General features: G+C 69.3%; 78 protein-coding genes and 4 pseudogenes (1 of these 82 running past the window's edge). 44 read left to right on the top strand and 38 right to left on the bottom strand.

Translation table 11 applies throughout. The features are described 5' to 3' along the window. Positions 1-71 precede the first annotated feature (71 nt). Positions 72-533 (bottom strand): ATP-binding protein, encoded by a 462-nt coding sequence (locus tag ACIOKD_RS09855; protein ID WP_402080634.1) that lies wholly within the window; start codon positions 531-533, stop codon positions 72-74. 161 nt (positions 534-694) lie between these two features. Here ACIOKD_RS09855 and ACIOKD_RS09850 point away from each other — a divergent pair, with 161 nt between their 5' ends. Further along, positions 695-1,525, top strand: coding sequence for a helix-turn-helix domain-containing protein (locus ACIOKD_RS09850; protein WP_402080632.1), 831 nt, complete (start codon positions 695-697; stop codon positions 1,523-1,525). Continuing rightward, the gene (locus ACIOKD_RS09845) at positions 1,522-1,725 is read left to right on the top strand and encodes a DUF397 domain-containing protein (protein WP_402080630.1); all 204 of its coding nucleotides are present in this window, start codon (positions 1,522-1,524) and stop codon (positions 1,723-1,725) included. The genes ACIOKD_RS09850 and ACIOKD_RS09845 overlap by 4 nt, the downstream gene beginning before the upstream one ends. Positions 1,726-1,887: 162 nt before the next feature. Here ACIOKD_RS09845 and ACIOKD_RS09840 read toward each other — a convergent pair whose 3' ends face one another. Both ACIOKD_RS09840 and ACIOKD_RS09835 read right to left on the bottom strand, forming a co-directional pair. After that, positions 1,888-2,739, bottom strand: a complete 852-nt coding sequence (locus tag ACIOKD_RS09840) for a helix-turn-helix domain-containing protein (protein ID WP_402080627.1) — start codon at positions 2,737-2,739, stop codon at positions 1,888-1,890. A gap of 10 nt (positions 2,740-2,749) precedes the next feature. Then, a complete protein-coding gene (locus ACIOKD_RS09835) occupies positions 2,750-3,502 on the bottom strand; it encodes a DUF6879 family protein (RefSeq protein WP_402080624.1) in 753 nt (250 codons plus the stop codon). 175 nt (positions 3,503-3,677) lie between these two features. On the opposite strand from ACIOKD_RS09835, the gene ACIOKD_RS09830 reads away from it, so the two are divergent. From ACIOKD_RS09830 to ACIOKD_RS09810, 5 genes are all read left to right on the top strand, one after another. Next, positions 3,678-3,956 (top strand): hypothetical protein, encoded by a 279-nt coding sequence (locus tag ACIOKD_RS09830; protein ID WP_402080622.1) that lies wholly within the window; start codon positions 3,678-3,680, stop codon positions 3,954-3,956. A 92-nt stretch (positions 3,957-4,048) separates the two neighbouring features. Further along, positions 4,049-4,549, top strand: a complete 501-nt coding sequence (locus tag ACIOKD_RS09825) for a hypothetical protein (RefSeq protein WP_402080620.1) — start codon at positions 4,049-4,051, stop codon at positions 4,547-4,549. Positions 4,550-4,619: 70 nt separating this feature from the next. After that, on the top strand, positions 4,620-5,276 hold the full coding sequence (locus tag ACIOKD_RS09820) for a class I SAM-dependent methyltransferase (RefSeq protein WP_402080618.1): 657 nt from the start codon (positions 4,620-4,622) through the stop codon (positions 5,274-5,276). Positions 5,277-6,344: 1,068 nt separating this feature from the next. Beyond that, positions 6,345-6,683 carry a MerR family transcriptional regulator gene (locus tag ACIOKD_RS09815; protein ID WP_402080616.1) on the top strand — a complete coding sequence of 113 codons (339 nt, stop codon included), beginning with the start codon at positions 6,345-6,347 and terminating at the stop codon, positions 6,681-6,683. A gap of 305 nt (positions 6,684-6,988) precedes the next feature. Further along, entirely contained in the window at positions 6,989-7,756 is a 768-nt protein-coding gene (locus tag ACIOKD_RS09810; RefSeq protein ID WP_402080613.1) for a hypothetical protein, read from the top strand. A gap of 115 nt (positions 7,757-7,871) precedes the next feature. Here the strand turns inward: ACIOKD_RS09810 and ACIOKD_RS09805 are convergent, their stop codons facing one another. Then, the gene (locus ACIOKD_RS09805) at positions 7,872-8,510 is read right to left on the bottom strand and encodes a DUF6879 family protein (protein WP_402080611.1); all 639 of its coding nucleotides are present in this window, start codon (positions 8,508-8,510) and stop codon (positions 7,872-7,874) included. Then, entirely contained in the window at positions 8,503-8,772 is a 270-nt protein-coding gene (locus tag ACIOKD_RS09800; protein ID WP_402080727.1) for a hypothetical protein, read from the bottom strand. The genes ACIOKD_RS09805 and ACIOKD_RS09800 overlap by 8 nt, the downstream gene beginning before the upstream one ends. A gap of 231 nt (positions 8,773-9,003) precedes the next feature. Between ACIOKD_RS09800 and ACIOKD_RS09795 the strand changes: the two genes are divergently transcribed. Next, positions 9,004-11,079, top strand: a complete 2,076-nt coding sequence (locus tag ACIOKD_RS09795) for a tetratricopeptide repeat protein (protein ID WP_402080608.1) — start codon at positions 9,004-9,006, stop codon at positions 11,077-11,079. Between the two features lie 270 nt (positions 11,080-11,349). On the opposite strand, the gene ACIOKD_RS09790 is transcribed toward ACIOKD_RS09795, so the two are convergent. Both ACIOKD_RS09790 and ACIOKD_RS09785 read right to left on the bottom strand, forming a co-directional pair. Next, positions 11,350-11,748, bottom strand: a complete 399-nt coding sequence (locus tag ACIOKD_RS09790) for a PIN domain-containing protein (RefSeq protein ID WP_402080606.1) — start codon at positions 11,746-11,748, stop codon at positions 11,350-11,352. Further along, on the bottom strand, positions 11,745-12,041 hold the full coding sequence (locus tag ACIOKD_RS09785) for a hypothetical protein (RefSeq protein ID WP_402080603.1): 297 nt from the start codon (positions 12,039-12,041) through the stop codon (positions 11,745-11,747). The genes ACIOKD_RS09790 and ACIOKD_RS09785 overlap by 4 nt, the downstream gene beginning before the upstream one ends. A gap of 109 nt (positions 12,042-12,150) precedes the next feature. Here ACIOKD_RS09785 and ACIOKD_RS09780 point away from each other — a divergent pair, with 109 nt between their 5' ends. Continuing rightward, entirely contained in the window at positions 12,151-16,050 is a 3,900-nt protein-coding gene (locus tag ACIOKD_RS09780; protein WP_402080601.1) for a phage resistance protein, read from the top strand. Next, positions 16,047-18,953: a BREX-2 system phosphatase PglZ gene (pglZ, locus tag ACIOKD_RS09775; RefSeq protein ID WP_402080598.1), complete on the top strand. Its 2,907-nt coding sequence runs from the start codon at positions 16,047-16,049 to the stop codon at positions 18,951-18,953. Before ACIOKD_RS09780 ends, pglZ begins: the two co-directional genes overlap by 4 nt. Positions 18,954-18,999: 46 nt before the next feature. On the opposite strand, the gene ACIOKD_RS09770 is transcribed toward pglZ, so the two are convergent. Together ACIOKD_RS09770 and ACIOKD_RS09765 are read right to left on the bottom strand one after the other, a co-directional pair. Continuing rightward, entirely contained in the window at positions 19,000-20,046 is a 1,047-nt protein-coding gene (locus ACIOKD_RS09770; RefSeq protein WP_402080595.1) for a CBS domain-containing protein, read from the bottom strand. Beyond that, positions 20,043-21,866, bottom strand: a complete 1,824-nt coding sequence (locus ACIOKD_RS09765) for a DUF262 domain-containing protein (RefSeq protein ID WP_402080592.1) — start codon at positions 21,864-21,866, stop codon at positions 20,043-20,045. The genes ACIOKD_RS09770 and ACIOKD_RS09765 overlap by 4 nt, the downstream gene beginning before the upstream one ends. A gap of 178 nt (positions 21,867-22,044) precedes the next feature. On the opposite strand from ACIOKD_RS09765, the gene brxD reads away from it, so the two are divergent. The 3 genes from brxD (at position 22,045) to ACIOKD_RS09750 (ending at position 26,401) form a co-directional block, all read left to right on the top strand. Continuing rightward, on the top strand, positions 22,045-23,394 hold the full coding sequence (gene brxD, locus ACIOKD_RS09760) for a BREX system ATP-binding protein BrxD (protein ID WP_402080590.1): 1,350 nt from the start codon (positions 22,045-22,047) through the stop codon (positions 23,392-23,394). Next, complete coding sequence (locus ACIOKD_RS09755; protein WP_402080588.1) at positions 23,394-25,610, top strand: DEAD/DEAH box helicase; 2,217 nt, start codon at positions 23,394-23,396, stop codon at positions 25,608-25,610. Before brxD ends, ACIOKD_RS09755 begins: the two co-directional genes overlap by 1 nt. Before the next feature lie 458 nt (positions 25,611-26,068). Beyond that, the gene (locus ACIOKD_RS09750) at positions 26,069-26,401 is read left to right on the top strand and encodes a hypothetical protein (RefSeq protein ID WP_402080586.1); all 333 of its coding nucleotides are present in this window, start codon (positions 26,069-26,071) and stop codon (positions 26,399-26,401) included. A gap of 99 nt (positions 26,402-26,500) precedes the next feature. On the opposite strand, the gene ACIOKD_RS09745 is transcribed toward ACIOKD_RS09750, so the two are convergent. From ACIOKD_RS09745 to ACIOKD_RS09730, 4 genes and pseudogenes are all read right to left on the bottom strand, one after another. Next, entirely contained in the window at positions 26,501-26,950 is a 450-nt protein-coding gene (locus ACIOKD_RS09745) for a spore-associated protein (RefSeq protein ID WP_402080584.1), read from the bottom strand. 210 nt (positions 26,951-27,160) lie between these two features. Further along, the gene (locus ACIOKD_RS09740) at positions 27,161-27,889 is read right to left on the bottom strand and encodes a restriction endonuclease (protein WP_402080581.1); all 729 of its coding nucleotides are present in this window, start codon (positions 27,887-27,889) and stop codon (positions 27,161-27,163) included. Positions 27,890-28,123: 234 nt separating this feature from the next. Further along, positions 28,124-28,831: pseudogene (locus ACIOKD_RS09735) on the bottom strand (polysaccharide deacetylase family protein); the annotation flags it as partial. Then, complete coding sequence (locus ACIOKD_RS09730; RefSeq protein ID WP_402080578.1) at positions 28,828-29,499, bottom strand: glycoside hydrolase family 11 protein; 672 nt, start codon at positions 29,497-29,499, stop codon at positions 28,828-28,830. The gene ACIOKD_RS09730 and the pseudogene ACIOKD_RS09735, both read right to left, overlap by 4 nt. Before the next feature lie 298 nt (positions 29,500-29,797). Here ACIOKD_RS09730 and ACIOKD_RS09725 point away from each other — a divergent pair, with 298 nt between their 5' ends. Next, positions 29,798-30,133, top strand: a complete 336-nt coding sequence (locus ACIOKD_RS09725) for an SDR family oxidoreductase (protein WP_402080576.1) — start codon at positions 29,798-29,800, stop codon at positions 30,131-30,133. Here ACIOKD_RS09725 and ACIOKD_RS09720 read toward each other — a convergent pair. Next, positions 30,117-30,788 (bottom strand): enoyl-CoA hydratase-related protein, encoded by a 672-nt coding sequence (locus ACIOKD_RS09720; RefSeq protein ID WP_402080574.1) that lies wholly within the window; start codon positions 30,786-30,788, stop codon positions 30,117-30,119. The two genes, ACIOKD_RS09725 and ACIOKD_RS09720, sit on opposite strands and share 17 nt — an antisense overlap. 583 nt (positions 30,789-31,371) lie before the next feature. Between ACIOKD_RS09720 and ACIOKD_RS09715 the strand changes: the two genes are divergently transcribed. Both ACIOKD_RS09715 and ACIOKD_RS09710 read left to right on the top strand, forming a co-directional pair. Beyond that, positions 31,372-32,640, top strand: a complete 1,269-nt coding sequence (locus ACIOKD_RS09715; protein WP_402080725.1) for a PHB depolymerase family esterase — start codon at positions 31,372-31,374, stop codon at positions 32,638-32,640. A gap of 165 nt (positions 32,641-32,805) precedes the next feature. Further along, the gene (locus ACIOKD_RS09710; protein ID WP_402080722.1) at positions 32,806-34,155 is read left to right on the top strand and encodes an SGNH/GDSL hydrolase family protein; all 1,350 of its coding nucleotides are present in this window, start codon (positions 32,806-32,808) and stop codon (positions 34,153-34,155) included. A gap of 80 nt (positions 34,156-34,235) precedes the next feature. Here the strand turns inward: ACIOKD_RS09710 and ACIOKD_RS09705 are convergent, their stop codons facing one another. Both ACIOKD_RS09705 and ACIOKD_RS09700 read right to left on the bottom strand, forming a co-directional pair. Continuing rightward, positions 34,236-34,763: a MarR family winged helix-turn-helix transcriptional regulator gene (locus tag ACIOKD_RS09705; RefSeq protein ID WP_402080571.1), complete on the bottom strand. Its 528-nt coding sequence runs from the start codon at positions 34,761-34,763 to the stop codon at positions 34,236-34,238. A gap of 126 nt (positions 34,764-34,889) precedes the next feature. Then, positions 34,890-36,092 carry an IS110 family transposase gene (locus ACIOKD_RS09700; RefSeq protein ID WP_402080568.1) on the bottom strand — a complete coding sequence of 401 codons (1,203 nt, stop codon included), beginning with the start codon at positions 36,090-36,092 and terminating at the stop codon, positions 34,890-34,892. Positions 36,093-36,303: 211 nt separating this feature from the next. Here ACIOKD_RS09700 and ACIOKD_RS09695 point away from each other — a divergent pair, with 211 nt between their 5' ends. After that, entirely contained in the window at positions 36,304-36,816 is a 513-nt protein-coding gene (locus ACIOKD_RS09695) for a YceI family protein (protein ID WP_402080565.1), read from the top strand. A 175-nt stretch (positions 36,817-36,991) separates the two neighbouring features. Here the strand turns inward: ACIOKD_RS09695 and ACIOKD_RS09690 are convergent, their stop codons facing one another. The 3 genes from ACIOKD_RS09690 to ACIOKD_RS09680 form a co-directional block, all read right to left on the bottom strand. Then, positions 36,992-37,765, bottom strand: a complete 774-nt coding sequence (locus ACIOKD_RS09690) for an ISAs1 family transposase (RefSeq protein WP_402080563.1) — start codon at positions 37,763-37,765, stop codon at positions 36,992-36,994. Positions 37,766-37,828: 63 nt separating this feature from the next. Then, positions 37,829-38,011 carry a hypothetical protein gene (locus ACIOKD_RS09685; protein ID WP_402080561.1) on the bottom strand — a complete coding sequence of 61 codons (183 nt, stop codon included), beginning with the start codon at positions 38,009-38,011 and terminating at the stop codon, positions 37,829-37,831. A gap of 205 nt (positions 38,012-38,216) precedes the next feature. After that, on the bottom strand, positions 38,217-38,801 hold the full coding sequence (locus ACIOKD_RS09680) for a GNAT family N-acetyltransferase (RefSeq protein ID WP_402080558.1): 585 nt from the start codon (positions 38,799-38,801) through the stop codon (positions 38,217-38,219). A 458-nt stretch (positions 38,802-39,259) separates the two neighbouring features. Between ACIOKD_RS09680 and ACIOKD_RS09675 the strand changes: the two genes are divergently transcribed. The 6 genes and pseudogenes from ACIOKD_RS09675 to ACIOKD_RS09650 all read left to right on the top strand — a co-directional run bounded on the left by ACIOKD_RS09675 (position 39,260) and on the right by ACIOKD_RS09650 (position 45,416). After that, entirely contained in the window at positions 39,260-40,414 is a 1,155-nt protein-coding gene (locus ACIOKD_RS09675) for a tyrosine-type recombinase/integrase (protein ID WP_402080719.1), read from the top strand. A 68-nt stretch (positions 40,415-40,482) separates the two neighbouring features. Continuing rightward, entirely contained in the window at positions 40,483-41,631 is a 1,149-nt protein-coding gene (locus ACIOKD_RS09670) for a tyrosine-type recombinase/integrase (protein WP_402080556.1), read from the top strand. Then, positions 41,591-42,700, top strand: coding sequence for a tyrosine-type recombinase/integrase (locus ACIOKD_RS09665; RefSeq protein WP_402080553.1), 1,110 nt, complete (start codon positions 41,591-41,593; stop codon positions 42,698-42,700). Before ACIOKD_RS09670 ends, ACIOKD_RS09665 begins: the two co-directional genes overlap by 41 nt. 295 nt (positions 42,701-42,995) lie before the next feature. Further along, positions 42,996-44,483: pseudogene (locus tag ACIOKD_RS09660) on the top strand (tyrosine-type recombinase/integrase); the annotation flags it as partial. 30 nt (positions 44,484-44,513) lie between these two features. Next, positions 44,514-44,948: a hypothetical protein gene (locus tag ACIOKD_RS09655; protein ID WP_402080730.1), complete on the top strand. Its 435-nt coding sequence runs from the start codon at positions 44,514-44,516 to the stop codon at positions 44,946-44,948. A 60-nt stretch (positions 44,949-45,008) separates the two neighbouring features. Beyond that, positions 45,009-45,416, top strand: coding sequence for a DUF6262 family protein (locus tag ACIOKD_RS09650; RefSeq protein WP_402080716.1), 408 nt, complete (start codon positions 45,009-45,011; stop codon positions 45,414-45,416). A gap of 44 nt (positions 45,417-45,460) precedes the next feature. On the opposite strand, the gene ACIOKD_RS09645 is transcribed toward ACIOKD_RS09650, so the two are convergent. Then, complete coding sequence (locus tag ACIOKD_RS09645; protein WP_402080550.1) at positions 45,461-46,453, bottom strand: phosphotransferase; 993 nt, start codon at positions 46,451-46,453, stop codon at positions 45,461-45,463. Between the two features lie 379 nt (positions 46,454-46,832). Between ACIOKD_RS09645 and ACIOKD_RS09640 the strand changes: the two genes are divergently transcribed. The 8 genes from ACIOKD_RS09640 to ACIOKD_RS09605 all read left to right on the top strand — a co-directional run bounded on the left by ACIOKD_RS09640 (position 46,833) and on the right by ACIOKD_RS09605 (position 53,874). After that, complete coding sequence (locus ACIOKD_RS09640) at positions 46,833-47,195, top strand: helix-turn-helix domain-containing protein (protein WP_402080547.1); 363 nt, start codon at positions 46,833-46,835, stop codon at positions 47,193-47,195. Next, positions 47,192-48,727, top strand: a complete 1,536-nt coding sequence (locus ACIOKD_RS09635) for a hypothetical protein (RefSeq protein WP_402080544.1) — start codon at positions 47,192-47,194, stop codon at positions 48,725-48,727. The genes ACIOKD_RS09640 and ACIOKD_RS09635 overlap by 4 nt, the downstream gene beginning before the upstream one ends. Further along, complete coding sequence (locus ACIOKD_RS09630; protein ID WP_402080541.1) at positions 48,703-49,632, top strand: hypothetical protein; 930 nt, start codon at positions 48,703-48,705, stop codon at positions 49,630-49,632. The genes ACIOKD_RS09635 and ACIOKD_RS09630 overlap by 25 nt, the downstream gene beginning before the upstream one ends. After that, positions 49,629-50,240: an AAA family ATPase gene (locus tag ACIOKD_RS09625; protein WP_402080539.1), complete on the top strand. Its 612-nt coding sequence runs from the start codon at positions 49,629-49,631 to the stop codon at positions 50,238-50,240. The genes ACIOKD_RS09630 and ACIOKD_RS09625 overlap by 4 nt, the downstream gene beginning before the upstream one ends. A 44-nt stretch (positions 50,241-50,284) precedes the next feature. Continuing rightward, the gene (locus ACIOKD_RS09620) at positions 50,285-51,367 is read left to right on the top strand and encodes a DUF6262 family protein (RefSeq protein WP_402080536.1); all 1,083 of its coding nucleotides are present in this window, start codon (positions 50,285-50,287) and stop codon (positions 51,365-51,367) included. 238 nt (positions 51,368-51,605) lie between these two features. Next, positions 51,606-52,010, top strand: coding sequence for a GntR family transcriptional regulator (locus ACIOKD_RS09615; protein WP_402080533.1), 405 nt, complete (start codon positions 51,606-51,608; stop codon positions 52,008-52,010). Beyond that, on the top strand, positions 52,007-52,903 hold the full coding sequence (locus ACIOKD_RS09610) for an ABC transporter ATP-binding protein (protein WP_402080530.1): 897 nt from the start codon (positions 52,007-52,009) through the stop codon (positions 52,901-52,903). The genes ACIOKD_RS09615 and ACIOKD_RS09610 overlap by 4 nt, the downstream gene beginning before the upstream one ends. After that, entirely contained in the window at positions 52,900-53,874 is a 975-nt protein-coding gene (locus ACIOKD_RS09605; protein ID WP_402080528.1) for a transporter, read from the top strand. The genes ACIOKD_RS09610 and ACIOKD_RS09605 overlap by 4 nt, the downstream gene beginning before the upstream one ends. Positions 53,875-54,141: 267 nt before the next feature. Here the strand turns inward: ACIOKD_RS09605 and ACIOKD_RS09600 are convergent. Both ACIOKD_RS09600 and ACIOKD_RS09595 read right to left on the bottom strand, forming a co-directional pair. Further along, positions 54,142-54,333: pseudogene (locus tag ACIOKD_RS09600) on the bottom strand (MazG-like family protein); the annotation flags it as partial. A 41-nt stretch (positions 54,334-54,374) separates the two neighbouring features. Beyond that, positions 54,375-54,941: a DoxX family protein gene (locus ACIOKD_RS09595; protein WP_402080526.1), complete on the bottom strand. Its 567-nt coding sequence runs from the start codon at positions 54,939-54,941 to the stop codon at positions 54,375-54,377. 147 nt (positions 54,942-55,088) lie between these two features. On the opposite strand from ACIOKD_RS09595, the gene ACIOKD_RS09590 reads away from it, so the two are divergent. Then, entirely contained in the window at positions 55,089-55,415 is a 327-nt protein-coding gene (locus tag ACIOKD_RS09590; RefSeq protein WP_402080523.1) for a nuclear transport factor 2 family protein, read from the top strand. Between the two features lie 110 nt (positions 55,416-55,525). On the opposite strand, the gene ACIOKD_RS09585 is transcribed toward ACIOKD_RS09590, so the two are convergent. The 3 genes from ACIOKD_RS09585 to ACIOKD_RS09575 all read right to left on the bottom strand — a co-directional run bounded on the left by ACIOKD_RS09585 (position 55,526) and on the right by ACIOKD_RS09575 (position 58,819). Continuing rightward, positions 55,526-56,230 (bottom strand): ABC transporter ATP-binding protein, encoded by a 705-nt coding sequence (locus ACIOKD_RS09585; RefSeq protein WP_402080520.1) that lies wholly within the window; start codon positions 56,228-56,230, stop codon positions 55,526-55,528. A gap of 57 nt (positions 56,231-56,287) precedes the next feature. After that, positions 56,288-57,775, bottom strand: a complete 1,488-nt coding sequence (locus ACIOKD_RS09580) for an ABC transporter permease (protein WP_402080517.1) — start codon at positions 57,773-57,775, stop codon at positions 56,288-56,290. 234 nt (positions 57,776-58,009) lie between these two features. Beyond that, complete coding sequence (locus ACIOKD_RS09575) at positions 58,010-58,819, bottom strand: SDR family oxidoreductase (protein WP_402080514.1); 810 nt, start codon at positions 58,817-58,819, stop codon at positions 58,010-58,012. A 145-nt stretch (positions 58,820-58,964) separates the two neighbouring features. Between ACIOKD_RS09575 and ACIOKD_RS09570 the strand changes: the two genes are divergently transcribed. Further along, entirely contained in the window at positions 58,965-60,611 is a 1,647-nt protein-coding gene (locus ACIOKD_RS09570) for an alkaline phosphatase D family protein (protein ID WP_402080512.1), read from the top strand. A gap of 300 nt (positions 60,612-60,911) precedes the next feature. On the opposite strand, the gene ACIOKD_RS09565 is transcribed toward ACIOKD_RS09570, so the two are convergent. After that, complete coding sequence (locus tag ACIOKD_RS09565) at positions 60,912-61,913, bottom strand: Gfo/Idh/MocA family protein (RefSeq protein ID WP_402080510.1); 1,002 nt, start codon at positions 61,911-61,913, stop codon at positions 60,912-60,914. A 142-nt stretch (positions 61,914-62,055) separates the two neighbouring features. Here ACIOKD_RS09565 and ACIOKD_RS09560 point away from each other — a divergent pair, with 142 nt between their 5' ends. From ACIOKD_RS09560 to ACIOKD_RS09545, 4 genes are all read left to right on the top strand, one after another. Further along, the gene (locus ACIOKD_RS09560; protein ID WP_402080507.1) at positions 62,056-63,480 is read left to right on the top strand and encodes a Bcr/CflA family multidrug efflux MFS transporter; all 1,425 of its coding nucleotides are present in this window, start codon (positions 62,056-62,058) and stop codon (positions 63,478-63,480) included. After that, the gene (locus ACIOKD_RS09555) at positions 63,477-64,610 is read left to right on the top strand and encodes a serine hydrolase domain-containing protein (protein WP_402080714.1); all 1,134 of its coding nucleotides are present in this window, start codon (positions 63,477-63,479) and stop codon (positions 64,608-64,610) included. The genes ACIOKD_RS09560 and ACIOKD_RS09555 overlap by 4 nt, the downstream gene beginning before the upstream one ends. Before the next feature lie 53 nt (positions 64,611-64,663). After that, positions 64,664-65,662: a small ribosomal subunit Rsm22 family protein gene (locus tag ACIOKD_RS09550; protein ID WP_402080504.1), complete on the top strand. Its 999-nt coding sequence runs from the start codon at positions 64,664-64,666 to the stop codon at positions 65,660-65,662. Between the two features lie 242 nt (positions 65,663-65,904). After that, positions 65,905-66,519 carry a TetR/AcrR family transcriptional regulator gene (locus ACIOKD_RS09545; protein WP_402080501.1) on the top strand — a complete coding sequence of 205 codons (615 nt, stop codon included), beginning with the start codon at positions 65,905-65,907 and terminating at the stop codon, positions 66,517-66,519. Here ACIOKD_RS09545 and ACIOKD_RS09540 read toward each other — a convergent pair. After that, complete coding sequence (locus ACIOKD_RS09540) at positions 66,498-67,406, bottom strand: glycerophosphodiester phosphodiesterase (RefSeq protein ID WP_402080499.1); 909 nt, start codon at positions 67,404-67,406, stop codon at positions 66,498-66,500. The genes ACIOKD_RS09545 and ACIOKD_RS09540 overlap by 22 nt on opposite strands. Positions 67,407-67,575: 169 nt before the next feature. Here ACIOKD_RS09540 and ACIOKD_RS09535 point away from each other — a divergent pair, with 169 nt between their 5' ends. Then, positions 67,576-68,307: a bifunctional DNA primase/polymerase gene (locus ACIOKD_RS09535; RefSeq protein ID WP_402080495.1), complete on the top strand. Its 732-nt coding sequence runs from the start codon at positions 67,576-67,578 to the stop codon at positions 68,305-68,307. 203 nt (positions 68,308-68,510) lie between these two features. Here the strand turns inward: ACIOKD_RS09535 and ACIOKD_RS09530 are convergent, their stop codons facing one another. From ACIOKD_RS09530 to ACIOKD_RS09500, 7 genes are all read right to left on the bottom strand, one after another. Then, positions 68,511-69,533: a hypothetical protein gene (locus ACIOKD_RS09530; RefSeq protein ID WP_402080492.1), complete on the bottom strand. Its 1,023-nt coding sequence runs from the start codon at positions 69,531-69,533 to the stop codon at positions 68,511-68,513. Positions 69,534-69,666: 133 nt separating this feature from the next. Then, positions 69,667-70,515 carry an iron uptake transporter permease EfeU gene (efeU, locus tag ACIOKD_RS09525; RefSeq protein ID WP_402080489.1) on the bottom strand — a complete coding sequence of 283 codons (849 nt, stop codon included), beginning with the start codon at positions 70,513-70,515 and terminating at the stop codon, positions 69,667-69,669. Positions 70,516-70,518: 3 nt separating this feature from the next. Further along, complete coding sequence (efeB, locus tag ACIOKD_RS09520) at positions 70,519-71,817, bottom strand: iron uptake transporter deferrochelatase/peroxidase subunit (RefSeq protein ID WP_402080486.1); 1,299 nt, start codon at positions 71,815-71,817, stop codon at positions 70,519-70,521. Between the two features lie 9 nt (positions 71,818-71,826). After that, positions 71,827-72,996 carry an iron uptake system protein EfeO gene (gene efeO, locus ACIOKD_RS09515; RefSeq protein WP_402080483.1) on the bottom strand — a complete coding sequence of 390 codons (1,170 nt, stop codon included), beginning with the start codon at positions 72,994-72,996 and terminating at the stop codon, positions 71,827-71,829. A gap of 205 nt (positions 72,997-73,201) precedes the next feature. Next, positions 73,202-74,038: a heme ABC transporter ATP-binding protein gene (locus tag ACIOKD_RS09510; RefSeq protein ID WP_402080480.1), complete on the bottom strand. Its 837-nt coding sequence runs from the start codon at positions 74,036-74,038 to the stop codon at positions 73,202-73,204. Then, positions 74,035-75,093 carry a FecCD family ABC transporter permease gene (locus ACIOKD_RS09505; protein WP_402080710.1) on the bottom strand — a complete coding sequence of 353 codons (1,059 nt, stop codon included), beginning with the start codon at positions 75,091-75,093 and terminating at the stop codon, positions 74,035-74,037. The genes ACIOKD_RS09510 and ACIOKD_RS09505 overlap by 4 nt, the downstream gene beginning before the upstream one ends. A 59-nt stretch (positions 75,094-75,152) precedes the next feature. Continuing rightward, positions 75,153-76,187, bottom strand: a complete 1,035-nt coding sequence (locus tag ACIOKD_RS09500) for a hemin ABC transporter substrate-binding protein (protein ID WP_402080478.1) — start codon at positions 76,185-76,187, stop codon at positions 75,153-75,155. Positions 76,188-76,527: 340 nt separating this feature from the next. Here ACIOKD_RS09500 and ACIOKD_RS09495 point away from each other — a divergent pair, with 340 nt between their 5' ends. The 3 genes from ACIOKD_RS09495 (at position 76,528) to ACIOKD_RS09485 (ending at position 80,347) form a co-directional block, all read left to right on the top strand. Further along, entirely contained in the window at positions 76,528-78,039 is a 1,512-nt protein-coding gene (locus tag ACIOKD_RS09495) for an HtaA domain-containing protein (RefSeq protein ID WP_402080476.1), read from the top strand. Positions 78,040-78,114: 75 nt separating this feature from the next. Next, positions 78,115-79,590, top strand: a complete 1,476-nt coding sequence (locus ACIOKD_RS09490) for an HtaA domain-containing protein (protein ID WP_402080474.1) — start codon at positions 78,115-78,117, stop codon at positions 79,588-79,590. A gap of 112 nt (positions 79,591-79,702) precedes the next feature. Then, a complete protein-coding gene (locus ACIOKD_RS09485; RefSeq protein WP_402080471.1) occupies positions 79,703-80,347 on the top strand; it encodes a PhzF family phenazine biosynthesis protein in 645 nt (214 codons plus the stop codon). 198 nt (positions 80,348-80,545) lie between these two features. Here ACIOKD_RS09485 and ACIOKD_RS09480 read toward each other — a convergent pair whose 3' ends face one another. Then, positions 80,546-81,205, bottom strand: coding sequence for a heme oxygenase (biliverdin-producing) (locus ACIOKD_RS09480; protein WP_402080469.1), 660 nt, complete (start codon positions 81,203-81,205; stop codon positions 80,546-80,548). A 203-nt stretch (positions 81,206-81,408) separates the two neighbouring features. Further along, positions 81,409-82,266: a type I methionyl aminopeptidase gene (map, locus tag ACIOKD_RS09475; protein WP_384814123.1), complete on the bottom strand. Its 858-nt coding sequence runs from the start codon at positions 82,264-82,266 to the stop codon at positions 81,409-81,411. Between the two features lie 58 nt (positions 82,267-82,324). Between map and ACIOKD_RS09470 the strand changes: the two genes are divergently transcribed. Continuing rightward, positions 82,325-82,555, top strand: a complete 231-nt coding sequence (locus ACIOKD_RS09470) for an SPOR domain-containing protein (RefSeq protein ID WP_402080465.1) — start codon at positions 82,325-82,327, stop codon at positions 82,553-82,555. Positions 82,556-82,687: 132 nt separating this feature from the next. On the opposite strand, the gene ACIOKD_RS09465 is transcribed toward ACIOKD_RS09470, so the two are convergent. Both ACIOKD_RS09465 and ACIOKD_RS09460 read right to left on the bottom strand, forming a co-directional pair. After that, a complete protein-coding gene (locus ACIOKD_RS09465; protein WP_402080707.1) occupies positions 82,688-84,010 on the bottom strand; it encodes an MFS transporter in 1,323 nt (440 codons plus the stop codon). 90 nt (positions 84,011-84,100) lie between these two features. Next, positions 84,101-84,739 carry a hypothetical protein gene (locus ACIOKD_RS09460; RefSeq protein ID WP_402080462.1) on the bottom strand — a complete coding sequence of 213 codons (639 nt, stop codon included), beginning with the start codon at positions 84,737-84,739 and terminating at the stop codon, positions 84,101-84,103. A gap of 89 nt (positions 84,740-84,828) precedes the next feature. On the opposite strand from ACIOKD_RS09460, the pseudogene ACIOKD_RS09455 reads away from it, so the two are divergent. Both ACIOKD_RS09455 and npdG read left to right on the top strand, forming a co-directional pair. Next, a pseudogene (locus tag ACIOKD_RS09455) lies at positions 84,829-85,135 on the top strand (exo-alpha-sialidase); the annotation flags it as partial. 55 nt (positions 85,136-85,190) lie between these two features. Further along, positions 85,191-85,812, top strand: partial view of an NADPH-dependent F420 reductase gene (gene npdG, locus ACIOKD_RS09450; protein ID WP_402080460.1) — the 5' portion only. It continues 95 nt past the right edge of the window; 622 of the gene's 717 nt are visible here — the first part of the coding sequence; the start codon lies at positions 85,191-85,193; its stop codon lies beyond the right edge, outside the window.

The following is an 85,812-nucleotide window of genomic DNA, read 5'->3' as shown; positions in this document are numbered from 1 at the left end:
CTTTCGGCTCCAGGTAAGTCATTCAGCCCAGGAATACTCTCCGAATTCCTCCCAGCTCAGCCGGGAATACATCAAGGCGCTTCCATGGCGCACTCCGCCCACACCGTCTTGCCCGGTGCGGCCCGGCGAGGGCTGACGCCCCAGTTGTCCGCGAGGGCGGTTACGAGGAGCAGGCCCCGGCCGGACTCGGACAGCGAGTCGGTCGCCGGAGGGTCGGCGGGAGGCTGCTTCTCGGCGAGGGTGTCGGTCACCTCGATGCGGACGATGCCCTCGGCCAGGGCGAGGCGGAGGTGGAAGTCCCGACCGGGGACGTGGCCGTGGCGTACGGCGTTGGCGGTGAGTTCCGCCGTGATGAGGGTGAGTGTCTCGTTGACCGGGGTTGTGTAGGGGTGGCCCCAGTCGTCCAGGCGGTGCGAGACGAGTCGGCGGGCCAGGCGGGCACCGCGCGGCGTTGAGGTGAAGCGCATGGTGAACTCGCGTTCGGATGCGGTGCGCTGTGGCATATGCCCGTTCGGGGGAGTTGCTGACTTCATAGGGTCAACGGTCGCGGACTCTGCGTAGCTTTGACCAGGAGCGATGCGCTGACGGGTACGGGCTGTACACGCGGGCGGCGCGCTTGTACCTGGTGTTGGGCGTAACCGGTTCCCGGGCCCCGAGTTGGCCCACTGGGCGGTTGTACGAGAGGAGCTGCGGCATGGACGACGAGGTTCAGCAGCCGGAGTACGAGGTCGGGACGGGCATGCTGTGCGTGTTCGGGCGACAGTTGAAGCTGTTCCGGGAGCGGGCGGGCATGGACCGGGCGGGGGTCGGGGCGCTGACCGGGTACTCGGCCTCGACGATCGCGTCGTTCGAGCAAGGAAGACGCATCCCGCCGCCGAAGTTCATCGATCAGGCGGATGAAGTGCTGGAGGCAGGTGGGGTGCTGAGCGCGAGCAAGGAGGAGGTGGCTCGGGCTCAGTATCCGGCGTTCTTTCGGGACGCGGCCAGGTTGGAGGCCAAGGCGGCAGCTTTGCATGTGTACGCGACGAAGGCAGTACCAGGGCTGTTGCAGACGGAGGACTACGCGCGAGCGGTGTTCTCCATGTGGCGTCCGCTGCTGGACGAGGAGACTGTCAACCAGCGGGTCGTGGCTCGCCTGGCACGCCAGGAGATTTTCTCCCTGACTCAGATGCCCACCATCAGCTTTGTCATCGAGGAGTTCGTTCTGCGGCGACCGCTGGGCGGACGAGTCGCAATGCAGGGCCAGTTAGAGCAAATTCTGCTGTACGGGCACCGGCGCAACGTGGAAATCCAGGTGATGCCGATCGAGCGGGACGAGCACGCAGGGTTGGAAGGTCCCTTCACCTTGATCGAGACGCACGATGGGCAGAGGATCGCCTACGTGGAGGCGTACAAGGACAGCCGTCTCTACACGGAGCGGAGGCAGGTACGGGAAATCGAGGAACAGTACGGCATCCTTCGGGCCCAGGCACTCACTCCGCGCGAGTCGCTGGCCCTCGTCGAGAAGTTGCTTGGAGAGAGATGAACGCCCAACAGCTCATAGAGTTGGTACCTGAGTCGGCTTGGTACAAGAGCAGTTACAGCACGGGCTCGGGCGGCGAATGCATCGAGGTCGCTGCCCGCCCCGGCACGGTCCACGTCCGCGACTCAAAGGACACAAGCCGCGCCTCCCTCGCCGTACGACCCACGGTCTGGACCGCGTTCGTCGAGTACGCGGCGCTCTGACTGGGGCAGGGCCCTCGGCAGGCGTGTGCTTGCTGAGGGCCCTGGTGATCAACCGACCACCCAAGGCCCTGGCTTTCCTTCGCGGCGAAGGCGCGTTCAGGTCTAGCTGACGCGGTGTCACTCGTGACGTGTTGTGCCCCGGGCGCACGTCACATAACGTCGTCAACGAACATTCAGGGCCCGGCGGGACGAGTTGATGACGTTGTGCGCGTCGGCCCCGTACGCCGCCGACTCGCTGAGAGTCTTCCAGATCTTCTTGTACAGGGCGATGTTGTCGGCGTCGTCCAGCCACAGTTCGGCGTGCCAGTCCTCGGCGACGACCAGCCGGTCATCGAGCACCCAGAAGCCGTTGGCAGGGACGGTCTTGACGGATGCCGTGAAGGGGATGACGCCCAGCGCGACGGTGTCCATGCCGATCATGCCGTTGAGGCGGTCGAGCTGGCTCGCCAGCACTGAAGGCGGGCAGATCAGCGACCGCAACGCGGCCTCCCACATCAACACGTGCAGCTTGCGGCCGGACCGGTACAGCCATTCCTGGCGCTGAGCCCGGGAGCGGACGGCTGCCTCGATGTCGTCCGCTCCGCCCAGCAGTTCCGCATACCGCTGGATGACGTGGCGGGTGTACTCCGGGGTCTGTATCAGTCCGGGGATCACGGACTCCTCCCAGATCCACATTTCCGAGGTGCGGTCGATCTCCGCGCTCAGCCCCTCGTGAAGGGGTTTGAAGCCGTTCGCCAGCGCTCGGCGCCATGACCTGATGTGTGACTCGAAACCGGCCAGTCTGGCAGCCAGTTCCGGGTACACCCCCGGCTGCCCGGTCGCGTCGGCCCACGCCCACAGGTCTTCGGGGGTGGCCGTCTGCTTGCCGTTCTCCAGCTTGCTGACCTTGGAGCCCGGCCAACCGAGCCTCCGCGCGAGCTGCTGACCGGTGAGCCGACCACTGGGGCACGTGAAACGGAGTTCGCGCAGCCGCGCGCCCAACGCCGCCCGTGCCTGCTGGTAGTCAGTGCTCACCGGTCACGCGCTATTCGGTCGTGGCCACCTGCGCGGCGAACTGGTCGCGCGGGACGGCGTAGTGCATCGCCGCGTCACGCACGATGGTGTACCGCACGACCTCGGCAGGTTCGGTGATCAGCTCGATGTCGAGCAGGTTGTCCTCGTCGTCGAAGTGGAGAAGGGCGACCAGCCGCGAATCAAAGATCCAGAAGTCCTCCGCGGGCAGGCCGGCCCGCGCGGCGTCCTCACGCCACAGGTACCGGATGTCCTCGCCGACGGCAGCATTGTGCCGGGCGTAGTCGAGCAGGAACAGCTGCTCCGTGGTGGGCGGGCTGTCGGCGACGCGGACGCGGCCGACCGTCTTGCCTGCGCCTGTCTGGGCCTTGATGTTGACGAACCAGGGTTCGTCGGGATCGCAGGGCGACGAGCCGGTGGCCAGGAACGCCTGAAAGTCGGGGTCCTGTCGGTCCGAGGCGTAACCGCGCCGCGTCTCCAGCCGCCAGGCGGTGTGCGCGAAGGTCTCGAACAGGCGGCGGAAGGTGGCTCGGTCCACGAGTTCCGGCACCCGCTCCATCTCCTTCGGCCCCCAGTTCACTAGCAGTTCGCGAGGCACGGCCACCGCCGCCTCGTCGACTCCGAGGTGCTGGAGCTGTGCGAGGTCTTCGGGGTCGGTGACGGGCGTGCCTTGAACGATGATCTCGCCGGTGCCTTCGTCCGTGTGGAGGGCGGGGCAACCGTCGACCTTGCTGTCCGTGCCGGTGAAGCGCAACCGACGAACCATGGACGCTCTCCCTTCCGTCAGGTGTTGATTCCCTCAGCATGGCCGGGAGGTGTGGCCTGCCACCACGGGGTCAGGCACGGCTCAGGAGAAAACACCGGCAATCTCGGGCATAGAGCGAGCAAATCCGAGAAAACAGCGTACCGCCAGTCAGTGCCCCGCTTTTAACGTCCTGCTGATGGTTACGAAAGAAGAAGCGACCCGATGGGGGCGACGCGTGATGTCCGAGGAACGGCACCCGGAGGGCGCGCTGGTCGTCGACACCGAGCGCGACAAGCTCGGCTACGTCATGGGCCACCTCGGGCAGGTCTTGCAGCTTCGCCCGGTGACAGGCGGACGCGAGTGGGACGTCGGCCCCGCTCATGTCCGCCGGGCAACGGACGAGGAGCGGCAGCACGCCATGCGGGAACGGACCCGCGCTCTGAACTCGGCGAGCAGTGGCGGGGGCCTCTCATGACCATCCTGTGCCGTGCTTCCAGCCCAAGAAGGGCTGAAAGGCGGGACGGACTCGCACCGGTACGACACCACCTCTCTCAGAAGGAGTAGTCCATGACCGCCACGCTCGACCGCCTCGTGAGTACCCGCACGCGGGACCCGAAGGAACTCCTTAACGCCGTCCAGCCCCGTGTCAAGCACCTGACGATCAACGTCCTGGACGGCGGCATGACCCTCTGGGACCGTGAGGTGGCCTTGCTGTTGCGCGACCACACGATGGTCCGCGACATGGCCGAACGCGTCCTCGACAACGCCGTCATGTACACCATCGGCTGCATGGAGCACCCAGAGGTGCACCTCGGAGTCGGCAAGCTCGTCGACATCGGCGTGCACCAGCTCATCCTCGACACGTCTGTGTGGTGGGCCCTCTGCGACGCGTACAACGAGGGCCGCTACAAACACCATGCCCCGTTCATCGAGCGTCGCCGCGACGGCCTGTGCCTGCGCACGGCAGACTTCCTGAAGTCCCTCGGCTTCAATGTCGACGACGAGCTGTGGGGGATCGACGGCACGGAATGCTCACCGTGTGACAACAAGGTCCCCGACAGTCACTGAACGGCCCTGCGCCGGCTCCTGTCCCCGGCCTCTCGGAGGACAGGAGCCGGTCCTGCGAAAAGGAACTGCCTTGCCTGCCCAACACGACATCGCCGCCGAGACGGAGTTGTGGGACACCTACGCCGCTTCCGCCTTCAAAGACGACGCGGAGCCGAGCTTCTGCTGGACCCAGTACGCCGGCCACGGACCCGGTGCGGAACTGCTCGGCAACCCGCGTTCCGTCCTTGAGATCGGCTGTGGCACCGGCCGTGCCCTCGCCTACCTTGCTCGGCACGGCATCGACGCCCAGGGTGTCGACCTGTCTCCCGTCATGGTCAAGAAGGCCACCGCGAAATGGGCCGGTACCGGCGCGGAGTTCGTGTGCTCCGAGGTGCTGGAGTGTCTGAGCGAGGACAAGGAGGTGTACGACGCGGTCTACTCGATCTTCGGCGCCGCTTGGTTCACAGACCCGAGCCGTCTCTTCCCTCTTGTTCGGCAACGGCTCACGCCCGGAAGCGTCTTCGTGTTCTCCCAGCCTCCGGCCATCCCCGGCGCGTACGGGCCGCAGGGCATGTACAAGGGAGGCTTCGCCGGGAAGGCGATGTTCACCTACCGCTACAGCTACCGCCCGGCGGTCTGGGAGCGCCTGCTCACCCGGGCCGGGTTCGCCACGGCCGAGGCGCAGATCCTCGACGCGCCGCACCCCGGGCACATCGGGACGCTCCTCGTGCGCGCGATTGCTCCATGACGGACCTTGGCCGAACGGTCGTGGATTCCGCACAGTCGAACAGGAACGCCGGGCTGACGGGTGTCGGCTGTACGTATGGGCGGTGCGCTTGTCCACGGTTCGGGCGTGACCGGTTTCCGGGCCTTGCGTTGAGCGAGCGAACCTTCGGTGACCGGGCCTCTGGGCGGGTCCTGTCGAGGCTGTCCAGTCTGCCCGGCATCGTGCCTGCCGTGCCGGACGCACCCAGGGGCGACCAGCATGCTGCCGTGGTGACCTCGAAGAGATCGCCTTCCCATCGGACGCGAAAATCTGTGTTGGCGAGAGTAGACATTGGATCGTGGCTGTGGGTATGGTTTCTCTCGTAGCCGAGATCGAGAAGGGCCCGGCAGAGATGAACTGCCGGGCAGTAGTACGCAGTTGTAGTGCGCAAGGCGGTGCGGCGGTGGAGTTCCGGAGCCAGAGCGGTTGCAGGACGGTGACGGGGCTGACGGCCGGACCGGGGGGCCCGCAGTGATCAGGGGCCGCCGCGAGCAGGACCGTAGTAGACGCAGGTTGCAGTACCCGAAAGTGCAGTACCAGCAGTTCGCAGGATCCAGCAGTGCGGTACGAGAGCAGCACCTCGGTAAAGGCGTCGGCTGCGGGCGCGCGTACCGGGAGGTTCGGCAGTGGGGTTCCAAGCCAGAGCAGACGCATGATGGGCGACGGGGCTGGCTGCCGAAAGCCTGGCGCTTTTCCAGGCCCCCAGTAGTTCGCATCACCAGCAGTACCCAGTAGGGAAGTACCAGTAGGACGCAGTACCGGTTTGGCAAGTGATTGATTCAGAGGGATGAACGGAGGAGCGAGGCGCCATCAGGATCGCCCGGACGGAAGGCTGAGTCCGGGTACCGCAGGACATCGATAGTGAGGTGGTCTCCGGTCAAGCAACCGCGATCCCAGCGTTCCCGACAGCGTTTCGGTCGGGTTCGCGGAAACAGAGGGCCGGCGCAGCACTGAGGCCGGCAGATGGTGTAGCAGTTCCTTCGGGGCCCTGGTGCCATACGGCGCCGGGGCCCCTCAAGCGTGTCCCCCAAACAGCGCAGAGAGGTGCAAGTGACAGCAGAAGACACGTACACCCGTCTCGATGACGACGACTATCCCGCCTACACGATGGGCCGGGCCGCCGAGATGCTCGGCACCACGCAGGGCTTCCTGCGCGCCATCGGCGAAGCCCGCCTGATCACCCCACTGCGCTCCGCCAGCGGCCATCGCCGCTACTCCCGCTACCAGTTGCGCATCGCCGCCCGTGCCCGCGAACTCGTCGACCACGGCACCCCCGTCGAGGCCGCCTGCCGCATCATCATCCTCGAAGACCAGCTCGAAGAAGCCCAGCGCATCAACGCCGCCTACCGCCACGCCGCCGAGTCGGCGAACCCTGCGGCCGCCGCCTGAAACGGTTGTCCAAGGCGTGAGGGCGCAGCGCTTTCGGCCCGCTCGGTGACCGCGCTGCGCAGGCGTTGCGGGAGCGCAGCATCGTCTCCGGCTCGGCGTGTGGGCCGGAGCAGCGGAGTGCGCGCGCTGCCGGGGCAAGCAACACCCGCCCAAAGGCGCTCGGTTCGCGATGTCATCGCTTCCTCGGGCGACGAACGGCATCGTGACGGACTCAGCGCGCACGCCGTCGGCGCTCATATTCGGAGGCTGTAACTGTCCCTACGCAGGCCGGTCGTTGGAGCGCGGAACTGCTGTAGGTTCCTGCCATGAAACAGGGCAAAGACATCGAGAACCCCGAGTCGCGCTTCTCTGCGGTGCTGCTGGCGGCAGCAAAGCTTCCGGGTGTGCGTATCAATAGGGAGGCTTACCTACGAAGTGCGCTGGCTCGGCACTGCTCCGAGGACGACATCCGAAGAGCGGTGGAAGAGACTCCCGCTGCCGCGGGCATCACTGTCGAGATTCTCGACAAACTGGCCAACGACTCCATCCGCTTCGAAACCGGCAAGGTCAGCGCTCTCTCCGCGGCTGCCGGGATACCCGGCATCCTCGCCCTGCCCGTCACTGTGCCCGCCGACGTGGCCCAGTACTTCGGCCACATGGTGCGTATCGCGCAGAAACTCGCGTACCTCTACAGCTGGCCGGACCTGTTCTCCGACGACGGCGACGATGTCGATGACGCGACCATGGGGATGCTCACGTTGTTCTTCGGCGTGATGTTCGGCACCCAGTCGGCGAACGCCGCCGTGGGGAAGGTCGCCGGAATGATGTCGGAGCAGGTCGCCAAGAAGCTGCCCCAGAAGGCACTCACCCAGGGTGTCGTCTACCCGATAGTGAAGAAGGTCGCGGCTTACCTCGGCGTCGAGATGACGAAGCAGTCCTTCGCGAAGACCGTCTCGAAGGCCATCCCTCTCATCGGGGCCGCTGTCTCCGGCGGGCTCACTTTTGCGACCTACCTGCCGATGGCCAAGAGGCTCAAGAGGCACCTCGCCGACTTGCCACTGGCGACACCGTCGCACCGAGTAGTGCAGCCCTGACGCCGCAAGCGCCCTCCTGAACGCCGAAGGGGCGGCCGACGCGGCGGGCGTCTCGACATCGCCGGGGGCGGTGATCCGGCGGCACGAAGGCCCGCCCGACACCTCGCCTTGCTGATCACTGCGAACCGCGGAAACCTGTCGGAGCACTGGACACCCGGGGCGGGTCCAAGGATGCGATCTCCCGGTCGAAGAATTCGTAGAACCCCTCACCCCGCTCGTACAGCGCATCGAATCCGGCGTTCGTTTCCCGGATCAGCGAGTTGTCCGTGTAGCGGTTGGCTCCGGCCGCATTTCCGTCCTCGTCGTAAACGACCTCATACATGACCGCATCGCCGAGAATCACTACTTCCGGAACCGGGCGACTCTGCTCGATGTTCGAAATATTGTGCGCGTCGATAACCTTGATGTCGTCACCCAGCTCCACGCGTACGCGTAGGACGAACAACTCCCATTGCACATACGGCGTGACCGGTAATTCCACGACGCGAAGGCGGCGGTGTGTGATGCCCAGTCGCGACGCCTGATGGAGTTCCTGGGCGTATTCCTCACGCCTCTCCTCGGCCAGGGACAGGGCCCTCTCCCAGTCGCCGCCGGCGAACGCCTCCCAGCTCGGGAAGCCGCGCTCCTTGAACTGCTGGCCGCGCTCAAGCTTGTTGAGGAAACCGATCCCGCTGGAGTACACCTGGCCCAAGTCCGCGTGGTACGTGCGGCGATCCATGCGCTGGGAGACGTCGGCGGGGAAGGAGTCAAACACTGGGGATGTCCGGTTTCGCAGCGATGAGCATGTTCCTGGGGATGACCACGAGGCGTTCGTCCGAACCGATCGAGACCCCATCGGGCAGGTTCTTGGCGAGTGACTGGGTGAGGTCGCGTCCGATGACAGCGATGTCACCATTGGTGAGTTCCCAGATGTCGGGGCAGTCAGGAGTGCCGGTAGTGTTTCCGAGTTCCTGGGGTGTTTTCCCCAGGCGTTGTTTAAAATTTGTATCCGGGTCCGCTTCCCATGGCCTGGCCATTTCTTCTGCCCCCTTGATCGGCTGGTCGGGATGTCTCAATGTAGCGTCCGACTTGCCTGCTTGACCACGTGTGGGAATCACCTTGGGAAGGTAATGGTAAGTATCTTTATTTTCTTGTCCTGCAATGCTCGATTCTGGAACAATATTGATCGGGGAGTTCAGTTTTTTTGATGCCTGACGAAAGGCGTTTTCCATCGGCGCTGTCGAAAAATCGGGTGAACGGGGAGGCGCTTGCAGCAAAAAGCGGCCCCGCTCGCACGGAGCGGCCCCGACTCCGTCCGCCGCCCCGCGGTCGGGCGGCCTCCCGTCGTCCTGCGTGACCGCAGCGAGGTGATGGAACGGCTGCGGGTCAGCGTCGGGGCGGGGCGCGGCGGCGAGGTCTACGTGCTGTACGGGATGGGCGGTTCGGGCAAGACGGCGGTCGCGTGCACCCTCTTCCAGGAGGTCGCCGGCGACCAGGGCCGGGTGGCTCTGTGGGTCAACGCCGCCGACCGGGCGAGCCTGCGCGGCGGCATGCTGGCCGTGGCTGCCGATCGGGGCGCGGCCGACGGCGAACTGCTGGCCGCCCGCAACGGCCTGCGACCCGCCGCCGATCTTGTCTGGACGTACCTCGACCGTTCCGCCGAACCCTGGTTACTGGTCCTCGACAACGCCGACGAGCCGGAGATCCTGGGGGATGGCAGCTGGCTGCGTACCAGCCCGCGTGGCATCGTCGTGGTGACCACACGCCGAGCGGCGGCACGCTGGTGGCCGGGAGCCGAGCTCCAGCACATCGGCGTACTGCCCCGGGAGGACGCCGCGCTCGTGCTGCGCGACCTCGCCCCGCACAGCGGTACGACGGAGCAGGCGGCGCGGGTCGCGGACCGGCTCGGGCGGCTGCCGCTCGCCCTCACCCTGGCCGGAGGCTTCCTCTCCCACCAGGTGCTCGACCCCTGGACGATGGACGCCTACGGGCATCATCTCGACGGAGACGAACGGGTTCAGCTGATCGACCGCGGAGCCGACGCCCTGTCCGAAGCGGACCCGCGGCATCTGGTCGGCCTGACCTGGCAGCTGACCCTCGACGCGTTCGAGGCGCGCGGGCTGCCCGAAGCGGCGGCCCTGCTCAGACTGCTGGCCCGGTTCGCCGCCGAGCCGCTGCCGCTGGCGCTGCTCAATCACGCCGACATCGGCGCCGTACTGCCTCGTGCCCGAACCGAGACAGCCCTCAGAGCCCTTCTCGACCAGTCGCTGTCCGAGCTGGTCGACGCCGCCGGCGCACGCTGCGTACAGAGTCACGGCATCCTGCTCGACAGCGTCTCGGCGGCGACCCCCGTGGACCTGGTGCCCGCCCTCGACACGACAGCCGTCCGGCTGCTCGACGCGGCCGTGCCCGCCGTACCCGACGCCGGACCGCACGATCCGCGCCTGCGCCTGCTGGTGCCTCACGCACTGGCCCTGCTGCGGCGCGTCGGCGAGCCCTCGGCCACCGCCGACGCCCTGGCCGTGGCGACGCGGCTGTCGGTCGCCCTGCACCGGACCGGTGACTACCTGTCCGCCTGGGAGACCTCCCGCACCGCGGCGGACCTCGCGCGGCGACTCCTCGGCGCGGACCACCGTACGGTCCTCGCCGCCCGCTCCAGAGTAGGGCGGGCACTGTTCAGGCTGGGCAGGTACGCCGAGGCCGAAGTGGCGCTCCGCGCGGTCCGGGACGCCCAGGAGCATCTGTTCGGCGCCGACGACCCCGACACCACGGACAGCGGCTACGGCCTCCAGCTCGTACTGGCGAACCTCGGCGGACGCGAGGAATCCGTCGCGCTGCTCCGCGCCACCGTCGCCGGGCGGCGCGCGACGCTGGGACCCGCGCATCCGCTGACCCTGCGCGCCCGAGCCAGCCTGTTGGAGATGCTGCCCGCCACCGAGGTGGTCGCCGAGGAAGGCGGCGCCCTGCTGGACCTGCCGTCGGAATGCGAGCGGCACCTCGGCCCCGACCACACCGTGACCGTGGGCGCCCGGCACAACCACGCGTGGGCGCTGTACCTCCTGGGCCGCTACGACGAGTCCGACCGGGAGATCCGGCGGGTCGCCGAGACGTATGTGCGGCGCTTCGGTCCCGAGCACCCGGTCGTGCTCGCCGCCCGGCAACTGCTCTCGCGGACCCGGACCGCACTCGGACACCTGGAGGAGGGCGTCGCGCTGATGACTGACGTCGTCGAGCGGCGGGAGCGCGGTCTGGGCTCCGAGCATCCCTTCACGGTCGCGGGCCGGCGGTTGCTGGACGAGTACCGGTCGGGCCGATGGCGCCCGCCGCGACCACCTGGCGGATGACAGTGGGATGCGGCGAGCGTGCGTACCCGATCGCAGGGTCTTTCCCGGTGACGCCCGGCGTGCGGGCGTTCGTAGGATGGGCAGGTCACGTGTACCGCCGCCTACCCGTATTTCCGGATTCTCCCCTACGATCTGGATCGGTGGCCGGCCTCGGACCGGGGCGGCGGACCGGCACCGCGTGGGCTGAGCGGTGCGCCACGTCCGGGCGCCAGGGGGAGCGCCGGCACACCGGAGGAAGCGAGCTGCGAAGGGGGACGGGCCGTGTTCGGCTCAGAGCTTCACGACGACCACGCGGTCGGCGCACAGTTTGCGCAGGTCGTCCTCGTCCGAAGTGAACACGGTGACCGGGCCGGGCTGCCGCAGGGCGACGGCGGCGAGGGCCGCGTCGATGGCGTGCTTGTGGCCGTGCAGGCCGGTCTCCCTGAGGAGATCGGTGGCTTCTTTGGCGATCTCCTCAGTCACCGGCTCGACTCGGATCTTGGAGAGCGCCCAGTGCCACTTGGGGAGGTGGCGCGTCGGATCGTAAGCCTCGATGAGTGTCATCGAGGTGGTGACGACCGGGATACCCGCGTCGTCGGCGTGCCGCAGGTAGGCGCCCATGCGGCGCTCCCCGCGCACCCACTGCGACAGCCCTTCGCTGTCGAGTACGTACATCCGGTTTCCGGTCATGCGGCAGCTCGCTTCCGCTCGTACGGCTGCTCACTGCCTTCGCGGGCGCCGGCCCGCTCGGCGTGCTGCCGCTCGAGGTCGCGATGCTCGGCCTCGACCTCGGCCAGTTCCGCCTCGGTGATCTCCCCGTACTCGGACTCCCACCACCGCACGGCCTCGTGCAACCGCTCCCGCTCCCGCTGGCGCTCTATGGCGTGCGTGACATAGCGGCTGAAGCCGCCGGGGCCGACCTCGGTCCGGATGGCCTCGGCCAGCTCCTCGGGGAGCGTCACGGTGTACTTCTTGGTTGCCATACCGTCGACCATACCGAGAGCCCGGCCGGGCGACCAGCTGACAACAGACATCCCACACGATCGAGTACGAGCGGCGGCGGAAGCCACCAGATGGAGAGCGTGACCGGTAATGGCCCAGCAGCCCCTTCTCCGCGATGTCATCGACATCAAGGAGAACATCTCCACCTCGGACTTCGTGCTGTCCCTCGCCGAGGCGACGACAGCCGAGGGCGCCCAGAACGCGCTGAAGGACTACGTCGTCACCGAGCGGCTGCTGGAGAACTTCGACGAGGCGCTGGCGCTCATCAAGTCCTCGCTCGACGGGCACCGCTCCAAGGCGGCCTACCTGCACGGCTCGTTCGGTTCCGGTAAGTCGCACTTCATGGCCGTGCTGTACGCGCTGCTCAGCGGCGACCCGGCCGCCCGTGCCCGTACCGAGTTCGACCCGGTGCTGACCAAGCACGAGTGGCTGACCACGGACGGCAAGCGGTTCCTGCTCGTGCCGTACCACATGCTCGGCGCGAAGGCCCTCGAACAGCGGGTGCTCGGCGGGTACGTCACGCACGTCAAGAAGCTGCACCCGGACGCCCCGACCCCGCAGGTGTACCGGACCGACTCCCTCTTCGCCGACATCCGGGCCAACCGAGCCACCTACGGTGACGAGGCGGTCGTCCGGGGGCTGGCCGGCGGCGACGCGGGTGACGGTGAGACGGACGAGTGGGGCGAGGGCTTCGCCTGGACCCCGCAGCTCTTGGACACCGCCCTCGCCGCCGAGGAGAACCACGAGGGGGGCACCCCGCTCGACCTCCGCAACCCCTCCACCCCGGCCGAGCTGCGCGCCAAACTGGTCAACGACGCCGGCACCAACCTCTTCCCGGGCTTCGCGAGGAACGCCGTCGAGAACGAGCACGGCTTCATCTCCCTGGACGCCGGTCTGTCCGTCATCGCCGAGCACGCCAAGTCGCTCGGCTACGACGGACTGATCCTGTTCCTGGACGAGCTGATCCTCTGGCTCGCGACCCTCATCCACGAGCAGAAGTTCGTGGCCCGGGAAGCCAGCAAGATCACGAACTTCGTGGAGGGCGGCGACGCGCGGCGCGCCATTCCCGTCGTGTCGTTCATCGCCCGCCAGCGCGACCTGCGCGAGCTGGTCGGGGAGGAGGTGTCCGGCGCGGCGGAAGCCTCCATCCAGGACACCCTGAACCTGGCCTCCGGCCGCTTCGACAAGATCACCCTGGAGGACCGCAACCTTCCGCAGATCGCCCACGCGCGCATCCTCAAGCCGAAGGACGCCGAGGCGGAACGGCAGGTCGACGCGGCCTTCGAGCAGACCAAGCGGGTCGGCACCCAGGTCTGGGACACCCTGCTCGGCTCGGAGAAAGGCACCACCGGCGCGGACGCGGAGTCGTTCCGGCTGACGTACCCGTTCTCGCCGGCGTTCATGGACACTCTCGTCCACATCTCGTCCGCCCTGCAGCGCTCCCGCACCGGTCTGAAGCTGATGGGCGAACTCCTCGCCGACCACCGCAACGAGATCCGCCTCGGGCAGCTCATCCCCGTCGGCGACCTCTACCCGGTGATCGCGAAAGGCGGCGACAAGCCGTTCACCGACAGCCTGAAGGTCGTCTTCGAGGCCGCCGACAAGCTGTACAAGACCAAGCTTCGGCCCTACCTCCTCAGCTCGTACGACATCACCGAGGACGACGTCGAGCAGTTCGTCAACCGGCCCGAGGCCATCACCGATCCGCAGCGCGCCAACCGCTGCCGGATGTTCGTCGGGGACAACCGCCTCGTGTGCACCCTGTTGCTGTCGGCGCTCGCGCCCAGCGTGCCCTCGCTGGCGGAGCTGACCATCCGGCGGCTCGGCGCCCTCAACCACGGGTCGGTCCTCGCGCCCATCCCGGGCGCCGAGGTAGGCATCATCAAGAACAAGGTCGCCGAGTGGGCGGCCAGGTTCCCCGAGATCAAGGAGACCGGCACCGACGCCAACCCCGGCGTACGGCTGGAGCTGTCCGGCGTCGACGTGGACTCCGTCATCGCCAACGCCCAGGTCAACGACAACCCCGGCAACCGGGTCGCGTTGGCCAGGCGTCTGTTGTCCGAGAAACTGGGCGTCGAGCACGGGCAGTTGAGCGACCAGCTCGGGTTCGTGTGGCGTGGCACCGCACGCACCGCGGAGATCGTCTTCGGCAATGTCGCCGACACGGACGAACTGCCGGACCACGACCTGATGCCCCAGCAGGACGGCCTCTGGCGGATCGCCATCGACCTTCCCTTCGACGAAGGCGAATGGGGTCCCGTCGACGACGTCAACCGCATCCAACGGCTCCGTGAGCGCCAGCAGGGCGAGCGGTCCCGCGTCGTCGCCTGGCTGCCCGCCCATCTGTCAGCTCAGCGCTTCGCGGACTTCCGGCGTCTCGTCGTCATCGACAAGGCCCTCGCCGACGAGCACCGCTTCGACACCCAGTACGCCGGCCACCTCAACGCCGACAACCGCAGCCGCGCCAAGGGCCTCCTCGAAACCCAGCGCGAGGCTCTGCTCAAGCAGGTCAAGGGCGCCTTCAAGCAGGCGTACGGACTCGCCCAGAAGCAGACCGCCGACGTCGTGCCCGACTTCGACGACCACCTCGTCCCGCTGCCCGACGTGGACGGCCTCACCCTGTCCTTCGGGCAGAGCCTGCACGACGGCATCCGGCACGTCGCGGGCAAGCTGCTCACCCACCAGTACCCGGCCCACCCCGACCTCGACCCCGAGGGCATCGCGGTCAGGCCGGCCGACGCCGTCAAGCCCGCCGACGCCAAGAAGGTGTTCATCCACGTCCGGGCCGCCGCCGAGGCGCGTGACGGGCGGGTGGAAATCCCGGCCGCCGACCGCAGGCTCATGCAGCGGATCGTCGGACCCCTGCGCCTCGGACAGCAGAAGGAGGCGTACTTCGAGCTGTCCCGCTACTGGGCCGACCACTTCCGCCAACTCGCCAGCGCCCAGGGTGTCACCGGGGACCTGTCCCTGATCACCCTGACCGACTGGACGGACAAGCCCGACCCGCGCGGCCTGCCCGACTTCCTCGCGAGGCTCGTCGTCGCGGCCTTCGCCGAGATGGACGACCGGGTGTGGGTACGCGGCGGCACCGTACTCGATCCGGCCCCCGAGCTGTACGCGATCAAGGACCATGACGCGCTGCGCAGCCAGCCGCTGCCCGCCGAGTCCGACTGGGACACGGCACGGCAGCGCTTCGAGACGGTCTTCGGGCAGAAGGCGCCCGCCCTGCGGCGCGGCCGGATGGTCAACCAGTTCGCCCGCCAGATCATCGAGGCCGCCCGTGCCCACCGGGACCACGCGGCGGACCTGGTGCACCAGTTGGAGGCCCACGCCTCCTTCCTGGGCCTCGACCAGACCGCCGACACCGGACGGCTCGCCCTCGCCCGCCGCTGTCTGCAACTCCTCGACGCGCTCACCGCGGAGGCGGGCAAGGGCGCGGCCGGAGCGAAGAAGACCGTGGAGGCCCTTGCCTCCTTCGACCTGGGCGAGACCAGCGCCGACCGGTACGGGACCTCCGTCAAGCAGGCCCGCAGCGTCGCGGAAGCGGTCGCCTCCGCGCCCTGGAGCACCCTCGAACTCGCCGCAGGAATCGGCCCCGAGGGCGCGGCACTGCTCGACTCGCTGCGCAACATCGCCCGCGACGACCAGCGCACCGCCGACCTGCGCGACGCGCTCGCCCGCACCCAGCGCGAGGTCGTGGCCCTGCTGAAGCGCAGCCAGGCCGCCGCCCCCCCGCCCCCCGCGCCCGTCGCGCCGCAGCCCAGGGCCGACGACCTGGACCTGGGCAGGCCGACGAGCGATCCCCGGATCCCCTTCACCCCGCCGGAGCCGCCCACACCGGCCGCTTCCGGCAGTGGCTCCGCGCGAACGGCCGGTGGCCGTCGTACGACCGTGGCCCGCGCCGCCGCCGACCTCCAGACGGAGCTGTCCGAGCTGGCCGCCCGCCACCCCGACGCGACGATCGAGATCACCTGGAAGGTCGTCGAATGACGGAGACCGTCGCCGCCGCCCCCAGTGCCGTCCGGCTGAACACCGCGACCGTCACCCAGTACCTGTCCTCGCAGTCCTCCCTCGCCACCTCCCTGACCGGAGACGGCGGGGGCAGGCGCCGGGTCGTGCTGCTGCGGTCCGCGCCCCAGTGGGACGGGCCCGCCGAACCCGCCTGGGGCGAGGGCCGGACGGCCGCTGTCGCGGTAGCCCCTTCACCGCTCGCCGTCCACGAACTCGTCCTCGACCACCTGACGGGCCGGCGCCCCGGCCCCGCCGTCCTGGTGGTCCTCACCGACCGAGAGCAGAACGAACTCGACCCGGCGATCACCGCCCGCGTCCACAAGCAGCGCATCGACACGGTCGACAGCTGGGACGTCGTGCGGGAGGCGTTCGGCGCCCGGCAGATCGACCCGCGTCTGAGAGACGTCAACTGGGCCGCCGAAGCGCTCCTCGACGCCACCCCGCCCGGCGGCTGGCCCCCGGTCCCCGGCGGCTGGCTGTCCCGGCAGTACGCCCTCACCGCGCTCGCGCAGCGCCGTCTGCGCCTCGGCCGCTACGACACCGACAGCGGCATGCGACGCCCCGGCGAGGACCGGCTCGACGCCCAGACCCTGCTGCACTGGTCGACGCGGCCCGGCGCCCCCGAGCGACTGCCTGCCCTGCGGGGACCCGAGCGCGCCGGGCTGACCGCCTTCCTCGGCGAGGAGGACCAGGCCGGTCTCGCCGGACGCGCCCTGCTCGCTCTCGTCGACGCCGAGCGCGGTACGGACGCCGCCGCCTTCGGCCTCGTGAGCGCGGCTCTGTGGCAGCACGCCGAGCCCGCCCCGGAGACGTATCAGGCCCGAGGCCGCGCCGAACGCTACCTCGGAGAGCAGCCCCCGGCCGTCGGCGAACAACTCGATGCCCTGGTGGGCGCCTTCGGCCGGTCCGCGGAGGAGTACGTGAGCACGCTGCTGGCGGATGGACACCGGGGCGGCGGCGTCGACGCCGACCAGGCCCGCGAGGCGCGGCGCACCAGCGGCATCGTGCTCGACCGGGCCGCCGTACTGGCCCGCCAGTTCGGCGCGGAGGCGGCCGTCGCCGCGAGTCCCGTCCTGCGCGGTGGACTGGAAGCCAGGTTCACCGCCGTCGGCAGGGCACTGGGGACGGGTGACCCCGCCGCCGTGGAGCAGGCCGTCCGGCGGCTCGCGGAGCACGGGCTCGCCGCCGACCCGGATGAGTCCGCCCGCATCGAACGCGCCCGCATGGGGCAGCGCCTCGCGCTCTGGATGGCCGCCGCCCCGCCCGTCGAGGCCCCCACCGTCGCCGACGCCATACAGCGGCACATCGACGAGACGGGATGGGCCGACCTCGCCCTGGAGCACATCGAGTCCGGGGGTGACCCTGATCGCGCCCTCAAAGCCATGTACGACGGCCTGGGCGCGCACGCCAGGAGCCTGCGGCGGCAGATCGACGCGGCCTTCGCGCACTCGCTGGCCGGCTGGACGCGGGACGGTACCCAGCCCGGCAGAATGCTCACCGTCGAAACCTTTCTCGACCGGGTGATCGGGCCGGTCGTCCGGAGCACGGACGAGCGACGGGTGCTGCTGCTTGTGCTCGACGGCATGAGCGTGGCCATAGCCAACGAGCTCGCCGAGGCTCTGCGCCGCTCCTGGGCGGAGTTCGACCCGCTGGCCGAGGGCGCGCCGCGGCGGCGGGCCATGGCCGCCGCCCTGCCCACCGTGACCTCAGTGTCCCGGACCTCGCTCTTCGCGGGCACCCTGATGAAGGGCACCCAGACCGACGAGAAGCGGCTCTTCCCCGCGCTGAAACTGTGGGGCGGGGCACCGGCCGCCGTCTTCCACAAGGACGACCTGCGCACCGCAACCGCGGGCGACACCTTCGGCCCCGCCCTCACCGAAGCGCTCACCGACGGCAGGACCCATGTCGCCGTCGTCCTCAACGCCATCGACGACCGCCTCGCCAAGGAACAGAAACTCGGCGACGGAGCCTGGCGGGTCGACGACGTGCCCGGCCTACGTGATCTGCTCCGGGTGGCGGCGGCCCAGGGCATGGCGGTCGTCATCACCAGCGACCACGGTCATGTCGTCGACCGGCACGGGTCGAAGGCGGACGCACCCACCGAGCCCGCGTCCGCCCGCCACCGCCTGCCCGGCGGCGGACTGCTCGATGGACGGGAGATCGCCCTCACCGGGCCGCGTGTGGTCTGGCCCGAACCCGGCGCGTCCATCGTCGCGCTCTGGGACGCGGACACCCGCTACACCGCCCTCAAGGCCGGCTACCACGGCGGGGCCTCCCTCGCCGAGGTCACCATCCCGGTGCTCGCCTTCCTGCCGTTCGGGGCAGAACCCCCCAAGGAGTGGCGGGAGTTGGGAGACCAACGACCAGCCTGGTGGGCTCCGGAGGAGACAGGGCGACAGGCCCTGGACGAACGTGCGGCTCACACGGCCGGCGTGGCTCCTAAGAAGAGGACCGCGAAACCGAGGAAGAGGCAGCCCGAACCCGGGACACAGCCCGACGCGCTGTTCGACGTGGCGCCGACAACTGGGGGAGACGACGCCCTGCTCACCCCGACCGCAGTCTCCCGGACCGAGGCGCTCGTGACGGCCCTGCTCGACTCGGAGACGTACCAGGCACAGCTCGACGGACTGGCGCGCAAGCCGCAGCAGGAGCAGGTCCACAAGGCCGTCGCCGCCCTCCTCGACGCGGGCGGCACCCTGCCGGTGACCGCGCTCGCCCAGCGCGCGGGCATGCCCACCGCCCGGGGCGACGGCTTCGCCGCGGTCCTGCGGCAACTCCTCAACTACGACGGCGTACAGGCGCTGGAGACCCTGGCCGACGGGCGCACACTACGGCTCCACGAGGCGCTGCTGCGCGAGCAGTTCGCCCTCAGGACAGGCTGACAGCGTCCGGGGTGCCTCCGCGTCCGCGTGGAGGCACCCCGCCGCCTCAGGCCGCGAACGCCCGCAGCAGCTTCGCGAACGTCGTCAGCTCGGCGAGCAGTTCCCGCGGGAGCGGCTTCTCGTCGAAGTGGGCGATCCGGTTGCGGATGTCCTTCACTCGTTTCAGGCGGCCGATGAACTGCTCCCTGGGCATGCTGGGCCACTTCAGGGCCTCCCAGTTGGCGTCGGCGGCCTGGGCCAGCGAGGTCTTCGGCTGTTCGCCGTCGAGGAGCCGCAAATAGTCGCCGAACATGAGGTCGGAGACCTGGCCGGTGCGGTGCTCGGGCTTCTTGTTCGTCTGTACGGCCTTGATCGTCTCCTCGTCCAGCGCCGCGCCCAGGCAGCGCCGCAGCAGGGACTCGATCTCGCCGACGATGAAGAAGGGCCGCGCCGCGCCCTCGAAGCGGTCCGTGACGTCCGCGGCGGTGACCATGCCCGAGAGGCAGCCGTCGTCGCCGCGCACCAGGAGATACCCGTGTTCGCGGATGAGCGGCAGGGCGGAGAAGAACTCCTGGCGGGTGTCGGTAACGGGGAAAGAGTCCTTCTCCATCGCGTTGTCCAGCGTCGGCTGCTTGCCCGCCTCGTACATCTTGGCGACGGACCCCCAGGTGACCACCCCGTGGATCTGCGCCATACCGGTGGTCACCGGAACCTGTGCGACGCCCTTGGTGCGCATCAGGAACGTGGTCTGCGGCAGGGGCGTGCCGGGGCCGACGCAGACCAGGCCACGCCGCGCCGACGGGATGTCCCCGAGCAGCAGACGCTGCGGGAGGGCGGCCGAGGGCAGGGCCTCCTCCGTCTCGTCGTCCTCCGCGTCGGCGGGGGCGGGCTGGGCGGGGATGGACGCGATCGGCACCACGTCGACGCTGCTGCGCTGGCCGCACACGGCGAAGTCCGGCAGCGTCGTCAGTCCGGCGTCCGTAAGTGCTCGCGAGATGCGGTGCACCGTCCGGTGGTCACGGACCCTGACCTGGAACAGGTCGAGGATGTCCTGCACGGGGACGGTCCTGCCCTTGAGCGCGGCGAGGTCCTGCCCGCTCGGTGTGGCCGTCATCGGGCGTCGTCCTCCGCGAGATCACGGAGCATGGTCCTCTTCCCCATGGCGGCGTGCACGAGATCCTGCAACTGCTTGGAACGGTCGCGGTAGAACCGTTCGTAGTCGTTGTCGCGGAGCGCTTCCGGATCGATGAGGTGGGTGGCCAGGACGTCGTCGAACCACTCGGGGCGCATGTCGGAGGCCGCGACCATGGTGGACAGATAGGACGAAGGAGCCCCGGTCATGTCCATCGCCGCGCGGTAGGACAGCGGGGTCTTGTTCACGATGGAGTTCGTGGGCAGGCCCTCACCGTTGCCCCGTCGGAACCAGGTCTTGGGGAAGACCTGCCGGACGTCCACGCTGTACTCGTCCAGTCTGCCGGGGCTGAGCGGGCTGTCCGTGTGGTGCCAGTCCACCGCCCCCTGCTTGATCAGCAGGGCGTAGATGCCCTTGTAGGCGGCGCTGTTGCGGGTGGTGAGGGTGTCGAGGCGGTCGGCGAAGAAGAAGGCGTCCGTGACGGTGTCGGGCGCCCGGTCATCCCGAGAGATCCAGGGGACGAACTGTTCGACGTCACGGGTGAAGCGGGTCTCGGTGGAGCCGCCGTACATCTCACCGAGGACCCCGCACCAGAACCACTGCTCGGTCCTCTCCTCCGCCCCCAGACCGTCCAGCCTCGTGTCGAGGATGGCGCGGACGGCCGCGAGCGGGACGAGCTGAGTCTGGTACGGCAGATCCCTCGGGTGGACGATGCACTGCCGTTCCAGAAAGTCGCCCACCCAGGCGAAGGCCTCGGCGAGTTTCGGCGCCAGCCGGACGAAGTCGGCCAGCGGGAGGTCCAGCAGATCCCGGCGCTTGCACGACACCGTCGCCCCGACACCCGCCTGCTTCCGCTCCCAGGTGCGCACCAGAGCGATGGCCTGCAGGAAGTCGATACTGCTCAGGCCCTTCTCGAGGCTGCCGTCCGGATGGCCGAAGACCGGGTACTTGGCCGCCAGCCCCTGCTTGATCTCCCGCCACGCTCGGGGGAGTTGGTAGTAGTCCCCGTCCCCTGTCGGGCCCACGTACCCGGGGTCCCCGGCATAGGTCGCGGTGAGCAGTTCGAAGACGTTCAGGGGGACACCGCCCGTGTTGACCCGCTCGAACACGGCGCAGACGGCGTCCATGGAGGTGGAGGCACCCAGCCGGATCATCGGAACCTGGAAGGCGCGGACCTGCTGGAGGACCGACTCGTCGAACTGGCCCCACAGATCCCAGTTCCGGTCCTCGTCCGCCTTGATGTACGACATCATCCACTGGTTCACGCGCTGGGCGTCGAAGACGAGGTGCAGAGGGAAGAGACCGGCCGCGCACTCGCCGTCCGTGGTGCTCAGATCCAGCACCACCGTGCGGTTGAAGTCGGTGCGGAGCACCTTGTCCGCCGGGACGGAGAGGATGGCCTCGTCGCGGTCCGCGGAAGGGCCGACGGCCTTCGCGATGTCGACGTAGTACCACCGCTCGATGGGCTTGTTGCGAGCGTCCGCGGTCTTCACCGGGGCGTTCAGCCACAGGGCCTGGAAAAGGGAGGTGAGGCGCTGCTGCCCGTCCAGCAGGAGCAGGTCCGCGGCCGGATCCCCGTCCGGGTGTGCTCCGGTGAGCGTCCGGGAGCGGAAGCGGGTGGCGCCGCCGGTCTGCAGCGTCATCACCACGCCGAGCGGATAGTCCAGCGTCACCGTCGCGATGATGGCGCGGATCCGGTCGTCGTCCCACTTCCAGTTCCGCTGGAAGTCGGGCAACTGTAAGGAACCTGACGCCACATCCGCGAGTACGTCCTTCAACTTCACATTGTCCAGTGCCGCCACGTTCGTCCCACTCTCACCCTCGCCTATGTACGGAGAGTGATTCCAGCAGCGTCTTCGGGTGACCGTCAACCGATTCAACGAACTGGCCGCCTCGCCACCTCGGTCCGGGGAGCGCGGCCTGGCCGTCGCCGTCCCCCATGCCCGTACAGGTGGGTGTGGAAATGGGAGACTGACTCCCGTGAGCACCACCGGATCCCAGCGTCCCGCCCAGGTGAGCGCCGCGCGCCGCCGTACCGTCATCGACGCGCTGCGGCGCGGTGCCGTACCCGACAGCGGACTCGACCTGCTGGCCACCGGACTCGACCGGTTCGAAGCGGCCCTGGACGCGGAACTGGACGCCGTGGCGTCCGGCGGCTCCGTGTTCAAGGCCGTGCGGGGCGAGTACGGGTCCGGCAAGACCTTCTTCACCCGCTGGCTGGGGGAGCGGGCCAAGCGCCGTAACTTTGCCGTCGCCGAGATCCAGGTCTCGGAGAACGAGACGCCGCTGCATCGGCTGGAGACCGTCTACCGGCGGCTCACCGAACGGCTCACCACCTCAAGTTTCCCGCCCAGCGCGTTGCGACCGGTGGTCGACGCCTGGTTCTACGCCCTGGAGGAGGACGCTCTGGCGGCCGGCGCGACCGAGAAGGAGCTTCCGGGCGAGGTGGAGAAACTGCTCGTCGCCCGGCTCGCCGAGGTCTCCCGGCATGCCCCGGCGTTCGCCACCGCTCTGCGGGGTTACCGGGCCGCCCTCGCGGACGGCGACGAGGTGACCGCCGCGGCCGTCCTGGCGTGGCTCGGTGGCCAGCCGCACGTCGCGGCCTCCGCCCGCCGGTCCGCCGGGGTACGCGGCGACCTCGACCACTTCGGTGCGCTCGGATTCCTGCAAGGGCTCCTCACCGTGCTGCGCGACTCCGGGCACACCGGGCTGTTCGTCGTCCTCGACGAGGTGGAGACCTTGCAGCGGGTCCGCTCGGACGCCCGCGACAAGGCACTCAACGCACTGCGGCAGCTCATCGACGAGGTGCACTCGGGCCGCTTCCCCGGTCTCTACCTGGTCATCACGGGCACCCCGGCCTTCTACGAAGGTCAGCAGGGCGTACAGCGTCTGGCCCCGCTCGCCCAGCGGCTGGCCACCGACTTCACCACCGACCCGCGCTTCGACAACCCGCGCGCCGTACAGATCAGGCTTCCCGGCTTCGACCAGGAGTCCCTGGTCGGACTCGGCCGCACCATCCGTGACCTGTACGTCGATGCCGCGCAGGTGCCCGAGCGCGTGCGCAGGGTCGTCGACGACTCGTACGTCGCAGACCTCGCGGTGGCCGTCGGCGGGGCGCTGGGCGGGAAAGTCGGGGTGGCTCCCCGGCTGTTCCTGAAGAAACTCGTCGGGGACGTACTCGACCGCGTGGACCAGTTCGACGACTTCGACCCCCGGCGGCACTACCGGCTCACCGTCTCCGGCAGCGAACTCACCGATGTCGAACGGAACCTGGCCGCCACCGTCCCGGGGGACTCCGCGTCGGCCGATGACATCGACCTGGAGCTGTGATGGCGGACGCGGGACTCCCGGCCGGGAAGGATCCGGGTGACGCGGGTGACGCGGGTGACGCGGGCGTCGACGTCCTGGACCGGCTCGACCCCGTCGTCCTGCACCACATCGTCAACACCCTCGGCTGGCCCGATCTGCGCCCCTTGCAACGGGCTGCCATCACGCCCCTCATGGAGGGGCAGGACGCCGTACTGCTGGCTCCGACCGCGGGGGGCAAGACCGAAGCGGCCTGCTTCCCCCTGCTGTCGGCGATGACCGAGCAGAAATGGACCGGCACCTCCGTGCTGTATCTGTGTCCGCTCAAGGCACTTCTCAATAACCTGGTCGTCCGTGTCGACGCGTACGCTCAGTGGCTGGGGCGACGGGCCGCGCTCTGGCACGGCGACACCAAAGAATCGCAACGGCAGCGCATCCGGGCCGAGGCGCCGGACATCCTGCTGACCACGCCCGAGTCGCTCGAAGCGATGCTGATCGGCGTGAAGACCGACCACGCCCGCCTGTTGGGAAGCGTCCGGGCCGTCGTCATCGACGAAGTGCACGCGTTCGCAGGGGATGACCGGGGGTGGCACCTGCTCGCCGTGCTCGAACGGTTGGAGCGGGTCACCGGACGACCCATCCAGCGGGTCGGACTCTCGGCGACCGTCGGTAACCCGGCCGAGTTGCTGCACTGGCTGCAAGGGGCGGGCGTCGGCAGCCGCACGGGTCAGGTGGTCGCCCCCGGAACTCACCTGTCGGCCACCGACGGCGGTGGAGCCGACGACAGAGCGAGCCCCGAGCCGTCCCGCAGGCCTGCCGGCGAAGTGGAACTCGACTACGTCGGTTCCCTCGACAACGCGGCCAAACTCATCGCGGCGCTGCACAGGGGGGAGAAGCGGCTCGTCTTCTGCGACTCGCGCCGCCAGGTCGAGGAGTTGGGCGCTGCGCTGAGGGCGCGCGAGGTGGCCGTCTTCCTGTCCCACGCCTCGCTCTCGGTCGACGAACGCGCCCGCTCCGAGCAGGCGTTCGCCGAAGCACGCGACTGTGTCATCGTCTCCACGTCGACCCTCGAACTCGGCATCGACGTCGGTGATCTCGACCGCGTCATCCAGGTCGACTCACCGGCCTCCGTCGCCTCGTTCCTGCAACGCATCGGACGCACCGGACGGCGGTCCGACACGGTGCGCAACTGCCTGTTCCTGACCACCCGCAAGGAAACGCTGCTCCAGGCAGCGGGCTTGTTGCTGATGTGGTCGCGAGGCTGGGTGGAACCTGTCGTCCCGCCGCCCGAGCCGCGTCACCTGGTGGCCCAGCAACTGCTCGCCGTCACCCTGCAACAGCACAAGCTCGGCGACCGGTTGTGGGACCGGCAGTGGAACGGCCTCGCCCCCTTCGACAAGTCGGCCGCCCCCATCCTGCGCTTCCTCACCGAGGAGGGCTTCCTCGACAGCGACGGCGGGATGCTGTTCGTCGGCCCCGAGGCGGAACGCCGCTTCGGTAAGCGGCACTTCATCGAACTCACCGCGTCCTTCACCGCACCTCCGCAGTTCACCGTCCTGTCCGGACGCACGGAGATCGGCCGCACCGATCCGAGCGTGCTCACGGAGGAACGCCCCGGCCCCAGGCGGTTGCTGCTCGGTGGACGCAGCTGGCAGGTCACGTACATCGACTGGCTGCGCAAACGCGTCTTCGTCGAGCCGGCCGACGGCGGTGGAATCGCCAAGTGGATGAACGGCGGAGTCACCGGGCTGTCGTACGCCCTGACGCGCGCCATGCGCGAGGTTCTGCTGGGCGCGACCCCGCCGGTCTCCCTCACCCGGCGCGCGGAAGCGTGCCTGACCGAACAGCGCGAGACCGACGCACCTGACACGGTCCACCCGGGCGGCACGTTGATCACGCGCGTCGGCTCCGACGTCCGCTGGTGGACCTGGGCCGGCTACCGCGCCAACGCCACCCTCGCGGCCACCCTCCAGTCGGTCACCGACCCCCTGCAACGGCCCACCGACAGCTGGCTGCGCCTGCGCGAGGACCTTACCCCGGCCGAATGGCGTGCGGCCCGTGAGAACGTCGGCGAGAACCTCGTCCTGCCCGACGTGGACCGCCGGGCCGTACGCGGGCTGAAGTTCTCCGCCGCTCTGCCGGAACGCCTCGCCGTGGCCACGGTGGCGGCCCGCCTGGCCGACTTCGAGAGCGCTCGCCTAATGCTCGGCGAGCCGACGCGCTTTCAGTACGACGGCTGAACCGGGAAAGCAGTAAAGGCCGCTTCAGACGGACACCAGGTGCCGTATCCGCCCACACCGCATCGTCATCTGATGGACCCGGAGCACGAGGGCGTCGTCGCCGGGGCCGGCCTGCAACCTGACGTCGTGAGACAGATGAAGACGCCTGCGAGCGCATAGAGCGGATCGTCTGACACCCAGAATGACGACGCCCCGTCCTGGACCAGACCGCTCCAGGTAGAAGGTGTCTCCGTACGTAACTGTCAGGGTAGCCACACAAGCGCATCCCCACCGCTCCCGCGGTTTGGCCCGTTGCCACGACGGGGCGGAGGTGACGCTCGATGTCGGGCTTGGGCTGGTGCGGGCCGTACGGAGATGTATGTCCAAGGTGCCTGCCGATGGCACCTCCTTACCTGTGACAGCGTCGACATGGTTCGCGCCGGACTGGCTTCCCGGGCCTGTCTGCCGTATGGCCGCCCTTGTCCTCCGGCGTCGACGCTGTCCTGCCAGACGACCTCCCCGCCGAAGGCCTCGTCGAGGGCGTCTGGCAGGACGAGGACGGCGACATCAACAGTGCCGTCGCCGACGAGGACCAGTTCCCGGAGCTGACCGCCCGGATGTCCAGCGCCCGCGCCGCCGCGCTCCTGTCCCTCTATGCGGATGACCGTGCGCCTCTGTTGACCGCCGTCATGCCCGACAACGGCGGTGTTCTGCGGGCCCGTTGGCGCACCGAGCCGACGCCGGACGACCTGGACTGGAGTCGCAGCCGTCGTCCTCGTCTTCGTCCTGGTCCTCGTCCTCGTCATCGGTGACGGGAGTCGGTTGTGGTCGGGGGCCGCCGCCCCAGGACGCATCCGGGGACGGCGGTTTCGCGGAACAGGCGTGTGCGGTCGGCAGGCCTGAGGAGAAGGTCAGTGGGTGGAGGTGACCCGGTTCTCCTTCAGGAGGGCGCAGTTGGAGCCCGTGATCTGTACGTACACGTTGCTGATGCCGCCGCCCCAGTCGATGCAGTGGCCCTTGCCGTACACGTACGCCGGTCCCGCGTACGACGTGTACAGGCCGCCGTCGCCGGCGCCCTCGTCGGTGTCGGGGACGTAGACGTACGCGGACACGTCCACGGCGGCGCCCGGGTTGTTGCGGATGGTCGCCACACAGTTCTGGCCGTTCGAGGCGTTGTACGTCAGGTAGACGGTTCCCAGAGAGCCGACGACCGCCGAGTTCACGGTCTTGTAGGCACTTCCGCAGACCTTCTGCGGCGTGGTGTTGGGCGCGGCCGAGGCGGGCGCCGCCAGCGCGGTCGTAGCTCCCACCGCCAGGGCGGCGAACGCGGCAGCGGTCAGGACGGAACGGTGCAATCTCATGCTTCCCCCTATTGGTCCACATCGGTCCAAGATCTGTGGATCGCGGGTTCAGTGTCTGTGCCTGCAATGACGTGCTGCAAAGCTTTCAATGATGGTCGAATAGTTCGGACGCGGGGAGGACTGCGATGCGCGACCCTCGCCGCCGAGGCGGTCTGTCTGGATCCGATCGACGAGTACCGGGCCGGAGTTGTCCATATTTCCTACCGTCGGTCATGTGTCGTACGCCTGCCTCCAGCGCGCCCGGTGGCGGGAGTCCCCCTGGCCCCGGCCGTTCACGCCCCACAGCGAGGCGAGCGGAACTCCGTTGTTCCAGAGTCCGAGGCGGTCCCGGTGCACGGCGAGGATTCCGTGCTCGACCGCGAATTCCTCGGAAGGGCGGCTGAAGCGGGTGGTCGCCACGAAGACGGCCAGATCTGCCCGGAAGTGCACCTTGGCGCCCAGCAGATCGCGCAGTTCGCGGCTCGCGATCGTGCTGCTCGGCGTGTACCGCTTGCACTGGATCACCATGGTCCGGCCGTCCGGAAGCCGCCCGAGGACGTCGGCGCCGTTGTCGTGCGAACCGCCCACCCGCCGGACCTCCGTACATCCGTCGCGGCGGCACAGACCGGCGACCAGTTCCTCGAACTGGGTACCGGTCATGGCGTCCACCTCCGCGAGGGGCCGGCGCCCGGCCTCCACCTCGTCGTTCCGACGCCAGCGGCGGTCCTGCGCGCGCACGATCCGGTCCGTGCGCCACAGCCACCAGCCCACCGTCCCGATGCCACCGAAGAGCACGGCAGCCATGACGTACGGCCACACGGCCGACCAGGACAACGCGAGGAGGCCCAGCAGCACACTGCCGCTGATCACGGCCGCCTTCACCCGTGCCCGTGCCCGTGCCCGTGTCCGTGCCCGTGCCCGTGCCTGTTCCTGTGCCTTCTGCCGGTTGCGAGCAGCCATCCCCGTCCCCTCCCGCCGTTCCGCCGTTCCGCCGTCCCGCCGTCCCGTTGGGTCCGTTGGGTCCGTTGGGTCCGTTGGGCAGTCTGGGCAGTGCGGCGGCGGGCGGGAAGAGCGCGAGTCGGCCACGGCCTGATCGCCCTCCGGCTCACTTGCTCGTCGGCGACGGCCGACACCAGGCCGACCGTCGCCGTGAGCAGATCCGACAGATGGTGTCCGGCGCCTGGCGGTGTGTCAGGGAGCCACCGCTTGGCCGGTCTGCGGGGAGATCCTTCCCGCGCACAGGCCCCTGGCGGTCAGGCCCTGCGCGATGCGTGGGATCGCGGCGAGCGTGTTGGCGGACCAGTCGTGCATGAGGATGACCTGGCCGTTGCCGAGCCGCCCGGCGGCCTGCACGATGGCGTCCGTGCTCGCGCCGTTCCAGTCCTGCGAGTCCACGTTCCAGATGATCTCGGTCAGACCGTACTTGGCCTCGACCGCCCTCACCGTCGAGTTGGTCTCGCCGTACGGCGGCCGGAACAGTTTCGGCGTACCGCCGCCCGCGGCCGCGATCGCCTGTTGGGTCCGCGAGATCTCCGAGTCGATCTGCGACTGGCCGAGCTGGGTCAGATGCGGGTGGGTGTAGCTGTGGTTGCCGACCCACATACCCGCGTTGACCTGGGCCTGTACCCGGGACGGGTTGGCGGCGGCGTACTGGCCCTGGTTGAACATCGTGGCCCGCAGTCCGTTCTGGGTGAGCGCGTTGAGCAGGGCCGGTGTGCTGTTGGACGGGCCGTCGTCGAAGGTCAGCCCGACGTATCCGTTGCAGGCGGCGGCGGCGTCGTCAGCAGCGGCAGCTTGTGCCGGGGCGGCGTCGGTGGCGCCGACGGTGAGCGTGCCCGCGGCGGTCAGCGCGACGGCTGCCAGTGCGGTCGTCCAGGGACGCGTCCGGGTGCCGGTGCTCATGCCGCCACCGTGATGCTTGAGCTGCCGCTGCTCTGGTAACCCTCGGTCGCGAGGATCATGTAGTAGTTGAAGCTGCCGAGAGGCATGCCGGCTCGCGCCCAGGCGTCGAAGTGGTTGCCGGTGGTGATGCTGCCGCCGGTCCTCTTCGACTGCCGGACGCTCCAGTACTGGTTGAAGGTCTTCGTGCCTTCGACGGACGGGGCGTTGTACCGCGTCGTCTGGTAGATGTCGTACGTGCCGCCGTCGCTGGTGACCGTGCCCTTGTACGTGCCCGTGGGCCGGTAGGTGCCCCAGTTGTCGACGATGTAGTACTCCACGAGCGGGTTGGCCGTCCACCCGTAGAGGCACAGGTAGGCGTTGCCGGACGGGTTGAAGGCGCCGGAGTACGTCACGGTCCTGCGGCTGCCGTTGCTCCAGCCCTTGCCTGCGACGAAGTTGCCGGTGTTCCTCCAGGTGGTGCCGTAGCTGCCGCCGGAGCCCAGGTTCATGGAGACCGTGCCCTGCGCGTCGGTCCAGAACGAGTAGTAGTAGCCGTTGTTCGTGCCGGTCTGGTTCGTGGTGACGACCGTGTCGGCGTGGGCCGTGCCGGGCAGCGTGAGCGCGGTCGCGGCGCCCAGCAGCATGGCGCAGGCCTGCCTGCGGCTCGGCTGTGCGGGTGTGAGGTTCATGTGCGGGTTCCCTCCGTCTTCCACGGGGCGGGTTTGGTCGAACAGTGTTGACCCGGCCCCGTCAAGCGTCAACAGTTTCGCCCATGATTGCGAAACATTCGTGTTGAGTGGGGTGCCGCGCGAGGGTTACTTGCCTGGTGAGAGGCTTTGTCGGGCGTCCCTGGCTCGCCGAGCGCCTGATGTAGGCCCGATGTAGATCAAATTCAGGAGGTCGAGGCTTCGAATGTTTCGAAGAACTTACGGAGCGAAGCGCGGCGGTGAAGCCGACGCCGAGAGGGCAGCGCCGAGAGAGCAATGCGTGGTCGGCCTCACCAAGTCCCTCGCCGTCATGTACCGCGACAAGGGAGTGCGGACGAACGCGATCGCCCCGGGCGGCACGGTGACGGGCATCCAGGTCGACGTGGACGTGGACGCGGAGGCGCAGGGGCCGTCCGTGCTCATGGGCCACCTGGGCAACATCGGCCGTACGGCGACCGCGGACGAACAGGCCGCCGCCATCGTCTTCCTGGCCTCCGGCGCCGCGGGCAACATCAACGGGGCCGTCCTGTCATCCTCGCCGTGGGCAGCGGCTGGTCCGCCGTTCGAGACCCGCGGACCCGCAAGCCGCCGTTTCGGGGTCAGCCGAGGGGGTTGACCCTGGCGCGCAGGGTGTCCAGGACGGGTGCGTACATACGTGACTTGATGGTGCCGAGGGTCGGTCCGGCCTTGCCGGCCTGTGCCTGGGCGAGTTCCACCGCCTTCGCGCGTACGGAGTCCTCGGCCACCGCGTGGTCCACGAGCCCGGCGTCGAGGGCGTCGCCACCTCCGTAGCGGCGGGCGGTGAGCATGGCCTCGTGTGCGGTACGCGGATGCAGCCGGGACTGGATCAGCGCGGACATGCCCGGAGTGAAGGGGATGTTGATCTCGGCTTCGGGCAGACACCAGTAACCGCGGTCGGCCCGCATCACGCGGAAGTCGTGGGCCAGGGAGAACATCGCGCCGGCCGCGAAGGTGTGCCCCTGGAGGGCGGCCACGGTGATCACCGGCAGGGACAGCGTCCGCGCGAACAGCTCCTGGACGCCGCCGACATAGTCCTCCTGCTGATCTGCGTGGGCGAACAGCCAGTCCAGGTCGAGGCCGTTGGAGTAGAACTTGCCCGTGGCGGCGGTCACCAGGGCGCGCGGCCCCTCCGCCTTCTCGACCTCGTCCAGCGCGGCGTTGACGGAGGCGAGCCAGTCGGGGTGGAAACGGTTCTCGCCGTCTCCGAGGTCGAGGACGAAAACGTCGTCCTGGCGGTCGAGCGTCGGCATGGTGACTCCTCACCGGTAGCTACTTGTGAGTAACTTAATGCGCGGCACGCGGGGCGTGCAATGGATGCGGCCGATCGCCCCGTCGAAATCATTCGTCCCCGCTGGCCGGTTTCGGTCTCCACCCCGCCCCCGTGGGAGCGCTTCCATGGCAGGGCGACAAACGCAGTCATGCGCATGCCATGCGACTGGCCCCGTCTCCTGGCGTCGCTCCACCGCGCCATCCCCGCACGCCCGCATTCCTCCCAGTCGTGCTCCGGAAGGGACGGACATGTCCGCCACTGGACGCAACACCACGCACAGCCGCACCGCGCACAGCCACACCGCGCACAGCCGAACCGCTCACGCTCACGCCGCTCACGCTGACGCCGCTCACGCTGACGCCGCTCACGCTGACGCCGCTCACGCTGACGCCGCGCACCATCACGCCGCGCACCATCACGCCGCGCACCATCACGCCGCGCACCATCACGCCGCGCACCATCACGCCGCGCACCATCACGCCGTGCCCGGTAACACCGCGCGGAGATGCCCGCGTTCGGGACTCGCCGTGCTCTTCGCGGCTCTGGTGTCCCTGCTCGCGACGATGCTCCTGAGCGCGCCCGGGGCCGTCGCCCGCGAGCCGGTCGAAAAGGCGCCCGTCGCGGGGGCCGCCGCCGCGCCCGCCGCCGCGCCCACCGCGGCCCTCACCGAGGTCACCGACTTCGGCAGCAACCCCAGCAACCTCCAGATGTACCTCTACGTACCGGACAGCGTCACCGCGAATCCCGCCGTGGTGGTGGCCGTCCACTACTGCACGGGCTCCGGCCCGGCGATGTACTCCGGCACCGAGTACGCCTCGCTGGCCGACACCTACGGGTTCATCGTCGTGTACCCGTCGGTCACCCGCGCCAGCAAGTGCTTCGACGTCTCCTCGCCCCAGGCGCTGACGCGCGGCGGAGGCAGCGACCCGGTCGGCATCAAGTCGATGGTCGACTGGGTGACGCGCACCTACTCCGCCGACACCGGCCGCATCTTCGCCACCGGCATCTCCTCCGGCGCGATGATGACGAACGTCCTGCTGGGCGACTACCCGGACGTGTTCGCCGCGGGCGCCGCGTTCTCGGGCGTACCGTTCGGCTGCTTCGCCACCACCGACGGCTCCGAGTGGAACAGCGCCTGCTCCGGCGGCACCGTGCTCCACACTCCCCAGGAGTGGGGCGACCTGGTCCGCAACGCCTACCCCGGCTACACCGGCCCGAGGCCGCGGATGCAGGTGTGGCACGGCACCGAGGACGACGTGCTGCGCTACCCCAACTTCGGGGAGGAGATCAAGCAGTGGACGAACGTGCTGGGCGTCAGCCAGACCCCGGCCGCGACCGACTCGCCCCAGTCCGGCTGGACCCGTACCCGCTACGGCGCCACCGGTGACCAGGCCCCCGTCGAGGCCATCAGCCTCCAGGGCATCGGCCACAACCTGTACGCCTGGGGGATGGCGGCCCGCGTCCTCACCTTCTTCGGCCTGGACAGCTCGGGCCCAGGACCTCAGCCCCAGCCGGGCGCCTGCAAGGTGACCGCCACGACCAGCGCCTGGAATACGGGGCTGACCGGCTCCGTGACGATCACCAACACCGGCACCTCCCGTATCGAGGGCTGGCGGCTTGGCTTCACACTGCCGTCCGGGCAGACCATCACCAACGGCTGGGGCGCCGCGTACGCCCCGGCGAGCGGCGTGGTGACGGCCACCAACGCCTCGTACAACGGCACGATCGCGGCGAACGCGAGCGTCAGTGTCGGTTATCAGGCGAATCACACGGGGAACAGTTCGGCGCCGGCCGCTTTCACTCTCAACGGCACCGCGTGCAGCGGTAGTTGAGGAAGCGTGAGACCAGTGAAGTCCGTGCAACCAGTGAAGTGCGTGCGACCAGTGAAGTCCGTGAGACCAGTGAGTTCCGTGCGTTCCGGAAGTTCCTCAAGTTCCGTGAGTCCTGTGACTTCCGTGAGATCCGTGTTGCCGTCGCGCACGCAGTCCTTCGTCCATCTGGTCACGACCCTCGTCCTCGTACTGGCCCTCGCCGTGAGCGCGTCCGCCGTGGTGGCCCTGGCCGAGGGGCCCTGGGGCGCGGACCGTGGTTCCGCCGGGCCGGCCGATTCGGCCGCTCGGCACTGGGTCAACACCTGGACCGCGATGCCTCAGCTCACCGAGCCGGGCAATATGCCACCCCCGCCGTTCACCGAGGAGCGTGCCGTCCTGGTCGACACCACCCTGCGGCAGACCGTGCGGGTCTCGACCGGCGGCGGGCGCGTCCGGCTGCGGTTCTCCAACGCCTTCGGCGACACCGCGTTGCCTCTCACCGCCGTGAGTGTGGCTCTTCCGCTCGGCGGGCGGGCCGGAGTCAGCGCCGTCGAACCCGGCTCGCCGCGGCGCGTGACCTTCGCCGGACGCGCGTCGGCGACCGTGCCCGTCGGGGCCCAACTCGTCTCCGATCCGCTGGACTTCGGACTGGAACCGGGTTCCGACCTGACCGTGACCACCTACCTCGCCGAGGGCCAGCCGTCCACCGCGCTCACCTCGCACCCGGGGTCGCGCACCACCTCGTACCTCCAGAAGGCCGGTCACGCCGACCGCACCCGGGATCTCGACCTGCCGGGGGCGACCGCCGTCAACCACTGGTATCTCCTCAGCGATGTCGAGGTGCTTTCCGGCCCCGGTACGGCGGCGGTCGCCGTCCTGGGCGACTCGCTGACCGACGGGCGCGGCTCCACCACCAACGGGAACGACCGCTGGACCGACCGCCTGCTGGACCGGCTCCGCGCGTACCCCGCGACGGGCGCGCACCCCGCGACGGACGAGGTCGCGGTGCTCAACCAGGCCGCCGGAGGCAACCGCGTCCTCAACGACGGTCTCGGCCCCAACGTCCTCGCCCGTCTCGACCGGGACGTCCTGTCCCGCAGCGGAGTCTCCTGGCTGGTCGTCTTCGAGGGGGTCAACGATCTCGGAACCGCCGCCGCCACACCCGCCGCCCAGCGAAGCGTCACGACCGAACTGATCGCCGCGTACGAGCAGATCGTCGTCCGGGCGCACGCGCAGGGCATCCGCGTGTACGGGGCCACGCTGACGCCGTTCGGCGGCAACGCGATGTACGACGATCCCGCCGGGCACCGTGAGGCGTCCCGGCAGGAGGTCAACTCCTGGATCCGTACGAGTGGACGGTTCGACGCGGTCGTCGACTTCGACCGGGCCGTGGGTGACCCGGCGGATCCGCGGCGCCTGCGGGCCACGCTGCACGACGGGGACTGGCTGCACCTCAACCCGGAGGGCTATCGGACGCTGGCCGCCGCGGTGCCCCTGCGGCTGTTCCGGACACGGGCCGACCGACCGACCGGATGATCCGGCGAACGGGAGACCGGATGGTGGGTGACCGGATGATTGATTGATTGACTGACTGACTGACTGGATGGCCGGCCGAGTCAGGCGGTCTTCTCCTTGGCGTCGGTGGGCAGGGGCAGCAGGTCGTGGAGCTGCCTATACCGCTGGGCGCAGGCCGTCTGTGCGATGGCCTGCGAGACGGCGTCGGCCAGCGGGCCAGTGGACTCGCTCAGCAGCCGGCGGGCCTTGTCCGTGAGGGCCACCTCGATGCCGCGCCGGTCGCCGCACGCGGAGTTCTTGCTGATCAGCCCCGCGTGCTGCAGACAGGCGACCTGGTAGGTCAGCCGGGTCTTCGGGCGGCCCAGCAGTTCCGCGATCCGGGTCATCCGCAGGCTGGAGCCCGGCTGGTCGGCCAGCAGGCACAGCACCAGGAACTCGTCGTGCGAGACCCCCATGGCGTCCTTCACGCGCGAACGCAGCTGTTGCTCGATCGCTCCGGCCGCCGCCAGCAGGCGCATCCAGGAACGGAGCTCGGCCGGCAGCAGACCGTCCTCCGGCACGCCTTCATCGTCTACGTCGTCCGGTGTGACGAATGCGGGCTGGTCGGCGGGGGTGGAGGAGGCGGCCATGGTGTCACAGTCTACCGGTTGTCCATTTTTGGATGACCGGCTAACGTGTGGTCATCCAAATTTGGATTACTGATCCGGTCGTCCGTGCACAACCGCACTCATCTCAGGAGAATCTCAATGACCGTGTCAAGCCGCTTGCGTGACCGGTGGAGCGGAGGTGAACAGCCTCTTGTCGCGCAGCATGGCCCACAGCACGTCGACCCGGCGGCGGGCGAGAGCCAGCAGCGCCTGGGTGTGGATCAGTCCCTCGGCACGTTTCTTGAGGTAGTAGTCCCGCGACGGGCCCGGCCGCATCATGGCGGACTGCGCGGACATGTAGAACAGCCAGTGCAGGCGCCGGTTGTAGCGTTTGGGCCGGTGGTAGTTGCCGGTGCGGCGGCCGGAATCGCGGGGCACCGGTGCCAGGCCGGCGTGCGAAGCCAGACGGCCGGCGTCGCGGTAGCCGGACAGATCACCGACGATGGCCACGAACTCGGCGCCCAGGATCGGGCCCATGCCGGGCATCGACTCGATGATCTCGGCACGCTCATCGAGGCGGAAGGTCTCGCGGATCTCCCGGTCGTTGTCCTTGATCCGCTCGTCCAGAGACAGGAGCTGGTGGGCGAGGTCGCAGACCAGCTTCGCCGCCCGCTTCTCACCGGGCAGGGCGGTGAGCTGGGACTGGGCGGCCTCGACGGCCCTGGCCGCGACGGCGTCCGCGCCGCGGACCTTGCGTCGTTCCAGCCGGGTGGTCAGCCGCTTGACGCCGGTCCGGCGCAGTGCGGCCGGGGTCTGGTACTCAGTCAGCATGACCACCGGGCCCTTGGCGGCGGAGTAGTCGAAGGCTCGCTCCAGCGCGGGGCAGATACCGACCAGCAGGTCGCGCAGCCGGTTGATCAGCCGGACCCGGTCGGCGATCAGGTCACGCCGGTAGCCGGTCAGCAGCTGCAGCGTGGAGACCAGCTCCGGCGGGGTCTCGATCGGGGTGAAGTCCCGGCGCATGCGGGCCTGGTCGGCGATGACCAGGGCGTCCTTGGCGTCGGTCTTGCCCTCGCCGCGGTAGGCGCCGGTCATCCGGTTGACGGTACGGCCGGGAACGTAGACGACCTGCTGGTCATGAGCGATGAGCAGGGCCAGCAGCAGGGCGGAGGCACGGCCGGAGATGTCCACGGCCCACCGCACCTCGTCGGCCTTCTCCCGCGCGGCCTCGATCAGCGTCAGGATCTGCGATTCGTCGTTGAGCACCTTCGTCGAGAACAGCGTCTCGCCGCCGGTGTCCACCGCCACCGCCCAGTGGTGGCCCTTGCCGGCGTCGATACCGACCCATATCCGCGCGTGCCGGGTAGTCAACCGCTTCGCTCCGTTCCTCCGTGACCAGCACTTCCACGGCCCGGGGAACACTCCGCCGACAGGTCCTTAACCAGCGATGCCCGCAATTCTCAATCAGCAGTCGGAGCGTCCCGGAGGACCGGGCGGCCATTCTCCTGGAGCCATCAACGGCAAACACCCCATCAGCCACACCCGGTCCTCCCGGACCGCCTCACATTCTTAAGGAAGCCCCATGACCGTCGCTGTGGAAACCGGCCTGTGGCAGCTCGACGCCGTCCGCTCGACCATCGGCATCAAGCACAGGACGATGTGGGGTCTGGTCACGGTGAAGGGTGCCTTCAGCGGTGTGGCCGGTGAGGGTGAGGTCCAGGCCGACGGCACCGCCCACGGCGCCATCACGGTGGACGCCGCGTCGCTCGACACCAAGAACGCCAAGCGTGACGGGCATCTTCGCGGTGCCGACTTCTTCGATGCCGAACGGCATCCGACTCTCGTCTTCGCCGTCCGGGACGCCGTGGTCCGGCCGGACGACACCGTCGGGATCGAGGGGCAGCTGACCGTCCGGGGGGTCAGCCGCCCGCAGTCCGTGACCGCCACGGTCACCGAGTCGAGCGCCGAGGCGGTCACGCTCACCGCGGAGTTCACGGTGGACCGGGAGCAGTTCAACTTGGGCTGGAACCAGTTGGGCATGATCCGAGGGCTGACGACTGTCACGTCGACGCTCAGGTTCACGCGTGGCGCGTAGCGGTAGCGCCTAGCCGTTCGGCGGGGTGCGCGTGTTCTCCGGCCGCGAGCCGGTGGGGGTCGGTCGCGCCGGTCCCCGCGCCTCTGGGAGGCTTGTCGGGCCGTTTCTCGCGCCCCTTTGAGGCGGTCTAGGGGCAGGGCGGTTTCAAAGTCTTTTGATCTTGGATCGGTACTGGTCAGTTGATGCCGATGAGGTCCAGCGGGCGGTGGAACGGCTCGTAGGACATCTCGCGGAGGGCGGCGGCGATGTTCGTGTGGCCGGCTGCTCGCAGTAGGTTGATGGCGAAGCTCCGCAGGGTGGCCATGTTCTCCGGGCCGTGCTCGATTCGGATTTTGGAGGCGTCTTCGGCGAAGGTGGTGTCGCGGACGAAGTGCAGCCGGTTCTCGATGGTCCACTGCGAGCGGGCTATCGTCGCCAGGCGTTCGGGGGATGCCTGTCGGCTGGTCAGGTCGGTGATGACGTAGACAGTCTCGCGGGTGCGCTTGCCGGCCTTGCTGTTGGTGCGATGCCGGGTGATCTTCGCGACCTGGGCAACGTGCGGGAAGTCCGTGACGAGGCCGGTGACGGTCAAGGCTTGCACTACCCGGGTCTCCAGCCGTCCGTGACCTTCGGTGCGGTCGTAGAACTTCGCGCTCGCTTTCGTCCAGGGCAGGGCACGAAGCTGGTGATGCAGGCCCTTCTGGTTGCCCTTGACGGTGAAGGCGTAGTGCGCCTTCTTGTCTTCGACGAGGAAACGGGCGTGGGCGTGCTGGGTGTGCAGGGCGTCGGCGGTGACGACCACGCCGGTCAGGTCGTAGGGGGCCAACAGGGCGGCGAAGCACGTGACTTCGTTCGTCTTGGCCGGTACTCGCAGCTGGGTGACGGTCATCCCGGTACCAGTGATCGCCGCGAGCAGATGCGCGGCCGGAGTGTCGCCATGGCGCGAACCACGGGCGCTTTTGCCGTCCACCGCGAGGGTGTCCGCCCCGGCCGGGTCACACCCCAGCAGGTCGGCCAGGCCGCCGGGACAGACCTAATTGATGATCCGGCGGATCGTCGCCGTACTCGGCGCGAGACGGACGCCGAATACCGAGACGGTGCGGGCGCCGAGTCGGGCGAGGGCGGCCTGCGGGACACTTCGCGCCCACTGCCCGATCGCCGCGAAGGACCGGGCACCGGCTACCACGGTCGAGCAGGCCACCAGCAGCACGCTCACGAACGGGTGACGCTTTCCCCTCCGGCATCGCGGATCTACCAGCGTCCCAAGCCGAGTCGGCAAGCCGACGAGTCCACGGTGCTGACGCGAAGGCGACTTGATCAGACAGACACTGGCAGACTGACGGCACATCGAAGCTCCGTTTGGGCAGGGCGACTTGGGAAGGTCACCCCTTCAACTGGAGCTTCGTTGCATGCGGGGCGGGTCACCGATACACCGTCGTACTGATGGTGTACCGCCGTGTGGTGTAGGCCGTGAGTATCTCTGCGGGGGTCCGGTACAGCACGCACTGGCGTAGCGGCCCTTCGGGCATGCTCGGATCCTCGAAGTCGTCGGCCGGGTCCCGGGTCATGCCGATTCGGCGCATCACCGCCTGGGAACGAAGGTTGTTGACGGTCGTCGACGCAACCACCTCCAGCAGCCCGAGGGCCTCGAAGCCGAAGGCAAGGCATGTCAGGGCGGCCTCGGTGGCGTAACCGTGACCCCACGCCGAACGCATCAACCGCCATCCGATATCCACCCCCGCGAAGGACATGTCCTCGTCCACCTCGTCCAAGCCGACGCGGCCGATGAACTCACCGGTCTCCCTTGCTTCCAGCGCCCACCACCCAAATCCCCGGTCGTCGAACTCGGCCTGCATGACTGCCACCGTGGCAGCGCTTTGCTCCCGCGTCAGCAGTTCCCCCAGGTGTTCTCGGACTTCGGGATCGGCGTTCATCGCCGCCCATGGCTCAAGGTCGGACTCCCGCCACCGGCGGAGCAGGAGACGATCGGTGCGCAGTTCAGACATGCCCCACAGCTAACGCGATCAGGATCCGGGTCGCGATCGCTTATATCGAGCCGTGCGGTCCTCGCCAATGCCAGACCCGCTGCGGAGATCCTTACGGCCTACACCACCCGGCGGGACGCCATCGTCGTACTGCCGTGACCTGCACAGATTCACGAGCAACAGGACTTTGAAACCGCCCTGGGTCTAGGGGCGCGAGCGGGTCGTTACGCGCTTCAGGTGTGTGGTGAAGACCTTTTGGGCGTCGGGGAGAGCGTTCGCAGTGCGACCGCGGCTGTGATGATCACGTCGCAGAGTTCCGATCGCACGTCGTCCCAGGTGTTATCTCTAGTAAGTCCTGAAGTTCAGTTACCTAAGTGACGTTTGCGCGTTTTCTACGTGACAGACAACTATGTTGGGGGACTTCAGTGACGTTAATCGGGCTCTCTTCCATGCCCTGCGTCTACCGGGCCTAGAAGGCCATCAGGCCCGCTGACGGGGCAACGACATGGATCGTCATCAGCAGGGACTACGAGATCCACTCTGAGGCGACTTCGTACCTGACCGCGCTGGCCTCACAGCAGGACGCATCCGTCCATACCCTGCGCAGCTATGCGGGCCGGGTGGCGCTGTACTTGTCATACTGTGCGGGGTTCGGCATCTGCTGGTCGGCGCCTACGATCGTGCAGCTCGCGCAGTTCCTGCGCTGGCTGGTTGAGGAACCGCTGCCGGCCAGGAGTCAGAGGGTGCTCGCCGAGCCCCGGCACCGCAGCAAGAAGACCGCGAACGCGATCATGACCACCTCATGCCAGTTCCTCAGGCACTGCTCCCTGCACGGATGGGTCGCCGCAGACCTGACTGCCCTGCTGACGGAGCCGAGGCTCCTCCATCACATGCCGACCGGCTACAACACCGGTGAGGACGACCAGTACCGCACCGTCCGTGCACGAAAGCTGAAGTTCAAGGTCGCGGTCTCCGGATACGAGTACCTGACCGATGAGCAGGTCCTGCGCATCATCGACCTCACGCGCCATGCTCGCGATCGGTTCCTCGTATCACTCCTGGCAGAGACAGGAGTGCGTATCGGAGAAACCCTGGGCCTGCGCCGGGAGGACATGCACCTGCTGTCGAACTCGACGACGCTCGGGTGCCCCACTGTCGGCCCACACATCCACGTACGCCGTCGCCAGAACTCCAACGGTGCCCTGGCCAAGTCCCGGCAGCCCCGATCGATCCCCGTCAGTGACGACCTGGTCGGCCTCTACGCCGACTACCAGTGGGAACGGGAAGCCGTGCCTGAGGCCGCGTCCTGCGACATGACGTTCGTCAACCTGTTCCGTACGCCGTTGGGCTCTCCAATGAAGTACCAAGCCACGTACGACCTGTTTGCGCGGCTCGCCAAGCGGGCGGGCTTCACGACTCGGCCCCACATGTTCCGGCACTCGGCCGCGACCCGATGGATCCGTCAGGGCAAGCAGCGCCATGTGGTGCAGAACCTCCTCGGCCATGTCAGCGAGCAATCGATGGAGATCTGCCTAAACCCTCGGGAATTGCATCAGACGGGCGAGAATCCGCAGGTCGCATGGTCAAGGCGAGGAGTGGAAGGACTCCGCGGCCCCTTCAAGGTGGCCGCTTGAACAGGCATGTTGCCGAGATGATCCCTTCTGATGCATGATCTGCTCTCCAGAAGGGATGGCCTGGAGTGGTGCATCAGCGCACGGCGGCCCTTGCCGGGTCGGCCCATATAGAGCTCGTCTCCGGTGTGTCCCAGCTGCGTCCGGAGGACGCGATGTTCGACGCGATGCTGAGGGGCTGGCGTTCTCAGCAGAAGTCGCGGGGGTTGAAAGACGAGACGATCGACCCGAGGGAACGGCTGATCCGCCGGTTCCTCGAGTTCGCGAACGAGTACCCGTGGCAGTGGACTCCGGCCCACCTGGACGAGTGGTCGGCATCGCTGATGAGCGAGAAGCATCTGGCGCCGTCCACGATCCGCAGCTACCAGGGCACGGTCCGGCTGTTCACCGAGCTCCTCATCGACGCCCGCTACGGCTGGGGCCCGGCATGCGAGGAAGCCTTCGGTACTTTTCCGGTGGCGATCTGCCATGAGTGGAACACTCTCCCTCACCTGCAGGATTACGAAGGCGACCCGGAGGCGCGGCCGTTCACCAGAGAAGAACTGCAGCGTTTCCTCGACTACGCCGACGACCAGGTCGCACGCGCCGTGAAGTCCAAGCGCAAAGGGGCCCTCGCCGCCTACCGTGACGCCACACTGTTCAAGGTCGTCTACGGGTGGGGGCTTCGCCGGACCGAGACGTCCAAACTCGATGTCGTCGACTTCGGACGCAATCCGCAGGCCCGGCAGTTCGGCCGGTACGGCACGCTCAACGTCCGCTTCGGCAAGGCGAAGAAGGGCCAGCAGCCGAGGCGGCGGAACGTGCTGTCGGTGATGGACTGGGCTGTTGAGGCCGTTGCCGACTACGTCGAGAACGTCCGGCCGCGATTCGGGTTCCCGGACCACCCGGCCCTGTGGATCACCGAGCGCGGGGGCCGGCTCCAGCCCGGCTCCATCAACGACCGGTTCGAGGCATACCGCGATGCCCTAAAGCTCCCAAAAGACCTAGTTCCGCACTCAATCAGACATTCTTACGTCACGCACCTGACCGAGGACGGAGTCGACCGCCGGTTCATCCAGCTTCTCTTGAGTCCTCAGCAGTGTGTCCATGACGTGCAGCACGAGCCTGGGGCGGGCGGCGATCTGTGTGGTGGAGGTGGTTATCTACCGCCGTCCACCAGGCAGTTCTCCGGGAGGTTTGATGCTGGTGCAACGGGTGCTGATGCCCGACTCGTCGCTTGAGTCATGGACGGTCCTCGGCAATGAAGGCGGGATAGTCGAGCCGATCGAGCGTTACCTCGCCTACCTGTCCGACATCGAGCGGTCTCCGAACACGATCAAGGCATACGCTCATGATCTGAAGGACTGGTTCGTTTTCCTCGACCGACGCGGTCTGGACTGGCGTGAGGTCCGGCTGGAGGACTTGGGCGAGTTCGTTGCCTGGCTCCGGTTGCCGCCTGCGGGACGGCATGGCGGTGTGACGTTGCTGCCCTCGGCGGAGCATCACTGCGGGGTCACCACCGTCAACCGGAAGCTCTCCGCCGTCAGCGGTCTGTACGTCTTCCACGCACGCCATGGAGTGGACCTCGGCGACCTTGTCACCGAGCTGCAACCGGTCCGCGCCCGCCGCACGGGCTGGAAGCCATTTCTCTACCACCTGGCCGGCGGCCAGCCGGAGCGGCGTCGCACGATCAAGCTGAAGACGCCTCGCGTGCATCCGACGATCCTGACGGCCGCCCAGGTCCAGGCGATCCTGGACGCCTGCACCCGGCTGCGGGACCGGTTCCTGTTCGCACTGCTGTGGGAGACCGGCGTCCGGATCGGCGAAGCTCTGGGCTTGCGGCACGAGGATCTGGCTGCGGCAGAAGGCGAGTTGACCGTCATGCCGCGCGTTAACGACAACCGGGCGAGGGCCAAGTCCGCATCGCCCCGCACCGTTCCCGTCGGCCCCGAGATCGTACGGCTCTACGCCGACTACCTCCACGGTGAGTATGGCGACCTCGACAGCGACTACATGTTCGTCAATCTGTGGGGCGGCTCCTACGGGCGCCCGCTGACCTACGCGTCCGTCTACGATCTCGTCCTGCGACTGCGCCGCGACACCGGCATCGACTTCGACCCCCACTGGCTCCGGCATACCCGAGCGACCTTGCTCCTGCGGCAGGGGGTGCCGATCGAAGTGGTCAGCACTTTGCTGGGACATTCCTCGATCGCCACCACGCACGACATCTACGGCCACCTGTCGGTGGAGGACGCCCGCCGTGCTCTGGAGGCCGCAGGATTCCTGACCGGCCGGGAGGTGCGCTGGTGAGCCAGGAGACTTTCGCCGTTCCGTCTCCCGGCGCCGGACTACTGGGCAAGTTGATGGCTGCCGTCCGGCCGGAGTTCCGGGTGGATGTGTTCATCCTCGACCCCGGGGAACTGATCTTCGGTCTGGGTGCCTGCCGGGTTCCCGGCTGCCCGCGCCAGCCCCGCACCCGCCAGCTCTGCCGCGGCCACTACTACCGCTGGCAACGGCGCGGGAAACCGGACGTTGAAGCGTTCATCGCCGATCCCGGAGCCGATCCGGTCGGGCGGTCCGAGCTGACCGCCTGCGCCATCGCCGGATGCCGCTTCGGAGCGGCCCGTCAGGGCCTATGCGTGAGCCACAACGGCTTCTGGGAGCGAGCGGGCAAACCCGACAAGAAGATCTGGACCGCGGGTCTCCGGGTGGTCGAAGACGACGGCCGCCGGGTCTGCCGGCTGTGTTCTGCACCCTGTGGGCTCAGAAGAAGTCGCCGTTCTGCCACAACCACAACTCCCGCTGGCAGGCCGTCGGCCGCCCCGAGATCGAGGAGTTCGTACGCCGCTGCGAGGCAGCGGGCGACGACCGGTTCGACTTCCGACCGCTGGACGGAGAGCGGCAACTGCGACTGGAACTGCAGTACGCACTCCAGTGCCGTCACGACGACCGGCAGGTCAACACCCACAGCTCGGCCGTCGCCCCGGTGATCCGACTGACCGCCGCCAGCGGCACCGCGTCGTTGCTGGAGTGGCCGATGGAGCGGTGGAGCGAGTACTACGCGGCGATGCGAGGTGCCAGCCACAGCCAGAACGGGCAACTGGCCTTCCTGCGCTATGCGTACATGCATCTGGAAGACCTCGTCCACGGCAACGGCTGGGAGAGCGAGTTCCCGCGCGACGTATGGGAACTGCGCCGGCTCGGCATCGAGGGCACCCGGGCACGGCTGCGGTTCGACCGCATCACCCAGCCGTGGCTGCGCGAGCCGGCCAAGCGATTCGTGCGCTGGCGGCTGAGCATCGGCCGCAGCATCAACCAGGCCGTCGTCGACATCCTTGCCCTCAACCGCTTCTCCGGCTTCCTGGCCGATCCCCGCGTCGCCGCCGACAGACTCGCCCGCGTGGACCGGACCGTGCTGGAACGCTACCTCGCCGACCTGGCCCTGGACCCGCGCTCGACCCATTCCCGTAGCCGGGACATCGGCTCGCTCAACGCCTTCTTCAACACCGTGCGCTGCCACGTCTGGGACCAGAGTCTCCCAGCGAATGCGACCTTCTACCCCGACGACTTCCCCCGCCCCGACAAGCGACTACCCCGGGTTCTGGCCGAGCACGTGATGGCCCAGGTCGAGCAGCCCGCCAACCTCGACCGCTGGCACAACCCCGACGGCCGCGTGCTGACCTTGATCCTTATGCGCTGCGGACTGCGCGTCGGCGACGCCTGCAACCTGGCCTTCGACTGCATCATCCGGGACGCCGACGGCGCCGCCTACGTGCGCTACCTCAACCGGAAGATGAAACGTGAAGCCCTGGTCCCGATCGACGAGGAAGTCGAGAACGAGATCACCACGCAGCAGCAGCGCGTCCTGGACCGCTGGCCCAGTGGCAGCCGGTGGCTGTTCCCGGCACCCCGGATGAACCCCGACGGCACCCGGCCACTGACCACGCACTCCTACCGCGGGCAGCTCGACCTCTGGCTGGAGCGGTGCGACGTCCGCGACGAACACGGCCGGGCCGTCCATCTGACGCCCCATTAATGGCGCCACACTTTTGGAACCAGACTGATCAACCGAGACGTCCCGCAGGAAGTTGTACGCGTCCTTCTCGATCACTCTTCCGGCGAGATGACCGCCCACTATGCCCGGCTGCACGACACCACGGTCCGCCGGCACTGGGAGAAGGCCCGCAAGGTCAACATCCAGGGTGAAAGCGTCATCGTCGACCCCCAAGGCCCTCTGGCCGAGGCCACCTGGGCCAAGCAGCGGCTCGGCCGTGTGACCCAGGCCCTGCCCAACGGCTACTGCGGTCTGCCAGTACAGAAGACCTGTCCGCATGCCAACGCTTGCTTGACATGCCCGATGTTCGTAACGACCCCCGAGTTCCTTCCCCAGCACCGTGAGCAACGGCAGCAACTGCTGCAGATCGTCTCCGCCGCCGAAGCCCGTGGCCAAGCACGCGTGGCCGAGATGAACCGCCAGGTCCTCGGCAACCTGGAGAAAATCATCACCGGTCTGGAAGACGACCCCGGACAGCCGGAGGCGACCGCCGATGCGAGCTGACAACACTCGGCACATCGTCGACGCCGCCCGCGCCGCAGCGAGTACACCCGCGCCAAAGCCATCCAGGCCCTCCGCACCCTCGACGCCGCAGGCGAGCCGGTCACCTTCGAGACCGTTGCGAAGCAGGCTGGAGTATCCCGGTCCTGGCTCTATGCCCAGCCGGACCTGCGAGCAGAGATCGAGCGACTACGGGCAGCACACCGCCGGGAACCCAGATCGCCGGTTCCCGCACGTCAGCGCACTTCCGATGCTTCGCTGCTGCGACGGCTCGAAGCCGCCAACGCACGCATCCGGCGGCTCACCGAAGAGAACCAGCAAACTCCACGAGCAACTCGCCCGTGCTCTCGGCGAACAACGCGCCGCGACCACCCGTACCGACTCACCACGGGCAGGCGCAAGCAACCCTGTCGACGGTCACCCAGTTCCCCACCGCCAGCGTCAGCTTCCCCGCCCACCCGTTCGAGCTGATCGTGTCGAGTAGGCGGGTGCTCGGCGCGGCCCTGTGTATCCGGCTACACCAACGGCAGGAGCGCCAGCGACTCTTTCAGGTTGTGCTCAGCGATCCCCTGCATGAACGCCCGGTCAGGGAAGTCACCGTCGAGGAGACGCAGTGGACCGGCTACCAGCGACAGACGCATCGCGAGCATATAGAGGTCGAGGCGCTGCGGATCGAGACCGGGCCGGGCCAGTGCGGGGTACCACTCGCCGAAGCGGAGCTGGAGAAAGACGTGCTCCCACTCGACGTCGAAGTACATCAGGCCCTCGATGTCGATCAGGACAGGGTGACCTTCGGCGTCGACCAGGACGTGGTCGGGTCCGAGTTCACCGTGGATCAGTCCGTATTGCGCGCGAGGGTTCACACAATCAGCCAGTTCCTGCAGACGGTCGCACAATGCCGTGCCGACTGCCGCGATCCTGCCGTCACGCCCCGCTGCCTCCTCAAGGTCCCGCAGAGCGCGGTCAAGGACCCGTCGCTCGCACGAGATCTCGGATGCGGAGCCGCCCCGCTCCAACAGGTCCACCCTGCCGTAGTGCTGGGCCTGGTGCCGGTGCATCACCTCAAGCATCTCGGCGAGGTCGCCCAGGGCTCCCGCGGCGCGCGTGGGATCGGTTTCGAAGAGTGCTTCGAGCGTGCTGCCGGAGGCATCCTCAACCACGGCGACGTCCGCCGAATACTGGCGACGACTGTCATCCGTCAGAAGCACCTGCGGAACCCGCACCCCGAGGCTGTTCAAGCTCCGCTGCGCGGTGAGGAACGGGACCAGCCCGGAGGCGGGCGCGAACGGGTCAGCCAGGTCGCCTTCGTGCGCGCCTGGCCAGAAGTTCTCAGCTTCGGCCCAGCTGTAGATGATCACACTCGCCGGGTGGCTTCCATCGAGGCGGACCCGGTACACCCCTTTCTTGCTTCCCCCGCGCAACCGGTCCACCGCGACAACGTGGCATCCCGCTCCCAGTGCGTCACGCACGAGCCCCGACAGGTCTTCGATGTCCGCGAATTGCCGCATCCGCAGAACCTACTGAAGAGGCTGCCGCGCGTGCCACTGGATACCTCCTCCGCAGCCTCTGACTGCCGACGAATGGCCGACGCCCGGGAGCCCCTCCAAGAGACCGTCGACGAGCAATCCCAGGTCGGTAACGATCGGCCCGTGCTGAAAGGCCCCCCAGTGCCCTCATCAGCTACGTCACGGACAACGACCGCAACACAAACACGCAGGTCAACAGCCCGCCAGCACAGCGAACTAAAGATAATCCAGGAGCAGGTCGGCCACGAGTGCGACAGCTCCCTGGCCATCTACACGCACGTCAGCGACGACTTCATGAACACTTCCCTGCACAAGGCACTGGCCCCGGCGTTCGCCGGGGTCTGACAGGAGGGATCCGGCGATGGCCGCCAAGCTCGACTACCACTGGCACCTGCGCAAGGTCATGGCGGACCGCGGGATGTTCTCCACCACCGACCTCATCCCGCCGCTGGCCGAACGTGGCATCAGCCTGTCGTCGAGCCAGGTCTACCGGCTCGTCGTGGAGCGACCGGAGCGACTGAGCCTGAAGATCCTCATGGCCCTGCTCGACATCCTCGACTGCGCCATGGACGACCTCATCGAGCCCATCGCGGCGGCCGGGACCGTGAAGAAGCCGAAGAAGCCGAAGAAGGCAGCCGTCGGCGGCAGCACGTCAGCCGGGGCGGAGGGACTTGGTGAGTTGCGGCCAAAGCGGGCCAGGATCAAGGGTGTTGACCGGCCATGACCACCGCTGACCATCTCGACCGCACCGTCGCGGACCCCATCGGCCTAAGCACAGCCCTGGTAGCCGACGTCGAGAAGGGACTCGGCACCGAGACTATCCGGGCCGTGGTCACCGCGGTCGCGGGCGGCCGCGCCAAGTCACGGCGCCTGGCGGACGCCCTGGCGATGCGGCCCGCAGTCCTGACCGACGGCCGGTCCCCGGCACCCCGGGCCATCGGTGATCTGCTCATCGAGCTCCGCAAGGCCGGCGCCTCGGCGATCGCGCCGCCGGCCTGCGCCGAGTGCGGCAAGACGCTGCGAACCCTCCAACGCCAGGGCCAGGACTGGTACTGCTCGGTCTGCGGACAGGAGACCGCCGAGTGCACCGCCTGCGGCACCGTCCGACGCGTCGGCTTCCGGGACCACAAGGGCCTGCCTCGCTGCAAGATGTGTCCCGGCACCGACGACCGTGACCCCGCCACGGTCGTCCACGGGCTGATCACCCTCATAGCCCCGGGCACCGACCGCGATGTGATCGCCGAAACCCTCCGCCGGACAGCACCCCAGCGTCCCGCCTACCGACAACGGCTGGTCTGGGCCTTGGAGGAGGAGAACCCCCGCCTGCTGACACGGGGAGGGCTATCTGGCACCGCATCGCGCCATCCTGCGGTTCATCGACCTGCTGCACGAGGCAGGCGTCGCCGGGATCGTCCGGCCCGCCTGCCCTCGCTGCCACCGGGGGTCCGCATCGACAAGCCGCTGGACGGGCAGCGGGTCTGCCGCAACTGCATCGCCAAGTCCCGCAGCGAAGAATGCGTACGCTGCGGAGCCCGGCGCGAGCCGGCTATCCGCGACGACCGAGGACGACCGCTGTGTCCGAACTGCCTGGTTACCGACCCTGCGAACATCGAGGTCTGCATCAGCTGCGGCAAGCGTCGACGAGTACAGAACCGCACCTCCGACGGCCCTCTGTGCCCCAACTGCTGCCCCCTGCCCATCCTGGTCTGCTCGATCTGCGGTCGCACCGCACCCGGCACCCACTCCCGGCTGACCGGTCTGCCCCGCTGCGGCGGCTGCGACAGACGCCAAGCTCACTGCACCTCCTGCGGGCGGCTCCGCGGCATCCACTCCGGCACCGCCGAAGCCCCCGTCTGCGGACCCTGCACCGCACCGGACACTGAGCTCTGGCGCCCGTGTCCCACCTGCGGGCAAGCAGAACGACTGCGATCTTCCGGCCCGTGCCCTCGCTGCACGCTCAAGCAGCGGCTCCACGAACTCCTCGCCAACGGCTCAGGCTTCATACCCCCGAGGCTTCACGCCCTCCACGACGCCCTGGCCGGCACCGAACGAACCGCCACTGCGCTGCGCTGGCTCTCCGGCGGCATCGTCTCCACCGTCCTGTCCGATCTCGGCTCCGGCCGCCGCCCCTCACTCACCAGGCCCTGGACGAGCTCCCCGAAGGCAAGGTCGTCGAGCACATCCGCAGCGTCCTGGTCGCCACCGCAGTCCTGCCCCAGCGGGACGAGCAGATGGTCCGCCTCGAACGGCACGTGAAGGACCTCGTCGCCTCCCATGCGACCGTCGAGGGACGGAAAATCCTGCACCGGTACGCGACCTGGCACCTCCTGCGCCGGCTTCGCCGACGCAGCCGCGGCAAGGAGACCACGCACTCCCAGCTTCAGGTCGCACGGCAACATCTGCGGGCGGCCGTCTATCTCCTGAACTGGCTCCAGGACCAGCACCTGACCCTCGCCACCTGTCGACAGGCCGACCTTGAACGCTGGACGACCAGCGACGACGTCCTCCTTCGCCAGGAGGCAGGCCAGTTCGTGCGCTGGGCCCTCGCCCAGAAGATCGCCCGTGACCTCAGCTTCCCGGCCGAGCGGTGGAACGGCCCCTCCCAGCCGATGGACGACGAAGCCCGCTGGGCTGCCGCCCGACGCCTGCTGCACGACGACACCTTCAAGCCCGAAGACCGCCTCGCCGGCCTGCTGTTGCTCCTCTACGCCCAGTGGCCCGCAGCGATCTCCCGCCTCACCGTCGACCACATCGAGGAGACCGACGGGGCGGTCCGCATCCGCCTCGGCGCCGTCCCGGTCGAGCTACCCGCACCCGTTGCTGAGCTGGCCCTCCAGCAGGTCGTGGTTCGCCGCAGCCATGCCGTCCTCGCCCGCACGGATTCGCCCTGGCTCTTCCCCGGCGGCCAGCCCGGCCGCCCGATCAGCGCCTGGGCTATGGGAGAGCGGCTCCGCAAACTCGGCATCCGGCTCGCGGAAGCCCGCCCAACTGCGTTGTTCCAGCTCGCCACCGAACTGCCCGCCGCGGTCCTCGCCCGCACCCTCGGCATCGACATCACCGTCGCCGTCAAATGGCAGCGAGCCTCCGCCGGCGACTGGGCCGCCTACGCCGCCGACGTCGCCAACCGCCGCCCGCAACCACCCCGTTCAGAAGGGCCATGATGACCAGCAGTCCGAAGGCATCGTCGAAGGCGGACGAGCACGGCAGTCCCGAATTCCCGCAGCTCGAACAGGCGATCATCCTCATCACCGGCATCCAGGCTTCTGGAAAATCGACGGTCGCGCAGGCACTGGCCGAGCGGCTGCCGCGCTCCGTGCACGTGCGCGGCGACCAGTTCCGCCGCATGGTGGTCAACGACCGCGCCGACATGACCTCCGCCCCCAGTGACGAGGCCATCCGCCAGTTGCGGCTCCGTCACCAGCTGACCGCACACACCAGCGACGACTACTTCCGAGCCGGCTTCACCGTGGTCGCACAAGACGTCATCCTCGGCGAGCACCTCGCCCAGACCGTCGCGCAGATCCACAGCACTCCGCTGCTGGTCGTCGTCCTCGCGCCAGAACCCGAAACTGTCCTGGAGCGCGAGGCCGTCAGAACCAAGAACGCCTACGACACGCTGACCGTCCACATGCTCGACAAGGTCCTTCGCGAGGAGACCGCACACCTCGGCCTCTGGATCGACACCTCGTTCCAAACTCCCGCCGAGACTGTGGACGAGATCCTCGCCCGCGCCTGGACAGAGGCCCGCATCGGGGAGCCAACAGCTTGATCCAGCAGGCATTCCGAGAGTTCCAATACCCGACTGCACCATTAGTGAGCATCAAGATGAAGCGGGAGGCCATCAACACCATCAAGAGCCTGACCACCGACCGCTTCGGCAAGCCTGCTCCGATGGGGTCGAGCACAGCGTACGAGATGCGGTCCGTGGCGGTGGCGTTCGGAAACTGCATCGAACCCACGAACGTGAAGGCTGGCGGGAAGGCATGCCCCATCAGGTTCCAGTGTGCCGGCTGCGGTTCCTATCGGCCCGATCCGTCATACTTGCCTGCCGTTGAGGAGCACATCCGTGCGTTGAAGGCGGATCGCGAGCTCGCTGCCGCCATGGGAGCAGCAGATTTCGTGATCCGCAACCTGGACGATCAGGTCACAGCGTTCCAGGGCGTCGGCGAGAGCCAGAAGGAGAAGCTGGCTTCAATGCCCGACGAGATGCGAGACGAGGTCGAGGAAGCCAGCCAAGGTTCTGCGGAAACTCCGAGCTGGGACCTCCAAGAGTGCTGTGAGCCTGGGCATGCCCGGAGTCGGTCCTCCGGAGGTGATCGCATGACCAAGAAGCCGCGCACGCCAGCTCAAGTGCTGCTTGAATCTCGCCAGAAGACCAGCCGGGAGAAGCGGGCCAAGGTTCTCGCCGTAGTAGACCAGATGAAGGCCGACGGTGCCCCGATCACGTTCCTCTCAGTCGCCAAGCGAGCGGCTGTCTCGAACTGGCTTGTCTACGCCTCAGGGGTCCGCGAGCACATCGAAGCCGCTCGCTCGGGCCAGGCGGTCGCCATGACCCGGCAGCGCAAGGAAGGATCGGTGGCCAGCCTCGCGAGCCTGGCCACCGACCTCAAGTCCGCACGTGCCCAGGTCCGGGCACTCACCGAGGAACGTGACCGACTCAGGGCCGCCGTGCAGCGCAGCCTCGGCGAGCGGGTGGATGCCGTCTCGGCCAAGGACTTGGTCGCCCGTATTCAGGAGTTGACGGTCGCCAACCAACACCTCGCCGCGAAGTTGGCTCGATCCGAGGCAGACGCAAGGATCCTGCAGACGGAGCTGGACGAGGCGCAGGACGATCTGGCTGCCGCCCGGACGGTCCTGCGGAACATGATGCGGGACCAGAGCCGCGACTCGTCCTGATGGCTCTCGCGTGACTCGGCCCGGAGTCCTAGCCCGGACACCAGGAACAAGTAACCCGCCGGTAGCTTTCAGGACTTCATGATCACGTTCTTCATCGGCTGGCGAGGCGCGAGGGTTCGTGATCGCTGTCGACAGACGATCGTTTTTCGACACTCCTCGGCCGCGGACGGCTAGTGCCGCGGTACGTGCCTTGCCGCCTGGTCGATGTAGAGAGCTATAGTGCTAGGCAACTAGGCAAATGGAGGAATGGGTGATTGAGTTCCACCTGAACGGCCGGTCCGGTCTGTCCCCGTACCAGCAGCTGGTCCAGCAGGTACGGCACGCATTGCGCCTGGGTCTGCTGAAGGAGGGGGACAGGCTGCCGACGGTCAAGGATGTGGCGAAGCAGATGGCGGTCAACCCGAACACGGTGCTCAAGGCGTATCGCGAGCTGGAGCACGACGGCCTGGTGTCCGCCCGCCCCGGCGTGGGCACGTTCGTGACCCGGACGCTGGCCGACGCCACGCTCGCCGCGCACGGCCCGCTCCGCAAGGACCTGCAGCGCTGGCTGACCAAGGCCCGCCTGGCCGGGCTCGACGAGGAGAGCATCGAGGCGCTGTTCATCAACGCCTTTCACAACGCAGCCGGAGAGGACGTAGCGTGAGCGCCGTCTTACGAGCCCAGACACTGGGCAAGAAGTACAAGCAGCGCTGGGCCCTGCAGAACTGCGACCTGGACGTCCCGGCCGGCCGGGTGGTGGGCCTGGTCGGCCCCAACGGGGCTGGCAAATCCACCCTGTTGAACCTGGCCTCAGGCATGCTGACCCCGACGGCCGGCACCATAGAGGTGTGCGGCGGCTGTCCTGCCGAGGGTGTGGACCAGCTTGCCAAGGTCGGCTTCGTCGCCCAGGACACCCCGACCTACGCCTCCCTGAGCGTCGCCGACCACCTTGACTTCGGCAAGCGCCTCAACCCGAACTGGGACGACGCCGTGGCGCGTGACCGGATCCGTCGGCTCAGCCTGGACCCCAAGCAGCGGGCCGGAAAGCTGTCCGGCGGCCAGCGCGCGCAGCTCGCCCTCACTCTGGGTATCGCCAAGCGCCCGGAGCTGCTCATCCTGGACGAGCCGGTCGCCGCCCTCGACCCGCTCGCCCGACGGGAGTTCATGCAGGATCTGATGGAGGCCGTCGCCGAGCACGAGATGAGCGTCGTACTCTCCTCGCACCTGGTCTCCGACGTGGAGCGGGCCTGCGACTACGTCATCGTCCTGGTCGACTCCCGGGTTCAGGTGGCCGGCGACATCGACGACCTCGTCGCCTCGCACCACCGGCTCACCGGCCCGCGCCGTGACCCGGCGGCCCTTCCGGCGGGCCAGCACGTCATCTCCGCCAGCCACACCGAACGGCAGACCACACTCCTGGTGCGCACCGACACCGCGGTCCACAATCCGTCCTGGAGCGTGAGCCCGCTCGGCCTGGAGGACATCGTCCTGGCCTACATGACCAGCCCTACGAACGCGTTCCGTGACTCCCGGCCCACCCTTGAGGTGCTGCGATGATCTGGCTGACCTGGCGACAGTTCCGCACCCAAGCCACGGTCGTGTATCTCGCCCTGGCCGCCCTCGCCGCGCTCCTCGCGGTCACCGGACCGCAACTGGCCGACCTCTACGCCCGTGTCGGTGACGATCTGTTCGGCCGGATCACCAGTGCCGACCGGACCGTGTACTACCTCGGCCTCACGGTCGTCCTGCTCGTGCCGGCCGTCATCGGTACATTCTGGGGCGCACCTCTGATCACCCGTGAGCTGGAGACCGGCACGTACCGCCTGGCGTGGAACCAGAGCATCACCCGAACCCGCTGGCTCGCCACCAAGCTCACCCTCACCGGCGTGGCCACCATGGCCGCCGCCGCACTAGCCACCCTCGCGGTGACCTGGTGGAGCGGCCCGATCGACCAGGCCGTCAACAGCGGCGGAAGCGGCGCGGACCCCTTCTACCCGCGCATCGATCCCCTGGTCTTCGGAGGGCGCGGCATCGTCCCGATCGGCTACGCCGCCTTCGCCTTCATCCTCGGCGTCACCCTTGGCGTGCTCATCCGCCGCACCGTGCCCGCGATGGCCGCCACCCTCGCCGCGTACGCAGCCGTGCAGATCGCCGTGCCGCTGTGGGTCCGGCCCCATCTGGCCTCGTCCGTCGATGCCACCCTGTCGTTCACCGAGGCCAAGCCGGTGAACATCGGCATCGACGCCGTGCGCAAGGTGGACTTCGGCCAGCCGGGCGCCTGGATCCTGTCCGAACAGACCGTCAACGTCTCCGGCCAACCGGCCGCTCTGCCCGCGTCGTTCATCGACTGCCCGTCCATGTCGGACTGCGCCACCGCACTCACCAAGGCCGGCTACCGACAACAGGTCACCTACCAGCCCGCCGGTAACTTCTGGACACTCCAATGGGCCGAGACCGGCCTCTACCTCGGCCTCGCCCTGGCCCTGACCGGATTCTGCGCCTGGTGGATCCGCCGCCGGGTGACCTGACAGACGTCAGTCCCACTACGGAGACGGGAGTAACCGCGAGGGCAGCCGAGACCTGGCTGCCCTCGCGGCCTTGCCCCTCACCGTTCAAGATCAATCTCACCGGTACTGGCTGTTCCGTTGGCCCCTAGGGCCGGAATCACTCGCAAGCTGATGGACCTGCTGCCTGCAAGATGATGGCCTTCGGCCGCCGGGAGAAAACGTGCCTCACGTGCCTGACAACTGTGAAGGGCTCTGACCAGTATGTATATGCAGATGACCCAGATAACAGGTGTGCGACACGCCCTTGCGGGGGTTCTGGCCGGTGGCCCCGATGACCGCCTCGGCGACCTCGCCCACCTCCTCCGAGAGCTTCAGCATCCGCAGGAGCAAGGTCTCCTGGGGAGGGCGGTCCGGTTGGGCCCGGGCCAGCCAGTCCTGGAGGTGCTCGATGGACTCCCAGAGATCGCCGTCGTCGCTCATGGCGTTCAGACTGTCATGAGCGACGTCGAGGAGGGGGTGCCCTACGAGCCGTGGGCCACCCCCTCCTCGTCGAACAACTCGCCCTGTTCGCCCTCCTCCTGGCGCCGCACCCGCGCGTACCGCGCTCCGATCACCGCCAGGGTCGCCGCGGCCGTCCCCGCGAGAGCGACCGGCACCATCCAGTTCCGGTCGACCGTGTGGCCCATGACGTGGTCGAGGGAGATCCGGCCGGGGCCCGTGACGGCGAGCCCCGCCGCCGCGAATCCCAGGTACGCCGCGTACTCGTAGCCGCCGCTCATCGCGAAGAAGCCGTTCGGCGCGTGCACCGCGGCGGCTCCCGCCATCGCCCCGGCCGCGGCCGCTCCGGCCGCCGGGGTGGCGAGGCCCAGCGCGAGCAGCGTGCCGCCGCCCGTCTCCGCCAGGCCCGCCGCGGCGGCGCTCGCCCTGCCGGGTGCGTACCCCACGGACTCCATGAACTCGCCGGTCCCGGAGAGGCCACCGCCGCCGAACCAGCCGAAGAGCTTCTGCGCCCCGTGCGCCGCCAGCACTCCGCCCGTACCTAGGCGGAGCAGCAGCAGTCCCAGATCGCGTCGGTCGAAACAGGTCACGGTTCCCGTCACTCCTCGCATGTCCACACCCGCACGCCCCTGCTGGCGTACGCGCCTGACCACCGTCGCACCGAAGGGGCGCCCGAGCCCTGGCCGGCGCCGCCGATCGGGTGGCGGGGACGCGCGGGCGGTGTGAGTCTGACGGTCATGACGATTCAGGTAGCCAAGCTCAGCCACCCGGCCGTCCGGGACTTCGTCGGTGCCGTGAACGCACACGACCGCGACGCCTTCCGGGCCGTCCTCGCGTCCGGCGCGACCATGACCGACGACGGCTCGAAGCGCGACCTCGACGACTGGACCGAGCGCGAGATCTTCGACTCCCACGGTCATATGGAGGTCGACAACGAGTCGCAGGGCGGCCTCGCCCTCGTCGCCCGCTACAGCAACGACTCCTGGGGCGAGATGCGGACGAAATGGAGCTTCACGGTCGACGGCGACGGCCGGATCACCCGCTTCGACACCGGCCAGGCATAGCCGGCGGGACCGGTGAGCGGCTCCTCGCCGGTGAGCGGCTCCTCACCGGCGAGGGGCCGCTCACCGGTGAGGGCGAGCGGCCCCTGAACAACACCGTACGGGCGGACCCGTCAGAGTGCGGGCTGCGGCTGCTGCCGCGGCTGCTGCTCGGTCAGCGCGATCCGGCCCTTCCTGATCGTCGCGACCCGGGGTGCGCGCCGGGCGATCGACGAGTCGTGCGTGACCATGACGAACGTCAGCCCGTGCTCCCTCCACAGCCCCTCCAGCAGAGCCATGATGTCGTCGCGGGTGCCCTCGTCGAGGTTGCCCGTGGGCTCGTCGGCGAGCAGCACCTTCGGGTTCTTGACCAGCGCGCGGGCGATCGCGACCCGCTGCTGCTGACCGCCGGACAGCTCACTGGGCGCATGGCTGAGACGGTCGCCGAGACCGACCGAGCCCAGTGCCTCGGCGGCCTTCGCGCGCCGCTCGGCCGGCTTGACCCCGAGCGGTACGAGCGCGGTCTCGACGTTCTCCTGCGCGGTGAGCGTGGGGATGAGGTTGAACGACTGGAAGATGATGCCGATCTTTTCCGCGCGCACCCGGGTCAGCCGGGCCTCGCTGATGGACGCGAGGTCCACGCCGTCCAGTTCGACGCTGCCGGCGGACGGGCGGTCCAGGCCGCCGATCATCTGCAGCAGGGTCGACTTGCCGCCGCCGGTGGGGCCCTGGATGACGAGCTGGTCGCCCTCCTCGATGGTGAGGTCGACGCCGCGCAGCGCCTCCACCGTCTCCTTGCCTCTCGTGTAGTTCTTGGTGACGCCGGTGAGCTTGTACATACGTCTTCTCCGTACCGAGCCGTGGTGTTGGCGTGCCGGGGTGTTGGGGGTGGTGGGTTACGCCACGCTGCGCAGCGCGTCGGCCGGGCGCATCCGGGAGGCGCGCCAGCCGCCCATCGCACCGGCGATCAGACCGCCCGCGACCGCGAGGCCCACGGCGAGCGCGATGGTGGTGACGGAGACCGGGGCGGACAGCGCGATGTCGAGGGTGTTCGACGCGCTCTGCCCGCCGGGGCCGCCACCGCCGGGTGCACCGCCGCCGGGGCCGCCGCCCTGGCCGCCACCCGTGGAGCCGATCTCGGCCGTGAGGGTCGGGCTGACGGCGGTGACCGCGTAAGCCGCCGCGAGGCCGAGGGCGATGCCGAGAGCGCCGCCGAACAGACCGTTCACCACCGACTCGCCGACCACCTGACGGGTGACCCTGCGGCTCGGCCAGCCGAGCGCCTTCAGCGTGCCGAACTCCCGCACGCGGCGGCTGACCGCCGACGAGGTGAGCAGCGCGGCGACGAGGAACGCGGCTGCCAGCACCGCGATGGAGAGCCACTTGCCCACGCTGGTCGCCAGGTTGGAGGCCGTCGACAGCGAGCCGGAGACGGTGTCCGCGAGATCGGCCGAGGTCGTCACCGTCGTGCCCGAGATGTTCTTCTGGATGGCCGACTTGACCGCGTCGATCCGCTGGGAGTCGGACGCCTTCACATAGATCGTGGAGATCTTGTTCTTGGAGTCACCGAGCGTCTGGGCCTGCTTGAGCGGCAGATAGACGTCGGTCGTCGACTCACTGCTGTCCGGGGTCGCGATCCCGATGACCTTGTACTTGGTGCCGGAGATCTTGATGCTCTCGCCGACCGTGTACTTGTTCTCCTTGGCGTACGACGTACTGAGCACCGCGACCTTGGCGTCGGTCTGCGCGGCCGTGAACGTCTTGCCCTTGCTGATCTTCGTGGTGGCGAGCGGGCCCAGATCCTGGTTCGTGACGTCGACACCCGAGACGGAGTACGAGTTCACGTCGAAGGAGGCGCCGCCGCCCTGCACCTCGGGCTGACCGGTCGAACCGCCGCCGCCCGTACCGCCGGGGCCGCCGCCCTGGGCCTGCGAGCCCTGCGAGGAGGTGTCGGTCTTGGCCTTGCCCTGGGTGAAACTGCCGTCGACCTTCGTGACGTTCAGGGTCAGGGCGCCCACCGCACTCGCCACGTTCTTCTGTGCGGCGACCTTTTCGATGAGGGTGGACTTGAGCGTCTGGCCGCCTTGTGTCGTCACGCGGTCCGAGCTCTGCTCCTCGTCGTCGTCGGAACCGGCGTCGAATTCGAAGTTCGGTCTGCCCGACTGGTTGTTGCCGCCGGAAGGGGCCTCCCTGGCCTTGGTCACCGTCATGTCGGTGCCGAGTCCGTACAGCGACTGCAGGACCTTGTCCTGAGCCTGTGACATGCCGGCCGACACCGAGTTGACGGTGATGACCAGCGCGATTCCGAGCGCCAGACCCATGGCGATGACCAGAGCCGACTTCTTGCGCCGGCTCAGCTCACGCTTGAGATAGATGCCAAACATCCCTGTCCCTAAGGTTCTTGGCGCCCGCTGTGGGCGCTGCCACAAGCTATGGACGAACCTTTGAGACACCCTGAGTAGGAGATGTGTAAGACCTGAGAATGCGGGCCCGGGTGTCAGAATTCCGTAAGACAGCTGAATCCTGGCTGACTGAGGGCCAGTTGCCAGGAAAGGGGTGTTGAATTTCGCCTTTGAGGGGCGCGGGGAACGGCGCGACCAGCCCCCGCGGACCCGCGACTACCCCCGCCCCACGTAGGGCATCCCACTGGCGAGCACCGTCGCGAACTGCACGTTGGCCTCCAACGGCAACTCCGCCATGTGCCGGACGGTCCGCCCCACATCCCCCACGTCCATCACCGGCTCCGGAGCCACCTCCCCGTTCGCCTGCAAGGCCCCCACCCGCATTTGCTCGGTCATGTCGGTCGCCGCGTTCCCGATGTCGATCTGCCCGCAGACGATTCTGTACGGCCGCCCGTCCAGCGACAGCGACTTCGTGAGGCCGGTCAGCGCGTGCTTCGTAGCCGTGTACGCCGCTGACCGGGGCCGGGGCGTGTGCGCCGAGATCGAGCCATTGTTGATGATCCTTCCGCCCTGCGGAATCTGCTCCTTCATCTGCCGGTAGGCCTCCTGCGCACACAGGAACGCCCCGTCGAGATTCGTACCGACCACGTGCCGCCAGGCGTCGTACGGCAGGTCCTCGAACGGCACGTTGCCGGGTCCGAACGTGCCGGCGTTGTTGAAGAGCAGGTCCAAGCGGCCGAAGCGGTTCCGCGTGGCGGCGAAGAGCGCGGCCACCTCCTCGGGCCGCGAGACGTCGGTGCGCACGCACAACGACGTGCTCTCTTTCCCCGCCGGCTCCTCGACGGCACCGGGCGACGCGTCCGCGAGGGCCGCCCGCGCGAGCGCCGCCGTCTCCTCCAGCCGCTCCGCGCGGCGACCGGCGAGCGTCACCGACCAGCCGGTACGCAGCAGTTCGACGGCCACGGCGCGGCCGATTCCCGAACCCGCGCCTGTCACGATCGCGATCTTCGTTCGATGAGCGTTCATGGCCCCGCAGCGTACGGGAGGCCCTGGTCGACGGTCCGCCATATGGAACTCATCCGTCCGTCACCTGACTGTTGTGCACGTGACGGTCCACCGTTGACTCTGGCCACTCCAATGTCTTGTACAACAACCGTCAGGGGAAGGCCAGATGACATCCACCGGCCACCAGCAACCGTCGCAGCACGCCCCAGAACTCCGCGCCGCCGCCCGTCACCTCGGGCGCCGCCGGCTCTTCACCGTCACCGGCGCGGCCGCCGTACTGGCGTTCGCCACCAACCTGCCGACCGCGGGGGTGGCGGGCGCCGCAGAGTTCGACACGGCGAAGATCACCGACGATCCCTTCACCCTCGGCGTCGCCTCCGGCGACCCGCAGGCCACCTCCGTGCTGCTGTGGACCCGGCTCGCCCCCACCCCGTACCAGGCGGACTCCGGGCTGCCCCCGGAACGCGTCGTCGTGCACTGGGAACTGGCCCGCGACGAACGCTTCCGGCACGTCGTCAGACGGGGGGCGACCTTCGCCCACCCCGAGTTCCACCACTCCGTGCATGTCGAGGTCGGCCACCTCGACCCCGACCGCGTCTTCTACTACCGCTTCAAGACGGGCAGCTGGATCAGCGAGACCGGCCGTACACGCACCGCGCCCTCGTCCCGCGCGCGCGTCGACGAGCTGCGGTTCGCCGCGGTCTCCTGCCAGGCCTACCACGACGGGTACTTCACCGCGTACGGCCATCTCGCCGAGGACGACGTCGACGTGGTCTTCCACGTCGGCGACTACCTCTACGAGTACGCGGTCAATTCCGTGGGCGGCGCCCGCAACTACACCGACCGCGTGCTGCCCGACCTCTTCAACCACGAGACCATCACGCTGGAGGACTACCGTCTGCGGTACGCCCTCTACAAGACCGACCCCGACCTGCGGGCCGTGCACGCCGCCCACCCCTTCGTGGTCACCTGGGACGACCACGAGATCGAGAACAACTACGCGGACGACATACCCGAGAACTCCGTACCGCCGGAGGAGTTCCTGCTGCGGCGCGCCGCCGGGTACCGCGCCTACTGGGAGAACCTGCCGCTGCGCCGCCCGCAGCGGCCCGAGGGCCCCGACATGCGGATGTACCGCCGGCTGAACTGGGGCCGGCTCGCGCAGTTCGACATCCTCGACACCCGCCAGTACCGCTCGGACCAGGCGTACGGGGACGGGGCGGACGTTCCCGGCCCCGAGACGGACGATCCCGCACGCACCATCACCGGCGCGGCGCAGGAGCGGTGGCTGCTGGACGGGTGGCAGGCCTCGCGGGCGCTGTGGAACGTCCTTCCGCAGCAGGTCATCTTCTCCCAGCGGAACTTCGACCTGACCGTGCCGTCCCGGGTGTCCATGGACGCGTGGGACGGCTACCGGGCCTCGCGGGGGCGGGTGCTGGCGGGAGCGAAGTCGGCCGGGGTCGACAACCTGATGGTGCTCACCGGGGACGTCCATGTCGGGTACGCCTTCGACATCAAGGACGACTTCGACGACGCGGGGTCGCGGACGCTCGGTACGGAGATCGTGACCACCTCGATCACCAGCGGGCGGGACGGGGTGGAGCGGCCTGCCAACTGGGAGACGTACATGGCGGCCAACCCGCATCTGAAGTTCTACAACGGGCGGCGGGGTTATACGACTGTGCGGTTGGGGCAGGACGACGCTCGGGCCGACTTCAAGACCGTGCCCGCGGTGACCACGCCCGGGGCTGCGATCAGTACGGCGGCGTCGTTCGTGACGGAGGTCGGTGATCAGGGGCTGAAGCCGGTGTAGTTCCGCTGGGGCGGGGCGGGGGACTGGCGGTCGTTCGTCGGCTGCGGGCCGGACGTGGGCGGTCGCGCAGTTCCCCGCGCCCCTCAAGGGCGAAAGGCGAAAGCATTGCGCCGTTCCCCGCGCCCCTGAAGATGAAGGGCGGAAGGCGGAAGGCGGAAGGATTGCGCCGTTCCCCGCGCCCCTGGAGATGAAGGGCGGAAGGCGGAAGGATTGCGCCGTTCCCCGCGCCCCTGGAGATGAAGGGCGGAAGGCGGAAGGATTGCGCCGTTCCCCGCGCCCCGCGCCCCTGGAGATGGCAGTTCAGGCCGTTTCGCTGGGGTATGTGACGCCTATGTCCGCTCGGACCGCGTCCAGGGTGCGCATGACCGCGAGGGTGCCGTCCAGGGGGACCAGGGGGGACTCCGTTTCGCCGGCTCGGAGGCAGCGCATCACCTCCGCCGCCTCGTGCTTGAGGCCGGCCCGTGTGCCGTCCGCCGCGTTCGCCGTGTACTCCTGCGGGTCGCGGCCGTCGCGGTGCAGGACGAAGCGGTCCGAGTGGAAGAAGCCGGACGGGATGTCGATGCGGCCCTCGGAGCCGGTGACCGAGGCGGAGGTCGACGTGCCACCGGTCAGGGAGCAGTGCAGCGCGGCGAGCGCGCCACTGTCGTACGAGAGCAGCATGCCCGTCTGGAGGTCGACGCTCTCCTCCGAGAGCACCGCCCTCGCCGTCACACCGGAGGGCTCACCGAGCAGCAGATGCGCGAACGACACCGGATAGACGCCCAGGTCGAGGAGCGCGCCGCCGCCCTGCGCCGGATCGCGCAGCCGGTGGGTGGGAGGGAACGGACCCGAGAGGCCGAAGTCGGCCTGCACCGTGCGGACCTCGCCGATCGCCCCGTCGTCCACCAGCGCCTTGAGCTGCCGGACCAGCGGGTTGCAGTACATCCACATGGCTTCCATCAGGAAGCTCCCGTGCTGTTTCGCGAGGCCGACCAGTTCCTCGGCCTCGCGCGCGTTGAGCGTGAACGCCTTCTCGCACAGCACGTTGCGCCCCGCCTCAAGACACAGCCCGGCCGCCGCCCGGTGCGCCGAGTGCGGAGTCGCCACGTACACGACGTCCACGTCCTCGTCCGCCGCGAGGGACTCCCAGTCGCCGTACGCCCGCGGTATCCCGAACCGCTCCGCGAACCCCTTCGCCGACGCCTCGGTGCGCGACGCCACCGCCACCACCTCGGCATCGGGCAGATCGATCAGGTCCGCGGTGAACGCCGCAGCGATCCCACCGGTCGCCAGCACACCCCACCGCACGCGTTCCTCAGTCATGCCCGACCCCTCGCTCCGTGCCGTCGACGACCGCGACGGCTTCGACCATCTGTACGAGATCACCTGTACGGGATCACTTGTACGAGATCACCTGTACGAGCTGAGAGCATAGGTGGCGGATCACACGGAGAGGGAGGGGCGCATGCCCGAGCGCGGCCGTACGAGCCGTACGACGCGGGACCCGGAGGACCCGGAGACCCGCATACCCAGCACGGCGGTGACCGAGGAGAGCGTGATCGCCGCCTCGGCGTCGCCGGTACCGCCCCCGGTCGCCCGCCGTTCCGTGGGACTCCTGGTCACGCTCATCCTCGGCGGTCTCACGGCCGTACCGCCGCTGTCCATGGACATGTACCTCCCGGCCCTCCCGGACGTCACCGACGCGCTGCACGCCTCCGCGGCCACCGTGCAGCTGACGCTCACCGCGTGCCTCGCCGGTATGGCGCTCGGGCAGCTGGTCGTCGGGCCGATGAGCGACAAGTGGGGCCGCAGACGGCCGCTGATCACCGGACTCGTCGTCTACATCCTCGCCACCGCCGTCTGCGCGATCGCCCCCACCATCGAACTCCTCATCGCCTTCCGGCTGCTCCAGGGACTCGCCGGCGCCGCCGGGATCGTCATCGCCCGCGCCGTCGTACGCGACCTGTACGACGGCATGGACATGGCGCGGTTCTTCTCCACGCTCATGCTGATCTCCGGGGTCGCGCCGATCATCGCGCCGCTCATCGGCGGCCAGGTGCTGCGGATCACCGACTGGCGGGGCGTCTTCTACATCCTGACCGTCATCGGGATCGGACTCACCGCCGTCGTCTGGCGGCTGCTGCCCGAGACGCTCCCGCCCGCCGAGCGCCATGACGGCGGCACCGTCGAAGCCCTGCGCACCATGCGCGGACTGCTCGCCGACCGCGTCTTCACCGGCTACATGCTCACCGGCGGTTTCGCGTTCGCGGCGCTCTTCGCGTACATCTCCGCCTCGCCGTTCGTGATCCAGGAGATCTACGGCGCCTCCCCGCAGACGTACAGCATCCTCTTCGGCGTCAACTCCGTCGGTCTGGTGATCGTCGGCCAGATCAACGGCAAGATCCTCGTCGGCCGGGTCAGCCTCGACAAGGTGCTCGCGTTCGGCCTCGCGGTCATCACCGTCGCGTCGGCCGCGCTGCTCCTGATGTCGGCCGGGGCGTTCGGCGAGGTGGGACTGGTGCCGATCGCCGTCGGCCTCTTCGTGCTGATGTCGGCGATGAGCCTGTGCATGCCCAACACCAACGCGCTCGCCCTCATGCGCACCCGGCACTCGGCGGGCTCCGCGTCCGCCCTGCTCGGCACGTCCTCGTTCCTCGTCGGCGCGGTCGCCACACCCCTGGTGGGCGTCGCGGGTGAGCACACGGCCGTCCCGATGGCCGTCGTCCAGCTCGTGTGTTCACTGGTGGCCGTCGGCTGCTTCATGGCACTGTGCCGTCCCTGGCGGAAACAGCCGGACACACAGCCGGACACACAGCCGGACATACAGCCGGACATACAGACGAACGTGAAGGCGAACGTAAAGGCGATCGTGAAGGGAGCGGGCAGCTGAGCGCACCCAGACTGCGCCCCGGCACGGCGGAACGTGCCGGGCTCGACCCCGGAGAACTCGACGCCCTGGTACGGGAGTTCCGCGCGATCACCGCCGGGGACCGGCCCTGGGCCGCGGGCGCCGTACTGGTCGCCGGACGCGGGCCCGTGATCGCCGTCGAGGAGGCGGCGGGCTGGGCGGTGCGTTACCGCGCGTACGACGAGGACGCGGACGCGGGCGTGGAACTGCCGTGCGGCGAACGTGTGCCGATGACCGTCCGCACCCCCTTCGACCTGGCGTCCCTCACCAAGCTCTTCACGAGCGTCGCCGCCGTGCAGCAGCTGGAGCGCGGCACGCTGGGCATCGACGCGCGCGTGGGGGCGTACCTGCCGGGCTTCGCCGCCGCCGCCGAGTACGGCATCACCGTGCGGCACCTGCTCACCCACACCTCCGGGCTGCGGCCCGAACTCCCGCTGTACGACTGCTCCGACGACAGGGCACGGTTCGCCCTGCTGCGGGCCGAGAAACCGGTGAAGGCGCCGGGCGCCGCGTACGGCTACTCGGACCTCAACATGCTCCTGCTCCAGCAGGTCCTGGAACGGATCACCCGGCGCCCGCTGGACGCCCTCGTGCGGGACGGGATCACCCGGCCGCTCGGTATGCCCGACACCGCGTTCGGCCCCTGCCCGGCCGCTGCCGCCACCGAGGACCAGCGGCGTCCCTGGGCCAAGGCCGACCGGGGCATGCTGCGGGGCACGGTCCACGACGAGAACGCCTGGGCGCTCGGCGGGGTCGCGGGTCACGCCGGCCTCTTCTCGACGGCCGCCGACCTCGCCGTCCTCTGCCGCACCCTCCTCGCGGGCGGCTCCTACGGCACCGCCCGCATCCTCGGCCCCGACTACGTCGAACTGCTCCTCTCGCCGCCCGGCCTAGGCTTCGCCCTCGACCAGCCGTCGTTCATGGGCGCCCTCGCCGGCCACGGAGCCGCGGGCCACACGGGCTTCACGGGTACGTCGCTGGTGATGGACCCCTCGACGGACACGTTCCTGGTGCTCCTGGCGAACACGGTCCATCCGCGCCGCCGGCCCCCGGACCACGGACCCCGCGCGGCGGCGGCCACGCGGCTGGCCAGGGCGGTCCGAGGGGCGTGAGCGGTGGGCCGGCGGTGGACCGGTGCGGTGGGCGGTGCTCGTAGACTTCCCTCGTGACCGCCCCCGTTTCCCCAGCTGAGACCTTGCGCGCGGCCCTCGCGGGCCTGCTCGACGGACTGCCGCCCAAGGTGGCCGCGCAGGCCGTCGACCGGCTGATCGCGAACTACCGGGGCACCACCCCGACCGACGCCCCGATCCTGCGCGACCGCGCGGACGTGGCCGCGTACGCCGCGTACCGGATGCCCGCGACCTTCGAGGCCGTACGGGCCGCGCTGGACGCCTTCGCCGACGTCGTGCCCGAGTGGGTGCCGGGCAGCCATGTCGACGTGGGCGGCGGAACGGGCGCGGCGACCTGGGCCGTGAACGCCACCTGGCCCGGGGACCGGCCGGTGACCGTGCTCGACTGGGCCGAGCCCGCTCTGGTCCTCGGCCGTGAACTCGCCGCCGCCAGCCCGCAGCTGCGGTCCGCCGAGTGGCGCCGCTCCCGGATCGGGGCGGAACTCGCCCTGCCGGACGCCGACCTCGTCACCGTGTCGTACGTCCTCGGCGAGCTGACCGAGGCGGGGCGCGGCGCCGTCGTGGACGCCGCGGTGGCCGCCGGGCGGGCCGTCGTGATCATCGAGCCCGGGACGCCGGACGGGTACGCCCGCGTCATCGCGGCCCGGGACCGGCTGATCGGCGCCGGGTTCTCCGTCGCGGCGCCCTGTCCGCACAGTGCGGCCTGTCCGATCGTGCCGGGGGAGGACTGGTGCCACTTCTCTGCCCGGGTGAGCCGGTCCTCGTTGCATCGGCAGGTGAAGGGGGGTTCGTTGGCGTACGAGGACGAGAAGTTCAGCTACGTCGCGGCGACGCGGGACCTCGCGGCTTCCGCTGCTCCGGTGGCTTCGAGGGTGGTGCGGCGGCCGCAGATCCGTAAGGGGCAGGTTCTGCTGGACCTGTGCGAGGTGGGGGGAGGGCTGCGCCGCTCCACTGTGACGAAGCGGCACGGGCTCCTTTACAAGGAGGCCCGGGATGCGGCGTGGGGGGACGGCTGGCCACCGGAGCCCCGGTAGGGGCGTTTTCCCGCGGCTGCGCCCCCTGGCCCCCTTTGTCCTCAAACGCCGGACGGGCTGAAACGCTTTCAGCCCGTCCGGCGTTTGAGGACCGGGGGTTCGGGGGCAGCGCCCCCGAGTACGTGACGATGGGGGTCCCCCCGGTCGAGCGAAGCCGAGACTGGGGGAGGGTAGGGGCGGCGGGGGCGAGGGAAGGTTGTCGGCGAGACGGGGCGTCTTGTGGTGCTGGTAGTTTCGGGAGCATGCCTCCCGACTCCACCCGCCGCAGCGAGAAGTCCCGCCGCGCGATCTACGCCGCCGCCCTCACCCTCGTCGCGGAGGTCGGCTACCCGAAAACCACCATCGAGGCCATCGCGGCCCGCGCGGGCGTCGGCAAGCAGACCATCTACCGGTGGTGGTCGTCGAAGGCGGAGGTCCTCATGGAGGCCTTCGTCGACCTGGGCGCCCAGGCGGCGGAGGCGGCCGGGGGCGGGGACTGGGCGGAAACGGACGGCATCCCCGACACCGGCGACCTGGAGGCCGACCTCAAGACCGTCCTGCGCGCCACCGTCGACGAGCTGAACGACCCGCGCTACGAGGCCCCGGCCCGCGCGCTCGCCGCCGAGGGCGTGGGCAACCCCGCCTTCGCGAAGGAGTTCGTCGCCACCCTGCTCCTGCCCTCGCTGGAACTGTACGTACGACGCCTGCGGGCGGCCCAGGACACGGGCCAGGTGCGCGCCGACGTGGACCCGTACATCGCGCGCGACCTGTTCGTCTCGCCCCTCGCCCAGCGCTGGCTCCAGGGCACCGGACCGCTCGACCACGCCTTCGCGAACAAGCTGGTCGAGTACGCCCTCTACGGCATCGCCCCGCGCTGACCCCGAGCCCGCACCCGTACCCGTACCCGTACCCGTCCCCGGACTCGTACTCGCACCCGCACCCGCACCCGGGCCAGCCGTCCCGGGGCGTCCGTGATGATCCCGTCGCAGCCGAGCGCGAGAGCGCGGTCGCGCTGCGCAGGGGTCACCACCGTGTGCGCCCACACCCGCGGGATGCCGGACCGGACGGCCCGTACGAGATCGCGGTCGCGGGCCTTGTGGTCCACGTCCAGGACGTCCACGAACGGCCGCCAGCGCTCGGGCCGGTCCGTGCGCATCTGGTGCGCCGAACGCCACAGCTGCGAGAGCAGGCCCAGGCGGTGGGTGCGCAGGGCGACTGCGGGATGGTTGGAGTTGACCAGCACCGAGCGGGTCAGGCCGCGTGCCCTGATCATGGCGGCGATGGCCGTCAGGCTCCGCGGGTCCTTGGCCTCCAGCATCAGCACCACCCGCCCGCCGAAACGGTCCAGCACCTCGGCGAGCGTCGGTGGCCGCTCCGAGCGCCAGCTCCCGGGCAGCGCGTCCCTGGGCCGCAGCCGGACCCCCTGCCAGTCCCGCCGGTCGAGCGCGTGCACGGGGCCGCCCATGTAGGTCGTGCGGTTCAGGGTGGCGTCGTGCATGACCACCATCGTCCCGTCGCGCAGCATCCGGGTGTCCAGGTCGAGCACCTGGGCCGTCCCGCGCTCGTACGCGGTCACGAGGCCCGTCATGCTGTTCTCCGGCACTTCCCGGGCGCCGCCGCGATGTGCGGTGTAGACGACACGGGGCAGCGCTGCCACCGTCAGGGGGCCCGCGCCCCGGTCCAGCGGGGTGATCGCCCCGCTCTGTCCCACGAGAGCCAGCGACGTGAGACCGGCGATACCCGTCAGCGCAGTCCGTGTGACCATGCCGACACCGTAGGCGGGCATATCGTTGCAAAGTACGCAATGACACTCGATCACCGTCCCGGGCGGGCATCGCCCCACCTACCCCGGATGTGGGCTCCGGCCCCCCGGAGCGCAGGATGGTGGGAGCATGAGGCATGCTGTCCGCACAACAGCCAGGCGAGGGCAATATATGAGCGCAGAGACGGGCCGCCGCTCCGGCGGGCAGGGCAGGATCTCCCAGTGGTTGCGCGGTCGGCGCCCACGGACGGACGCCGCGGACGACTCCGCGAGCCGTGAGGAACTGCTGCTGGCCGCCGCCGGAGCCGGGCTGCCGCTCGCGCCCGCCGCCCATCCCTCCGCCTATCGGTGCTCCTGTGACCGCGTCGGGTGTCCGACCCCCGCGCGCCACCCCGTTTCCTTCGCCTGGCAGACGCAGTCCACGACCGACCGGGCGCAGATCGAGCGGTGGGCCCGGCATCAGCCGCTCGCCAACTTCATCACCGCGACCGGCATGGTGCACGACGTGCTGGACGTACCGGTGGAGGCGGGGCAGGAGGCGCTGGAGCGGTTGCTCGGCTCCGGGATCGAGGTCGGGCCGGTGGCGCTGTCCGGGGACGACCGGATGCTCTTCTTCACCGCCACGCGCGGTACGCCCGAGGACGAGGACGAGTGGTGGCCGTGCGAACTGGACTGCCATCCCGAGACGATGGACGAGCATCCGGGGCTGCGGTGGCACTGCCGTGGGTCGTATGTGCTGGTGCCTCCGGCCCGGTTGGCGGGGGAGCTGGTGGTGGAGTGGGTGCGGGGGCCTGAGTATCCGTTGCCGGATCCGTTGTCCTTGCTGGAAGTGTTGACGGATGAATGTGCGCGGTATGCGGGGGGAGAGCGGGAGCAGGTTGCGGCCTGGCCCCTTCGGGGGTGACGCCGGGGTTCGTCTGCGGGGCGTCGTGGCTGGTCGCGCCGTTCCCCGCGCCCCTTGGAAGCGACAGGATTGCGCCGTTCCCCGCGCCCCTAAGAGCCAAAAGCCAAAAGATTGCGCCGTTCCCCGCGCCCCTAAGGGCGGAAAGACTGCGCTGTTCCCCGTGCCCCTATGGGCAACCTATTGGCAACCTTATAGGTGACCGGTTACTCGCCCTTTGCTGCCGTCAGGCCCTGGATTCGGCTCAGGAATTTCACCCGTTGGTCCGATGCGGATTTCGGGGGGTCCAGGACCGCCTGGTTGGAGGTGGATTCCAGGGTCAGGGACTGTGTGGGGTCGCCGGTCATCAGGGCCTTGACGTCGGCGTTGGTGACGTTGATCGGGACGCCCTGGGCCGCCGTCTGCTTCTGGTAGTGGCGGGTGGTGAAGAAGACGAGGGCGCCGCCGTCCGCCGTGCGCAGACCGACAGGGGCGTAGTCGCCAGACGTCAGCGGCTCGTCGATGTACTGCTGGGCGAGCCCCGGACGAGCGGCGGTCTTCGCCCGGTCGGACCGCCACTTCGTGGTGTGGGCGCCGTCGGCGAAGGTGCTGCCGCCGTCCTTGAGATAGGTCGCGTACCGCTGGGGGAGTTTCCCGGGGGCGACCGCCAGGTCCGCCGCGTTCGCCGCGACCGGCTCGGCCCAGCCGTCCTTGTCCTTCTCGAACTCGGGTATCTGCTCGGCGGAGGAGATCGTCAGATACGCGACCTGCCACACCTCGTCCGCGTCGCTCCGGGTGAACACCATCAGCCAACGGTCCTCGGCGCGGCCCTTGTTGGCCTTCGAGTCGGTGACGAACCAGCGCGGCCAGCCGGCCTTCCGCGGGATGCTGAACTCGGTGTCGGTCAGCTTGAGCGGCACATAGTCGGCGTTGCCGCCCGGCTGGTTCTTGCCGCCGGCCTTCAGCTTCGCCCCGTCGATGTCCCCGAGGGCGCCGGTGACCCGGTCCGCGTCCAGGGACGGGTCGTTGGCACCGTTCGCCTCGTTGTAGGCAGCGGTGAAGTCCCGCAGAGCACGTGCGGCCTCGCTCTTCGTGGCGCCGGGGAGGATCTCCCGTTCCCCGTGCACCACCACGCACCCGCTCGCCGTCACCGACAGCACGGTCACGGAGGCCGCCGTCAGCGCGCTCCGGCCGAGTCCGCGAGGCCTACGAGGCCCAGGAGACTTACGAGGGCTGCGATCCCTGCTCATCGAGTGCCTTCACCTTCCCCGTCCCGATTGCCGGTGCCCGGTTCCCGATCCCGGTTTCCCGGAGGCGAACCCTACCGGGGCCGGAAAGCGCCCGGGCGGCGGGATGACGTACCGCGCTCTCCGCGCGCCGGTCTCACGCCTCCTCGCGCACCGGGGTGGGAGACCCGGCCCCGCTCCTGCCGGACCGCGAGGGCGCCAGGAAGAACGCCAGCGTCGGCACCAGGTAGAGGAGCCACACGAGCACCTGGACGACGGTCGGGTCGGGCTGGAAGTTGAAGACGCCCTTCAGGAGCGTGCCGTACCAACTGTCCGGCGGGACGGTCTCGCTGATGTCGAAGGCCTTGTTCGTCAGGCCCGGCAGGAAGTCGGCCTCCTGGAGGTCGTGCACCCCGTACGCGAGGACGCCCGCGGCCACGACGACCAGCATGCCGCCGGTCCACGTGAAGAACTTGGCGAGGTTGATGCGGACCGTGCCCCGGTAGAAGAGGTACCCGAGCACGATCGCCGTCAGGATGCCCAGCAGCACGCCGGTCAACGGGCCCTGGGTGCCGTCGTTCGACGCGCGCACGGACGCCCACACGAACAGGGCCGTCTCCAGGCCTTCGCGTCCGACGGCCAGGAACGCGGTGGCGACCAGTGCGGCCGTGCCCATCCGCAGGGCGGCGTCGAGTCTGCCGTGCAGCTCGCTCCTGAGGTGGCGTGCGGTGCGGCGCATCCAGAAGACCATCCACGTCACCAGGCCGACCGCGATGATCGACAGTGAGCCGCCGAGTGCCTCCTGCGCCTCGAACGTCAGCTCCTGCGAGCCGAATTCGAGCGCGAAACCGAAGCCGAGGGCGAGGACGACGGCGACCGCGATGCCGATCCAGACGGGCTTCAGGGCGTCCCGGCGCTCCGTCTTCACCAGATAGGCGATGAGGATGCAGACCACGAGGCTCGCCTCAAGACCTTCGCGCAGGCCGATCAGATAGTTGCCGAACACGGCCTACGCCTCCTCGGGATGCTGGGCGAACAGGGCCCGGCCCCACCAGTCGTCCTTGTCGCGGACGCCCGGCGGGATCGCGAACACCGCGGAACCCACGTGCTGGATGTACTCGTTGAGCGCGTCGGCCGCCAGGCTGCGCTGCACCGGGACGAAGCCCTTGCGCACATCGCGCTGGTACGCGAGGAAGAACAGGCCCGCGTCGAGGCGGCCCAGCCCGTCCGTGCCGTCCGTGAAGGAGTAGCCGCGGCGCAGAAGCGTGGCCCCGGCGTTGGTGTCGGGGTGCGCGAGCCGTACGTGCGCGTCGGGCAGCATCGCCTTCAGGAACGGCTTGTCCCGCTCCTTGGCCCTGCCGACGGGAGCGCCCTCGCCCTTGTCGCGGCCGAAGACGTCTTCCTGTTCCTGCAGGGAGGTGCGGTCCCAGGTCTCGATGTTCATCCGGATGCGCCGGGCCACGAGGTACGAGCCGCCGGTCATCCAGGCCGAGTCGCGGTCGGTGTCCTTGTCCTCGACCCACACGAACTTCTTCAGCCGGTCCGTCTCGGTCCCCGCGATGTTGCGGGTGCCGTCCTTGAACCCCATGAGGTTACGAGGGGTCTGGGCGTCCGGGGTCGTCGACGAGGTCTTGCCGAAGCCCAGCTGTGACCAGCGGATGACGACCTTGCCGAAGCCGATCCTGGCCAGGTTGCGGATCGCGTGCACGGCGACCTGCGGATCGTCCGCGCAGGCCTGGACGCACAGGTCGCCGCCGCCGCGGGTGCGGTCGAGGTTGTCGCCGGCGAACTTCGGCAGGTCGACAAGGGCTTCGGGACGCCGGCCGGAGAGGTCGAACTTCTCGAAGAGGGAGGGGCCGAAGCCGACGGTGAGGGTCAGCCGTGACGGTTTGAGGCCGAGCGCCTCCCCGGTGTCGTCCGGCGGCGCCTCGGCGAGACCGCCGTACGCGCCCTCGCCGACCGCCCGCCCGGCGGTCATCCGCCGGGCCGCCTCGGTCCAGTCCCTCAGCAGCTGGACGAACGCGGCCCGGTCGGTGGTCCGCACGTCGAAGGCCGCGAAGTGCAGCCGGTCCTGCACCGGGGTGGCGATGCCCGCCTGGTGCGTGCCATGGAAGGCGACCTCGCCGCCCGCTGCTGCGGCGGTCGGTTCGCCGTCGTCGCCCGAGCGGGCCAGCGCCACCGCACCACCGGCCGCGGCGGCGCCCAGCGCGAGCCCGGCACCGCCCCAGCCGATCAGCGAACGCCGGGAAGGAGCGGCTGCCGTGCTGTGCGCGCAGGACGAGGCCTGCTCGGCGGGGGTGTCCGTCATGGCCGGTCCCTACTTCGTCGCGACGACGGCGGCGGCGAGCTTGGACAGCGGCTCCGCGAGCGCGTTCACCGCGTCCGAGAGTTCCTTCTGGTCCGCCTCGGAGACCTTGTCGTAGGAGGTGAACTCGTAGGAGGTCTTGTCCTTGCGGTAGGTGTCCAGCAGCGTGTCGAGCGCCGCGAACTGCTTGTCCAGTTCGGTGACCAGCGCCGCGTCGTTCTCCTTCGCCACCGGCTTCAGCAGCTCGTACGACTTCTCGGCGCCCTCGACGTTCGCCTTGAAGTCGACCAGGTCGGTGTGCGAGTAGCGCTCCTCCTCGCCGGTGACCTTGCCGGTGGCGACCTCGTCGAGGAGTTCCTTGGCGCCGTTGGCCATCGAGGTCGGGGTGATCTCCGCCTTGCCGACGCGGTTCTGCCAGTCGGTGAGGTCCTCGATCAGCTGGTCGGCCAGCTCGGAGTCCCGGTCGGTGAGCTTCTTGTCCTTCCACAGCGAGCGCTCCAGGCGGTGCCAGCCTGTCCAGTCCTTCTCTGCGTTCTTGCCGTCCTGGCCCTCCTCCAGACCGTCCTCGCGCAGGTCGACCTTCGGGTCGATGTCACCGAACGACTCGGCGACCGGCTCGGTGCGCTCCCAGCCGATGCGCGAGGTGGCGTACGCCTTCTTGGCGGCCTCGATGTCACCGGCCTTGACGGCGTCCGTGAAGACCTTGGTCCTGGGCAGGGTCTCGTCGGCCTGCTCCTGCGCGTACTGCCGGTAGGAGGCGACCGCCGCGTCCAGGCGCGGGTCGCGCTTCGCGACCTTGCCGCCGCCGGTGACCGTGACGTCCTGCCGGATGCCCTTGCCCTTCATGCCGGGCTTGCAGGCGATCCGGTAGTCGCCCGCCTTCACCTCGGCGGTGACCTTCTGGCGGGTGCCGGGGCCTATGTTCTCGCGCTCGGTGACGATCCGGTCGTCGGGGAAGAGGAGGTAGACCTCGGTGACCTTGGAGCCCTTGTTGGTCACGTCGAGCTGGACGTGACCGGCCGGGAACTCCTTCTTCGACACCTCGCACCCGGTGTCCGTGGCCGTCACCTCGACGACGTGGTCGTCGCCCGACGCGTCGCTCTTCTCGGTGCAACCCGTGACAGCGGCCAGCACGGCCGCGGTCGCGGCAGCGGTGACGACGGAGAGTCGGACGGCTCGCATACAGGCTCCAAGAGGGTCACGGTCACGGGTAAGTGGGCCACGGGACACAGGAAAAGCACAGGTACCAAGTGAGGCTGCCCTAACTTATCCGAGGCTTACCTGGCTGAAAGCGGCCCGTCCAGTGATTCAGCTCTCATGAGCGTCGTACGAGCACGGCCCGGTCACGGAGGTGCTATCCGCCTCCCACGAAACGGTCAAAGACGGGTCAAGAACCCCGGACGGGAGCCACCATGACCCCGCCCGTGCGCGGGTGGGGAAACACCTCGACCGGCTGTTTGTAGACGTCCGAAAGCAGTCGGTCGGTGAAGACCTCCGAGGGCGCCCCGTCGGCCACCGCGCGCCCGGCGCACAGGATCACCACCCGGTGCGCGTACGCGGCCGCGAGACCCAGATCGTGCAACACCACGACCACCGCGTCCCCTTCGCGCGCCCTTTCGCGGCAGACCCGCAGCACCAACTCCTGATGCCTGAGGTCCAGAGCGGCCGTCGGCTCGTCGAGCAGCAGCAGCCGGGCCCGCTGGGCGAGCACCCGGGCGAGCGCGACCCTGGCCCGTTCACCGCCGCTGAGCGCCGAGAAGGGCCGGCCCGCGAACCCGGTGACCTCGGTCGCCGCCATCGCCGACGCCACCGCCGCGTCGTCCTCGCCCTCCTCCGGCCGGCCGGCCCAGGGCGCCCGCCCCATCCGTACGACCTCCTCGACCGGGAAGGGGAAGGAGAGCGAGGCGGACTGGGGGAGCACCGCCCGGCGCAGGGCCAGTTCGTGCGCCGACCAGTCGGACACCGGGCGCCCGTGGACCCGTACGACACCGTCGGCCGCCGGGAGGTCGGCGGCGAGCGCGCCCAACAGGGTGGACTTCCCGGCCCCGTTGGGGCCGACGAGCGCCAGCACCTCACCGGCGCGGGCCTCGACGTCCACGCCGGACAGCACCTCGCGGGCGCCGAGCCTCACGTGCAGGGCCGCGGCCTCGGCGAGTACGTCACCGGCGGCCACGGGCCCGGGCGGCACGATCCCCGTACGGAGCCATCCCCTGCGCTTCCTCATGCCCAGCCTCCCTGCCTGCGACGGGTCCTGCGCAGCAGCCAGAAGAAGAACGGACTGCCGAAGAGAGCGGTCAGCACACCGAGCGGCAGCTCGGCGGGCTCGGCGACGGTACGCGCCGCGAGGTCGCCCGCGAGCAGCACGACCGCACCGCCCAGTGCGCTGCCGGGGACGAGGAAACGGTGGCCGGGACCCGCGACCATGCGCAGCAGATGCGGGACGACGAGGCCCACGAAGCCGATGACCCCGGAGACGCTCACAGCCGCGGCCGTCAGCAGTGCCACCACCAGGACCAGCACGACGCGAAGCCGTTCGACGTCCACGCCGAGGTGCCGGGCCGGGCGTTCGCCGAGGGCCAGCAGGTCCAACTTGCGGGCGTACAACGGCGCGACGGCGAGACCGGCCACCGCGCACGGCAGTACCGCCAGCACCTTCGGCCAGGTCGCCTGGGAGAGCGAGCCGAGCTGCCAGAAGGTGATCTGGTTCACCGCGGCGGTGTCGGCCAGGAAGATGAACAGGCCGATCAGCGCGCCCGCGAAGGCGTTCACCGCGATACCGGTGAGGATCAGCGTCACGACCTCGGTACGGCCGCCCGAGCGGGACGTCGAGTACACGAGCAGGGCGGTGCCGAGCCCCGCGACGAAGGCGAAGACCGGGATCGTCCAGGTGCCCAGGAAGCCCAGGCCGAGCGAGATCGCGGCGACCGCGCCGACCGCCGCGCCCGACGAGACGCCGATGACGCTCGGTTCGGCGAGCGGATTGCCGAACACCCCCTGCATCAGCGCGCCCGCGCAACCCAGCGAGGCACCGACGAGCAGCGCGAGCACGATCCGCGGGAAGCGCACGTTCCACAGCACGGACTCGGGGACGCGCGCCAGTTCGCCGCCGCCGAGACCCGCGCGGTGCGCGACGGAGGAGAGAACGTCACCGGGCGAGATCTCGTACGCGCCGAGCCCGGCGGAGGTGAGGGTGAGGAGCAGAAGGAGGGCGACCAGCCCGACCGTGAGCAGCCAGGTGATGCTGCGGCGGGGGCGGGGGCGCGGGGGGAGGCCGCCGATGGGCTGCCCCTCGGCGGAAGGTGCCTCGGAGGCCCGGGGCGCGGCCTTGTCGGTCACGCTCACTTCGTGTCCCCGTTCGCGTTTCCGTTCCCGTTCCCGTTCCCGTCCCCGTCCCCGTACAGCTGGCCGACGATGGACTTCAGTACGGCGTTCGTGCGGGGCCCGTAGTTGAGGAGTACGCCGTCCTCGACGGAGACGACCCGGCGGTCCATCCCGGCGGGGGTCTGCGCGACGCCCGGAATCCTGACCAGGCCGTCGATGCCGCCGACGGACTCAAGTCCCTTCGACATGACGAGGATCGCGTCGGGAGCCGCCTGGGCGAGGGCCTCCGTGGTGATCGCGGTGAAGTCCTTCTCCAGACCCGACTCGGCGCCCGCGTCCACGGCACCCGCCGCTTCGAGCAGCGAGGTGGCTCCCGAGCCCTTGCCCCCGATCAGATAGACGGACGCGGAGCCGCGGAGGTAGAGGAAGGCGACACGCGGTTCGTCGGTCTTCTCCGGAACGTCCTCGCGTACGGCGGCGATCCGCTCCTGCGAACGCTTCGTGAGCGCCTTGCCCGCGGCCGGTACGCCGAGGGCGCGCGCCACGGCCTGGATGCGCGGGCCCACGTCGTCGAGGCCCTGAGCCGGATCGACGACGAGGACGGGTATGCCCGCGTCGCGGATCTGGCCCATCGCCTCCGCGGGCCCCGTGGTGGCCTCGGCGAGCACCAGATCCGGCTTGAGGGACAGCACGCTCTCCGCGGAGACGTCGTGGTTGCGGGTGACCACCGGCAGCTTCTCCGCCTGCGCGAAGGTGGCGGTGATGTCACGGGCGACGACCCGGTCGCCGAGGCCGAGGGTGAAGACGATCTCGCTGAGGCTGCCGGAGAGCGGAACGACGCGTTCGGCGTCCTTGACCGTGACGTCGTGGCCGTCGGCCGACCGCACGGTGACCGGAAGTCGGGGCTCCGGCGTGTCGGCGAGCGGCTCGACACGATCGGCCACGGCGCCGGCCCCGGCGGCCTCGGAGGCCGGCTCGGCCGACCCCTCACCGGAGGCGCACCCCGCCACCGCAAGCACCGCGAGCAGTGCACCCGCCACTCGTCCACGCATGCGTCGCACTGTCGCGTATTCCTTTCACGTCCTGATCGGTTCATGTCCTGATCGGGGTCACGTCCTGATCGGGCGCTGCCCGGCGGGGCCCGCCCCTCCGTCTTGCCTGTCTTTGCCGCGAAGGGCGCGGGGACGTGCGCGACCAGCCGCAACTGCCTTCAGGGGCACGGGGAACCGCGCGACCGGCCGCGACGACCGGGCGGCCGGCAAGCGACCCCCATCCCCCTCTGTCTCATCCAACGCTTCCCGTCCCGGCAGAACATAGCTTAGGTTAGCCTTACCTATCTCGCCAGGGAGTGCGCCACCGCATCCGGCCAGATCCACCCGCCCCGGAGGACACATGCCAGCCCGCCCGCACCCACGCACCTACGTGACCCTGCTCTGCGCGGCAGTACTCGCGGCAGTACTCGTGGCGCTGCTCCCGGCCGCCCGGGCCGACGCGGCGAGCCGGACCGTGCAGGGCGGCCGCCTGGACTGGGGCATCAAATCCTCCTTCCAGAGCTACGTCACCGGCCCGATAGCGCACGGCGGTTTCTCCCTCACCGGCGGCGCGGCCACGGTCGGCGGCAGCCAGTTCCGCTTCCACTCGGCGACCGGCACGTACGACGGTGCCTCGGGTGCCTTCGGCGCCGGCTTCTCCGGCGGTGTCCACTTCCTCGGGCACAAGGAGGACAACGGCACCCACCAGCTCGACCTGACGATCAGCCGCCCCACCGTCCGCCTCGCGGGCAACGGCGGCACGCTCTACGTCGACATCATCAGCAAGGCGAGGGGCACCGGGGCGGTCACGACGTCCTCGCAGGTGCCCTTCGCCTCCCTCTCCCTGGGCGGTATCGACATGAAGGGCGGCGGCAACGCCGTCCAGCTGAACAACCTGCCCGCCACGCTGACCGCCCAGGGCGCCAAGTCCTTCGCCGGCTACTACACGGCGGGCACCGCCCTCGACCCGGTCAGCCTCTCCGCGGATGTGCGGGCGGCGGCGGCCGAGCCGACCCGTACGCCGTCCGCCTCGCCGGCCGAGTCCACGTTCAAGTCGAAGAAGGCGAAGGAAGAGGAGACTTCGGGCCGGATCGAGAACGGCGCCGTCGACTGGGGTGTGCGCAGGACCTTCCGCGAGTACGTCACCGGCGCCATCGCGCAGGGCGGGTGGAAGCTCAGCGAGGGCGCCCAGGACGGCGGCGCGCTCTTCCGCTTCCCCGAGGGCTCGGGCACGTACGACGAGAAGAAGCGGACCCTCGACGCGACCTTCGCCGGAGCCGTCCGCTTCACCGGCGAGCAGGGCCTCGATCTGAAGCTCGGCGGGATCAGGGCCAAGGTCACGGACGACGGCAGGGGCACGCTGTACGCCGACGTAACGAGCACCGGCGAGACGCAGAAAGAGACGCAGAAAGAGACGCGGAACGAGACGCGGAAGAAGGTGCCGCTGGTCACCTTCACCGCCAGGGATCTCAAGCCGGAGGACGGCCTCGCCCAAGTCACCGAGGCCCCCGCGAAGCTCACAGCCGCGGGCGCCGAGGCCTTCGGCGGGATGTACAGGGCGGGCACGGAGATGGACCCGGTGTCCCTCGCCGTCGCCCTGACCGCCAAGGCCGAACTCCCCGCCCTGCCCGACCTGGGCAGCGCGGAGTCGGCCACGCCCGAAGCCGCGGCGGCCGAGCCGAAGAAGGCCGAGGCGAAGACGGCCGAGCCGAAGACGGAGGCCACCGCGAGCGAATCGGACGTCCCCGTCCTGCCCATCGGCCTCGCGGTCGCTTCCCTGATCGCGGTCGCCGCGGCCTTCCTGGTCCTCCGCAGGCGCCGTACGCCACAGACGGCCGCCGCCACCGCCCCGGACGCCCCCGACGAGAGCTGAACCTTTCTCCCCTGTCCGCGAGTTGTGCGGACTCCCACACACTGAACGCACTCTGCATTGAGGAGATCCACGACCATGGCCGCCAACCGCCGCCGCCCCATAGCCCTTGCCGCAGCCTGCGCGACCGCCGTCACGCTCGGCGCCACCGCGCTCGCCGCCACGTCCGCGTCGGCCGCCGAAGTGCCGCTCAAGGGTTACGAGTTGACCTGGGGCATCAAGGAGTCGTACCGCAACTACGTGACGGGCATGGCGGCCGGTGCCTTCACGCCCGAGGCCGGCGCCACGCAGGCCAAGGACAACGGCGTGTTCACCTTCGTCAACGGCACCGGGAGCTACGACTCCGAGGCGCACACCGTCGCGCTCGGCTTCGAGGGCACCCTGAACATCGTCTCCAAGGCGCACGGCTTCGAACTGAAGCTGTCCGACGTGAAGTTCGACAGCAAGGACGCGAGAGTCACCGCCGATGTGACGAAGTCCGGTACGACCCAGCAGGACGTGCCGCTCGCCGAGGTCACCGTCAACCGCACGATGACGGACATGACGACCAAGCTGACCAAGGAGGCGGGGGACGCCTTCGGCAGCTCCTCCTACACGGGCGCGGCCGGCGACCCCCTGACGGTGGTCGAGAAGAAGGTCGAGTCGCCGACCCCGACGCCCACGGGCACCACCACCCCGCCGGCCACTCCGACCGGCACCCCCACGAGCACCCCGACCACCACCGCCACCCCGAAGCCCACGGGATCGGCGACCCCGAAGCCCTCGGCCACGGAGGCCGCCACCAAGGGGGCCATCAGTTACGGCACGCTCGGCTGGGGCGTGAAGCAGTCCTTCCGTACGTACGTCGTCGACGGGGTGGCCAAGGGCAGGATCACGGTGTCGGGCGGGGCGGAGCAGGCGTCCGGCAACGGCGTCTTCACCTTCCCCGACGCCACCGGCACCTACGACACGGACGCCGACACCCTCAAGGCCTCCTTCAAGGGCTCGGTCAACTTCAAGGGCCATGAGGAAAACGGCAGTTACGGTCTCGACCTCACCCTCAGCGACCTCAGGGCGGAGCTCGACGGCGGCTCCGGCAAGCTGACCGCCGACGTCGACAGCCTCGGTGAGAAGTCCGAGGACGTGACACTCGCCGAACTCAAGCCCGACTCGGCCGACCTGACCGCCGAGGACGACGTCATCAGCCTCGACGACGTCACCACCACCCTCACCGAGGCGGGCGCGGAGGCCTTCGGCGGCTTCTACCGGACCGGCGCCGAACTCGACCCGGTCGACATCGCCGTGGCCCTGACCGCGGACGCCGAGCTCCCGGACACCGACCCGACCTCGACCTCCGGAGCGGGCGGCACCACGGGCGGTACGACCGGCGGGACCACCGGTGGCGCGGGCACGACCGGGTCCACCACGGGCGGTGTGACCGGCAACCTCGCCTCCACCGGCTCCGACGTCCCGGTCGGCGCGCTCGGTGCGGCCGCCGCGGTCACCGTCGCGGCGGGCGCGGGCGTGGTGTTCGCGGTACGCCGCCGCCGTCTGACGGACTCCACCCAGGCCTGAACGGCCTGAACGGCCTGAACGGCCTGAACGGCCTGAACGGCCTGAACGGCCTGAACGGCCCGACCAGGAAGCACCCGCACACGCGTCGCCGTCATGATGTTTGAATGCCGGAGTGACTGATTACGACGTGGTGCGGGTCTTCTGCGGGCCCCGCGGCGAGTACGGCAATGAACTCGGGGTGGTACGGGAGGGTTCCGTACTGCCCGAGCGTGACGAACGGCAGGTGTTCGCGGCGAAACTCGGCTTCAGCGAGACGGTGTTCGTCGATGACCCCGAGCGCGGGGTCATCGACATCTACACGCCCAGTGCGCGGCTGCCGTTCGCCGGATACCCCTGTGTGGGCGCGGCCTGGCTGCTGGACGTACCCGAACTCGTCACGCCCGCGGGCGTGGTGGGCACCCGGCTGGACGGCGAGTTCACCTGGATCGAGGCCCGCCCGGAGTGGGCGCGGCAGCGCACGCTGCGCCAGTACGCCACCGCCGCCGAGGTGGAAGCGCTGCCCGTGCCGCCGATGGGGGAGTGGGTATACGCCTGGGCGTGGGAGGACGAGGCGGCGGGCCGCGTCCGCGCCCGCGGCTTCCCCGGCCGGGGCGACGGCATCGACGAGGACGAGGCGACAGGCGCCGCGGCCCTGCAACTGACAGTCCAACTGGGCCGCGCCCTGAACATAATCCAGGGCAAAGGCTCCCAACTCCTCACAGCCCCCCAACCGGAAGGCTGGATCGAACTGGGCGGCAGAGTCCTCCTGGAACGCTAAAACACAAAAGCAAACCCCGCGCCCTGATCATTCAAGGGGCGCGGGGAACGGCGCAATCTTTTGGCTTTCGCCTTCAGGGGCGTGCCTTTAGGGGCGCGGGGAACGGCGCAGTCTTTTTCCTTTGCTTTCAAGGGGCGCGGGGAACGGCGCGACCAGCCACAGCGAACCCGCACCCGAAAACGCACCCCGGGCGAAACATCACGCGCTGAGCCGAAACTCCTCCCCCAGCGCCCGAAAAACCCCGGTGTTCAAAGCGAACGCCCGCCGACACTCGGCAACAACCCGCTGCTTCTCCAGCTCATCGACCGGCAGACCGTCAAGCAACTCCCGATACCCCCGCTTGAACGCCGCGGGATTCCCGATGTCCTCGAAGACATAGAACCGCACCCCGTCCCCCTTGCGGGCGAACCCCCACGTCTTCTCCGCCGTCCCACGAATGATCTGCCCACCGGAGAGATCCCCGAGATAGCGCGTGTAGTGATGCGCCACATACCCCGCGGTCCACGTACGCGCACACTCGGCGACCCGCGCCGCGTACTCCAGCGTCGCGGGCAGCGCGGTGACACCCTCGCGCCATCCCGGCCCGCGCAGATGGGCCAGATCCCGCTCCAGCGAGGCGAGCCGCATCAGCTCGGGCTGGATGAACGGCCCCGCCACCGGGTCGCCGGAAAGATCCCGCGCACCCGACTCCAGCGCCTCGTACACGAACCACAGCTGCTCCGTGTAGCGCGCGTACGCGTCCACGCCGAGCCTGCCGCCGAGCAGATCGCTCATGAAAGTCGAGGTCTCCGCCTCCACGTGCTGCTCGTGGGACGCGGTGCGGATGAGCGTCGAGAACGGCGTACTCGACGATGTCATGGGGACCTCCGGGGCTGAACGGGGAAGGCGGGAGCCGGATCAATCTTCTATGGTTAGGGTGACCTAAGTCAATGAGTTCCCGACGTCCTGTCGGTAAAAACGTACCCCGAATCTCCGTCGCGTCCACATGAAAGAGCCGCCCGCTCTCCATGAGCGGGCGGCTGAAGCGGACCGGTGGACGGCCTGCGCGAGTGCGGGGGCGGCTACGGCAGCGTAAGGACCTCGGCCCCGCTGTCCGTGACGACCAGGGTGTGTTCGAACTGCGCGGTCCGCAGCCGGTCCTTCGTGACGACCGTCCACCCGTCGTCCCACATGTCGTAGTCGTACGAGCCCAGCGTCAGCATCGGCTCGATCGTGAACGTCATCCCGGGCTGCATCACGGTCGTCGCGTGCGGGCTGTCGTAGTGCGGGACGATCAGTCCGGAGTGGAACGACGAGTTGATGCCGTGCCCGGTGAAGTCCCGGACGACCCCGTACCCGAAGCGCTTCGCGTACGACTCGATGACGCGGCCGATGATGTTGATCTGGCGGCCGGGCCTGACCGCCTTGATGGCCCGCTCCAGGGACTCACGGGTCCGCTCGACCAGCAGCCGCGACTCCTCGGCCACGTCGCCGACGAGATACGTGGCGTTGTTGTCGCCGTGCACGCCCCCGATGTACGCCGTCACGTCGAGGTTGATGATGTCCCCGTCCCGCAGGACGGTGGAGTCCGGGATGCCGTGGCAGATCACCTCGTTCACGGAGGTGCACAGGGACTTCGGGAAGCCGCGGTAGCCGAGCGTGGACGGGTAGGCGCCGTGGTCGCACATGTAGGCGTGCGCGACCCGGTCCAGTTCGTCCGTGGTGACGCCGGGCGCGATGAGCTTCGCGGCCTCGGCCATGGCTTGCGCGGCGATCCGGCCGGCGACACGCATCGCCTCGATCGTCTCGGGCGTCTGCACCTCCGGCCCGGTGTACGGGGTCGGGGCGGGCTTGCCGACGTACTCCGGGCGGCGGATGTTTCCGGGCACGGAACGGATGGGGGACAGCTCCCCTGGGACGAGCAGCGACTGGCCAGACATGCCAGCGAGTCTAACCAGCGCAGATGGGGGAACATGTCGGTGGCGAGAGGAGCTGGTCATGGCCCTGTTCAAGAAGCGGACGGTCGGCAAACCGGGCGAGTGGTACTACTGCCTGGAACACAAGAAGGTGGAGGAGGGCCCGGAGTGCCCCGCGAAGGACCGCTTCGGTCCCTACGCGTCCCGCGAGGAGGCCCAGCGGGCGATGGACACGGCCCGTGAGCGCAACCTCGACTGGGAGACGGACCCCCGCTGGCACGACCCCGATACGCGCCCCCCATCCGAAAACTAACCGAACCCCCCACCCAGCGGCGACACTCAGGGGCGCGGGGAACGGCGCAGTCTTTCGCTTCTGTACTTAAGGGGCGCGGGGAACGGCGCAGCTTTTCGCCTTTGCCTTTAAGGGGCGCGGGGAACCGCGCGCTCAACCCCCACCGGCCCGCACGGACTTCATCCGCACCGCATGCGGGTTCGTCCGCACGTCATACGACATGAGCTTGGGCAGGCACACCGCCAACACCCCCACCGCGGCCACACACATCACACCCCCGGCCCACACGGACGCCCGCACGGAGAACACCGCGGCCATCCCACCCGCACGGACCTGCCCCAGTTGCGGCCCGACCGAGTACGACAGCAGCTCGATCCCCGCCAGCCGCCCCCGCAGCTCGTCGGGGATCGTCTGGTTCCACATCGCCGCCCGGAAGATCCCGCTGACCATGTCGAAGCAGCCGGCCAGGGTCAGGAACAGCAGCACCAGCCACACCTCGTGCACCGCCCCCGCCGCCACCATCGCGAGCCCCCAGAACGCCGCCGCCAGCACCACCGTCCGCCCGTGCCGATGGATCCGCGAGGTCCACCCGCTGGTCAGGCTCACCAGCAGCGACCCGGCCGGCAACGCCGCGTACATCAGCCCGAGCGACCACTCGGCGTCCAGCTCGTCCGCGAGGAAGGGCAGCACGGCGAGCGGGAAGGCGAAGAACATGGCGGCCAGGTCGATGGCGTACGTACCGAGCAGTTCCTTGCGGCTCCACGCGTACCGCGCGCCCTCCGCGATCGCCCTCAGTGACGGCTTCGCCGCCTCGTGCGCGGCGGGCGACGCGGCGAGCCCCACGGCCAGGAAGAGCGAGACGGCGAACGTGGCGAGGTCCGCGGCATAGGCCCAGCCGAGCCCCGCGTACGCCACGACGAGCCCCGCGACCGCGGGTCCCGCGACCCCGCCGACCGTCCAGCGCAGCGAGTTGAGCGCGGCGGCGGCCGGCAGGTGCTCGTGCCGGACGATGCGCGGGGTGAGCGCGTCGAGCGCCGGCCGCTGGACCGCGACGAGTGCGGAGGACAGCGCGGCGACGGCGTACAGCGGCCACACCAGGGGGTCCGGCAGCAACGCGTTGACCAGCAGTACGGCCGAGAGCACCCCCTGCCCCGCCTCTGTCCAAATGATCAGCTTCCGCTTGTCCAGGGCGTCGGCGAGCGCCCCGCCGTACAGCCCGAACACGATCAGCGGTATGAGTTCCACGGCACCGATCGCGCCGACGGCGACCGCGGAACCGGTCAGCTCCTTCATCTGCACCGGCAGCGCGACGAACGTCAGGAAGCTGCCGAAGTTCGTGATGAGCCCGGCCACCCACAGCCGCCGGAAGTCGGGGGAGGTCCGCCACGGCGCGAGATCGGGCAACAGGGCCCGCAACCGCCGCTTACCGGCCTTGGCCTCGGGTTCGGCCCCGGCCCCGGGTTCGGGCTTGCTCAGTTCCGTCACGACGGGACATGCTGCGGTCGCGACCCCGCCGCGGACAAACGCTTTTTCGACCGGGGCGGCCCCGCCGAGAAGGCCGCCGGCTCACCACCGGGCGGGCGGCGGCGCCGTCAACCGGTCCGCCAGCCGCGACAACCGGTCGGTGAACCGCCGTCGGCCCCGGGGCGCGGGCAGTGAGTTCTCCCCGGTGGCCGTACTGACCAGGTGCTGAACCGTGTCCAGATCGAGCCCTGTGTCGAGGCCCGTGTCGAGCCCCGTGTCGAGGCCCGGTCCGGGCGGCACCGCGAGCGCCTCGTGCGCCATCGCGTGCAGTTCGCGGTCGTCCGAGCCCAGTGCGAGGACCGTCGCCCCGGCCCGGCGCGCGTCGTACACCCGCTCAAGGAGCGGAGCCCCGGGCGCGCCCGGCGCCACGACGAGCAGCGTCTCGCCGCGCCGGGCCGCCTCGATCCGGCCGAGCCCCACCGCCAGGTGGGCCGGGTCCCCGGGCCGCGCCCCGTGCCGTACCAGCGTCGGCGTCAGCTCCGGTGTGCCCGACCAGGCGGCCTCGTCCACCAGATGCGCGGCGAGGTGCCAGGGCTCGTACTCCGCCGTTCCCACCAGCAGCAGCCCGCCCCCGTGCGGCAGTACGGACGACCTCAGCACCCCCGCGAACCGCCGCGTGGCTCCCGGCCACTCGGTCCCGGCGAGCACTTCGCGCAACAAGGCCACCCGTACGGCATCCATGTGGCCGCATCCTGCCGCAGCCGACCGCTCGTCAGACGGCGTTCCCGATGAATTCGCCCATCCTGGGCAGAGTGGCCCGTTCACCCAGCGAGGGCAGGGTCGGCTCACGCGACGATCTCGGCCACATCGACATCGTCCTGAAGCGTTCCACGGACGGCGGACCGACGTGGGGACCGCTCCAGGTGGCCGCCTCGAACGGCGAGGCACTGGCCGGGAACCCGGCCCCCGTCGTCCTCGACACCAGCAGGATCCTGCTCGTCCACGTCCGCAACGCGGCCCTCGCCACCGAGGACGCCATCCGTAGGGGGAGGGGTGAGCGCCACCGACGGACGCCGTGTCTGGATCCGGCACAGCGACGACGACGGACGCACCTGGTCCAGCCCGCGCGAGATCACCGGCGCGCGCCGGAACCACACGTGAGAAGGGACCACGACGCACGTAAAGTCGGCCCATGACCTCTACTGACAGTGCACAGAAGGCCCCCGCCAAGGACCCCTGGGACCTTCCCGACGTCTCCGGGCTCGTCGTCGGCGTGCTCGGCGGCACCGGTCCCCAGGGCAAGGGTCTCGCCTACCGGCTGGCCCGCGCCGGGCAGAAGGTGATCATCGGTTCGCGGGCCGCGGAGCGCGCGCGGGCCGCCGCCGACGAGCTCGGACACGGCGTCGAGGGCGCCGACAACGCCGAGACCGCCCGCCGCAGCGACATCGTGATCGTCGCCGTGCCGTGGGACGGACACGGCAAGACCCTGGAGTCGCTGCGGGAGGAACTGGCCGGCAAGCTCGTCGTCGACTGCGTCAACCCGCTCGGCTTCGACAAGAAGGGCGCGTACGCGCTGAAGCCCGAGGAGGGCAGCGCCGCCGAACAGGCCGCCGCGCTGCTGCCGGACTCCCGCGTCACCGCCGCCTTCCACCACCTGTCGGCCGTGCTGCTGCAGGACCCGGAGATCGAGGAGATCGACACCGATGTGATGGTGCTCGGCGAGGAGCGGGCCGATGTCGAGATCGTCCAGGCGCTGGCCGGACGCATCCCGGGCATGCGCGGCATCTTCTCCGGGCGGCTGCGCAACGCCCATC

Origin of the sequence: Streptomyces sp. NPDC087844 (genome assembly GCF_044742785.1) — a bacterium.
Taxonomy (GTDB): domain Bacteria; phylum Actinomycetota; class Actinomycetes; order Streptomycetales; family Streptomycetaceae; genus Streptomyces.
Note: the sequence above shows the minus strand (reverse complement) of the source record. Positions and strands in the feature narration are given on the sequence as shown.

Coding starts and splice junctions, on each gene's coding strand:
- ACIOKD_RS09855 (WP_402080634.1), bottom strand. CDS start 533: ATGAAGTCAGCAACTCCCCCGAACGGGCATATGCCACAGCGCACCGCA.
- ACIOKD_RS09850 (WP_402080632.1), top strand. CDS start 695: ATGGACGACGAGGTTCAGCAGCCGGAGTACGAGGTCGGGACGGGCATG.
- ACIOKD_RS09845 (WP_402080630.1), top strand. CDS start 1,522: ATGAACGCCCAACAGCTCATAGAGTTGGTACCTGAGTCGGCTTGGTAC.
- ACIOKD_RS09835 (WP_402080624.1), bottom strand. CDS start 3,502: ATGGTTCGTCGGTTGCGCTTCACCGGCACGGACAGCAAGGTCGACGGT.
- ACIOKD_RS09830 (WP_402080622.1), top strand. CDS start 3,678: ATGGTTACGAAAGAAGAAGCGACCCGATGGGGGCGACGCGTGATGTCC.
- ACIOKD_RS09825 (WP_402080620.1), top strand. CDS start 4,049: ATGACCGCCACGCTCGACCGCCTCGTGAGTACCCGCACGCGGGACCCG.
- ACIOKD_RS09810 (WP_402080613.1), top strand. CDS start 6,989: ATGAAACAGGGCAAAGACATCGAGAACCCCGAGTCGCGCTTCTCTGCG.
- ACIOKD_RS09800 (WP_402080727.1), bottom strand. CDS start 8,772: ATGGCCAGGCCATGGGAAGCGGACCCGGATACAAATTTTAAACAACGC.
- ACIOKD_RS09790 (WP_402080606.1), bottom strand. CDS start 11,748: ATGACCGGAAACCGGATGTACGTACTCGACAGCGAAGGGCTGTCGCAG.
- ACIOKD_RS09785 (WP_402080603.1), bottom strand. CDS start 12,041: ATGGCAACCAAGAAGTACACCGTGACGCTCCCCGAGGAGCTGGCCGAG.
- ACIOKD_RS09780 (WP_402080601.1), top strand. CDS start 12,151: ATGGCCCAGCAGCCCCTTCTCCGCGATGTCATCGACATCAAGGAGAAC.
- pglZ (WP_402080598.1), top strand. CDS start 16,047: ATGACGGAGACCGTCGCCGCCGCCCCCAGTGCCGTCCGGCTGAACACC.
- ACIOKD_RS09770 (WP_402080595.1), bottom strand. CDS start 20,046: ATGACGGCCACACCGAGCGGGCAGGACCTCGCCGCGCTCAAGGGCAGG.
- ACIOKD_RS09755 (WP_402080588.1), top strand. CDS start 23,394: ATGGCGGACGCGGGACTCCCGGCCGGGAAGGATCCGGGTGACGCGGGT.
- ACIOKD_RS09745 (WP_402080584.1), bottom strand. CDS start 26,950: ATGAGATTGCACCGTTCCGTCCTGACCGCTGCCGCGTTCGCCGCCCTG.
- ACIOKD_RS09740 (WP_402080581.1), bottom strand. CDS start 27,889: ATGGCTGCTCGCAACCGGCAGAAGGCACAGGAACAGGCACGGGCACGG.
- ACIOKD_RS09730 (WP_402080578.1), bottom strand. CDS start 29,499: ATGAACCTCACACCCGCACAGCCGAGCCGCAGGCAGGCCTGCGCCATG.
- ACIOKD_RS09720 (WP_402080574.1), bottom strand. CDS start 30,788: ATGCCGACGCTCGACCGCCAGGACGACGTTTTCGTCCTCGACCTCGGA.
- ACIOKD_RS09715 (WP_402080725.1), top strand. CDS start 31,372: ATGCTCCTGAGCGCGCCCGGGGCCGTCGCCCGCGAGCCGGTCGAAAAG.
- ACIOKD_RS09705 (WP_402080571.1), bottom strand. CDS start 34,763: ATGGCCGCCTCCTCCACCCCCGCCGACCAGCCCGCATTCGTCACACCG.
- ACIOKD_RS09695 (WP_402080565.1), top strand. CDS start 36,304: ATGACCGTCGCTGTGGAAACCGGCCTGTGGCAGCTCGACGCCGTCCGC.
- ACIOKD_RS09680 (WP_402080558.1), bottom strand. CDS start 38,801: ATGTCTGAACTGCGCACCGATCGTCTCCTGCTCCGCCGGTGGCGGGAG.
- ACIOKD_RS09665 (WP_402080553.1), top strand. CDS start 41,591: ATGCTGGTGCAACGGGTGCTGATGCCCGACTCGTCGCTTGAGTCATGG.
- ACIOKD_RS09655 (WP_402080730.1), top strand. CDS start 44,514: ATGACCGCCCACTATGCCCGGCTGCACGACACCACGGTCCGCCGGCAC.
- ACIOKD_RS09645 (WP_402080550.1), bottom strand. CDS start 46,453: ATGCGGCAATTCGCGGACATCGAAGACCTGTCGGGGCTCGTGCGTGAC.
- ACIOKD_RS09640 (WP_402080547.1), top strand. CDS start 46,833: ATGGCCGCCAAGCTCGACTACCACTGGCACCTGCGCAAGGTCATGGCG.
- ACIOKD_RS09635 (WP_402080544.1), top strand. CDS start 47,192: ATGACCACCGCTGACCATCTCGACCGCACCGTCGCGGACCCCATCGGC.
- ACIOKD_RS09630 (WP_402080541.1), top strand. CDS start 48,703: ATGGTCCGCCTCGAACGGCACGTGAAGGACCTCGTCGCCTCCCATGCG.
- ACIOKD_RS09625 (WP_402080539.1), top strand. CDS start 49,629: ATGATGACCAGCAGTCCGAAGGCATCGTCGAAGGCGGACGAGCACGGC.
- ACIOKD_RS09615 (WP_402080533.1), top strand. CDS start 51,606: ATGGAGGAATGGGTGATTGAGTTCCACCTGAACGGCCGGTCCGGTCTG.
- ACIOKD_RS09605 (WP_402080528.1), top strand. CDS start 52,900: ATGATCTGGCTGACCTGGCGACAGTTCCGCACCCAAGCCACGGTCGTG.
- ACIOKD_RS09590 (WP_402080523.1), top strand. CDS start 55,089: ATGACGATTCAGGTAGCCAAGCTCAGCCACCCGGCCGTCCGGGACTTC.
- ACIOKD_RS09585 (WP_402080520.1), bottom strand. CDS start 56,230: ATGTACAAGCTCACCGGCGTCACCAAGAACTACACGAGAGGCAAGGAG.
- ACIOKD_RS09580 (WP_402080517.1), bottom strand. CDS start 57,775: ATGTTTGGCATCTATCTCAAGCGTGAGCTGAGCCGGCGCAAGAAGTCG.
- ACIOKD_RS09575 (WP_402080514.1), bottom strand. CDS start 58,819: ATGAACGCTCATCGAACGAAGATCGCGATCGTGACAGGCGCGGGTTCG.
- ACIOKD_RS09570 (WP_402080512.1), top strand. CDS start 58,965: ATGACATCCACCGGCCACCAGCAACCGTCGCAGCACGCCCCAGAACTC.
- ACIOKD_RS09565 (WP_402080510.1), bottom strand. CDS start 61,913: ATGACTGAGGAACGCGTGCGGTGGGGTGTGCTGGCGACCGGTGGGATC.
- ACIOKD_RS09560 (WP_402080507.1), top strand. CDS start 62,056: ATGCCCGAGCGCGGCCGTACGAGCCGTACGACGCGGGACCCGGAGGAC.
- ACIOKD_RS09545 (WP_402080501.1), top strand. CDS start 65,905: ATGCCTCCCGACTCCACCCGCCGCAGCGAGAAGTCCCGCCGCGCGATC.
- ACIOKD_RS09540 (WP_402080499.1), bottom strand. CDS start 67,406: ATGGTCACACGGACTGCGCTGACGGGTATCGCCGGTCTCACGTCGCTG.
- ACIOKD_RS09535 (WP_402080495.1), top strand. CDS start 67,576: ATGAGCGCAGAGACGGGCCGCCGCTCCGGCGGGCAGGGCAGGATCTCC.
- ACIOKD_RS09530 (WP_402080492.1), bottom strand. CDS start 69,533: ATGAGCAGGGATCGCAGCCCTCGTAAGTCTCCTGGGCCTCGTAGGCCT.
- efeB (WP_402080486.1), bottom strand. CDS start 71,817: ATGACGGACACCCCCGCCGAGCAGGCCTCGTCCTGCGCGCACAGCACG.
- efeO (WP_402080483.1), bottom strand. CDS start 72,996: ATGCGAGCCGTCCGACTCTCCGTCGTCACCGCTGCCGCGACCGCGGCC.
- ACIOKD_RS09510 (WP_402080480.1), bottom strand. CDS start 74,038: ATGAGGAAGCGCAGGGGATGGCTCCGTACGGGGATCGTGCCGCCCGGG.
- ACIOKD_RS09500 (WP_402080478.1), bottom strand. CDS start 76,187: ATGCGTGGACGAGTGGCGGGTGCACTGCTCGCGGTGCTTGCGGTGGCG.
- ACIOKD_RS09495 (WP_402080476.1), top strand. CDS start 76,528: ATGCCAGCCCGCCCGCACCCACGCACCTACGTGACCCTGCTCTGCGCG.
- ACIOKD_RS09490 (WP_402080474.1), top strand. CDS start 78,115: ATGGCCGCCAACCGCCGCCGCCCCATAGCCCTTGCCGCAGCCTGCGCG.
- ACIOKD_RS09480 (WP_402080469.1), bottom strand. CDS start 81,205: ATGACATCGTCGAGTACGCCGTTCTCGACGCTCATCCGCACCGCGTCC.
- map (WP_384814123.1), bottom strand. CDS start 82,266: ATGTCTGGCCAGTCGCTGCTCGTCCCAGGGGAGCTGTCCCCCATCCGT.
- ACIOKD_RS09470 (WP_402080465.1), top strand. CDS start 82,325: ATGGCCCTGTTCAAGAAGCGGACGGTCGGCAAACCGGGCGAGTGGTAC.
- ACIOKD_RS09460 (WP_402080462.1), bottom strand. CDS start 84,739: ATGGATGCCGTACGGGTGGCCTTGTTGCGCGAAGTGCTCGCCGGGACC.